Origin of the sequence: Paenibacillus sp. Dod16, from assembly GCF_049893405.1 — a bacterium.
GTDB lineage: Bacteria > Bacillota > Bacilli > Paenibacillales > Paenibacillaceae > Paenibacillus_AQ.
This window is the reverse complement of sequence record NZ_JBNDYG010000033.1, coordinates 1-104,422: the sequence shown is the minus strand read 5'-3', so window position 1 is coordinate 104,422 and position 104,422 is coordinate 1. Positions and strand designations below refer to the sequence as shown.

The following is a 104,422-nucleotide window of genomic DNA, read 5'->3' as shown; positions in this document are numbered from 1 at the left end:
ATATCGCCTTTTTCGATGTAGCCTGTCTTGATGGCATTACGGGTCGCGGATTCGAACATTTCGTCCGTCGTTGTGACTTTGTCGCCTTTTACCGGAATGACGCCGGAGAGCAAGCAGATCTTGGCCAGCACTTCTTCATGCTGCGTGACCGCGATAATCGGTGCCTTCGGACGGTATTTCGAAATCATCCGCGCCGTAAATCCGCTCTCCGTTGCCGTAATGATCGCTTTGGCATTCAGCACGAGGGAGGAGCTAACCGCACCCTGGCTAATAACCTCGGTAATATCGGCTACTTGCTGTCTGGATTTGAAAGTGAATTGGTCTTTATAATCGATCATCGTCTCGGCGCGGCGGGCGACTGCCGCCATCGTGCGCACGGATTCTACCGGATATTTGCCGGCAGCGGATTCGCCCGAGAGCATGACCACGTCAGCGCCCTGGATCACCGCGTTAGCCACGTCGCTCACCTCGGAGCGGGTTGGACGGGGATTGACCTGCATCGATTCCAGCATGTGCGTTGCCACGATAACCGGTTTGCCTGCCAGGTTGCATTTATCGATCATTTCTTTTTGCATCATAGGCACTTCTTCGATTGGTACTTCGACGCCAAGGTCTCCGCGGGCAACCATGATTCCGTCGGATGCTTCAATGATGTCGTCCAGGTTCTCCATGCCCTCTCCGTTTTCAATCTTGGAGATGATCTGTACATGCTCCGCGCCGCGTTCTTTCAGGATGCTGCGGATTTCGCGGATGTTGTCGCCATGACGCACGAAAGAAGCGGCAATGATCTCAATGTCGTTCTCCAGGCCGAAGCCGATATGCATGACGTCACGCTCGGTGACGCYGGGAAGCGTCGTTTTGATCCCAGGGAGGTTGACGCCTTTACGTGGTTTGAGCACCCCGCCGCTGATGATTTTGCAAAGAATGTCCGGTCCGTCGACGCGGAGAACGTTCAGGTCCACGAGGCCGTCATCGATCAAGATGCGGTCTCCCGGTTTAACCACTAGATTCAGCTCGGCATAATTGACCGAGATGCGCTGGGCATCGCCAAGAATTTCTTCGGTAGTCAGGATCAGCTCCTCACCTGGTTTCAGAAGGCAGGAAGCCTCCTTCAGCTTGCCGATCCGTACTTCAGGTCCTTTAATGTCCATCATGATCGGAACATACGTGTTTAATTCGGCTGCGGCCCGGCGAACATTCCGGATCCGGGTGACGTGATCCTCCAGCTCACCATGAGCCATATTCAAACGGGCAACGGTCATTCCCTCCTGAATCATGTTCTTCAACAGCTCAATGGAATCGCACGCGGGTCCCATCGTACAAATGATTTTAGTTTTTAGCATGGCTGTTTGTTCCTCCTTTGTATTTGTTCTCTTCTGCTTTTATACAGCATTTCGACTTCATTCAAACTTCCCTAATGATCACATTGTAGCCTGTCTTGTCGAATCATGATATGAACTATAGTACAATGGATGGATTATAGTATCGCAGTTGAGGTGAGTTATGGTCACTCCGATAGAAATAAGGCAAATTAGCGGTGTCGATTGGTATGAAGAAGCTGATCATGAGCAAAGAGCATGGCGCTTAAGCCTTGTGACATATGGAAAATGTGTATATTGGGTGAATGGCGATAAGCAAATTATGGAGAAAGGGGAATTGCTGCTTATTCCAGCCGGCGTTTCGTATTATGGCAAAAGCATCCCTACCGTGACGCACACGCAAATCGTCGTACAATGGACGGAAGGCGCCTCGACGGACTTATCCGTGCTGGATCGGAAAGAAGCCTTGAAGTTTAAACCGGGTGTTTATGAGTTAATCCGCGAACGGTTGAAGGTGATCCATCAGCAGTGGCAGGAACGCCCATCTTATTATGTCTTGATGATCGAAGCATTATTGACAGAAGTGTTGATTTATATCAGCCGTGAGCTGGACAAGGGCGTCATCACGCCGGAGAAGCACTTGCACGTGGACCGGATGAAGTCTTATATCGAGCGGCATTACCGTGAGAAAATAACGAAAGAGGAGCTGGGCGATGTCATCGGCAAAACCCCCAATTACGCAGCGGTACTCTTTAAAAGCGTTACAGGGCAGACCATCAGCCAGTACGTGCACGCTCAGCGAATCAAACGGGCAGTGTATTTGTTAACGGAATCGCAGCTGACGGTACAGGAGATTGCCGTATTTCTCGGATATCAGGACCTCTCCTACTTCTATAGAATCTATAAGCGAGTCACGGGCACCGCTCCATCGGATTTATTGCATGAGCGTCCACGAACGATATAGGAGATTTAACGCAAAAAAAGAGGGCTATCTATGCCCTCTTTCGATGATCGCTATTTTATTCCGGCGTCATTTTCGAGTAACTGCTTCACATACTGCTGCAATTTGTTTTTATCTACGCCGAGCACCTGTGCCCGACCGACCTTCTCGTTGGTCAGCAGCGAGAATGGGGGGAGCTGCTGCTGGTCGATTTTATCCAGATTCACATCAAAACCCAGAGCCATCAGCTTCAGCATTTCTTTAGGGCTTAGATCGGTTTCGATGTATGGTGCAATTGAATCCAGGATGCCGGGAAGCTTAAATAATGAGCCCGTGGTCTGCATCTTCTTGGCGACTTCCGTCATGAGAATCCGCTGTCGTTCCGTACGGGCAAAATCGGACCTGGCATCGTGCCGAAACCGGACGTATTGCAGCGCCATCTTGCCGTCGAGATGCTGCAGTCCTTGTTTTAAATCGATGTCGTACATATGCTTGTCGGCTTTACTTGTGTAATACATGTCTTTCTCCACCTCGATGTCGACTCCGTCAATGGCGTCGACCAGGGCTATGAAGCCGACAAAATCGGTGTAAACATATTTATGTATGGGCAGGTCCAGCAGATTGCTGATGGTTTGTCTCGTCAGCTCGATTCCGCCGTAAGCAAATGCCGAATTCAGTCGTCCTTTGCCATGGCCGGGGATGTCCACATAGGTGTCCCGCAAAATCGAGAATAAATGGGCTCTTTTCGTCACAGGATCGATGGAAGCCACCAGCATGGTGTCGGATCTGCCGGCATCGTCTCCCCGGGAGTCTCCTCCAATCAGAAGAATATTGATGCGTTCTTTACCCTCCCACTTGGGTATTTCAATGATTTCTTCCGTTGCGGCACCCGAAGCTTCCACTGGCTTCGCCGGATTCGAAGCGGTCGAAATTTGGTTTGAGAACTGAATGATAGCGTAGGTATAGTACGAGACAATCCCCAAGATTCCAACAGATACTAAGAGCATGGTGTATTTTAACCATTTCCTTTTCATAGTTCCTATTACATCCTTTCTGTTTGACTGACTGCATAATGGACCATTCTAGCAAAATAATGAACAAAAATCATATTTTCCCGCAGGAAACGATTCTCAAGAGGCAACAAACCTTAGATAAATAACGAGTTTGACTCTCCTCCAAGGGGAGGCCTTAGACTGGAAGTCGAAGGAGGGAACAGCATGATATTATACACGGTAAAAGAGGTTTCGGAGCTGTCCGGGGTGACCATTAAAACGCTGCATCATTATCATAAAATCGGTTTGCTTCTGCCGGCCGAGATCAGCGAAGCGGGTTATCGCTTGTACGGTGCAGCCGAGCTGGAGCGATTGCAGCACATTCTGTTTTACAGGGAAATGGATTTTCCGCTGGAACAAATCAAGGTGCTGATGGAGGAAACTCCTGAACGGCGGCAGATGCTGTTACAACAGGAGAAGTTGCTGATGGACCGCGCGGATCGATTGAATGCGATTCTGAAAACCTTAAGAATATCCATAACCAGTACGGAGGAGGGCAAGCGCATGGAGCCTCAGGAATTGTTCAAAGGTTTTGAGAGCGAAGAAGAATGGGAGGCAGCTTTAACGGAGCAGAATGAACACCTGAAAGAGCAGTATGATATGGATTTGCTCGAGGGTGAACCCGTCGATGTTCCAAGCATGAACGAGCAGGCAAGGGAAGCGGCTGCCTTTATGGCAGGCATGGCAAACGCGTTAAAAACGGGGATCAAGCACGATGATGCGCGAGTAAGAGATTCGATTCGCGATCATCTGCAGTTTATGAATGAGCAGGGCCACGCCTTTACGGCTGCGGATTTAGCGGGTCAAACGAAGTTTTTCCTGAATGACGACTTTCATCTCCGGATGCTGGAAGAGCAGCAGACGGGGCTGGCTTATTATCTGCATGCGGCTGCGGAGGCGTACGCACAACAGACATAATACAGGCCGTTCTCCATCGATCAAGACCGCCGAAATCGCGGTCTTTTTTGCTATGTCTATGATTTATTGTCCAAACCTCGCGAGATGGCATTCCATATGATGTCTGGGAGACAAGTTTATGGGGGGCTGGACATGATAACGATTAGTTTGTGCTTGATTGTAAAGAACGAGGAGCAAGTGTTGGATCGGTGCTTAAACTCCGTTAAGGATGTCGTTGACGAAATTGTCGTCGTAGATACGGGGTCATCGGACCATACGCTCGGAATTGCAGCCAAATATGAGGCTCGAATCTTTCATTTTGATTGGATCGACGATTTTTCCGCTGCAAGGAACTATTCGTTCTCTCATGCGACGAAGGAGTATATCTTATGGCTGGATGCGGATGATTGGCTGCAGCCGGCCGATCTCGAAAGGTTCAAGGCACTCAAACAAAATTTGGACCCGGCGGTGGACTCCGTATGCATGGATTACTACCTTGCCTTCGATCCGTTGGGGAAGCCCACCGCAGTTGTTAAAAGAAACCGGCTGGTGAAGCGTTCTAGGCAGTTTCAATGGCGTGATCCTGTGCATGAGCATTTAGAGGTTGAGGGAAATATCATGTTATCCGACATTGCCGTTAGTCATGGACGCGTACACACGGACTCCGGGCGGAATTTGCGTATTTATGGGGCCCATCTTGCGAAGGGAGGCACCCTCTCCAAGCGCCAGTTGCTGCATTATGCAATGGAATTGTCTGCGAGCGCCTATTATGACAAGGCCATTGAAATATATGAAACGATTATTCATGATCCGGTCAGCTATTTTGAGGAAAAACTGGATGCGTGTGATCGCATGGCGCATTGTTACCACGAGATGGGACAAAAAGAACAAGAACTGCAATCTCTGTTAAAGACGTTTAATTATGACGTGCCGCGGGCCGACTATGTATGCCGGATCGCGTACTATTTCCAAGAGCTCAAGGATTATGAAAAAGCGGTTCACTGGTACGAATTGGCGCTCAAGCTGGAGATGCCAGGGGATCGATTATACGGCGTTAATCAAGCGGCCTGGACATGGTTTCCCCATTTGCAGCTGACGTATTGTTACGGAAAATTAGGGCAGTTGGAGCAGGCTTACGAACATAATGAAAGGGCTCTTTCTTACGCTCCGGATGATCCGGACATCTTATACAACAAGCATTTGCTGGAGGAGAAGCTCCGCTGCAAGTGATATGCGGCTCTAACCGCCGCCCTGTCGTTCTGTCATGTTGGAGTACTGGATCGTGCCTTTTTTATGTCGTTTGGGCATATACCGTTTCTGCCAAATCTATGAATCGATATACTACTATGAAACTAGTTTCGTAGAGAATATGGATAGAACGACAGGAGGAGAGTGAAATGGCATTCAAACGATCAGGGTCCAGAAAACTTGTCTACAAGAAAACGCTCAGTAAGCATACCGCATCCAAGAAGAAGCGTGTCGGCAAAATAAGAAAATCCGCGTTTAGAGCAGTCTCCGGCATCGACCAAGAAATCAATGACGGCGTATTCAGCAAAGTCCAATATCAAGTTGAAGAACTGGATCTTAAGAATGAATACAATTCATCAACATCGACCTTCACTCCTAAGCAAAGAGGTATCTACTCCCTGTTGGCCAGCGTTTCTTTTACAACGATCACGCTTACGCCTGTTCGAATGGATTTGGAGATTCGGGTTAACGGCGTCCCGAGAATATCGGAGGAAGAAAACTTTGAGCCGAGAACAGGGAAAATTGATGCCGCCGGACTGATACCATTAATGGCTCGCGATCGAGTGGAGGTATTTGCAAGGGCAACCGGAGAAAACGGCACAATTCTCAGCGGATTCGCTACCCGGTTTGAAGGGGTCCGTATCAATTGATATAGCAGTATAGATTGATGATTCAGCCGCGCGGGTCGCGGCTGTTATCATGTTAACGGTACATAGAAGCTGGGAACATTATGAGTTACCGCTGTTTAATATCGATCGGACCGGGTAAAAAATAATCGGACTTACCATGACGCATACGAGGAGGACGATATGGATGTTTATTCACATGAAAGAACTTCAGTTCCGGGCCAAACCTGAGAAGCCGGATCCGGTATACGCGAGAAAGCTTCAAGAGGTGCTGGGTGGCCAGTATGGTGAAATGTCCGTCATGATGCAGTATCTCTTCCAAGGATTTAACTGCCGGGCAGACCGGAAGTATCGGGATATGCTGCTGGATATCGGGACCGAGGAGATTGGCCATGTCGAGATGTTGAGCACGATGATAGCCCAGCTTCTTGACGGCGCTCCTGCGGATCAAGTCGATGAAGCGGCGAAGGACCCGATGATTGCCGCCGCACTCGGAGGCATGAATCCTCAGCATGCAATCGTATCGGGACTCGGGGCAACCCCGACGGACAGCAACGGATATCCATGGAACAGTAAGTACATCATAGCGAGCGGAAATCTGCTGGCTGACTTCCGTGCGAATCTGAATGCCGAATCGCAAGGTCTGCTTCAGGTCGTCCGTTTGTATGAGCAGACGACGGATCCTGGCGTTCGGGACATGCTGTCCTTCATGATAGCCCGTGATATCATGCACCAGAACCAGTGGCTGGCCGCGATTGAAGAGATCGAGGCCATTGAAGGTCCAATTGCTCCTGCTTCGTTTCCGCGCGAACGCAGCGTAGAAGAAGCTACACGCCAATTCATGAATTTTTCGGTTGGGGAGGAGAGCAGTGCGGGACGCTGGGCGAACGGACCGCTGCCGGACGGTACCGGCGATTTCGAATATGTGGCTAATCCGACAGCCTACGGCGACGCACCCGTATTAAATCCTCCGGCAAAACACCAGCATTCTACGCTTGGCACAGGTCCATATGTGGTGAATGAAGGATTTGAAAAGTAATGTTTAATTGTTTACGGATGGGTTAAATACATGACATAGCAGCAACAAAAAACAACTTAGGAGTGATGAACAATGGCTAACAACAACGGCAACAAAATGAGCAGAGAAGAAGCGGGACGCAAAGGCGGCGAAGCAACGGCCAAGAATCACGACAAGGAGTTTTATCAGGAAATCGGCCGTAAAGGCGGAGAATCCCGCGGCAATCAAAACAATAACGATTAAATGTAATCTACAAATCAAAAAATAGCAAGCTTAAAAAAGCAGCGGCGGTTCCGGTTAAACGGAATCCGTCGCTGCTTTATTTTTGTGCTGATCGCTGGTTCCAAGCACGGTTGCAAAGATACATCAAGCCAACTTGAAGTCAAGTCCACCGCGCAGCCCATAGCTTCATTTCCTTGCAGATGACATGCAGGTCCATGCCTTTCGGCGTCAGCGTGTATTCCACCGTAACCGGAACGGTAGGGAATACTTCGCGTTCAAGAACGCCCTGCTCTTCCAGATGGCGGAGCGTCGTGGTCAGTGCCCGCGGGCTGACATTCGGGATTTGCCGCTGCAGCTCGCCAAAACGCTTCGTGCCGCCAAAGAGCTCGCGGATGACGAGAAATGCCCATTTTCCGCCTAAGACCAACAGTGTTTTTTCGATATTACATTCGATATGTTCGGGTGTTTTCGGTATGTAACTGCTCGATTTATTTCCCATATGGGTAGGCTCCTTCCGGTATTCTATTAACTATACTCAAGTATATCAACTATCCTCTCTATAATATAGTGAAGAACATTTCACTTCTTCCCTGAGAGTAGGAACTACTTTAGAATAGAAAATGCAGCATCCAAGTTATTCGATTGAAGGAGGAATTGCCATGAAATACAGAAGATTAGGACGCACAGGTCTCAAGGTTAGTGAGATCAGCTTGGGAAGCTGGCTTACATACGGTGGTTATGTGGAACGCGAGAACGCGGTAAACGCAATTAAAACGGCTTATGATCTGGGCATTAACTTTTTTGATACGGCGAATGTATATGAAAAAGGTGCAGCCGAAGTGTTGGTTGGCGAAACCCTGAAAGCGTATCCGCGCGAGTCTTACGTGCTGGCGACCAAGGCATTTTGGCCCATGGGCGATGGCCCGAACGATCGCGGCTTGTCCCGCAAACATATTATGGAGCAGGCACATGCCAGCTTGAAGCGGCTTAACCATGATTACGTGGATATTTTCTATTGCCATCGACATGACCCGGAAACGCCGCTTGACGAGACGCTCCGCGCGATCGACGACCTTGTTCGCCAGGGCAAGGTGCTTTATGTCGGCGTCAGCGAGTGGCAGGCATCGCAAATCGCGGAGGCATTGACGGTAGCGGATCGTTACCTGCTCGACCGCATCGTGGTCAATCAACCCATCTACAATATGTTTGAACGTTATATTGAAAAGGAAATCATTCCGCTCAGCGAGCGTTCCGGCATTGGGCAGGTCGTATTTTCCCCGCTGGCACAAGGCTTGCTAACAGGCAAGTATACTTCGGCTTCCGATATTCCTGAGGGCAGCCGTGCCGCGAAGCTGGAGTGGATGCGCAAAGGCATTACCGAGGAGAAAATCGCGAAGGTTCGCGAGCTGGAGAAGATTGCGGGTGAGCTTGAAGTGTCGGTGGGCAATCTGGCGCTTGCCTGGATTCTGCGCCAGCCGAACGTAGCCAGTGCGCTTGTCGGCGCAAGTCGTCCGGAGCAGGTAACCGAGAACGTGAAGGCATCCGGCATTGAGCTCAGCGATGATGTTCAAACTCGTATTGAAGAGATTTTGAAATAGGGAAGTAGTTCAAGGGTAATCTAAGCTTCAGTGCCGTCTAAATAATAGTTTCTAARTCAAGATGAAAAAACAGAGCTGCGCCAAAGGGGCAACCATCCCTAGCGCAGCTCTTCGATTTGTAATAACGCTGTTTACCCCAGTCGATAAGTCGCGAACGGCTTGGCATAAACAAAGTCGTCGCTGATTTCATCCAGGCTGGAACCTAGTGTCTCATCGATCTCAATCTCCAGGCTCTTCAAGTTATCGTCCAACTGCTCGGTTTTCGTAGCTCCGACAATGACAGTGGAGACAGCAGGACGATTCATCAGCCAGGCCAGGGATAGGGCGCTTGGAGAATGACCATGCTCTGCAGCCAACTGGCTGACCTGCTGCCCAAGCTTCAGATTGCGATCTTCCAGGAAGCGATTGAAGTTCGGGTCCGTTTCCGCACGGGAGCCGGAAGGCGTGCTGGCGCCTTGACCGTATTTACCGGTGAGAATGCCCCCGGCCAGCGGGAAATACGGGATGATGCCAACGCCCTGATCGAGGCAGAGGGGAACAAGCTCCAGTTCCGGCGTACGGTCGGCAAGGGAATAACTCGTTTGGGTGGATACATACCGGGCGTATCCGCGAAGCTCGCTGATCCCGAGCGCCTTCATAATTTCCCAGGCGGCATAGTTGGAAGCGCCGATATATCGGACCTTGCCCGACGATACCATATCATCCAGCGTGCGTAAGGTTTCCTCGAGGGGAGTATGCGGATCAAACGTATGAATCTGATACAGGTCCACATAATCGGTTTTTAGCCGCTTTAAGCTGTCCTCCAGTTCTTGCTGCAGATGATAGCGGGAAGAACCGCGTTCGTTCGGCCCTTGGCCACTTACGAGCCCGGCTTTCGTGGCTAATACGACGTTATGGCGTTTGCCGGCGAGCGCCTCTCCGATGATGCGCTCGGATTCCGAGCCTGCATAAATATTAGCGGTATCGATGAAATTGATGCCGTGGTCCAGTGCATGGTCAATGATGCGGGCGGATGTCCCTTGATCAGCCCTTTTGCCAAAAGCGTTCGTGCCCAGACCGAGCTGCGAAACCTTCAGTCCGCTGTTGCCAAGACGGCGGTAGTTCATCTTGATCCACTCCTTTATGTATTGATTTTCCTATAGTATAAACATGATTCCGGAATCGGTTCAAATGAATCGAACGCAAAAGAATGATATAGATGTAAGATTGTTATATCTTATAGCCTAATCGAAAGCGGAATGTACGCAAATACTAAAGGTCTTTCGAATGCCTTAGGACTCCTTGCGATAGGCTCAATATTACGATAGGATAGTTACGAACCATTTGGAAGGGGGATAATCATATGAATGAAGCGATTTTTAACCAATTGGATTTTGCCAGAGGCGGGACCTTAAAGTCGGTAGAAAATCTAACGGAGCAAGAGGCCGATATCATCCCGGAAGGATTTGCGAACAGCATTCGCTGGAACCTGGGACATATCTACACCGTGCATGAGCAGTTCGCATTTGCGACTGCGGGCGAGCAGCCCCGACTTCCAGAAGGATTCGAGGCGTGGTTTGCAACCGGAACCAAACCGGCCGATTGGACGTCGAAGCCGCCTGCGATTTCCGAACTGGTAGAGCTTTTGCAGGAGCAAACGACCCGAATTCGTGAAACCTTCTCGAATCGCCTCGACCAGGCTTCAGCTCATCCGCTGACCATCGGTCCCCTGACGTTCCAAACCGTGGGGGAATTTCTAGTGTTCAGCTTGTATCATGAAGGGATGCACACGCAGACGATTAAGGCATACAGAAAATTAATAAAGTAACGATGAAAACGAAGCGATAGAAGAGTGCCCTCGCGCATCCCTTCTATCGCTTTTGTTTGTCGCTGCGGTGATCGATCCTTATAATGGAATCAGGCACAGATGGGGATCATCGATTGGAGGATGTAATTATGGCGATTGAAATCGAACGCAAATACCTATTGGAGGCTTATCCGGAAGACTTGATATCGGAAGGAAGCATCGTGGTCGAGAAGGAGCAGTTCATCGAGCAGACGTATTTGGCGCTGGATGGGGATCAGGAGCTTCGTGTCCGCAAAATAACGGATCTGACATCGGGACAGGTTGAATTCACCCATACGTTCAAAAAAGGGTGGGGAATTGCCAGGGAGGAAGTAGAGTTCGCCATTTCCGAAGGACTCTATGACCAAGTGGTGAAGGCGCATGGCGCGATTCCGCTGACCAAGAGACGGGTTACCGCCCGCTTAGGGAACACGATCATCGAAATCGACGATTATGCGCAGATTCAATTGCTGGTGCTGGAGGTAGAGTTTCCTTCCATAGAAGCTGCAGACGGCTTTGTACCGCCGGCGTGGTTTGGACAGGATATCAGCACGGAGAAACAATACAGCAACAAGAAGGTATGGCGGGAACTGCAGCAGCAAGCTGGCAGGGAATCGTAGCAGAAACCAAGCCCCTGAAATCGGCCCCTAGTAAGGTTCAATAAAAAACTGCCGGGCACTAAGCCCGGCAGTTTTGTTTGTGCGAGAAGGGTGTATCCTTATTATTTCGTGCGCCCATAATGCTTTCCGTAAGAGAGAACCTTATGGTACAGACTCCGATCCTTTAACGTTTTGAGCGGATAAATTTGCGGTCTGGTGTTCACCTCGAGAATCCATGGTCTGCCATTGGAATCCACAGCTACATCGAGTCCCAGCTCTTTGAAACCGCGATAATGGCGGTCGAAGTTTTTGCCAACGGCCACGCCAAGTCCTTTGAGCTCGGACTCCAGCTGCTGGGTGAAGGCCGAGTTGAAATTGGTGCCGCTCATCGTTTTGCGGAACGTTCCAATGGTGCCGCCTTGATTATAATTGGTTGCGACTTTGTTAGGGTTGCCGACTTTGGTGAATAAGGCGGTGCTCACCCAGGCTCCCTGCTTAGTCTTCTGGACCATCACCCGGATATCGAATGGCTTGCCATTGCTTTTGGCCAAACGAATTCCTTTTTGCAGCAGGTAGGGTCTGCTCCCGGCAAAGCGGTTCAGATCACGGTACAATTGAGATGAGCTGGAGTACGACGTTTTCTTGGTATTCAGCTGGCTTTGGTAGCCCCCGTCCGTTTTGCGGATTCGGACGATGTTTACACCGCCTGAACCATCCGTAGGTTTGAAGAAAACCGTGGTGTAGTCCGCCAGCATAGCGTTCAGGTTTTTTTTGCTGAACGGCAATGTGTGCGGTACGTATTGTCTGAAATAAGAATCTTCGTTTAACCATTTCGTTTTCTTCCATTTGCTCTTGATGGTACTGCTTTTATATTTCATAGTTAAGAGGCTCACCTCTCTCTTTTTTGTTCAGCATATGCCGAAAAAGTAGAGCAAGCCTCCACGTTGGCCTTGAACCAAGCTATGTACTTGAAAGAATTTTTTTATCGAAAATAATAAGATGATAAATAAGACTGCTGCGACTGGATTGAACAGGGAAACATCATCTACTATAATCAAATAGATCTGATGAAAGAAGGAGAGAATTTCCAGGTGCGAAGCCCACTCATTGCTTACTGTCTTTCCAAGAAAGCTGCATCCGAAGACTATCCGTTCGGACCGCTTCCGATCGTCATGAAAGTCGAGGGCAAAATGTTTGCCCTGATTACCACAACGGCAGGAGAGAAGGTCAGCCATATATCCCTGAAATGCGATCCGGTGATCGCAGAGAATTTGCGTCAGCAGCATGACGTGGTGCAGCCCGGATATCATCTCAACAAGAAACATTGGAATACGGTTGCCGTGGACGGTTCCTTAACGGAAGCGGACCTGCACGATATGATTGATCATTCCTATGATTTGGTGCTCAAGAGCTTACCTAAAGCTCAGCGCGTTGCAATCGCTCAGCGGCTGGTCTGAAGCCTGCTGAAATGATTCATCGCCCTGTGGCAGAGTGGAGGCAGGAAAACATCCATTTGCCAGAGGGCGATGATTAGAGGATACCATCAAACCTGTTCCAACCTATCCGCAGGAAGGTTTCGTATCAGAATGGTCTCATTCCCAACGTATCTACTTTCTCTCCGGTAATATCAACGCCCATACGGCTTGTAATATCGCGGTAATGGCCGGCGCGCCGCTGCACCGGGCTGCCCTCGGTTTCACCGAGGTTGGCTTCCAGGCCGTTCAAGACCATTACGGTCGTACCGAAGCCGGGATCGCCAAGCCCTCTGAATTTCTCGAGCGGGGAAGGCTTCCATCTGCCAACCATGACGTCGTGGGCGGAAGGCTTCGGGTCTTGCGGCGTCATCCAGAACAGGATGGCGGTCATGTAGCCGATCTTACCGTCAGCGGCAACGATCTCCGGATGGTCCAGCAGCACGCTTTTGTCTCCATAGATGATGGAACTGAACAGGCCGTAGTTAAAGTTCCAGCTGAGCATGATCGGTCCCCGTCCATAATAGCGTTTGTCTGGTGTTCCGGGATACAGCTCAGCGCTGGCAGGATCGACGAAGGCGTCTTTATTAACGCCAGTCCGGCCGGCGATGTTCTCGTTCCAGAACAAACCCCAACGGAGCGGTCCTCCCGGGGCGGTAGCCCAGCCTCCGCCCGTCTCGTGGGACAGATTGGCGAGGAAGGCTGCCAGTTCGCGCTTACGGTCCTTCTTGACCCCTTCCTTCAGGAAAGTGCCGCCATCAATGATAACGGTTTCAATCGTTTTGTTAAGGTTCTCAGACGAATGGAAGTCAGCTGAACGCACAACGAGTGTTTCAACGCGGGCGTCCTTGTCTAATCGGTAAATCTCCTGTGCGGAAGGAGTTCCTTGCCGCGTGCTGATCTTGATCTTAAGATTGGAGACCTCCGCGACCGCGTTGATGAGATTATCGTATGAGAAATAGTCCGTCTGATCGGCTTTGTAGTATTCTTTGCCACTGGCGACTTTAAACCATTCCGCCGAACCCAGCCGATAAGGGAACAACGCCTCGAAATCTTCCTCTGATAGCAGCGCTTTAACGGCTGCAATCGCCTTCTCCGGAGTGTAATCCGGATCGAGGCCGTCCCAGTTCTGGTCGATCTCCTTGCGGCTGATCAGCCTATGCTCCCCGATCACCAGGGAATCGATTGGATTCTCCGTGATTTGTGCTGGAGCCGAGGTGCCGGATCTAGTACTGGCTGCCGAATGAGTGGAAGATGCATCGGCTTGGGGCGCTTCATCGGCTGCAAAGGCATGAAGCGGGGGCATGAGGAGGGTAGCGCCGAGCGCTGCAATCATACTTCGCTGGATCATCTTGTGAGATAACGGATATTTCCACACGGTCATACACATTCTCCTCTGCATCATTGGGATTGGATTACACTGCCATCATATATACGGTATGTTTTTTTGTACATAGTCAGGAATTCCCACGATGTAACGCACAGTTGACACTGAAGGGAATCTCTGGCGGGACCAAGCCGGGGGAAATATGACGATAGGCAGGGGATATGCTGTGGAATGGCCAAGGATGCCGTCGAAGTTCGAATACCGGCATTCGCAGCGCCCTCCAACTTGATGACTAGTTTTTTCACGTAAAAACATTATAATGTTATTATGTTTTTGATTCTATGAATCTATGATTCTAATGAAAGGATCCTTCACTTCATTTTGTTCTGTTCATTTGCGTAATTTCATATATATATTAGAGATTCATCATCTTATAGACGAAGAAGGGTTAACTGACATGAGTTTATTTGTTCGCGAAAAAGGGTTCTACAAAAGTTTTTTCTGGCTGACGCTTGTCATCGGGATGCAGAACCTGATATCGGTCGGCGTGAATTTGTCGGACAACGTCATGCTGGGAGGATACAGTGAATCGGCGCTATCGGGCGTTGCCCTCGCGAACCAGATCCAATTCCTGCTGCACATGCTGGTTTTGGGCGTATGCGAAGGATTGGTCATCATGTCATCCAGATTCTGGGGTGCGAAGGATTTAGGCTCGATCAAAAAAGCGGCAAGCATCGGCATGCGCATGGCGATCTTCCTCAGTATTGTGTTATGGATCATCGTGTTCTTTTTCCCGCATGAGGTATTGTCTTTGTTTACGAAGGAAGAGAATGTCATCGCCGCCGGCGTGGACTATTTACGAATCATCTGTTTCTCTTATATCTTCTTTGCCGTCACCAATTCCTTGCTGGCTTCACTGCGAAGCGTGGAAACGGTAAAAATCGGCTTTGTGGTATCATTATCGACCTTGATAATCAACATCTGCCTGAACTATATCCTCATCTACGGGTATTTGGGTTTCCCTGAACTGGGCGTGGCCGGATCGGCAATCGCTACCCTGACGGCAAGAATCATTGAATGTGTGATCGTCATCGTTTATATTAAGCGGTTCGACCGTAAAATCTTGTTAAAAATGCAGGATTTCCTGCAGTTCGATATGGAGCTCTTCAAACAGTACATTCGCGTTGGCTCCCCGATTCTGATGTCCAACACGATATGGGGGCTTGCCATGGCGGCACAAACCGCCATCCTGGGGCATATGGGAGAATCGGCGATCGCCGCCAACAGCATTGCCACAACGATTTTCCAGATGGTGACAGTCATCGTATACGCTTCGGCCAGCGCAACGGCTGTGCTGATTGGGAAGACCATCGGAGAAGGTTTGATGGACAAAATCATATCCTATGCCAAAACGCTGCAGATTCTGTATATCCTTCTTGGCTTGCTGACGGGCGCCGTGCTGTTTGTGATTAAGGATTTCGTGCTGGGCTTCTACTCCATTTCCGATGAGGCGAAGACACTCGCGCTGCATTTCATGACGGTGTTGTCGATCACCGTCGTCGGAACGGCTTATCAGATGCCGGCATTGACGGGCATTGTGCGAAGCGGGGGAGACACCCGCTTTGTGCTCTACAATGATTTGATTTTTATGTGGCTGATCGTGCTGCCCTCATCGGCATTATGCGCGTTTGTATTCCACTTACCACCGCTCGCCATATTCATTTGCTTGAAGTCCGATCAGATTCTGAAGTGTTTTGTGGCGATCGTGAAGGTCAACCGATTCAAATGGATACGATCCTTCAGTTCATGATGGGTAGACGGCAGTCATAAGATAAGGAAATCCATAGAGTAAAAAAACCTCGGGAATGCGTATCCCGGGGTTGAGTGCAATGAATGAGATGGAATCAGCTGCTGTCCTTTCATCTTTCAAAGACCGTGAAGATCTGTCCCGCGGTGAAGCGGCAGAGCTGATCGATTGATCGCCAAACAAAGACTCTTTAATAATGGAGGAAGGTTCGAGAAGCATCTCATATGTTGCTTGCTTCGTCTAAATAGAAATCAAGTTTTTAAAAGGGTGCCATCAGGCATCCTTTTTTTTGGAGGTATGTTTGTAGGATACCGAGAATTTGAAAATAATGCGTTTTCATCCTGATCCCTGTCGAAAACGTTTGATCAAATGTTGGCAAATTCCGAACATTATCGACATTTGGATAAGGTAATGTTCTGTGATATCCGCAGTTTTCCACCAAATTTTTGCTAAAAAACACATTAAACTACATAAAACGCTAAAATTTTTGTTTTGACATCTGCTTGTCTATACCATAGGATAATAGTATAAAAAGTGCTCACTTAGGAGGATAAGGTCAGGAAATGAAAATGACATGGTCAATTCTATTAACACTCGTATTATCCGTTGGATTGCTTGCAGGTTGCGGCAATGATGATAAGTCTACTGACAGTGGTGCAGCTAATGGCGGTTCTGAAGGATCTCAAGATAAGAAACGCATTGCACTTGTTCTCCCCGAGAAGATCGGCGTGAATCCTTTCTTTGCATTGATGGACGAAGGATTGCAGAAGGCTGCTGCCGATTTCAATGTCGAAGTGAAGACGATTGAATCGACAGACCCGGCTTCGATTGAGCAAAACCTGCGTACGGCGGTTGCCGAAAAATATGATTTGATTATTACATCCACCTTCCAGATGGAAGATGCACTGAAGAAGGTTGCACCGGAGAATCCGGACGTGCCTTTTGCCATTATCGATACGGTAGTGGATTTGCCGAATGTCCGCAGCGTCGTATTCCGTGAACATGAAGCAGCTTACCTGCTTGGTGCAGCAGCTGGATTGGCTACGAAGACCAACAAGGTTGGCAACGTGGTTGCAGACGACATTCCTATTATGCATAAATATATGACCGGCTTTGCAGAAGGTGCAAAATCGGTAAACCCTAACGTTGAAATTTTCGTTAACTACGTCGGCGGTTTCACAGATCCGGCTAAAGCGAAGGAACTCGCGCTCCTGCAGAACTCCAAAGGTGCCGATTTCGTTGCAGGCCTTTCCGCTGTTGGTGATTTGGGCGTATTCGAAGCCGCGAAAGAGAAAGGCTTCTACGCTTCAGGACAAGACACGGATAACACGGGCACGGATCCCGAGCACGTTGTGCTCGCTCAATTGAAAGGTACAGACGCTGTTGTCTACGAAACGGTTAAAGACTTTGCAGAAGACAAATACTCATTCGATATTCGTGATTACGGACTGAAAGAAGGCGGCGTGGGTCTTACTTACGTTACGCATGAGAGCAAAACACCGCTTAACCCATTCATTGGACAAGACATCGTGGATCAGCTTAAGGTGATTTCCGACGATATTATCGCCGGAAAGATTAAAGTAACCAACGCATTGGAACAAAATTAGTTCTCACCTGGACCGGCTGCACATGAGCAGTCGGTCTTTCATTCAGAAGCGAAAGGAAGGCATGACTCGATGCTACTCCAGATGGACAATATTACGAAAAAGTATGGCGAGTTTAGCGCAAACCGCGGCATTGATTTTTCGCTGCGCGCGGGTGAGGTTCATGCGATTGTCGGGGAGAATGGTGCAGGCAAAACGACGCTGATGCGGATATTGTACGGGATGGAGCAGCCAACCTCGGGTACGATTCGGCTGAATGGCAAGGAAGTTTCGTTTGCAAGCCCGCTTGACGCGATTAAAGGCGGAATCGGCATGGTGCACCAGCACTTCATGCTGTTTCCTACGTTTACGATCGCCGAGAACATCGTGATCGGCAATGAGCCGGGCTCAGGTGCAGGGTTTGACCGCAATCAAGCCGTAAAGATCGTGGAAGGACTCTGCGAAAAATACGGCATGAAAGTGGACCCGCGCGCCACCGTTAGCAGCAGCGCCCCCGGCGTGCAGCAGCGGGTTGAAATATTGAAGGTGCTGTATCAGGGCGCCGAGATCATTATATTGGATGAGCCAACGGGCGTGTTGACGCCGCTTGAGGTTCAGGAGCTTCTGGATGCCATTAAACAGCTCTCCAAACAGGGAAAGAGCTTTATTCTGATCAGCCATAAGCTGAACGAGGTCCTTGATGTGGCCGATCGCATCACAGTGCTCCGTGACGGCTCCGTCACAGGTGTAGTGGAAAAGGGGAATACCGATGCCCATGAGCTTTCCCGTCTCATGGTCGGCCGTGAGCTTATGGAGCTGGATCGTAAGCCGGTCACGCCGGGCGAGAAGGTGCTGGAAGTATCGGATGTTTCAATCCGCGGTACGAAAGGAAAGCCGGTTCTGGACGGCGTCAATATGGACGTCCGTGCGGGTGAGGTTGTCGGGATTGCCGGTATTTCCGGCAACGGGCAGTCCGAACTGCTTCAGGTGATCTCCGGTCTGGCTCAGCCGGACAGCGGGCGAATTGCCGTTTCGGGCAAAAACGTAACCGGCATGTCGACAAGAGAAATACGAGAGCACGGATTAGCTCATATTCCCGAGGATCGGTATGTGTGGGGGGCGAATCGCATTGCAACCGTTATGGATACCGGGCTTATGGGTCACCATCGCCGCTTGCAGAAGGGCGGCTTCCTCAATCTGAAGGACATTCGTAAGCTGGTTTCCGGATGGGTTCAGAAGTTCTCGATCAAGACGGGCTCCCTGGAGACCAGCACGCAGTATTTATCCGGCGGCAATCTGCAGAAGCTGATCGTCGCACGGGAACTGGAGCAGGGAACTCCGTTCCTGATCGCAGCCGAACCGACGCGCGGCGTTGACATCGGGGCCATGGAGACGATTCATAGCGAACTGCTCAAGCGGCGCGAAGAGGGCACGGGAATTTTGCTCGTATCGTCGGAATTAACGGAAATCTTGAAGCTGTCCGACCGCATTCTGGTTATGTTTGAAGGCCGGATCGTGGGCGAGCTGTCGGCGAAGGAAGCGACAGAGGAGAAATTGGGACTGCTGATGGCGGGAGGAACCTTGTAATGAATAAATGGACAAAATTTACGCTTCCGCTGCTCCAGCCGATCGCCGCCATCATTGTGGGGCTGCTCGCCGGTGCCATTGCCATCATGATTGCCGGCGGCGATATCCTGCAGACTTACGCGGAGATGTGGAAGGGTGCCTTCGGCGGCATGTATTTCTTCACGAATACGCTATCCCGGGCGACCCCGATCATTCTGATCGGTCTGGGTGCGGCGTTTGCCTTCCGTGCAGGTTTCTTTAACCTTGGCGCGGAAGGTCAGATGGTGTTTGGCGCACTCGCTGCCGCATTGGTCGGATTGTACATGCCGGGTCCCGGCTGGCTGGTGTGCATCGTTGCGATTCTTGCCGGTGTTATCGCAGGTGGATTATGGTCGGTGATGGCCGGTTATTTTGATGCCCGGTTCCGGGTGAACCTGCTGATCTCCACGCTGCTGCTGAACTATGTGACGGTATTGTTTGCAGGCTATCTGGTTGCCTATCCGCTGAAAGACCGTTCGGGCTCGGCTGCGATGGCGCAATCCGAAATGCTGGATAACAGCGTGTGGCTGCCAAAGCTGATTTCCGGCATGCCGCTGCATGTAGGATTTGTGCTCGCGGTGCTGGCTGCGTTGATTATATTCGTTCTGCTGAAGCGCTCCGTGATTGGTTACGAGGTGCGGATGCTTGGCGGCAACCCGCTGTTTGCCCTGTTTGGGGGCGTTAAACGCGGTCCCATGATGCTTGGGGCCATGTTCTTCAGCGGCGGCTTGGCCGGACTTGGCGGCGCCGTTGAAATTCTGGGCTCCCAGTATCGTTATATCGATGGTGCATTATCTACGGCCGACTATGCCTGGACGGGCATTATGGCTGCATTGTTGGCAGGATCGCATCCGATCGGCACGCTGATTGCATCGATCTTTTTGGCCGCGCTGCAGACAGGCGGTATGGGCGTGGAACGGAATACGGAAGTGCCGCTTGAGGTAGGAGCGATCATCCAAGCCGTGCTGATTCTCTTTATATCCGCCCGATTCACATACAGCTTCCTGAAGCGCAGAAAGGGGAACAAATCCGATGGAACAGCTGTTTGATCTTGCTTTAATCAACTCGGCCCTCCGCGTGCTCACTCCGATCTTGCTTGCGGCCCTCGGCGGTGCCCTGTGTTCGCGCGTCGGATTGTTCAACGTCGGTCTGGAAGGCTTTATGCTGCTCGGGGCTTTCTCTGCCGTGGTGGGGAACCACTTCTTCGGCAACGTCTTTTATGCGATATTGTTCGCGATTGCAATCGTTTCGATTTTCTCTTTTATATTTGCTTATCTCAGCATCAATCTGCAGGCGAACGTCATTGTGGTCGGTATCGCGATGAATGCGTTGGCGGCGGGATTGACCACGTTTAGTTTACGGGCTATTTTTGATGTTAAAGGTGCATTTTATGATAATACGATGGTCGGGCTGCCGAAATGGAACATTCCGATTATCGAGGATATACCGGTGCTCGGTCCCATTCTGGCCGGCCTGACGCCGCTTGTCTATCTGTCGTTTTTGATTGCGGGCCTCATGTGGTATTATTTCTATCGCACGAAGAACGGCTTCCGGTTCTTGGCTGCCGGCGAAAATCCGCTCGCTGCCAAAAGCGTGGGCATCCGTGTAAGACGGTATCAGTATGGAGCCGTACTGGCGAGCGGCGTGTTATGTGCCCTTGCCGGCGCGCAGCTGTCGCTTGGACAAGTGACGATGTTTACGGAAGGCATGACGGCCGGACGCGGCTTTATCGCGCTCGTTGCCACGATGCTGGGCCAATCGGGTCCGCTTGGGGTAACGGCGGCAAGTCTGCTGTTTGGCTTTATGGATGCACTCAGCATCCGGTTCCAGGGGCTGGCGCTGCCGACGCATTTTACGCAGATGCTGCCGTATGTCGTGACGATTCTGGCGATGTTCTTCTTTAAGGACAAAAGCTTCCAGCAGGATGCGCTGAAGCAGGGATCCAGCTCCAGATAGGCGCGTATGCCGCGCCGCGACGACCTGTGATTGAAGTCATCCAAACGATAAGCGGATGCAACAGCGATCAAGCGTAAAGGAGATGAACTTGGTGCACAAAAAGGCAGAACGATTGAAAAAAATGAAGCCGGTGGCGGTGAGCAACCTGACCGAGGAGCAGCGTGCCAAACTGCCGCCGGGGCAGACGCTGACCGAGAAATTCCCCATTTTGCACGAGGGGGAGGTTCCACATTACGACATGTCGGAGTGGACGCTCAAGGTGTTCGGGGAAGTCGAAGAGGAACGGACGTTTTCTTATGAAGATATATTGGCGATGCCAACGGTGACCGTGAACGCGGACATCCACTGCGTTACCCGCTGGTCCAAGTTCGATACGGTATGGGAGGGAATCCTGTTCCGGGATTTCCTAGCGGGGCTGAAGATCAAGCCGGATGCCAAATACGTCATGTTTCATGCCGATCCCGATTACGATACGAATGTACCCATCGAGGATCTGCTTAAGGACGATGTGCTGCTGGCCTATCGCTTTAACGGCGAGCCGCTGACGGACAAGCATGGCTGGCCGCTGCGTACGGTTGTGCCGCATCGCTATTTCTGGAAGAGCGCCAAATGGCTGCGCGGGATCGAGTTTATGAAGGAAGACCGTCCGGGCTTCTGGGAACGCAACGGCTTCCACAATGAAGCGGACCCGTTCAAGGAAGAGCGGTTTAGCGGCGAGGCGCTGGATATACCCGAAGATGAATGGACACATAAGGAGTTTGACTAAAATGTTGATGCCTATCTTGCAAGTGAACTCAGAGGATATACCTGAATTTGTGATCGTCTGCGGCGATCCCAAGCGTGCGGAGACCATTTCCCGCAAGCTTACAAACGCGCGCGAGCTCGCGTTCAGCCGCGAGTACCGCACCTTCGTGGGAACGTATGAAGGCGTTGAACTCGCGGTAACCAGCCACGGCGTTGGATGTCCGGGAGCTGCGGTTTGTTTCGAGGAGCTGATTCGCGCGGGGGCGAAAACCCTGATTCGCGTCGGCACGGCCGGATCCTATCGGGCGGATACCCCCGCGGGAAGCCTTGTGGTCAGCACGGCTGCGATCCGTACGGATGGCCTGACGAAACAGCTCGTGCCGGACGGCTTTCCAGCGGTTGCAGACAGCCAGGTAGCGGAGGCGCTGTACGAATCCGCGGTTTCAATTGGCGAAGGCGTGGTGCGCAAGGGGATTACTGTAACCCTGGACGTGTTCTTTAACGGCGTTGAAGAAGTACCGCACCAGAAGTATAAAGCAGCGGGAGCGCTCGGCGTTGAGATGGAAATTGCGGCATTGTACGTCGTTGCGGCGATCCGCGGCGTTCGCGCGGGCGCGATTGTCGCTATGGACGGTTTTGCCGACGCAGACCTCGCGGCCGAGTACGACCCGAACACGAATGTGGTTGCCGACGCGGTGGAACGCGAGATTAACACGGCCTTGCAGGCTGTGGTGAAGCTGGCGAAGCAGGGTTAGTAAGGGGTAAGAAAGCCGGGTTTCCTAAAGCGTAAGCTGCAGGAGACCCGGCTTTTTATTTTGCGTGAGATGAATTCGGGGGAGTATCAGGAACTTGCAGCTGAAAATCCAGTCATACCCATCTTTACTGTTTGGGCGGCTGAACCGTGAAGAAGGGAACCTTCTCAATACCCACAGCTCGAACATAAGTGAATAGTTGCCCTTTATGGTGGATTTCGTGGTCGACCATGTTGCTCAGCCACACTTTTCCTGGGGCAACGAACCCGTTAAAGTCCAGCGGCTGCTCCAGCAGGATGTCGGACAATTCATTAAAAACCGCCGTAGACGATTCGGTCGAAGCTTGCACGATATTTCTAATGTCATCGATGGTTTCGAATTCGGTGGAAATAGAGGGTGGAGAGAACGAGCCTTTTACAATGGAACGCAGGAACATGTCTGAGGACGCCGCAATATGAACTGCTAATGCGCCCAAGGTATAGGCATTCTCCCACGGTTTATAATCCAAATGCTCGTTCTGAACGTCCTGCAGCAGATGAAGCAAGACCGTACGGTGTTTATGCCATCGTTCGAATAGCTGTTGACCTTCATGACTCATGATTTGTCCTCCTTGATCGATCACAGAATAAATTTCTTGGATGATGCGGTTTAATTTGCGGTTCATAAAACAGTTCGATAAGAAATAGCGGATTCCTTCCCTACGCGTTAAGCTATAGCCAGATGTTGAATTTAATAATTTTGGAAAAAGCAGTTGCAAAAATAAAGCGTACCGTATATACTTTGTTTAATTAGTGATTGGTCAATCAATAATGGATCGAAATGAATGAAAGGAGGGGGAAGAAATGGCTAGAGCGTCAACCTCTGCGAATCGGCGCAATGACATCGTGGCGGCAGCCATCGAAGTGTTTGCAGAAATCGGGTATTATCGCGCGACCACGGCTCAGGTTGCCGAACGGGCAGCGATATCCCAGCCATACGTCTATCGGTTCTTTACCAAGGAGTCGCTGCTTGTGGAATCGCTGGCTGTTTCCTGGGAGCGCATTGTGAAGGCATTCCAAGCGGTGATCGAATCCGCTTCTTCAGAGAATCTGGAGTTGGGTTTGATTCAGGCATACGAAGGGATTGTGCAATCGCATCGCAGCGAGATCCTGCTCCAGATGCAGGCGCAGACGATTCAGGAAGCGCCCATCCGCGAAGCGATGCAGCAGGGAATGAATGAGGTGAAGGATCTCGTGGAGAATGCCTTTGTGCGAGCGGGATTTGAGGATGCCGACAAGAAAACCTCCGATTTTCTGGCCCGGGGCATGCTGTGCAATGTAGCTATGGCGATGGATATGCCGAATATGATGCCCATAAGATAGAGTACGCCCAGGCGCGCTCTGAAGTGCCGCACCGCGCACCTCAAGACTGGTGCGCGGTGGGATAAGGGCTTTTTTATAAACAATTGTGATTGATCAATCAATAATGAATTGCTCAAGTGGTTGACTCTTTAAAGGAGGTGAATCCAATTTGGCTAAACTTCAGCTCAAATTTATGGACGGTTTCTTGGTAGCGGTTATGCTGGTAAGTGTGCTTAGCTGGTGGGACTGAGCCATCAGGGAAGATGAATGATCAGGTTAAATGAAAACAATAAGGAGGAATGAAGTATGAAGGAAGAAATACGTTCGATATGGTTTTCCAGGCACACGGTCTTGCTCGGTGTAACAGCCACTCTGCTGGTGTTGTTCTCCATGTGGGATTAATTATAGGTAAACACGCTGACTGCGTAGACGGTTGGCGTGTTTTTTTATGGGCACGAAAAAAATTTCAAGACTATCCATCAGTTTCTTTTGCCCAAACGTTATATTAACAGAAAAGACAAAACGAAAAGTGAGAGGTTGGCTAATGCAAGTATGTGATCTTTATGAAAACCTGAAGGACGATGTCCAGCGTTATGCCAGATCCATCGCCAAGCATGCTTACGAAGCGGATGATCTGGTCCAGGATGCCTTTATGAAAGCCATCAAGGAGCCGAACCTGGCAGCGCTGCCCCTTCACAAGCAAAAGGCCTGGTTCTTCAGAGTCGTCAAAAATCGCATGATCGATATTAGCCGCCGGGAGAAGCGGCTCGTATCGTGGGAGGATGATCTGGACATCGCCGAGCTCCCCGTTTCAAGCCGCAATATCGAAATGACGGAATGGCTCGCCCGTTTGCCGCAATCGCAGAGCGATATCGTGTTCAAGCGCTTTTGGCTCGGGATGTCCAGCCAGGAAATCGGTGAACAGCTGGGCATGCCGGCAGCCACGGTTCGTTACAAATTGCAAACCGCCATCAAAAAATTGAGAAAACTATGGGAGGAAGATATGAAATGAGCAGAATCATCGAGAATGTAGGGATGTTGGATCTTACGCAGGCAACGGAGGAAACCGTAACAAGCATCGAACGGATCGGAAACGTGGGCCTTGTGATATACCGGGCAGAGACGGCACACCTCCTCACGCTGTTAAAAAACGCAGGCAATATCGGCAAGACGATTGAAATCCCCGAGGGACACCGTTATTACAGCGGCACCCTGCGGCTGGACGAGGAATACTTTCAGCTCTTGGAGCAGCCGGACCGCGTATTCGTTAACGGCACGGTCATCATCGATAAGGGAGTATCCCTTGAAGCATTCCAGAATGGCACGCTGCACCTGGTGGTCAACGGCGAGGTCTATGCTCCCCGGCATCTGGCCGCTGCCGTTACCTCTGCACTCCTCAAAGTGGGAGGCGCCAGCGCGGAGATTCACGCTTACGAATACGAACCAAGGTTCGAGTCCGGGAAAGTGCAGCTGAACAATGCATATCTGGCCTCCGGCAGCGAGCCTATGGAGCTGGTTCTGAACGGCATGGTTCATCTGGATAAGGAGCTGGATATGGAGCAGTTCTCGGCCCGGATTGAAAAGATCCAAGTCAACGGCAAGGCGATTATCCATGAACATCAATCCCCTTATTTCTACGATAAATTGAAAAAGATCAACGGCTTGGTCGAGGTGATCCCGGCAGGATTCGAGCATGTAACCAAACCGCTACGGCTAAACGCAAGAAGCGTACGGCGCTTTAAAAGCCATAAGCTCTACACGAGTAAGCCGCTCATTCTCGAGGCGGACGTGACCCGGGACGCCTTCAGCCAGGCCGTGTCGGAGATACATTCCAGTTCGTTCATCATTTGCGGCGAAGAGATCGAAGATCTGGTCTGGGAGCGCTGTCCCAACCTGAATACGGAAATCGTAAGTTATGAGCGGCTGTTTGTGTTCATCAGCGGCGAGGAGACCTGGTCGAAGGATCAGCTGGCGGCTTTGGGCCAGCCGGCGAGCTTCATTGTTGACGGGACGCTGACCTTTGACGATGACGTCACCGAGGAAGATATTAGGGCTTCGATGTCCTCCCTGGATCTTTTCGGCGAAGTCGTTGTAGGGGAAAAAAGAATTAAAGGCATTTTGTACCCTTACCTTCGGGCAAACAATGGAAGTATTATAGTGAAGGGGACGGAAGAGGAGCTTGCAGGTATTGGTAATGTCGGAATGTTGTCATTATAAAAAGAAAAGAGGAATGAAACATGAATATCAATAATGAAGATATTGCCAAACAGCATGTTCGCGATCTCCGTCAGGAACTGGAACGATGCCGGATGGCAACGAAATTGCGCTCTAAACGCAATGAAGCGGCCCACGCCGCAGCGGCTGTACGTACAGTCGAGGGAAAATGGAAGTCACTGTTAAAAACCATCATGATGATGGGAAGAAGAATGCTTTAATCAGTTGAGCCGGTTAAGCTACAAATCCTAATTATTATGAATCGTCGATGCGATAAGCATCGGCGATTTTTAGTTTTTTTGCCTACCGGTAGTTAAAAAATATTGACATCCATCATCCTCCGTCTTAAAATTCTACTTATCGGTAGGTAAAAAAGGAGCGGATGACAGCGTGAAAAAGAAGGATTTAACCTCACAGCAAATCGTCGAGGCTGCCATCGGATTGTTTGCGACACATGGCATCGAGAAGACCAGCCTGGCGATGATTGCCGGCGAAGTGGGCATTACGAAACCGTCGATCTACTATCATTTTGCGTCCAAGGATGAACTGGTGGAGCGGGTCTTTGAATACATGTTCAGCGATTATCATTTCGATCATTATTTCTCCCTGACCGAAATGAACGAGCGTAACTTCGCGGAGAAGCTGTATCAAGGGGGATTGCGCATGTTTCCGGAAGAGGAAGAGGCTTTCGTGCCGGTGATGCGCTTATTGAGCGAGTTCATGCTGACCGCAAGCCGGAGTGCCAATTACGGCCAGCGGGTGGTCGCCATGCAGCAATCGTTCCTGGACGGCTTTCGGGAACTGATGCGGTTAGGCGCAGATTTCGGGATCATTGAGCGGCAACATGCAGATTCCAAGGCGTATGTGCTGGCACTGGTCATCGATAATATCACGAGTTATATCATGATGGATATTCCGCTGGACTATCAGGTGGTCTGGAAAGAAGCGGTGAACAGCGTTCTCAGGAAAGGAGCGGATCCCATTGAATAACGGGATGGAATACAGTGATCTCGGATTATCTTGGGCAGACCGAATGCTGGTATGGGCGGTGCCGCCTTTATTAGGCGCGGTGGTCGGCTGGTTTCTGCCTGCGATTGCGGATTGGGCAACGGGCCTGGCTTGGGTGCCTTTTCAAGGACCGCTGGAGCTGATCGCATCGATCCAGGGCCCATGGGTTGTTATCGTAACCGCTGTTCTGGGCCTGCTTGCGGGCATGGTGCTCTCCCACTTAGCCATTAAAGAAAGCCTTGCGGTCCGCCTGTCGGACAAGGAGATTACACTCCGCATTCATGAGGCAGAACGAACCTTTATGAGAGAAGAAGTTTCCGCTGCCTTTATGGACGGCAAGCAGCTGGTGCTGCTGGGCAACGAGGGGGAGGAGCTCTATCGCGAGAAACCGGAAGCCAAGCGGGAAACGGTGGCCGAAGCCTTCATGCGTCACGGTTATTCCTGGAGAGACCGCGATCCGTTCGCCGATCATTACGTCAGATGGGTTGCCGACACGCCGGGGCTTACGCCCAGCATGAATGCGTTATTCCTGGCGCGGGAAAAGGCCATCGAGAACGACGATCAAGAGGACGCGGCCGATCTGCGCCGGGAGCTCTCGAAGCTGGGCATCACCGTGCGCGATGACGGAAAAAGACAATATTGGTGTCAGCACGGGCAGAAGCCATAACGCCTGAGCGACTATAGCAGACGAAGCCATCATAGCGACATGATGGCTCACTAAATACCGAATCGCATAATTCCGGCTGAACGACAAGCGGTTCATTCAGATGGCAGTAGTCGCCCAGCAAAACCAGATGATCGCCATTGTCATAAGCTGATGATGCGGTCATCTTCGTTTTTATAGAAGTTTCGCGTCGCTGTGGTTTGCCATAACATTTGTCCCCCTTCTTATCGAACAAAATGGCACCTCTCCCGCTCAGTCGAACCTCCGGCAAACAATATCCCTCTATCGGCAAGACATCCGGCAGTCCTCTCTTCCCATGAGAAGTTTTACAATGAAAGCGATACCTCAGCGAAGGAGATGTCCTATGAATTTTGATCTGAATATCGTACCTTTCAGCCGTAGAGAGTCCTTCTTGGCAATTTCCCTTCTGCCCGCGGCAAAGGACCGCAGACCAGGACTTTACCTGCGAACCGTCCGCGGAGGGGATGACAAGTTTGGCGAGGCGTTTCTGATAGAGCTGCTAAACCGGCAGAACGAGCCGGTTTCCTTTGAACCTGTAGCATCACCCGACAAAATCAGGCTAACGGCCTTCGATTCGGAAGGCCACGCGGACATTTGTTTATCGGACTCCCGGACCGTCCGGTTCCGCGCGGAAGGTTGCGGCATAAGGCTTACCTTTTCCCCCGCAGCGTATGACTACGCCTACGAGACAAATCCGGACAGCTGGGAAGTGAACAGCTTCACGCACGGCTGCCGCTTCATGCTGACCCGGCTTGTTGGCCAGATGAGCATGGAGGTCGAATGGAACGAGATCAAGAGCTCGCGTGTGACCGCCGACTTCTCCGTGGACACTGCAACCGATACGGCTGAATTCGCCGTAGAAGAGTTCATGACCGTCATGACGCCGCGTACCGACTGGGAGTCCTTCGACGATGCGGTTGAAAGCGTTCGCGAGGATTATGCCAATTGGTTGAACAATACCCTGACCGTCTCTGAACGGTGGCAGGAAGCAAGGGAGCTCGCTGCCTATATTACCTGGTCCTGCGTAGTTCCGGCCGAAGGCTGTTTAACCCGCCCAGCCATGTATATGTCCAAGAATTGGATGACCAACATCTGGAGCTGGGACAACTGCTTTAACGCGATGGCCCTCGTGCGGCATCAGCCGGAGCTGGCTTGGGATCAGTTCATGATCTTTTTTGACCGGCAGGATGAGAGCGGCCTGATCCCCGACTTCGTGAACGATAAATACGAGCTTTGGAATTGCAACAAACCGCCGATTCACGGCTGGACGCTGGCCTGGATGATGCGCCGGACGGATTACATCAAGGAGGCCCAGCTGCGCGAGGTCTATGGTCCTCTAGCGAAATGGACACAGTGGTGGTTCACACACCGGGATCATGACGGCGACGGCATTCCCCAATATAACCACGGCAATGACTCGGGCTGGGACAACAGTACGGCGTTCAATAACGGCATCCCCGTTGAGAGCCCTGACCTTGCCGCTTATTTGATTATCCAGATGGAGACGCTGGCTGAAATCGCGGGTTTGCTGGGCCTGACCGAGGAATCGAGTCAATGGAGACGGAGTGCGGATGATACGCTGGATCGCATGCTCCGGCATTTCTGGAGAGACGGTCGATTCACCGCCTGCCGTTCGGGAACGCATGAGGTATCCGAGGGAGACAGCCTGCTGCTGTTCGTTCCGATTCTGCTGGGAAAACGCCTTCCCGAGCATATCCGCACGGCTCTATTGGAAGGACTTCGAGAGGAAGGCCGATTCTTGACGAGCAACGGCTGGGCGACCGAGAGCGTAAACAGCCGTTACTATAAGGCGGACGGATATTGGCGCGGGCCGATCTGGGCCCCTTCCACGATGCTGCTGGTCGAAGGGGTGGCGGCATCCGGCGATATGGAGCTGGCGATGGAGATTGCGCAGCGGTACTGCCGGATGGTCAGTCTCAGCGGGATGGCCGAGAATTTTGATGCCCTGACCGGAGCGGGGCTGCGCGACCGGGCGTTCACCTGGACTTCCAGCGTATTTTTGATTCTTGGACATGAATACACGTTATAACTGTCACGGACTAACACTTCTTCCCGGGCTTTTGGCCTTGAGGGGGAGGTGCTTTTTCCGTTTTCTCTCATTTTCCATTTGCCGCCTAATTACAAGCTCTTTGTTCGGGTTTATAATGAAAGCGGTATCACGAACGGGTTCACAGTCCTGCCTCATAGCGAACGAGTGGATGTAAGTTTCACGATACGATACGACAATAGGGAGAGTAACCATGAATCTTCAGGGGATCAAAGATCGAGTGGGCCGGCTGTTCACCGGCACCTATCACAGTATACGAACCAAGCTGCTTACTTGTTTTTTAATCGTCACCCTGATTCCGCTGTTCTCGCTTGGCGGACTTTCTTATGTTCAATCCGCTAAAGTGATTAATTCCCAGTTCGGCAAATACGGCGATAATGCCGTAGCGCAGCTGGAGCAGCAGACCAGTTCGGCATTGGAGCGGATGAAGCAGACGGCGGAGACGATCTATTCCTATTTACTGGATCCGAGCCACTCGGGAATCGGAGCCGGGACGCCATCCACATACGGCGACATTATGGAGAAGAACGACTTCGAATCGTTGTTGAAGTCGCTTCGGACGCAGCTGACAGCAGGAATTTACATCATAACGTCCTCCGGCTATTACTATGGGGAGAACAATCTGGATATGAATAAACTCGGCAATATCCCGCTGTGGAACACGAGGCCGAAGGCATATGCCGGGACTTATTGGCTCGGTTTTTATAAACAGGATCATTCCATCAAGAGCAGCGATAGCGACAATGTGCCCGTCCTTGGATTGGCGGTGCCGATCCATCACCCCGAAAAGGCTCAGGACGGCAGCATCATTCTGATCGAGGAGAACGCCGAGGAGTTGCTGCGCAGTTATGCCAAGTTCGAGGCCGACACGCATGCCCACCTGCTTATTACATCGCCGGACGGCACAATTGTGTATGAGACGGATGCTCCGTATACGCCCCGTGACAACGATGTGACCTGGTCGCGGACGCTTGACGTCAACCAATGGACCATAGAAGCCAGAATTCCCGCCAAGGCGTTCTATCAATCCTCGGGCATTATCCGGGCGAACACGATGGTTGTTGCCATCGTCTCCTGCTTGCTCGCTTTTGGCATCGCCTATCTGTTCTCCTCCCGGTTCACCTCGCGAATCCGGACCTTGAAGGACTCGATGCAGAAGGTAAGCTTCGGCAAGCTGGATACCCGTACGCCAATCGAGGGCAGGGATGAGCTGGGCAGCCTAGATATGAGTTTTAACCGGATGGTTACGGGCGTGCAGACACTGATTGGCGAAGTGGAGCAGAGCGAGCGGCTGAAAAAAGAGGCCGAGCTGCGCGCATTCCATTATCAGATCAATCCCCATCTCCTGTTCAACACACTCAACTCCATCCAGTGGAAAGCCAGGCTGGAAGGCGCGGAGGACATCCGTCAGATGCTGTATCATCTGACGATGGTGCTGGAGGGGAATTTGGATATTTCCCAGGAGCTCGTCACGCTGAACAGGGAGCTGCGCATGATCGGTCACTTTCTGAAAATTCAGGAGATCCGGTACGGCGAGGTGTTCCGTTACGAGCTGGATTGCGATGAGGCGCTGCTGCCTTATTTGATTCCGCGGATGACACTTCAGCCGCTGTTCGAGAATATTTTTTTCCATGCCTTCACCGATGGTCAGGGAGAGATCCATGTCAAGGTCGAGGAGGATCATGACGAGCTGGTGCTTACGCTTCGCGATAATGGAGCCGGCATCAAGGAGGAGAAACTCGCACAGTTATTCTCGCCGGAGATGAAGCGGAAGGGACGCGGCGGGCTTGGCGTACGGAACGCCGATCAGAAATTCAAGCTGCATTTTGGCCCTCTATACGGACTCAAGGTGCATTCGGTTAAGGGAGAAGGAACAACGATTACCATACGATGGCCGAAAAAGGAGGAGTCTTGCGATGATGAAAGCAGGGAACATTAAGGTGATGATTGCCGACGATGAGAGCATTGTGCGGAAGGGACTCCGCTCCACGGTCCCGTGGGACCGGTTCGGAATGGAGGTTGTGGCAGACAGCCCCAACGGTCAGGCGGCCTGGGAGGCTTTTCTGGAGTTTCGTCCGCAAGTGGTCATTACGGATATTGTCATGCCGGAGATGGATGGGATCGAGCTGTCGCGCAAGGTGAAGGAGGTTGCACCGGAAACCCGGATCATTCTGCTCAGCTGTCACCGGGATTTTGAATATGCCCAAGAGGGGATACCGCTCGGCGCTTCGGGATATCTGCTGAAAACCGCCTTTGAGGACGAAGAGCTCGAAGCGATGCTGGGAAAATTCCAGCGTGAGCTGTCCGATACGCCGGCCCACGGGTACGAGTTGGAAGAACAGGTTTCTGCTCACCTGTTTGCTTGGCTTAACGGGCACAGTGACCGTTTCCCTGGAGAACTCCGAAAGCTTTGCAGCCGCGTCGGGCTTGGAGAGGGCAAGCCCATCTCGCTGTATCTGATCAAAACGGCGGGCTGCAGCAGCAATTGGGAGCACCTGCTGCAGGAGCAGGGCACCGATGAGCCGGGTTTACGCAGCAGCAAGCTGATTCCTTACGGCGCGGACAGCTGTTATTGGGCCGTACCGGAGGAGTTTAAGGGAGCGGCAGACAGCCTGCTGGTGGAGATCAAGAGCCGGTGCGGGAAGCTCACCTGGAATTCGCGGGAATGTCTTCACGGTTTAATGGATGTGCAGGCAGCCTTTCAATCCTTGCACAAGGAAGCCGAGCTGGAACGGGTGTACGGTCTGAGCGGCGAGCATTGGCCGGAGCCGATCTTGCAGGCGGTTCATCTGCTGCACGAACATCCCGCGGACGAGTGGTCGGCAGCGGAGCTGGCCCAGCAGGTAGGGCTGAGCCGCAGCCATTTTTCGATCCTGTTCAAGAAAACGGTTGGCGACAGCTTCATCACATTCCAATATAAGCGCAAGCTCCGTCTCGCCTATGGTCTGCTGCGCGAAACCTCCTTAACGATGCAGGAGATCGCCGAGAAGACCGGGCTTGGCGACAGCAAATATTTCAGCAAATGGTTCAAGCGCTGCACGGGTCAAACGCCAAGCCAATACCGTGCCGAACAAAAAGGGGAATCATTGTAAACAAATGAACACCCGTCTATGCAAGTTCGAACAAAAATACGATCATCTGCGAATCAGCGCACGTTTTGAACCGCTTTCATCCGAGTTATGATGAAAGCGGTTCAATTCATATCAACTCAATACTTTAGGGGAGCTGACAATATGAAAAAGAAAATGTCATGGATCGCGTTGGTTTCGGTGATGACGTTAATGGCATCCTTGCTGGCCGCATGCGGCGGCAGCGGCGGGACTGGAGCATCGAAGCAGCCGGACGGCGATTCATCGGGCGCGGCAACGACGCTTCGCTTCGCGACCTGGGATACGGGAGATGCGCTGAAGATTGAACAAGAGATCGCCAAGAAGTTCGAGGAGTCGCATCCCGGAACCAAGGTACAGGTGGAGGCCTACGCCGACGGATTCGATCAGAAGCTGGCCGCCGGATTTGGCGCAGCCAATCCGCCGGATGTGATGTACATGTGGGATTTTCCGACGTATCACCAGTCCCTGGAGCCGCTGGATTCCTACGCGTCCAAGGATGAGGACTTGAATATCGATGATTTTTACCAAGGATTGTTTAACTACGGCAAGATTGATAATCAGCTGTATGGAATCCCGGCGGGCTTTACGACCCGGGTGGTGTACTACAACAAGAAGATGTTCGACGATGCGGGCATTCCCTACCCGAGCGATGGATGGACATGGACGGAATTCCAGGAACTCGCTCAGAAGCTGACGGATAAATCCAAGAAGCAGTACGGCTTCGGCGTTCGGGCAGAGAATGATACGTATGACCTTCAAGGGTTCGTATGGAGCAACGGCGGTTCCTTTATTTCGGAGGACGGGACAACGATTGAAGGGTACATGAACAGCAAGGAAACGGCGGAAGCCATTCAGATGCTGGGCGATATGCTGAAGAACGGCTCAGCCGTCCTGACCGGAGGCAAAGGGCAGCAGAGCGGTGAGGATATTTTCAAGGCCGGCAAAATTGCCATGTGGGAGAGCGGTATCTGGCCGCTGGAATCCTTCAGGGAAGCCGGAATCGATGTGGGTACGGTGGAGATGCCGGCCTTCGAGGGCAAACCTGTGAAGGGCGTGTTGGCCGAATCCGCGCTATCCATAGCGAAGGATTCCAAGAACAAGGATCTGGCGTGGGAGTTCATTAAGTTCTACGTATCGGATGAAGCGATCAAAATGCGCGTGGCCGATCTGCCGGTCCGGGTCAGCGTGGTCAACGAACTGAAGAAGGACCAGGATCCGCTCTACAAGCCGTATTACACGATGCTGGAGCGTTCGGACAATACGCCGGCCTTCCTGCTGAATCCGAAATGGAACGAAGTCAACCGCCAGCTGTCGGCAGCCGTGGAATCCGTCATGTTCGGCAGCGATGCCCAGGAGGTTCTGAACCAGGCGGTGAAGGATAGCGAACGCTATTTGAAATAAACGAAGAAAGAAGGTTCGCGAAAATGGCCCACACTCATGTACCTTACTCACAACAGCAGACAGCGGCCCCGAAGCGACTTGGACCAAAACGATGGGGTGGGGCCGTGCCCTACCTCTTCATTTTTCCATGGATATTCGGATTCCTGGTTTTTACGCTTGGTCCGCTGCTGTTTTCCCTCGTCATTTCGTTTTTTGATTGGCCGATCGTTGGCCAGGTGACCTTTGTCGGCATCGACAACTATGTGGAGATGTTCTCGAACGATCCGCTGTTCTGGAAATCGCTGCTGGTTACGTTAAAATTCGCGGCTTTGTTCGTGCCGCTGAACATCATCGTGGCTCTGGGACTCGCCATGCTGCTGAATCAGAAGGTAAAAGGGAGCGCGTTCTTCCGCACTGCCTTCTATCTGCCGTCTGTCATTTCCGGCGTAGCCCTCGCCATGATCTGGTCTTGGGTCTACAGCGGGGATTACGGGATCCTGAATTTTTTCTTATCGCTTGTCGGCATCGAAGGGCCGGATTGGCTGAACGATACGAAGTGGTCCCTGGTCGCCATGGTCATTGCAAGCCTGTGGGGACAGGGCTCGATGATGCTTATTTTTCTGGCGGGTCTCAAGGGCATTCCGAAGGACCTGTATGAGTCGGCCTCGATGGATGGAGCGGGCAAGATCAGGCAGTTCTTCAATGTGACCATCCCGATGATCACGCCGACCCTGCTGTTTAACCTGATTACGTCCATCATTGCGGCCTTCCAGCAGCTGACGCTGGCGCTTCTGCTTACGGGCGGGGGCCCGCTGAAGTCGACGTTTTTCTATGCGATGTACATGTACGAGAATGCGTTCAAGTACTTTAAGATGGGTTATTCCGCAGCCAACGCCTGGTTCATGTTCCTGATCGTGCTAACGCTGACGTTTCTTGTGTTTAAGTCCTCGGAGGCCTGGGTGTTCTATGAGGGCGAGATGAAGAAGGAGAAGGCGAAGCCGAAGCATGCCAAAGCAGGCGTGCCTGCCGGCAGAGAGGGGCGTTCCGCATGAAAAAAGTAATTACTTACACGCTGCTCATCTTGTGCTCGCTGTTGTTCATTGCTCCGCTCTTCTGGGCTATCACAACAGCGCTGAAGTCGCAGCAGGAGCTGTATCTGTTTCCTCCAAAATGGTTTCCTTCCGTGTGGAGATTCAGCAATTTTGCGGAAGCCTGGAGCATTCAGCCGTTTAACCTGTTTTTGAAAAATACGCTGATCGTGACACTGCTGTCGACGCTCGGGCAGCTCATATCGTGCACGCTGGTGGCGTACGGGTTCGCCCGGTTTCAGTTCAAGGGGCGGGATGCGCTGTTTCTGATCGTGCTTGCCACCATGATGATTCCGTGGGAAGTGACCATGATTCCGCAGTATATGGAATTCAACTACCTGGGCTGGATCAATACGCTCAAACCGCTGATTGTTCCGTCCTGGTTCGGTTCCGCCTACTTTATTTTTCTGCTGCGCCAGTTCATCATGACCTTGCCGAAGGAGCTGGATGAAGCGGCAACGATTGACGGGGCGGGCAAAATGACCGTTCTGCTGCGGATCATCGTGCCGCTAATGGGACCCTCACTCATTCTGGTGGCCGTGTTCCATATGATGAGCTGCTGGAACGATTATCTGGGTCCGCTCATCTTCCTGAATGATCAGACAAAATATACGCTGACGCTGGGGTTATCCCAATTCAAGGGCATGCACGGCGTCGACATGCAATCCATCATGGCAATCACCTGCCTGATCTCGATTCCGCCGCTGGCCGTCTTTTTCTTCGCGCAGCGTTATATCGTTGGCGGCATTGCCACGACGGGGATCAAGGGATAAACGATGCCGGTTGATAATAGGTATCCACGATCGATGCAGCATGATGCAATATCCGAACATAGTTGTACGTGTTCAAAAAGTCATGGACAGATGACTTTTTGAGCGACCTCTAGAAGCTTAGACCGCTTGGGAAAGGATGGAGAGACATGATGAAAGACCGTCATATAAGCCGCGACTGGGATGACCTGAGCGTGCTGGAACGGAACCGGGCGAAGAGCCGGGCCTATTTCATTCCGTTTGTGGATGAGGACGGAGCGCTCAGTTATGACAGAGGCAGCTCGGCCTGGTACCAATCGCTGAACGGGGTGTGGAAATTCCACTATGCCGAGGAGCCGGAAAGCGCTCCTGAAGCATTTTATCAAGAGGATTACGATGTATCGGCCTGGGATGACCTTCCGGTTCCGGGACACTGGCAGCTGCAGGGCTACGGGCATCCGCATTACACGGACCTGTACTATCCGTTCCCTGTGGATCCGCCGCATGTGCCAAATGCGAATCCGACCGGAAGTTACGTACGCGAGTTCGAGCTTCCGGAACATTGGGACGGCAGAAAGATTTGCGTCAAATTCGACGGGGTGGACAGCGCGTTTCATGTGTGGCTGAACGGGTCGTTTATCGGTTACAGCCAAGGCAGTCGGCTGACCTCGGAATTCGATCTGACGCCTTATTTAAAGCCTGGGGTAAACAGGATGTCCGTCCGGGTATACCAGTGGTCCGATGGAAGCTATCTGGAAGACCAGGACATGTGGTGGATGAGCGGCATTTTCCGGGATGTGTATCTGGTTGCCGAGCCGTCGGGACTTCGCATCAACGACTTCCGCGTAACGACCGAGCTGGATGAGGAGTATCTGAACGCCAAGCTGAACGTGCGTTTGGAACTGGGAGGAAGAGAGCACGGCTCCGCCCAGTTGCGGCTGTTGAATGGAGACGGAGCGGAAGTGGGATCAATCGGGAAAGACGTCGGGCACTCCGCCGTGGAGGACTTTGCCATAGAGGTAGCCGGTCCGGATTTATGGAGTGCCGAGTCACCGGCACTGTACCATCTGGTGATCACCCTACGGGATGCTCAGGGGGAGACGCTGGAAACGTTGGCGCAGCGCGTGGGCTTCCGCACCATCGAAGTAAAGGACGGACAGCTCCTCGTTAACGGCAGGGCGATCCTGCTGAAAGGGGTCAACCGTCATGACCATCATCCGGATACAGGCCGAACCGTCACCTTGTCCACGATGCTGGAGGACATCCGCTTGATGAAGCAGCACAACATCAATGCCGTACGGACGGCGCATTATCCGAATGATCCGCGGTTCTACGAGCTGTGCGACGTGTATGGGCTGTACGTGATGGAAGAGACGGATCTGGAGACCCACGGCTTCGAGCCGCTCGGCAACATTTCCCGCCTGAGCGACGATCCCGAGTGGAAGGAAGCGTACGTGGACCGCGTCCGCCGGATGGTGGAGCGGGACAAAAACCATCCGTCCGTGCTGTTCTGGTCCCTCGGCAACGAATCCGGCTTCGGCTGCAATTTCCGCGCGATGGCGGACTGGTGCCGGGAGAATGATCCCACGAGGCTGATCCATTACGAGGAGGACCGCGAAGCCGAGGTGTGTGACGTGGTGAGCACGATGTATTCCTCCGTCGAGAAGATGGAAGGCTTCGGCAAAATGACCGATCATCCCAAGCCGCATATTCTGTGCGAATTCGCGCACGCGATGGGCAACGGGCCCGGCGGACTGCGCCCCTACTTCGATACCTTTGAAGCGCATCCCCGCCTGGCGGGCGGTTTCGTATGGGAATGGATCGATCACGGGCTGAGCAGAAGGACTCCGGACGGCAAGAAGGATTATGCATACGGCGGCGATTACGGCGATGTGCCGAACAACAGCAATTTTGTCATTGACGGTTTGGTTCGTCCGGACCGGACGCCTTCAACCGGACTTCTGGAATACAAAAAGGTCATTGAACCGGTCCGTATGACGATGGGAAGACACGGTGTGCTTCATATCATGAACCGTTATGATTTCATTTCGCTGGATCATTTGCAGGCCCATTACCGGGTACTGTCCGACGGGCAGCTTGCCCACAGCGGAGTGCTGGAGCTTCCCCGCATCGAAGCAGGCACAAGTGCAGAGCTTAGCCTCTCGAAGGTTTTGGAGCAGGCGACAATAGGCGTGAGTCCTTATGCCGAGCTGTGGCTTGAGGTATCCCTCTCGCTGGCTGAGTACTGCCGCTGGGCGGAACGGGGACATGAGGTGGCGTGGTCCCAGCTTCTGCTGCGGGAATCGTCCAAGCCAGAATTCGAGTCAACGGTTGCCCTGCGGCGGGGCCCCTTGCAGATTAGCGAGGAGAAGCATAGCCTACAAGTGGGGAATGGAAGCTTTCAGTTGTCACTCAGCGCTCTCCGTTCAGGCTTCCAAGGCTTATCCCTGCATGGCAAAAGAATCATGCTTGGCGGTCCCGCGCTGAACTTCTGGCGTCCGCCGATCGATAACGATATGTACGTGCTCCCGGATTGGCGCAAAGCCCATCTGGACCGGCTCTCTGAACGGACAGATCATTTCGAATGGAAACGATTAGACCGGGAATGCGTTGAGGTACGGCGGGTTTCCCGCATTGCCCCGCCGGTATATGATTGGGGCTTCCGCTGTGAAACGACCTATATGGTCACCTCCAGCGGTCTGATGATCATGGACGTGAAGGGTGAGCCAATCGGCACGCCGCCTGCCATGCTGCCGAAAATCGGATTGCAAATGCAAGTCGCGGGCGACATGGAACATGTCCGGTGGTACGGCAGGGGACCTGGGGAAAGCTACCCGGACAGCCTGGAAGCGGGACGGTTCGGGGAATACTGCAGCACCGTGGACGGCTTGTTCACGCCTTATATTTATCCGCAGGAGAACGGGAACCGATCGGATGTCCGCTGGATCTCGCTCGCGGATGGCGCGGGAATGGGGCTTCTCGCCGTTGGCGAGCCCGCCTTGAACTTCAGTGCGAGCCGGTACACCGATCAGGATGTCGAGGCCGCGGCGCATGCCAGCGATCTTGTTCCGCGCAGTTTCATTACGCTGAACCTGGATTACCGGCAGAACGGGCTTGGCAGCAACAGCTGCGGTCCGGCACAGGCTCCCGAGCACTCAATCGAGCCGGAGCCGTTCTCGTTCCGCATGCTGCTGAAGGCTCACGCTGCCGAGGATACCGACCCGGTACGGCTGAGCCGGCGGATGCGCTCGGAAGCGGAATTATACAAGTAACCGACTGATTTCATTTCAGATCGTTTTCGGATTTTCTGGAGAAGGGGAATAACATGTCCTTTTACATCAAAGACCTGCTGCAGCTGTCTACAGGGGTGCGCCGCTTCCTGATAAGTGAGGCCTTCTACGGCATCGGAATCGGTCTCTATACACTCGTCCTGAATCTGCATCTGCTCTTCCGGGGGCTAAGGGAGGACGAGATCGGCGCGTTGGTATCGATGGGCATACTGATCATGGGCGTTCTCGCCATTCCGGTATCCCTGCTCGCTAACCGGACCGGAAGAAAGAAACTGCTGGTTGCCGGCGTATTCTTTATTGCCGCGGGCAATGTGCTGTTTGCCGTCAGCGATGAATTGCTGTGGTTCTATGCCGCTCAAATATTGGTGTCTGCCGGCTTGACGCTGGTGGAGACGACGGAGATCCAGCTTCTCTTCCATTATTGCCGTTCCCGTAAGGAGGAAGCCCGTGCATTTTCCTTGATGTTTGCCGTCTTTACGGCTTTCACGGGTCTCGGAACGCTGGCGGCAGGATATATCTCGAAGGGGTTCGAAGGAAGCAGAGGTTATGAAGTGTCGCTTCTGCTGACCGGGCTGGTGCTTGTGCTTCACGGCGTCATCCGGGCGTTCTGGCTGCCTGCCGAGAACAAGGCTTCGGAGGCGGCAGCGGCGGCAGCTTCACCTTCGAGAGGCATCTCCAGGCTAATGGGACCTCTATCCTCCGGGACCTTGTGGCTGTTCGCCGTGTTTACGGCGCTGCTCGGCGGCTGTATCGCCATGACCGGCTCCTTCCTGAACGTCATCGTGAAGTTCCGCCTGGATTGGATGGACGACCAGGTATCCCTGATTCTGGCCATCGGCGCGATCCTTCTGTTTATATGCTCGTTGATGACGCCGTACGTCATGGAGCGGTTCGGTTATAACACGGCCATTATCTCGGTATTTATCGTTAATATTTTGCTGTTTGCCGCTCTATACATGATTCTCCCCGTATGGCTGTTTGTCGGGCTGTTTCTACTGCGGGGCGGCGGCGTGACCATGCTGTCCAATCTGCTGGACAGTCTGCTGATGTCGGCCTTTAATGAAAAGGAACGGAATCTGTACGCCGGCATGAGGTCGGTATTCCGGAGTTTAGGCTCGTCCGGGGCAACCTTTGTTGCCGGACTGATCCTGGCTCGGCAGGATTATCGGCTTCCCTTTCTGGCCACGGCCGGCGTGCTGCTCCTATGCGGCCTGTATTACGTATGGTGGATTCGCCCGGTCTTATCCAAGAGAATAAACAGCGGTATCGAGCCATGAATGTGAAGGGCCGTCTAAAAGGGAAATCCCCTTTTTAGGCGGCCTTTTTGCCGATTGCAGCAGGCTCTTTCATATTCATCTTACGGCGTCTGCTTCACTGCTGCAGGCTGAATCCGTATTTGTTCCAGGGAAAGTCTTTAAACATATTGACATCAAAAATTGGTACATGTTTAAATAGAAGAAGTGTTAGCACTCTGATGTAAAGAGTGCTAAAAAGAAACCTCGTTCAGATTGGAAGGGAGATTTTTTCATGGCGAAAAAACAGTTTAAAGCTGAGTCCAAACGGCTGCTCGAGATGATGATTAACTCCATCTATACGCAGCGCGAAATTTTTCTGCGTGAGCTGATTTCAAATGCCAGCGACGCGATCGACAAGATTTACTATAAAGCGCTGACCGACGAGAATTTGACCTTTAATAAAGAAGACTATTACGTTAAGATTACCGCAGATAAAGCAAACCGTACGCTGACCATTACCGATACGGGGATCGGAATGACAAAGGAAGACCTCGAGAACAACCTCGGCGTCATCGCCAAGAGCGGTTCCCTTGCATTCAAGAGTGAGAACGAAGCGAAGGACGGCCACAATATCATCGGCCAATTCGGCGTAGGTTTCTATTCCGCCTTTATGGTTGCCGATGTCGTTACCGTGACGAGCCGTGCCCTCGGCAGCGACGAAGCGTTCAAGTGGGAATCCGAAGGCACGGATGGATATACCATTACGCCGGCCGACAAGGATTCCGTCGGAACCGAGATCGTATTGAAGATCAAAGAGAACACGGAAGATGATCAGTATGACGAGTATTTGGAAGAGTACCGCTTAAGAGCGATCATCAAGAAGTACTCGGACTTCATCCGCTATCCGATCAAGATGGACGTGAAAACGCAGCGTCCGAAGGCTGATGCCGAGAATGAGTTCGAGGAAGTCCAGGAAGAGCAGACCATCAACAGCATGGTGCCGATCTGGCGCAAGAACAAAGGCGAGCTGACGGACGAAGATTACGTGAATTTCTACAACGAGAAACGGTACGGCTTCGATAAACCGCTCAAACACATTCATGTAAAAGCGGACGGTGCCGTTGTATATAACGCGATTCTGTTCATTCCCGAGAATACGCCTTTCGATTATTACACCAAGGAATACGAGAAAGGGCTTGAGCTCTATTCCAACGGCGTCCTGATCATGGACAAATGCGGCGACCTGCTGCCGGACTATTTCAGCTTCGTGAAAGGGATGGTCGATTCCGAGGATCTGTCGCTGAACATCTCACGCGAGATGCTCCAGCATGACCGTCAGCTGACGCTGATTGCCAAGAACATCAAGAGCAAAGTGAAAAGCGCGCTGCAAGGCATGATGAAGGACGAGCGGGAGAATTACGAGAAGTTCTTCGCATCCTTCGGCAGAGGACTGAAATTCGGCGTCTACAACGATTACGGCATGAACAAGGAAGATCTTCAAGATCTGCTGCTGTTCACTTCCTCCAAGGAGAAGAAACTGGTCTCCCTGGACGAGTACGTATCGAGGATGCCGGAGGATCAGAAGTATATCTATTATGCTTCCGGTGATTCCATCGACCGGATCGAGAAGCTTCCGCAGACGGAAATGGTGCTCGACAAAGGTTATGAAATTCTGTACTTCACCGACGATGTCGATGAGTTTGCGATCAAGATGCTCATGAAATACAAGGAGAAGGAATTCAAGTCGGTATCCAGCGGCGATCTTGGCCTCGATTCCGAGACGGACAAACAGGAGAATGAAGCTGAAGAGAACGACAATAAAGAGCTCTTTGAAGCTATGGGCAGCCTCTTGGCCGGCAAGGTGAAATCCGTTAAAGCCTCCAAACGACTGAAATCCCATCCGGTATGCCTGTCCACGGAGGGCGATGTCTCGATTGAGATGGAGAAGATCTTGAAGGCGATGCCGAACGGACAGGATATCCAAGCCGACAAGGTGCTGGAGATTAACACGAACCATGAGGTGTTCAAATCCCTGAAGGCACAGCAAGCGGATCAAGATAAGCTGAAGCTCTACACGAATCTCCTGTACAATCAAGCGCTGCTGATCGAAGGCTTGCCGATTGCCGATCCGGTGGAATTCACGAACGATATTTGCAAAATCATGGTGTAACCGTCGTAGCTGGCTCTATGCGATGATAATAAACAAACCCGAAACGCTGGTATGGCACCAGGGAATCGGGTTTGTTTTTTTCTGCATATCACCTGAACACGATGCAGTTCTCTACGCCACGTCTCCGGCAAGATCCGATAACAATCCGTTCTCGGGCGCCATGCCCAAGAGGTCATATACCGATATCGGGAACATCGGAAAGCCGACATAGTACGGCGTGATGGCATATAGCGGATAGAAGATGACCAGTGACTTATCTGCCAGATAGAAATCCTGATTCGGCGAAACGGTGACCGGACTGCTCTCCAGCACGGGAATGCCGCGTTCCTTGATCTGACGATTCACTTCGGCGGCCAAAACGGCTTGATAGCTGGAGCCCGGACGGAACAGGTCGGATAAGGCGTAGGATTTACCGGTGGCCGTGGAAAAGGTCAGGCCTTTCGTTACCGTATGTCCATGTGCCATAGGTTCGGAGTAGGTGTAGTTGGTCAGCACGAGGCTAAGGATGCCTCGTTCATTCGTTTTGATCTCAAAAGTGCCCGTCGTTTGTGGGTTGGTGCCGGTCTGAATCTGCTGCTGTTCGCGCTGCATATCCTGGATTTGATCAATAATCGCCCGGTTGATGGCTTCTTCTGCTCCTGGATTCATGAGGCCGTATACCTGCGGATAATGAATCACGAGACCGGGTGCCGTATGCGTGAGGGTATGGATGCTCACCGGCGGTACATATTGCGCCATGCGTACCATCGCTCCAATCTAACATCAGATACGTTAGCCTATTCGAAAGCGGGCGCGAAGGTTACGAAGTCTGGAGGCTCGGAAGTCCGGAACCACGAAAGTTTGGAACCTCGGAGGCTGGCGGGCTTGGAGGCTCGGAAACTCGGAAACTCGGTCATCCCCGCGGAACGGCTTTCGAGCAGACAGAACGCTCTTATGCGGCGGTTCCGGTCCGTGGCGTGTGTTTGCCGGAAATCGGATAGCCTTCACTCTTTGTCCGCAACGCCAGACGTAAGCAGTCTTCTTACAAAGATCGTGAATATGACCAGGGATACGACAACCGATACTGCCGTAACCGTAAACAAGTATGCATAGCCGATACGCTCGGAGACCAGGCCCAGCAGGATCGCGCCAAGCCCGATGCCGAGATCGAATGCGGTCATGAAGGAAGCGTTGGCTGCGCCTCTCCGATCTTCGGGAGCAATGCGCAGGGTGGCTGCTTGAAGAGCGGGCTGGGCCGAGCCGAAGCCGATGCCGTACAGAATAGCTGCGATAATCAGTCCGGGCAATCCGCTCGACAGGCTTAAGACGATGAGAGCGCCAGTCGTTACGACAAGGGACGGAATGATGACAGCCGCTTCGCCGAAACGGTCCGACAGCTTTCCGGCAAAGGGCCGAATCAACGTAAGAGCGACGGCGTACACCAGGAAAAAGGTTCCCGGATTGACCCGAATGGACTCGGCAAACAGCGGGAGGAAGGTTGTAATTCCCCCATAAGCGACAGCCAGAAAAAAGATGGCGACCGTGACAGGGAGAACGGATTTCTCGACTAGCTGAATCCGGCCTGCCGAAGGTTTGGCTTGATAAGGTGCTCTGGTCATGTAGGCCAGTATGAAGGCAACCAGAGAGAGCCCGGTAGCGACAAGAAACAAGGTCTGAAAGGAATATCCACCGACAATATAGGTCCCCAGCATGGGGCCGATGGCCATCGCAACCGTCATCGCCATCCCATACCAGCCCATGCCTTCCCCGCGGCGGGAGGCCGGGATTAAATCCGTAATGACCGTACCGATAGAGGTTGTCGAAAAAGCCCAGCTCGCGCCGTGCAGGATCCGCAGTGCAAGCAGAAGCAGAATGCTGCCGACCCAATCGTAGAGATACATCGAAAGAACAAAGAAGATAAGACCCCAAATGTAAAAAGCTCTCCTGCCGTACCGATCCACCAATCCCCCGACCATTGGGCGAAAGACTACCGCCGTCAGCGTGAACGCGCCGGCCGCCAAACCTACCTGAGTCTCGGAGCCGCCTAAATGCTTGATATACAGCGGAAGCGTGGGCAGCAGCAGATAGAAGCCCGTAAATAGAAACAGCATCCCGACCGTCATCTGAATAAACGGTTTCGTCCATAAACGTTCCATCTTCGTATCCCTCCTTATATGCAATGTAAAAAAACGCTAGAACGCTAGTCTTCTTCGGACTTAACGGCCGTTATTTCTTTCTTGACCCACTCGATATTCGTCATTGCCATCTGCTTCCGGTGATCCAGTACCCTCAGCAATTGAAGCCGCTGTTTCTCGGGCTCGGGCTTGTAGAACGTGATCTTCGCCTCAAAATCCGTTACATGCTGCAGGTTAGTCTCGAGATAAATTAAATATTGCTCGAGGCAGTCGAGTCGAACCTTCTTCGGAACATACCGGAAATAGACCATTTTGAAATGGAATGCCTGCTCCGTATCCATGTTGTATTCCAGGGGTTTCTGCATGAGCTCGAGAAAGTTATTCCGTCCGGAATCGGTAATCCCGTAGATTTTTCGGGGGCGTTTGCCTCCGCCGGATTCGTCAAGACGAAGATGGATCCACCCGTTATCCACCATCCGGGAGAGCAGCGGATACAACGTTCCGGAACTGATCTGACGGTAAGGTCCGCCTGCATTTTTAAGGATCTCTTGGAGCATATAGCCGTGTTTATCCCCGGTCATCAATTCACCCAGAACAAAAATTTCATACATATGAGGTGCAACAATTGAAGCCGATCCCAGAAGGATCGGCTGGAAGAATGCGAAGGGGGAAAGAAGCCAACTCAAATTGAGAAATATAGCAGACTTGGATCCGGTTTGCACAGCAGGGAGTAGATGCCTGTGCTTGCACAGGCGAGCCGTGCCCGGCAAGAGCATTAAGGGTTTTGCTTCCTGCTGTTTACAGTCCGCCTGCGTTTTTTCCGTGACTCTCTTTAGGCTGGCCGTTGACCTTCTCGACATAATCCAAATGTTGAAATCCCCAGGTGCACATGTCGGTCAGAACGCTGTCCAAGCTTTTTCCATGCTGCGAGATGGAATACTCCACCTTGGGCGGAATCTCCTGATATACCTTGCGTACGACAAGTCCATCCTGTTCCAGTTCGCGCAGCTGATTCGTGAGCATGCCTTGGGTCACGCCCGGAAGCAGACGCCGGAGCTCCCCGAACCGTTTGGTTCCGTCCTGCAGCAGTATAAACAGAATCAGCGGTTTCCACTTACCGCCGATTAATTGCAGCGTTGTCAGGATGCCGTCGGTGTTAGGCCGTTCATGATCGGTTGTTCTCATGTTCTCATCTCCCATAGGAAGTGTGTTATCGGTCTTTGTTCATTTGATGTTAGTAATGTAGCACAGTATTCGATTTAAACCCAGTACTATTCTTCTTCGTACTTAGTACGTTTTGACGTACTATGCATGGGATGAATAGGTATGCTAAAACCGACTAAGTACATAAAAAGAGCGTACTTTTCAACGAAACGGATCCGAAACATAATGGGGGTGTCAAACAAACCAAATGGGACAGGAGAGACCTGAATATGAAAATCATGGTGATGGTGGTTCATCCGAATTTAGACAACTCGCGTGCGAATCGAGTGCTGATGCAGCACAGCAGGCTCTATGCGAATGGAAATGTAGATATCCGGGATCTTTACAAGGAGTATCCGAATTGGATTATCGATATTGAGCGCGAGCAGCAGGTTCTTCTTCAGTATGATCGAGTAGTGTTCCAGTTCCCGTTGTACTGGTACAGCTGCCCGCCCCTGTTGAAGAAATGGTTCGATGACGTTCTGACCTTCGGTTGGGCGTTCGGACCAGAAGGCAACAATCTGAAGGGCAAGGAATTTATGGTGGCCACGACGGCAGCAGGCTTAGAACAAGGATATCAGGCAGGCGGGGACAATTGGTATACCGTAAGTGAGCTGCTGCGCCCGATTCAAGCTACATTGAACCGGTGCAAAGTTCGATATTTGCCGGCCTTTGCGACCTATAACGTAGAGAAGGTAAGCGATGAGGAGCTCCAGGCGGAGGCAGGCAGATATGCCGACCAGGTTCTAGCACCTGCAGCCGAAAGCCGATATTGAGGCATGCTTCTCGGCCTGAACCGATAGAAGATTGGCACTTGCCGGCCGGCGCCATAAAAGGCATGATGGAGTCATGTATGACATGACCTGAAGCAGTGCCTCGGGTTTTTGGGCCAGCCCATTTACGGGTTGGGTTGGCTCGAACCGGCTTCATCGCACATGCTTACAAAACTTGTGAGGAGGAGCCTTCATGACAATTGACGAAGCCATTCACTTGGAGTCCTACGACCAGCAGTGGGCCGATCGGTTTAGCGAAGAACTTCAGACGTTAACGAGGGAGATTGGTCCCTATACGGCTGCCATCGAACATTTTGGAAGCACATCGGTACCGGGGATGACAGCCAAACCCATCATCGATATTCTGGTGGGCGTGGAGAATGCGCTGCATTCGAGTGAAATCATCCCCAGACTGACCGCTATGGGTTATGAGGATCTCGGAGAAGCCGGAATTCCAGGCCGTTTATATCTCCGCAAAAGAGGCGGCTTTGCCTATAACGTTCATATTGTGTTATTTCGTGGCGACATCTGGAATCATAACATCATGATCAGGGATTACCTGCGGGCACATGCCGTCGAAGCCGAGCGTTACAGCGAGATCAAACGACGGATCGTTTCACAAGGGACCCGGACCCTCCTCCAATACTCCGATGAGAAGAATCCGTTCGTTGAGCAGCTGCTTGGCAGGGCGAAAGCATGGAAGAACGGTGTGCAATCCGAATAAGCGCCTGCGTATTTATTCTCCATTCATGGCCTTGCACTGCTTTCGGTAAGCGGAAGGGGTGAGGCCATGAAATTTTTTGAACGTTTTGCTGAAATGGACATAGTCCGAGAAACCGACGCGGTAGGCTGTTTCCTGGGCGGAAAGCTCAGACTCCGCCAGCAATTCCCTCGCTTTTTCCATGCGTACCTGCACCAGGTATTTTACGAAGTTCATATTCGTTTCGCTCTTGAAAGTGCGGCTTAAATACGTGACCGACATCCCTACCGAATCAGCTACCTCCTGCAAGGACAAATCCTCCATCGCGTAATTCTCTTCAATGTAACGTTTGGCTTTCTGAATATTGTGGTGAGACCCTAGATTTCGGGAGCCCTTAATCAGCGCCAGCATTTCCTTGATCTTATCTTGTATTTGACGGCTGCAGGCAATGGGATCGTCCTGTGGCCATTGATCCTCGCCAATCTCCATCGCAAGAAGCAAACCGCGTTCTTTCATCGCCGTCAGCAGATCCTGCATCAGCATATGGGCGTAACGTGACACGCTGACTTCTTCTGGCCCGCTCGTCTCGAAAAGAGCCATGATCTCGCGAATTTGTTCCAGCGCTCCCTGTTCATCGGCAGAATACAGCAGCTCAGCCAGCCTGGCTTTATGGTGCTGCTGCGCAAGCGTCCATTCCGTTTGCCGGGAGAACCGCGCTTTCCGCTCATCCAGCTCCCTGCAGGCACGTTCCAGCGTCGTTTGGAACTGGGCAGGGTCGATGGGCTTCAGCAGGAAGTCCGAAACGCCATAGCGCAGGGCCTGACGCGCGAATTCGAAGTTGTCATGGCCCGACAGGATAATGAAGTGCATCTGGGGATGGGATTCCCGGACACGGCGGATAAATTCCAGTCCATCCATTTCAGGCATGCAAATGTCGGTCACGATGATGTCGGGCCGGCTATCCTCCAGCATTTGGAGGGCTTCAACCCCGTCTTCGGCTTCGCCGGCAACCTCAATCCGAAGACCCGACCTCTCAACAAGCTTTCGCAAACTCAAATGAATGGCGTATTCGTCATCTATCAACATGATCCGGTACATGTTGTCCCTCCTCGCTAGTCTTGTACGGCAGTCTGATTTCAAATATCGTGCCTTCCAAGGGCACGGATTCCACAAGCTGCAGGCCATACTCGTCACCGAAGGTAAGCTGGAGTCTTTGATGCACGTTCAAGAGGCCGATGCCGTTGGTGGTTTCCTCTCCGTCGTTTGGCAGCATGCCTTCACCCGGCTTCTCGCAGGGTTGCAGGATTTGCCTGATTTGCCACAGCGTTTCCGCCGTCATGCCAATCCCCTTGTCCCGGATGATGATGGCAAAATAGCCCGCCTCCGCACGGGAGCTGATCCCGAGGTAGCTTGGTTTCTTGCCCCGGTATCCGTGGATGAACACATTCTCTACGATCGGCTGCAGCGTCAGCCTGACGGCGTTTACGCGATCCAGGTCCCGTTCGTTCAGGTTCATATCGATCCGGAGCCTGCGGAAACGGGCGCTTTGAAGGTCGAGATAATACTGGACATGCGTCATCTCCTCCCGCAGCGGAACGACGGATCCGGCATGACCGATATTGTAACGAAACATATGGGCCAGCGCCCTCGTCATGCGGCTGATTTCCATATGATCGTCCGCAATGGCATATGAATTAATAATCTCCAATGAATTGTACAAAAAATGCGGGTTGATGTGGGACTGCATGGAGCGGAGCTCGGATTCCTTCTGCTTGATCATGAGCTCCCGTTCCTTCAGCTGGGAATCCTGGACCTCCCGGATCAGCCGCTTCAGCTCTCCCGTCATGCTGTAGAAGCTGTGAAACACGGCGGTCATTTCATTGTTGCGGAACCGGTTCACGTTGGTAGGAAGCACAAAATCCCCCCGCTCGACGCGGGCCATCAGCTTCTGCAGCATGGAGAGCGGTCTTGTTAAAGACAAGGAGAAGCCGCCCACAAGCGCCAATGCAATGATCATGAGAACGGCTGCGGCCGCAAGCGAGTAATTGCGCTGGGTGATTAAACCGCCGATGAGATTGTTCAGCGGCAGATCGGCAACAACCGTCCAGCCGGTGATCTGCGAGCGTTCATGCAGGACCATCTTTTCGGTGCCCGAAACGGTGTCTTGATGCTGGAAGAAGGAGGAGTCCCGGTTTTGAATACGTGTTAACAGCCCCGGTTCGACTGGGGTTCCGACCCGGCTCGGATCCGGGTGGTAGATCATCTGCCCATCCTTGCCCATGATCCAGACGTCAAAGCCCCCCAGCGAATCGTTAGAGCAGATGGCTCCGATTTGCTTCAGATTGAGGTCGACAATCAATAAGCCTTTATAGAGAAAGGACGAATTGTCATACAGCTTCCGGGCTACGGTAAGGGCTGGCGTGTTTCCTACCCGGCTGAGGCCGATGATTTGAAAATCGTTGAATTGATCCAGCTGCGCCTGATAGGATCGGTTGCGTTTGCGGATTTCACTCATGTCGAGCAGTCCCGGCGCGCTTTCGTAATCGGTAATTTGTCTTTTGTTCTCGGCGACGAGCGAGATTCCGATAATGTCGGATCTGCCGTAAATCATCTGGGCAAACAAGTCGTCCTCCACTTTTTTGGCAAGCTGAAAGTAGGCATAGGGAGTAAGCTGGGCAGCCGAGAGAAATTGCTGGATCTGAGGGTTGTGAATAAAGGGATAGGTGGAATTCTCTAGATTGGATATGTACGAATCCAGCGAGACGTTGGTTTGCTCGATGATACGCTTGTTAGCGCCAGCGGCAAACTGTTCAATCGCTTCAGTTGACGACTGGTACCAGAAGCTGCCGAGCAGAAAGAAGGGGAGGCCAATGAATAGGGTGATCAGCACGAACAAACGTTGGTTAATGGTCAGATTACCGGTGGAAACGCCTTGGATGTTCATCGCTCTTCCGCCTTCCTCGCATTGAAGTAGGGAATGTAAGGAACATTGTAGCAAAAAAACACAAGTTGTAAATAAAAAACCATGATGCCGCAGCAAGAAATCACAAGTGGGCTAAGAAAGCACATGGGCGCATTCGGTCGTTATCAACTACAATCGCATTAATCCATTTCAAACAATAGGGGGCGAGGATTGTGAAAAAGAGAAAAGGGTTCTACAGCTGGGTAACGGCCTTATTGCTGATATCCATCATTGTAAGCGGATGCGGAAATGCTGGCGATGGTCAGAGCGGCACCGCATCTTCCGGCACCGGAGGCGGCGAGGAAGATAAGAAGGTAGAAATCCTGCTCGGATATTATTCGAGCGACAGCTCCGATGCGAAGATGAAGGAGCTGATCGAGCAGTTCGAGGAAAAGCATCCGAACATTACGGTCAAAACGCAGAGCGCGCCTTACGGGCAGTTCTACCAGAAGCTGGATACGCAGATCGCGGCCGGCCAGGCGCCGGACGTATGGCTGTCCGACGGCGTCTACGTGATGAAATACGCCCAGCGGGGCGCGGCCAAGGATCTGACCGATTGGATTGCAAGGGATCTGAAAGCCGATGAGTACTACGGCCTCGATTTCAACAAGGACGCGGACGGGCGCTATTGGGGCGTGCCGCAGGGCATACAGGTCGGTGTGCTGTTTTACAACAAAGAGCTGTTTGATAAGGCCGGCGTAGCGTATCCTTCGGATGAATGGACCTGGGAGGATCTGAAATCATCGGCAGCCAAGCTGACGGTGGATGCCGGCGGAAAAACGGCCGAGGACAGCGGGTTCGACGCAGCCAGCGTGAATCAGTTCGGGCTTACGTTCTTCAGCATTACCGAGGGCTGGTTCTCCGTGATGAAATCCTACGGCGGTGGAACCCTTGACGAGAAAGCGGAGAACTCGATCATCAATTCCCCTGAGAACAAGCAGGCGTTCGAATGGATGGTCGACGGCATGCAGCGCGGCATCATTACGGATCCGGTCGATCTGAAGAGCTTCCAGAGCAATACCGCCGTGTTCCCAAGCGGATCGGCCGCCATGCGGATCGGCATTTATGCCCGGGTGCAGGCAGCGAATGAAGCCGGTCTGAATTACGATGTGGCGCTGCTGCCGAAGGGACCTGACGGCAAGCGGGTGTCCCCGGTCATTGCCAACTCGTGGGTGGTTAATCAGAAGTCAAGCGACGAGAAAGCGGAAGCTGCCTGGGAGTGGATTAAATATTGGGCTACGGAAGACGATGTGCAGAAGCAGTGGACCGAGCTTGGCGAAGCCGTGCCCGTGAAAAAATCCGTTGCGGAATCCGAAGTGTTCCTCAAGGCGGGAGAGCAGCCGGCTAATCGCCAAGCTTTCCTGGATAGCCTGGAGTTCGCACAGACGCTCGACAATAACGCGGTCTGGGAAGAATGGGTAGGCAAATTCAACGAGCATGCGGAGCGTGCCTTCCTGGGGGATGCAACCATCGATCAGGCTTTAAGCGAAGCGGACGCAGCCGTTCAGGCGGTCCTCGATGATTTCTATAAAAAATAAAACCAAGGGTGGAAGAAAGGCGGGAGTGAAATGGACAATACGCTAAACGACAATGCAGCACTCAAAGCCGATCCGATGCCGCACGGAAAGCCCGCCCGAAAACGGAAATGGGATCATGAGGGGAGATGGGGGCTGCTCATGGCCTCCCCCTATGTTCTCCACTTTATCATTTTTGTGGCGGGTCCTCTCGCCGCATCCCTGTACTTCAGCTTCTCCGATTATGACATGCTGAATCCGCCCGAGTGGAGCGGATTGGATAATTTCCGGCGCATGGCCGAGGATTCGATGTTCTGGCGTTCCCTGTGGAATACCTTGTATTTTGCGGTTCTGTTCGTGCCGCTCCAGACCTTTCTGGCCTTGGTGCTGGCCGTTGCGCTAAACCAGCGTTTGAAAGGGCTTAAATGGTTCCGGATGGCCCATTTTATCCCGGTGATCTCCTCATGGACCGTCATCCTGTATGTTGCTGACGCCGTATTCAACCCTCGCTTCGGTTTGGCGAATACGCTGCTTGCCAAGCTGGGGCTGGAAGGGCAAGGCTGGCTGCAGGACCCGAAGCTGGCGATTCCGCTGCTCGTGTTCATCGCGGTCTGGAAAGGGATCGGCTATATTATGGTCATTTATCTGGCGGGACTTCAGAGCGTTCCCGGGGATTTATATGAAGCCGCGGAGATTGACGGTGCTGGAGCCCTGCGAAAATTCCGGTATATTACCGTTCCATTGATCTCGCCGACGACCTTCCTGGTTGTCATCATGAGCACCATCTCTACCTTCCAGGCATTCGAACAGATCTATGTGCTGACCGGCAGGGGCGACATCAGCTCGGCGGGAGGTCCGAATAACTCCAGTCTGGTCATGATGCTGTATTTATATCGCGAAGGGTTCACCTTTATGAGGATGGGGTATGCTTCCGCCATTGCCTGGGTGCTGTTCATGATCCTGTTCCTGCTGACGCTGATACAGCTTCGGGCCCAAAAGAAGTGGGTGCATTATGACTGATCAAGCGATCAAGATGGAACCGGGGATTTGGAACCGCATCGGAGGAAGGAGTGGCCCCAAATGAGAAGAAAGCTGTTGGGAAAAAGTATCGGATACGTGCTGATTGGGATCAGCTCGCTCATCATGATCGTGCCGTTTCTGTCGGCACTCATGAATTCATTGAAAACCTACAAGGAATATACAACGGTTCCGCCCCGCTGGATCCCTGAAGTATTCCAATGGTCCAATTACGCCCAGGTGTTCCAGCTTGGGAATATTGGCGGCTACACGCTGAACAGCGTCTTCGTAGCCGCATTGTCCGTCATCGGCGCCCTGATCTCCTGCTCGATGGTCGGTTACGCGTTCGCAAGACTGCGCTTTCCGCTGAAAAGTGCGCTGTTCGTGATGGTGCTGGGAACGATGATGATTCCGGCGGTGGTGATCATTATCCCGCATTTCATCATTTTTAATAAGTTGAACATGCTGGATACGCTCACGCCGCTGTGGATTATCGAATGGCTGGCTCAGCCGTTTGGGATTTTCCTCATGCGACAGGCTTTTATGAATATACCTAAAGAGTATGAGGAAGCGGCCAAAATGGAGGGCTGCAATCCGTTCCAGATTTATCTGCGGATCTTCATTCCGATGGCCAGGCCTACGCTGGCGACGCTGGCGATCTTTACGTTTATGGGCAAGTGGAACGAGATTCTGACGCCTGTCATTTATTTGACCTCGAATGAGAAGTATACGCTGCCCATCGGCATTCTCTCCTTATCAGGCCAGTGGACCGGCAATGAACAGCTTATGATTGCAGCCGCACTGGTCAGCCTGGTTCCGATTCTGCTGGTATTCCTGTTTGCCGAGAAATATTTTGTGCAGAACCACAATATGGCCGGGATTAAATAATGGAACGTAACTATCGGCCCGGGAAGGGCCATGTCTGTGAAGGAAAGGATGAAAGACGAGATGAAAATAGCGGCATTCAGCGGATCACTCATCGATTACAGCATCCATGAAGCGATGTCGATTGCGGCCGAACTCGGTTTTGACGGGATCGAAATCGCCTGCCGCGAACCGCATTTGAGTCCGGAGGCATCGCTTCCGCGAGTCCGCGAAATGAAGGCACTTGCGGATGGGCACGGTATGGAGATTCCGGCATTGGCAGGTTACATGGGTCATTTCTCGACAAGCGGGGATGCCGAATGTGCCGGGGCCTATGATCAGTTTATGGGCCTGCTTGAACGCGCGGTGATGTTGGAGGCGGGCATGATCCGGATCTTTCAGGGAGGGCCAAATGCCTTCCTGGCAGAGGATTATCATTATGCGAAGGCGGCTTTCTGGATTCGGAAATGCGCGGAGGAAGCCCGTGCTGCGGGAAAACGGATCGTGCTGGAAATTCACAATCAGAGCCTGGTGGAGACAACGGACAGCGCGCTGCGGTTGCTGGATTTGATCGGTGACGATCAGGTTGGCCTGATTCATGATGCAGGGAATATGTACATCACGGACACGGAATTTGGGGAAAAATCGGTCCGGCAGCTTGGAAGCCGGTTGTTTCATGTGCACATCAAGGATGAACGGCGGATCGGCCAAGTGGGCGAGCCGGGAACGTTCAAAAATTTGACCCGTCACGGGGAAGAATTCTTCCTGCAGTGCCGCCTGGGTGAGGGAGAAGTGGATCACGGCGGGCTGCTCAGGGGACTTCGGGAACAGCGGTACGCGGGTTGGCTTACGCTGGAATGTGCCGCTCCCTATCCACCGAAGGAACGGCTCGCTTATGATCTGAGGGTCATCCAGGAGTGGCTGCAGGCTGTGGAGGTGTCAAACAGATGAGCGGAAAAGCACGGAAATTTGGAATCATCGGCTGCCAGCATGCCCACATCGGCATGTTTATCGAGGAGATGCTGGCACTGGGCTACGAATGTGCAGGAGTATACGAACCGGACAATCAGCCGTTCGCCCGCACTCTCGCCGACCGGTACGGCCTAGAGCTGACGGGGGATCGCGAGTCGATGCTGGCAGACGAAGGCGTAGGAATCATCGGCTGCGCGGCCATCAATGATGAGAAGATGGACGTCATAGAGCTGTGCGAGCTGCACGGCAAACCGATCATGATCGACAAGCCTGCCGTGACGGATCGAGCGGGACTCATCCGGCTGCGCGATGTTCTGGAGCGTGGAAGGATCGAGGTAGGCATGATGCTGACCGAGCGTTTCCGTCCATCCCTGCATACCGTTCATCGGATGATCCGGGCAGGAGAATTGGGGGACATCGTCCATATCTCGATGCGCAAGCCGCATCGGCTGAATCCGGCTGCCCGCCCGGCCTGGCATTTTGACAAATCGCAGTCCGGCGGCATCATCAACGATCTCTTCGTGCATGACTTCGATCTGTTAAGGTGGCTGACGGGCCGGGAAGTCGAGACGACATCCGGTTATCTGGCGAAGCATATGCTGCCTGAATACCCGACTTTTTATGATGCGGCCGGCGTGCAGGTATTTATGGCTGGCGGCATAACGGCACAGCTTTACGCGGACTGGCATACACCTGCCGGCAGCTGGACTTGGGGAGACGGCCGGATATTCATTACGGGGACGCGAGGCATTGCCGAAATTCGGCTGGAAGGCGATCCTTTGCTGTCCAGCGATGAGGTTGTGCTTGTTATCACCGATCAGGAGCTGCGTTCTATGCCTTTGAAGCCGCCGCCGTTCTCCCTTTCGCAGGATTTTCTGAACCGGGTGAATGGAGAAGCGGGCGTGATCACGCATGACGATATTTACAAAGCCTCGGAGGCGACGGTGATAGCCGATGAGGAAGCACGGATCCTGATTCGGGAATAGGGAACGCATGCGGCTTTGCTGCAAACTGAACGTAACGAGGAGGCGTAGGATACATGACGGAGGAAACATTGCCGGTTCGATTCGGGATTATCGGCTGCGGGATTATTGCGGACATTCATGCACGGAGCATCATGAACACGGAGGAAGCCGTGCTGGCCGCCGTATTCGATACGAAACGGGAATCTGCGGTCAAACTGACTGCAACGTACGGAGGAGATATCTGCGATACCTTGGAAGAACTGCTGGCACGCGAGGATATAGAGGTAGTCTGCATCTGCACGCCAAGCGGTATGCATGCAGAGCAGACGGCGATGGTTGCCCGGGCGGGCAAGCATGTGCTGGTAGAGAAGCCAATGGCGATCCGGCTTGACGATGTCGAGCGCATGATTGAGGTATGTGCGGAGAATGGGGTGCTCCTGGCAACCGTTTTTCCAAGGCGTATGTCCCCGCAGGCCCGATATGCCCGCCAGGTCATTCAAGAAGGGCGCCTCGGGAAGCTCAGCTTATGCTCGGCGTATGTCATGCTGTACCGAGATCAAGCCTATTATGACAGTGCGGGCTGGCGTGGGACCTGGGCGATGGACGGCGGCGGGGCGATGATGAATCAGGGAATCCACACGGTGGATATGCTGCAATGGCTCGTTGGACCCGTTGCATCCTTGTCTGCCAAAGCCAAAGCCGTGCTGCGCAATATCGAAGTCGAAGATACCGTGATCGCAGCCCTTGAATTTGCGAGCGGCGCGCTCGGCGTCATGGAGATCACGACGACAGCCTGCGACGGGAAAGGGCAGCGGCTGGTCATTCATGGCGAGAAGGGCGCGCTTGTCATCGAAGAAGATACGATTGTATCCCTTGAGATCGATGGCGAACAAGTTCAACTGCCTGATTTCGAACCGTTTAAAGTTATACCTGACGGCCACCGTCTCCAAATTCAAGATATGGCGCTTGCCGTTCGCGAAGGCCGCGAGCCTGTCGTCACCGGGAAGGACGGGCGGCACTCTCTGGAGATCATTCTCGGCACCTACGAGGCTTCCCGGCAGCGCAAGGAAATTCAACTACAGACCGGAACGCCGGTGTTGTAACGGCTGGAGGTGACTTTATGAAGACTGGGCAAAGCATAAAGCCTGTTATTGAAAGAGTTCAAGATCAACTGAAGGTCCGCGTTTATGACCAGCGCGAAGCGATGGGAAAAGCGGCTGCCGCCGATATCCGCGCGGCCATGCAGCGCCTTCTGACCGAGAAAGAGCGCATTCGCATCGTCTTTGCGGCTGCCCCGTCACAGAACGAATGCCTGGCGGCGCTGGTTCAATCGGAAGGATTGGACTGGAGCCGGGTCACGGCTTTTCATATGGATGAATACATCGGCCTTCCTTCGTCTGCGTCTCAGCGGTTCGGGAACTTTTTATCCCGGCAGCTGTTTGATCGGGTATCTCCGGGGGAGGTTCATTTGATCGACGGTATGAATGATCCTGAAGCGGAGTGCGACAGATACAGCCGATTGGTAACTGCTGAGCCGATCGATATGGTGGTCCTGGGCATAGGAGAGAACGGGCATATCGCCTTCAACGATCCGCCCGTTGCGGATTTTGCGGATCCGTTATGGGTAAAGCGGGTGAAGCTGGACGAGGATTGTCGCCGACAGCAGGTGAATGACGGCTGTTTCGCGAGCTTGGAGGAGGTTCCGAAATACGCGCTTACGCTTACCATTCCGGCCTTAATGTCGGCTGCCCATCTGTTCTGCGTCGTTCCCGGCGCAAGCAAGCGAGCGGCGGTACAAAGGACGCTGTACGGCGATATAAGCGAGGCCTGCCCTGCCAGCATTCTTCGGCAGCATTCGGATTGCACGCTGTACGTGGACCGGGAGTCGTACGGGGAAATCCGGAATGGATAGCCATGAACTTGTTCGTATGGGCCGTCATTACGCAACAGGGGAGCAAATAAGGCTAGAATGGGACTCTGGCGGCGGGATAGAACGGATACTTCCTCACGATGGTGAAGAGGAGACGTGGATCGCTCCCGGATTGATCGATCTTCAGATTAACGGCGGTTACGGACATGATTTCAATTCGCTGCCGCTCACAACGGATACGATCATTCAGGCAACCCGGCGCTTATGGGAGAAAGGCGTAACGCTGTACTACCCCACCGTCATTACCAACGGAGACGAAGAGATCGAGCAATTGCTGCGGGTTATCGACGCGGCTTGCCTGGAGGATGAAGCGGTCGGTTCAACCATAGGCGGGATTCATTTGGAGGGACCTTTCCTTTCTCCGGAGGAAGGCCCAAGGGGAGCGCATGATTCCCGGTATATCAAGGAGCCGGACTGGGCATTGTTTGCGAGATGGCAGGCGGCATCGGGGAACCGGATTCGGATCGTCACCCTATCGCCGGAGTGGCCCGATGCCCCGAGTTTTATCCGGTTGTGCGTCGAATCGGGAATCGTCGTATCGATCGGGCACACCGCTGCGACGCCTGCGCAAATTCGGGAAGCCGGCATCCGAATTATATATGGGAGCAGCTTGCGCAAGATCAGCTGTGGGCAGGAATCATTGCGGACGGGAACCATCTGCCGGATTCGGTGATCAAGGTGATGCTCCGCGCCAAGTCGTCCAAAGCGCTGCTCGTCAGCGATGCCGTCTATTTAAGCGGGATGCCGCCAGGAGAATACGAGACCCATATCGGTGGAAATGTTGTCTTAACGCCTGAGGGTCGATTGCATCTCGCCCGCAAGCCCGAGCTGTTGGCAGGCTCGGCCATGATGCTTGCCGATGCGGTTTGGCGGCTGGCTCAGTCGGGGCAGTGCGCGTTTCCTGAAGCTTGGGACATGGCTTCCATCCGGCCCGCCGAGGCGATGGGGCAAGCGGAACCCTATGGCCTGAAGAGAGGAGCACAGGCCGACTTCGTGCTTCTGGAGAAGCGCAAGGGGTGCCTCCGCATTGTGGAGACCGTCAAGGGAGGCCGTTCAGTTTACCAAGGGGATTGTTAGGTGTCCTTTTTAGGATATCTAATACGGGGTCCATAGGTTGTAATGAACAGCTGCAGATTTCTTCGCTTTTTCATTTTTATGTGAAAGACCACGTAAAAAATATCCCTTCTTGAATTCAAGAAGGGATATTTGCATCCGTTTTTTTCTAACGTTTTAAACGTATGGCTTTATTTCTTTTTGATAAAAGTCATATAATTGATTTACAGAAGAACTTGACAAGATCTGACCGGCTCGTTCAACTTTCTCGCGTTCCCAATCGAACCATCGCATTTCCTTTAACTTCTCAATTTCTCCATCCGTAAAGCGTTTCTTCATCTCTTTAGCAGGGTTGCCGCCTACGATCGTATAGGGTGGGACATCTTTTGCAACAACCGAACCAGCCGCCACAATGGCACCTTCGCCAATGGTCACACCTGGCATAATCATGGCATTCATTCCAATCCAGGCATCACTTTCGATGATGGTATCGCCTTTTGGTGCGTAAGAAGTTTCAATCTGATCGACAAACGGGTACACAGTTATCCATTCAGGATGATGATTGTGATTTCCACCCATTAGTATAATAACACCACTTGCTATACATACGTAATTGCAAATAATCAACTTATCTATATGCCAACCATGGTCTTCGATGGGATTAAACAACCTTCGGGATTTCTCATCCCCCCAAAGGTATCTAACGCAACCATCTTCAAAATCATGATGATCGTAATAACCGGAATAGTAAGAGTATTCTCCTACTGTAATCATTGGGTTAGTGACAATATCCTTTAAATACTTAATTTCGGACCAGTGTTCGAACCGATGTTGTTTCATTCTTATACCTCGCTTCTAAGTAGAGTAGGTCATTACTTAGAAGCTTAATGCAGTAGCGACATTCTTAAACCTTATCAAGCGACGAACCATCGTCCTCATCCTTTTCCTCAGTATTGGTGAGATTGTAACAAAAGGTTGATCTTTTCGTCAAACGTATGCTTTACAAGCCATGTTGGGTACCTTTAATCGTATTTCGCCATAACCTTCTTCAGAATCCCCTTCATGCAATCCACCAGCTCCTGCGGCTCCTTCACCGTGGCTTCATTTCCTAAGCCGAGAAAAAATTTAGCAAAATACAAAATTTCGCTGACAGGAACGCTCTGATCGAGCCGTCCGCTTCCATCCGGTTGCATGTCAACATGGGGAACAGGACACAATTCGGATTCGCAGCGCTGAACGCCTTCCCGGCTCAGATCAACGACCATCCTGGTATAGACTGATTTCTCTGCCCCGTATTCCCTCCAATTGCCCAGATGGATATGGCGGTGATCCCGCGGCTCGACTCCGGTTGTATCATATACCACGGTCTGCATGCGGTCACAACGGAACAGACGGAAATCCTCCCGCAGAAAACAATAAGCGGGACAATACCAGAAGCCGTTGCTTGCATAGATGCCCACCGGCTGAAGGCTCCGCTCCGTATAGCCTTCTTTGGTCTCGTATTCCACCGTAACGACTCGCTGATCAACAGCGGCATCCAGCAGAACGCCGAGAGATTCGGCCTTCTGCCGTCTGGTATGCGTCAGAAAATCCACACGGTTCTTCATCTGGTCAATCCGGTCACGAACATCACCCGGCATGTAATAATAAAATTTTTGAAGCGCGGTAGAGGACTCGGCTTCAAAGGGAAGAAATAGATAGTGACGCAGGGCGTGGCTGGCAAAAAACATCGCAACGGCTTCTTCCTCGCTGAAGGCGATCGGGGGGAGAATCCGTTCTTTGAGCACCTGGTATCCGCCGTGCGGTCCTACCTCGGAATAGAGGGGAACGCCCAGCTCGCTCAGCTCCTGCAGGTCCCGCAAGATCGTGCGAGAGGACACGTCGAATTGATCGGCCAATTCCCTTACCGTGAATTTCCGCATCCGGTTCACGGTCATCATCAGCTCCATGAGACGTTTGGATTTGGACATAAGATCAGCTCCATATCTGTTTGATGACTATGACAATAGTTGTCACCATTATACGCTATACTGGCTGTAGAACCCAGAGACCCCTTATAACTAAAAAATGGAGTGATGAAACGTGAATCAATTGCATGAAATGAAGCAGCTGTTGTTCGAGGAACTGGAGCTTATCGTTAGGACCAGTTCGAATCTGATCGGCAAAATTTCACCGGAGCATTGGGATTACAGGCCTGCCCATAATATGAGATCGCTTCAGGAGCTCGTGCATCATCTGGTGTCAGTGCCTGCAACGGATCTGTTAATTTTGCAAGAGAAGAGCGAAGCGGAGATCCGGGAGCTGGAAGCTAGCATCGCCGCTGACGGCGTGGACAAGGACAAACTGATCTCCTGTATGACGAAGGGACTTGCGGATGTGAAGTCTTACATGGGCGGACTGACAGATGAAGAATTTATGCAGAAGAAAACGAAACCCTTCTACTTGGAGCATGGTTCAACCCAAGCCAAGTGGCTGATTGAAATCGTCACGCATGCCCAGCATCATCGGGCGCAAATGTTCAATTATCTGAAAGCCCAGGGCTATGAAGTGAGTATGTTCGATTTATATTAAACGTCAGGAGTGCTGATTAAGAACAGGAGGGAGAAGGATGCCGCGACAAATACCGGGAAAATCGCCGAAGCTGCCGTTAACCGGCAAAGAGCGAGCAAAGCTGCGGTCAAACAAAATGAAGCTCAGCGATATTGCGCATATGGATATCGAGTTATTGTCCGGCGTGCTAGGTGTTTCGGATAGCCGCGCCCAATATATCCGGGGAATGGCGCAGTTTCAGACGGTTCCTTCGATCGGACCGAAAGTGGCTGAACGCGTAGTCCAGTTGGGGTATTACGCATTGGAAGATATCAAGGATGAAGACGCTGCCGCTTTAACGGACCGGATGGAAGCGAGCAGCGGTTTCTGGATGGATCCTTGCGTGGAGGATGCGTTTCGCTGCATCGTATATCATGCCAATCATCCGGGGAGCGGGAAGAGCTGGCATGACTTTACCGAAGTGCGTAAGCAATTCAGGGAGCAGCACGGATATCCTCCAACCCGTCCAACATTATCGTGGTACGACAACAAAGATGGACAACCATAGGATCCATAACTTGACCAACATACAGCTCGATGAAGAAACGCCTGATGCGACATGTCATGCTGCAATCCGGTAGCGGACATCGGTCCATTGCCGTTCCGCTCGGGACAGGAAGGAGAGCAACCGGAAGACGGAAGGACGCTCCGGTGACGGGCAGCATGAGGTGAAGCTCAAAACCTCCTCGGGGAATATCTCGATAAAATAACATGCTAGAAAATAAGAAAAAGAAGCATCCCCGTACTGGTCCGCTCCAGAGTCCACAGTTTATGTGCTCTAAGAAGCAGACGATCAGGGAATGCTTGGCATGTTAACCTATTAAACTCTTATATAATTAAGAAAAATGATAGCACCTTATTCTTCGGCAGGCACTGAAGCCTTGGATGAAGCGGAAGATCTCATATATTGAGGCGGGTTCACATCATCGATCAGCAGAATACCGTCGTATTGGTCACGGGCGATTAAGCTCTCTGGAATCATGCCCCAGCTATAGGCAAAACGCGGCTCGAACATCCAGGAATTACCTGTCCCACGCTTTTGGTACCGCAGATCCACGAAGGTATACGGCGAGCCTGCGGCCGACAGGATCGATTCGATGGATCCCGGCTTTGCCGGCAGAACGTCATGCACATTCCCCATGTTATCTGCGGTTTGTCCGCTGGCTGGATACAGGCCAAGCACGTAACTGTATTTTTTCATTTCATCCGAGAGTTTTTCTCCCATTAAAGTCACCGGATATGGCGAACCCATCACTTCCGTTTGGGCTTTGCGGATGTGGTCGTTATGTCCCCAAACGATGAATTTCTCCGTCGGGTATACTTCGGTTGCCAGCCACATGAGATTGTCATGCATCGCCTGATCCCGCCATTCCATCGATTCCAGGAACGGTTCATAATCCCCGCTTTCCATGCCGAGGGTTGACTTGATGGAGAGCTCCACATATTCCTGAGCTACCCGAATCCGGTCGTTCAAGCTTCTTTCAAGCAGCATGGACAGTTTGGGGTTATCTGGATATAGCCGCTTCAGATGAGACTCGTTTGCCTCCGTCTTTAAGGATTTTAGGGCATCTTTGTATACTTGAATCAGCTGATTTTTCTCTTTGCGGTATGCGGCAAGGTCCGTACCAAGAGAGTAGTCTGACAATTTCTTCTCAGCTTCCGTTAGACGCTTAGCCATGGCCTGATCCTGCAGCCATTGGCCATCCAACAGCGGATGCTGCAGCTGCATGTCAAAACCGGTCAGCACGAGCGGCTGCTTGCTCTTTTGTGCTGTTTGTATGTATTCGAACAACGGCAATATCTCCTTGGACCACCAGACGCCAAAGATGGAATCTTTCATCGTTTGTTCCGCGCTCTGCTGTCCGGCCCGGCCGTAGGCCAAGGAGCTATTACCAAGACCACTCTCAAAGGCCAGAACGTTGTACCCCATCTCCTGATGCAGGAATTGAATTAAACGGGTCTTAGCCAGATTGAACTCGCCAACCCCGTGGGAGCTTTCCCCCAGAAACACGAAACGTTTATCTTGCAGCAATGGTTTTAGCATAGCCAGATCCTTATATTGGTTTGGACCGCCCGCCGTCTCGGCGGGTTGAATCGTATCCAGTCGGTACGCGTGGTCTTTGGCCCAGTCCTCCCACTCGGCAATCTTTTCATCCGAAGTTCGGGCTGTTTTAACTTCTGTAACCTGGCCTTGGATGGAATCGGCGGTAGCAGCATATGCATCTCCGTGAGGGATTAGGGAAGTTCCTACGATAGAAGCGGTGAGCAGAAACACGGTGAATGCTTTTCTAGCGTTATGTAGTGGCACAGAGGATCACTCCTTATAAGATGTCGTATGATTTTTAAATTGTATGAACGGACGTGTAAAGATGCCCGCCACTAAGTGCTTTCTGCCTTGAATGTGGGAATCACCTCCTTAACATAGCCGAGATTACGGCTCGTTGGTTCAACGCCGCCATGAGCTGGCCGCTTAATCCTCTTCCCAGAACAGATCGTTCAAAGTACGCGATAATGCCTTGCATATGGCCACGCACAGGCTGAGGGACGGATTATATTTCCCCAGCTCGATCAGGCCGATGGTCTGCCTGGAGACACCGACGATCTGGGCCAGTTCTTCCTGCGATAAATCCTTCTCGACGCGGGCCATCTTCAATTTGATGTTTTTCATCCGTCAGTCCCCCTGATATCCCTTTCTATGAGTCGAATGGATCGTTCTGTGACATTTTCTGGCTTACCTTGTTGGCGCCGTAGTGGATCAACCAATTCCCTCCGACAAAGAGCGGGATGTAGATGATCAGTGAGACGAAGAAAACGCTGAAGAAATATTTGAGCTCGGTCGCACTGTTGTCATTGCCAAACAGGATCGCGCTGCGGATACCGAAAAAAAGAGCAAGTGCAACACCGATAATGAGCCCCCATATCGCCGTACGCATGCTGAACGAAATTTTGCTCCGCTGGTCATGGACCTCCACTTCATCCGAGTAAATCCCCAGCGCCACGCTGCGTATCCCAAAATATAAGCTTCCTCCCAGTATGATCAGCATTTCCAGCCAGACGGACTCCGTTCGCGGGAGTGCAAAAGATTTGATGATAACGGAAATGCTGCATATGATCATGATCAAGGTATACACCTCTTTATATAACTTGTTCTTTAGATTGACGATACGCTCATCTTCAGCCGTGCTCTTCTTAAACCAATTCAAGCTCATCATTCCTTCCTTTGGTTAGAGATAGGTTTTGAGATTTTCCGGATACATGCATTGTAATAGTATTTACGTCTTTTTGCAATATATATATGTCATTTTGAATTTAATATTTGTCTTTTTAAGTGAACAGGTGGATAGAGCTTCAAGCACTCATCATAGTCCATAGGGGGAGCTAATTCTTGATATTTTTTGCTGAACCGGATGCTTGCCCCGGAGGTTTACATTCTGTGCTCGCGTGTTAAAATTGGAATAGGGCATCTCTCTTGCCTGAATTGATGTCAGGAGCGTGTTTTTTCGTGATCCATTTCATTCGTTTACGTTAATGTGAGGTACAGATCAAAGTAGGCTCGGCCCATTTTTTTTTGACAACTGCGGCCGGAGTTTATTTTTCTGTGCCTTTTTCATTGCGATCAATCGAATGAAAGGGTGATTTTGCTGTGTCCAACAATGAAAAATTGATAAAAAAAGCACGAAAATTTTCGATACACGAGAAGATGTTTCAATGCCCGATTTGCGGCGGTGCCATGAAGGTAGAACGGATGGCCAGCCTGGAATGCGAGAACGGGCACTGCTATGATATATCCAGACAGGGATACGTAAACCTGTTGAAGCATTCGTCCAAAACCAAATACGATAAGGCCTTGTTTGAGGCTCGAAGAACGATCAGCGGCAGCGGCTTTTTCGGCCCCATGGTAGAAGCGGTAACGACTCGCCTGATCCAGGAACTGAAGTCCCAGGAATCCGTGAAGCCCGTAAGACTGCTTGATGCAGGCTGCGGGGAGGGCTCCCATCTATCCGCCATTTTACGTAAGCTTCGGGAGCAGCGAATGGTGCCGGACGTTCTCGGTGTGGGTATGGATATTGCCAAAGAGGGAGTTGTAACGGCTGCCAAGACATTTCCGGACCCTATGTGGTGCGTGGCCGACCTGTCTCAGAGCCCGTTTGCCGACCAACAGTTTGATTACATTTTGAATATTCTGTCCCCAGCTAATTATTCGGAGTTCAGGCGGCTGCTAATGAGTGACGGAATGTTGGTGAAGGTAATTCCGGGGAGCATGTATTTGCAGGAGCTTCGCGCTTTGCTTTATACAGGTACAGGTAAAGAGACGTATTCCAATGACGGCACGATGGAGCTGTTCATCCGTCACTTTGGACGGATCGAATTCGAAGAGCTTCGGTATCGCGTCATTCTGGATTCCGAGCAGATGAAGCAACTGATTCACATGACGCCGTTATCCTGGGGCATTTCAGATGAGCTTATTGAACGGATACCGGATGGAGAGATGGAGGTAACCGCCGACTTCACACTTCTGTATGGATGGATATGAGGTAAGTATGTTCCCGTCTTAGAGTTGCGTCATATTTTGCTAAAGTGATCCTGTTGGGAGATAATAGGAGTTATCTACTTCAATATGAAAATAAAAGGTGGTTAACGATCCATGACACTTCGATTGAATCCGTATCTCATTATGGATGGGAATGCTAAGGAAGCTATTCAGTTCTATGAAAAAGCGTTGGATGCCCAGGTCGTTATGGTTCAGACCTTCGGCGAAATGCCGGCGAACCCTGATTTTCCGCTGCCGGAGAGCGCGAGGGATCGCGTTTCCCACGCTTTGCTGAAGGTAGGAGAGACGGATCTGATGTTTTCGGATACATTTCCCGGTCAACCGGTTGAATCCAGCAATCAGGTTCAGATCTGCATCATGACCGATGCACCCGAACACGCGAAGCGGTTCTACGAAGCGCTGCTTGAAGGTGGTCAGGTGGTTATGCCGCTGCAAGAGACGTTCTGGAGCCCGGCCTACGGGATCGTTGCGGACAAATACGGCGTATACTGGAATATTTCAACCGAAGTTGAAGCGCAGAAGTAGATTCTACTCCTGCAGTTATAATAAAAGGGCCCTGACGATTTGCCGTCAGGGCCCTTATTCGGTTCAAAAGGCATAATCTACGACTCGAATTGTATAAGCGTATTTTTCGACCGGTCAAGCGTCTGAAAGCGCTTCGGGTCGAAGATGGGCTGTTATAACTAGCTAACTTGATACTTAGTGACTACAGGACTAAGGAAGTGTATATATCCCCCACTTTGAAAAATGGAATCGCGAAAAAAAGGCATGTTTTTCGCGAAGGTGCTAGGGAATGAAGTACGATGTACCATGAAATAATCGAGCTCGGAGCAAGCAGGTTATAGTCTAAAAGTTAGGGGTTCGGAATTCCTATTGGAAGACAACATGCCATTAGGTAAAATATCCCTTATTGACTATCTATAAAAGAGGGGCGAAATTCGATGAGATTGGTGCGAAAATCGGTATTGACCATCTGCAGCCTTTTGCTTGCAGTCTCGGTCCTATTTCCGCAAACAACGGTTCACGCAGCGGATCAGAAATGGATGAATCAAGTATGGAGCGAGTATAAATCCTATAACAAGAAGACGGTAGATGCGTATAACAATTACCAGAAACAAGTAGACAAGAAATATAAGGTGTTTTATGATGCAAGCCATGCGTCCCTGGATCAGCTGGAGAAAAAAGTGCTGGAGGATCAAAAGCAGTGGGACGAGAAGCTTCAAGCAGATCTGGATCAGCTGAAGCTGAAGTATGAAGGGAACCGTGATTTAAAGGATAAGCTGACACAATATGAACGGTTGATCAATCCAAGCTATTTAAACAGTCCGATGTGGAAGTATGCAAAAGCCGCAGACCGGGATTATTTGAACAGCACCCTCTGGAAGCTAAGCAAAGAAATGAACGAGGGTTATTTGAACAGCTTGATGTGGACATACAAGAAGACGATCACCCCGAGCTATTTGAACAGTTCCGCATGGAAATTCAGCAAAATGGTCAGTGAAAGCTATTTAAACAGCCCGATGTGGAAGCTTCGTAACGGATCGAGTACGTCGTATCTGAACAGTCCGATGTGGAAGTACAAACAGGGGAAAATCAGCAAGGCAACAGCTAAGAGCCAATACAGCAAGCTGTTTAAGGAACAGACAACCGCGATCTCCAAGGGCAATGCTGCAAGAAAATCCGAAATAACGAAAATGGCAAGCGTTACGCAGAAGAAGATAGGTGAGCTATACAAGGAAACGGTAATCACACTTGAGACACGCCGCGAGGAGGCATTGAAGAGCATCTCCGACCTCCGGACAGAAATCACCGGGGAAGGCTTGCAGTGGGAAGCGCTGCTCGTGGAGAAACCATAATATATCGTAATATTATCTCTTACAAGAGAGGAGCTGTCCTGCTGGTCTGAACATGACCAGAGGACAGCTTTTGTTTTTGTAAAAATGAAAACAAGAAAATGCAGGATATTCTTTGACTTTGACTGCTTTTTCAAATAATATTATGTCTGTAACCTAACAAAAACTAACATAAATAACACGGGAAATGTACGACAAATTCGCACTTAAGTAGGTAGATAACGATGAAAACGAAAGTGACGATTCAGGAAATTGCCGATTTCACGGGCGTATCTAAATTCGCGGTATCCCGTGCTTTGTCGGGAAAGTCGGGCGTCAGCCCGCAGACCAGGGACATGATTCTGAAGGCAGCGGGGCAACTGGGGTACTTTAAGGATCAGCCGAACCAAGCCGCGGGGAAAAACCAGCAGCTTCAAGATCCGGAGAACAGGAAATGGGCGGGGGCGGTGCTTGTTCTATTCCCGAATGTCCGTTATCAAAATCGGGAATCCCTCTATTGGGGACCGGTGTTTGACGGCATATCTACTCGTCTGAATCAGAAGGGGCTGGACATTCTCACGCTGACGGAGCCATCGAATGACCATATGTTCACTCTGCTAAATCCCCAGGGCATTCTCGGGATTGTGACGGTGGGCTCGGTATCCACCCAAAATTTAATGGATATCAAGAAGCTGAACATTCCCGTGGTCATGGTGGACCACATGGACCCGGCTTTTCAATCGGACACGGTATTCACCGACAATATGCACAGCATGAAACAAATCATGACCAAGCTGATCAGCAGAGGGTATAAAAAGTATCAGTTCATCGGCAATATCGAAGATGCCCAGAGCTTTTACGAGCGCTGGATCGGCTTCTCGTCCGCGCTGGCCGATTACAAAATCGAACATCGTCAGCTGCCATCCCTGATCAGCCCGGAGATTGAGAATATACACGCAGCGTTAGAAAAGGTCCTTGCCGGAAGCGAACTTCCGGAAGTGTTTGTTTGCGCCAACGATATCACCGCCATGTTCGCAATGGAGGCGCTCAGGAAACAGGGCATCGACGTACCGGGCCGCGTACAGGTGACTGGATTTGATAATATGTACGATAACCTGCCGATTATGGCAACCGTCAACATCGATAAGGAACTGCTTGGGATGCGTGCCGTCGATCAATTGCTGTGGCGGATATTGAACCCGGATTCCAATTACGAGCGGCTTTTAATTCAAGCGGACGTCATTGTTAGGGATTTGAATAACGCAACACGCGATACGGATGAAATGTAAGCTGCATTGTCATATTCTCACGTTAGCCCCGATGTCTCCATGACATTGGGGTTTTTTTATATATTCATAACAGAAAAATAACGAATATTATGATCGTATAATGGTCCACTTCGCTGGATTCATTGAAATATATCGTTGATATATAAGGGAATGTATCGAAAAAAGCCGAGTTGTGCAGAAATAATTTGTAATCGCTGTCACTAAAATATTTATGTTATTTTTAATAATTAATTAGGTTTATTGTTATTATTATCATAAAATATATTGACGAGATTACAATCGAAGTGATATATTTTTTGGCAAACAGGGATAACGGATTGGGGGCGAGGATAGCAGCAGGGAAAACTGTGAATCAATCCATTCAATATCATCTTGGGGGTACATGCAGCTTTTAAACAGGGCGTTTAACAAATAGGGGAGGTTTTTAGCGTGAGAAAAATGAAAGGGCTTTCTTTATTGCTTGTCTGTTTATTATTTTTGATTACGGCCTGCAGTGGGGGAGGCGCTAAACAAGCGGAGACACCGCCTGCGACTCCGGCTCCTAGCACGGACAAGGCAGCAGAGACTCCAAAAGAAGAACCCGCTGAACCTGAAGCAGAACCTGTAGATCTAGGCGGCCGCGTGATTAAGGTTGCTTCTTGGTGGGACCTGAAGCCGGCAGGCACAACAGCCGGAGAGAAAGCCCGCTTGGAGAAGATTGCCGAAATCGAGAAGAAATACAATTGCAAAATCGAGTTTGTTAACGTTCCCTTTGAGGAGTACATGAATAAATTTACGACAAGCGTGCTGGCAGGCGAGCCGTTTGCCGATATCGTGCAGCTGGAGTACAAATCGGCACTGCCGGCTATTATGAAAGGGCAGATCCTGCCGATCAGCGAGTTTACGACGGATCAGAACAATATCAATAACGAAGCCGATCTGCAGGCGAAATATCCTGCCATTGGCGGAGGAGAATACGGCTTCGATAATCCGACCTCCATCGGACTTGGACTTCATTACAATCGCGATTTGTTTAAGAAGAACGGCCTCCCGGATCTTCAGGAGCTGTATGCCAAGGGAGAATGGAACTGGGATAAACTCATGGAGATTGCCAAGCAGGCAACCAAGGATACGAATAACGACGGGAAAACCGACGTATGGGGCTTCTCCGGTTGGGCAATTGATGCCGTTAAACATTTCACCGCCGCTAACGGGGGCAAAATCGTTGATGATTCCAATGGCAAAGAAGGTTTGTCCGATCCGAAAACATTGGAAGCTGCCGAATTTGTGAACCGCCTCTACAACGTGGAGAAAGTGGTTAAAGTCAAGAGCGGCAACAAAACGAACTGGGAAGAAACAAACACCTTTAAAGACGGTGATGTAGCCATGTTTACGGCAGCGGAATGGATGCTCGGCGACATTACGTTCGAGGTCGGGGTGGTTCCGATTCCTAGCGGTCCGCAAGGCTCGCCGGAAACAACGTATGCCAATACCGCCGCATCCGCGAAGTTCATTCCAAAGGGCGTGAAAGATCCGGCCATCGTCTATCAAATTTATGAAGAGACGTTCGATATACCGCCAACAGAGGAATATCCGGGCCAGGATTACCTGGAGAGCATCTATACCAATCAGGAAGACATCGACATGATTCGCGAGCATATTGCCGGAACCGGTGTCATCACGGTCGACGAAGCTTACACGGATTACCCTACTGGGGCTTTCATTGAGGATATTATCGTGAACAATCAATCGGTAACCGCTACGGCCGAGAAATATAAACAACAGGCGCAGGCTGCTGTCGATAAAATGGGCAAATAAGATGGACGGGGGCGTTAAAGCTTAAAGCCGCGCCCCCTTCTCCTGAACAGGGGGATGAACATTGACACTTCATGTGCAGCTAAAAAAATGGATGAATCGACTATTGATTCTTTTGGCGGTCATGGCCGCTTTGATTCTGTTTTTTTATAGAGGGGGAAGTGAACCCGGATCCGGCATCAAGGCGGAAGACAGCCGGACAGAGATTTCATTGGAACGTCCCGCATCGCTGGTCAAACTCAGCACGCAGCAGGGAAAAAGCATTTCGTATACCCAGTATTTGTCGGATCATGACGGAAAGAGTCGACCTGATCGTGTAATCACGATTCCTGCGGCGGAATACAGTCGTGCCGACGGCGGGGAATTCCGCAGACTGGAAGCCTATGAGGGTCATCCTGGAACCTCGCTTTTTACGGGGGAGAAGGGGGAGGTGGAATGGAAGGTTCATGTAGAGGAAGAGGGAATGTACAATCTGTCTCTGCTCTATTATCCAGTGGAAGGAAAGAGCTCCTCTATTGAGCGCTCCATCCGCATCGACGGGAAGCTTCCCTTCCAAGAGGCTGGCTATTTGCAATTCGACCGGATCTGGGATAACGCCAAAGACGGCATCGATCAGGATAACCAGGGCAATGACCTGAGACCGAAGCAAATCGAACGTCCGGTCTGGGTCGAGGCAGTGCTGAAGGATGCGGACGGATATATCACGGAGCCGTTTCTTTTTTACTTTGAAAAAGGAGAGCATACCGTGTCTCTTACAGCAGCAAGGGAGCCGATGGTGATCGGGGAGCTGAAGCTTTTCAAGCAGGAGCGCCCGCTGACGTACGCCGAGCTGCATCAACAGTATGAGGCTGAAGGTGCTCGAATAACCGAAGGAACTTTACTTACGATTCAGGGTGAAGACGCAGTCGCCAAATCATCACCGACCTTGTATCCGCTAAGCGAGCGTTCGAGTCCGAGCGTCAGTCCCTACAGCGCCTCAAAGATCCGAATCAATACCATTGGCGGTTTGAACTGGCGGCTGCCCGGGCAGTGGATCGAATGGGAGCTGGATGTACCCGAGAGCGGGCTCTACAAGATTGCATTTAAATCGCAGCAAAATTTTGTGCGGGGCATGTACACGACGAGAAGGCTGACGATTGACGGGAAGGTTCCGTTTGAAGAAATGAACCACGTTCCGTTCCAATTTAAGAACGGATATCGCATGGACGTGCTTGGAGGCGATGAACCCTATCTGTTCCGGTTGGAGCAAGGTAAGCATGTGTTACGCCTCGAGGCGAGTCTTGGTGAATTCGCTCCGCTCATTCAAGAGGTGGAGGACAGTCTGCTGAACCTGAATGCCATGTACCGCAAAATTTTGATGATCACTGGCACGAGTCCGGATGAATTCCGCGATTACCGCGTGGAGCAGCGGATACCGGAGCTGCTGGAAATCTTCCGATTCGAAAGCAACAGACTGAAAGTCATCGCGGCCAGATTGGTTGAACTGTCGGGACAATCCGGCGATCAGGAGGCGCTGCTAAAGACCATGGCGCTTCAGCTGGATGAGATGATCGCGAAGCCGGATACGATTCCGCGCAGGCTGGAGGCTTACAAGACGAATACCGGCGGACTTGGAACATGGCTGCAGCAGGCTAGGGAGCAGCCGCTCGAGATCGATGCCCTCTATGTTGCCTCGGCCGATGTCAAGCTGCCCAAGAGCGGGATGGGTGCCGGTGATAAGGTGAAGCATGAGGTGTCGACGTTCATCAGCTCCTTCTTCATCGATTACAACAATATCGGTAATGTCGCGGATGCGAAGAATCAACGTTCGATCACGGTATGGATCGGCAGCGGTCGCGATCAGGCCAATACCATCAAGGCGATGATTGACGAGACCTTTACGCCGGAGACCGGCATTAACGTCAATCTGAAGCTGGTCAACATGGGGACGCTGCTCCCCGCAACTTTGTCGGGACAGGGACCTGAGGTCGCGATGCAGATCGGTAATGATCTGCCGGTGAACTTTGCCATGCGGAACGCGGCAGCAGACCTGACGCATTTCCATGATTTCGATTCGGTAGCGGACCGATTCAGGGACAGCGCCTTGGTGCCTTACCGATACCTGGACGGCGTGTATGCGCTGCCCGAGACGCAAACCTTCAATATGATGTTCTACCGGAAGGATGTGCTGGAGGAGCTTGGACTTGAAGTTCCGAAGACCTGGGACGATGTAGCCAGCCTGCTTGCCGTATTGAACAAAAATCATATGCAATTCGGTCTTCCCGTTGTGGCGCAGGCACCGGATCAGTGGACTACACTGCCGCCGAATTCCTTGTATGCAGCGCTCCTGATGCAATCCGGCGGGCAATTCTACCGCAACAACAACCAGGAATCGGATCTGGATTCCAAGATAGGGCTGGAAGCCTTTAAACAATGGACGGAATACTACACGGATTACAAGCTCGAGCGGGAGTATGATTTTGCGAACCGGTTCCGTACAGGACAAATGCCGATCGGCATTTCCGACTACACCACCTATAACCAGCTGTCGGTGTTCGCGCCGGAAATTCGTGGCGTATGGGGCTTTGCGCCCGTTCCGGGAACCGTTCAGGCGGACGGCACGATTGATCGCACCGTTCCAAGCGGTGGCAGTGCCGTGCTGATGCTGGATGATGCCAAGGATAAGGACGCGGCCTGGGAGTTCCTGAAATGGTGGACCAGCGATGCAACGCAGACCAGCTTCGGCCGCGAGATGGAAGGCCTGATGGGCGCAGCGGCACGCTATCCGACCGCGAATATTAAGGCGCTTGACAGTCTGCCGTGGCCCGTTGCCGATTATGAGAATTTGAAATCGCAATTTGAATGGGTGCAGGGAATTCCGGAGGTGCCAGGCGGCTATTCGACGGGCAGGCATCTGTTTAATGCCTTCTACCGAGCGGTGATCAGCGGCATCGAGCCGCGGGAGGCCTTGATGGATTCCGTGCAGTATATTCACGACGAAATCCGGACCAAGCAAGAAGAATTCGGCGAGCCGCAGGGATAGGGGGAATCCAAATTGCATAATGTCAGCCTTCAGGATCCTGAGGTTACGATCTCTGCCGCTGTTCACCCGGTGAAGCCGCAATCATGGTGGAAGCGGAAGCTGGCGGAGATCAAGGCCAACAAGCATTCCTATATATTGCTTGCGCCTTATATGATCCTGTTCACGCTGTTTACCGTTTTTCCGGTCGTTATTTCCATGATTCTCAGCTTTACGTACTTCAACATGCTGGAATTTCCGCGGTTTGTCGGTTGGGATAATTACACGCGTTTGTTCCTGGAAGACGATATCTTTCTGGTTGCGCTGAAGAATACCCTTCTCTTCGCCGCCATCACAGGACCCATCAGCTATTTGGCCTGTTTCCTATTTGCGTGGGTCATCAATGAGCTGGGTCCGCGGCTGCGGGCGTTCATGACTCTGATCTTCTATGCGCCTTCGATCTCCGGGAACATTTACTTCATCTGGCTGATGATCTTTTCGGGCGACCGCTACGGCATAGCGAACGGCATGCTGATTAAGCTGGGCATCATCCTGGAGCCAATCCAATGGCTGAAGACCGAAGCGTTGATTATGCCGATCATCATTTTGGTCCAGCTGTGGCTCAGCCTCGGAACCGGCTTCCTGGCTTTCATCGCCGGACTTCAAACCGTTGATAAAACGCTCTACGAAGCCGGTGCCGTGGACGGGGTCCGCAACCGTTGGCAGGAGCTGTGGTACATTACGCTGCCTTCGATGCGGCCGCAGCTCATGTTCGGCGCGGTCATTCAGCTTACGACATCGTTTGCCGTGGCCGACGTATCAATTGCGCTTGCCGGTTTCCCGAGTGTGAATTATGCGGCGGAAACGATCGTAACGCATCTCATCGATTTTGGCACGACTCGTTTCGAGATGGGTTTTGCTTCGGCGATTGCGACCGTGCTGTTCATTCTGATGGTGGGAACTAACCTGATCGTCCAAAAATTGCTGCGCAAGGTAGGTGAGTAGACGCATGAGGGTTACATACGAACTTCCAAAAAAACGGGGCAGCCGCCTGCTGAACGTAAGTCTTAAAGGGCGCAGCAAACGGGTAAACCGCTCCTTCATGGGCACCTTCTCCCTGTTTGCGCTGCTGGCGGTGTTCGGCGCTTTCATGGCGCTGCCCTTGGTGTATGCCATCAACAATGCCTTCAAGCCGCTGGACGAGATTTTCTTGTTCCCGCCCACGTTGTTTGTCCGCAATCCCACGTGGAATAATTTTTTCGATTTGATCAACCTGCTCGGTCAGTCCTGGGTGCCGTTCTCGCGGTATATCTTCAATACGGTATTCATTACCGGCGTTGGCATTGTCGGGCACGTAATCTTTGCCTCCGCTGCGGCATATCCGCTGGCCAAGCACAAGTTTCCGGGCAAGGTTTTTCTGTTCCAAATCGTGGTGTTGTCTCTGATGTTCACGCCGGTCGTGACGGCGACGCCGAACTATATGATCCTGTCGTGGCTGGGACTGATCGACACCTACTGGGCGGTAATTATACCGGCATTCGGTTATTCGCTCGGCCTATACCTGATGAAACAGTTCATGGAGCAGATACCGGATGCCCTGCTTGAAGCGGCCAAGATCGACGGAGCCAGCGAATACCGGATCTTCTGGTCCATCGTGATGCCTAACGTGAAGCCGGCGTGGCTTACCTTGATTATTTTGCTGTTCCAGATCCTATGGGGGACCGATGGCAACGGCTTTATTTACAGCGAGCAGCTCAAGACCCTGCACTATGCGTCCAATCAGATCATTCTGGGCGGTATATCCCGGGCCGGCGCAGGCGCGGCCGTGGCAGTCATCCTGATGAGTGTGCCGATTGTGCTCTTTCTGTTCTCGCAGAGCCGGATTATCGAGACGATGGCCACATCCGGGATGAAGGATTAGGGGGGATCACATGTCAGCGAAAAAATGGTTGCTATCGCTCGCGGCGGCCTCCCTGCTGCTAACCGGCTTGATGCCGGGGAGTGCATCCGCCAGTGCTCCGTATGAGAGCTATATCTACAATTATTGGGAGGAAACGGTTGCCGTGCCTGCAGCCTATCTGCCGGTACGCTCCGTGACGGGGAAAGATCTGGGTATCGGGGAGTTTTTGGAGCCCAGCGATATGCATGTGTCAGAGGCGGGGAACATCTACGTGCTGGACAGCGGCAATAAACGGATTGTATGCCTCGATGAAGCGTGGAATGTCGTTCGCGTCATTGATGCCTTTATGAATGAAGGGAAAGAGGACGGCTTTGCCAATCCTTCCGGCATCTTCATTGACGGGGACGAGAACATCTATGTTGCTGATACCGACCATCAGCGGGTTGTCGTATTAACGGCGGAAGGCGCGCTTGTCCGGATCATTGAGCAGCCGGAATCGGATGTGCTGCCTCAAGGCTTTCAATTCATCCCGCTGAAAGTAACGGTGGATGAAGCCAAGCGGGTATTCGTTGTCGCACGGGGTGTTTATGAAGGCATTATGCAGTTTGAGGAGAACGGTACCTTTCTCGGTTACGTCGGAACGATTAAGGTAAAACGCGATTATGGCGATTATTTCTGGCGACTGGTATCAACGAGTGCCCAAAAAGCCCAGATGAGACTGTTCATCCCGACCGAATTCTCCAATCTGGATATCGACGCCAAAGGATTCGTTTACGCCACAAATATTGATGTCGGGTCCAAGGAGCCGATTAAACGCCTTAATCCGTCAGGTGAGGATGTGCTGAAACGCTTTGGCTACTTTCCGGTTGCCGGGGATATTTATTATCGGAGAACGGTAGGTCCCTCCAAGTTCGTTGATATTAAAGTGCTTGGCGACGGGATTTACAGCGCGCTCGACTCTACTCAGGGACGCGTATTCACCTATGATGAGTCCGGAAACCTGCTGTATGTCTACGGCGGCATCGGGAATCAGCTGGGCGTGTTTAAGACGCCGGCGGCGATTGAACAGCTTGGAGACCGTCAGCTTGTGCTGGACCGGGGAAATGCAAGCATTGTCGTGTTCGAGCCAACCGAGTTCGGGAAACAGGTTAACCTTGCCGTACGCCACCATTATCGCGGGGAAGACGCGGAGGCGGAAAGGTACTGGGAACGCGTGCTTCAGCTCAATGCCAACTATGACATCGCTTATATCGGTATAGGGAAAGCGAAGCTCATGAAGGGGGAGAACAAGGAAGCCCTTCGATATTTTGAGTTAGGCATGGACCGCAAAAATTATTCCGTTGCTTATAAACGCTACCGCAGAGAGGTCATGAAGGAGCATTTCGGCACCATTTTATCGGTTGGGACCAGCGTTGTGCTGCTCTATACGGTCTATAGAACGGTGAGATACCGAAAGCAGAGGAGGGAAGGGAAGCATGAAACAGGATTATCTTAAATTCCCCCTTCATTTGATTGTTCACCCCTTCGACGGATATTGGGATCTAAAGTACGAGAATAGAGGTCGTCTCGGGGTTGCTTATGTCGTATTGGTGCTTGTGGTCATGGCCATGATTTTGCAGCGGCAATACGCGGGATTTCTGGTCAATTACAATGATCCGCGGACGCTGAGCAGCATCGACGAACTGATCTTTATCGTGCTCCCGTTCTTTCTGTGGTGCGTCTCCAACTGGTCGGTCACCACGCTCATGGGCGGGGAAGGGAAGTTTAAAGAAATCGTGATGGCCAGTGCGTATGCCCTGATTCCGATGGTGCTGATTTATCCGCCCATGACGCTGGCGAGCCGGTTTATGGTGCAGGAAGAGACCGTGTTCTACTATCTGCTTACGACGGTTGCGGCGATTTGGTTTATCGGGCTGCTCTTTGTCGGCACGATGACGGTTCATCAGTACTCGGCCGGCAAAACGGTCGTCACGATGTTTCTGACCCTGATCGTAATGGGCATCATCGTATTTCTGGGCACGCTCGTGCTGAGCATGATGCAGCAGATTTACACGTTCGTTGTCAACGTTTACCGAGAGATCCTATTCAGGCAATAGAGGAGGCCGCATCCGTGGAAAAAAGAAAATGGCTGTACACGGTGCTTGCATGTACCGTTATAACGTGCATGGCTGCGGGCTTTCTGATCTACGTGAATCGGGGAGCACCGGCAGTTGACGTGGCGGCTTACCGAATCGCGGCAGCTGAGTCGACGCCGGGCGGTGAGCTGACCCTTCTGAACGATTCGACAGACGGCGTAGCCGGTATGGATCTGGTAGCGGAGACGGCGGCGCTTGCTCTGTATTATCATCCGGAAACGACCGAGGTGGCGGTACGGGATAAACGGAGCGATACGATATGGTACAGCAATCCGTCAGACCGCATGGAGGATGGAATTGCCTCGCCGTTTGAGAAGGAAGTGCTGTCTTCGCAATTGACGCTGACGTTCCGGGATGCGATCGGCACGCTTGAGACCTATCCGAACTATACGTGGAGTGTGATGAACGGGAACTACACGGTGGAAAGCTTGGACAACGGAATTCGCGTCACGTATACGCTTGGAGATGTGTCGCTCGGAATCGACGCCTTGCCGAAATACATCTCACAGGACCGATTGCAGGAGAAGGTGATCAGCAAGCTGGATGAGTCGCTGGCGAGATATGTGCAGGCCCGGTATTACCCCATGAAGGATAATCCGGCGATGCTGGAGCGATTGGATGACCAGATCAAGAAAGAGCTGGTGCTGAAAAAAATGCTGGGGGCGTTCGAGCAGGCCGGCTACACCGCGGAGGATCTTGCCTTTGATAACGAAGCGGGCGGAGGAGCCGCCGCAAGTGCCTCTTCGAAACCGCAGTTCAAGATTCCGCTCGAATACCGGCTGGAGGAGGATTCGCTGGTCGTTTCAATTCCGCTTGACCAGGTAACGGAAAGCGAGAGCCACCGTCTGCGCAGCGTGGAGCTGCTTCGTTATTTCGGCGCGGCCGGCTCGCAGGAACAGGGATATATGCTGGTCCCGGACGGCAGCGGCAGTCTCATTAAGCTGAATAACGGCAAAGTGAAGGAAGAGCAGTACGTGCAGCGGATATACGGCACCGATCCGAATAATAACAGCGGCAGCCGCGGGCAGGTGGCGGAGCAGGCGCGGATGCCCGTGTTCGGTATGAAGAGCGGTGATCGCGGCTGGTTTGCCGTGATTGAAGAAGGCGACGCCATCGCGAGCGTGTCCGCTGACATCGCAGGGAAGCAGAACTCGTACAATCATGCATTCAGCAGCTTTGCCGTGCGCGGCGAGGATATGCTGGAGCTTTACACCGGCAGTACGGTGCAGGAGATTCAGCTGCTGAATGACAAGCTCTACAGCGGCAATCTGGCGGTTAGATACAGCTTCCTGTCGGGTGATGAGGCCAGCTACTCGGGCATGGCGCGCTTGTATCAGCAAACGCTCGTGGAGGATAACCAGCTGACTCCACTGGAAGAAGACGAGGGGATCCCGTTCTATCTGGATATGCTGGGCAGCGTGGATAAACGGAGATCTTTTCTGGGCGTACCTTATGATGCCGTCGTCTCGATGACCACCTTCGAGCAGGCAGGGGAGATCGCCGCTCTTCTGAATGGCGAGGGCATCGCCAATCTCCGAATGCGTTACCTCGGCTGGTTCGGCAAAGGCGTCCATCACAAAACCCCGGTGAAGGTAAAGGCTGATCGCGTGGTAGGAAGCACAGCGGAGCTGAAGGCCCTATCCCAGCAATTGAAGGATGCCGGCGGCGGATTGTATCCGGATGTTGCCTTTCAGCACGTCTACCATGACGATGGGGCGTTCACGCCGTCATCCGATGCATCCCGTTTCGTGACCAGGGAAACGGCAGCGCTGCATCCGTATGACCGGAACATGAACCGGATGGATTCTTATTACGGTACGTACAATCTCATGTCGCCGGCGAAGCTTCCCTATTACGTGGACCGATTCGCGGGGCAATATGAACGTTTTGGCATCGGGGCTGTGTCATTGCGGGACCTGGGCGATGTTCTGAGCTCGGATTACCGGGTGCAGCGGGTGGTGTTCCGTGAAACCGCGAAGCTTATCGTGACCGATCAGCTGCAGATGCTGCATGAGGTCTATCCGGATACGATGATTTCCGGCGCCAATGCATACAGCTGGGCTTATGCCAGCCACGTGATCGATGCACCGACGTCGAGCAGCGGATTCGGGCTGACGGATGAGGAAGTCCCCTTTTATCAAATGGTCATTCACGGATACCTGGATTATGCGGGGGCAGCAGTCAATAACCTGAATGAGCAAAATTTACGCAAGCAGCTTCTGCAGTCACTGGAATCCGGATCAGCTCCGCACTTCCTGTGGTCATATGAACAAAGCTCGAAGCTGAAGTACACGCGTTTTGATGACATGTACTCCACCCATTACAAGGATTGGTTCGAAGAAGCGGTTTCCTTGTACAAGGAGCTGAATGAGGTGCTGGCGCCGCTCCGGACGCAGCGGATGGTGGAGCATAAGCGGCATGAAAGCGGCGTGGTCGAAGTGAGGTACGAGAACGGCACGTCGATTCTGATCAATTATACCGATCAAGCCGTCGATGTTAACGGGGTCCTTGTGGAGCCGCAAAATTATGCTGTAGGGGGTGGCCGGGCATGAAAATGAGATTGTCCCTGACTCAGAAAAGATCCATGCTCGGTCTCCTTTTCATCGCACCATGGCTGATCGGTTTCATCTTTTTGTTTGCCGGACCTTTGCTCCAGTCCATCCTGTTCAGCTTCAGTAAATTGAACATTTCCCCCACAGGCTATGAACTGGAGTCGGTTGGATGGAGCAATTTCAACACGGCGCTGTTCGTGGACGCGAATTTCAACCGGATCTTGACGGAATCGATACTGGGCATGGTGGTGGACGTTCCGCTGATCTTGTTCTTCAGTTTGTTCTCCGCCATTCTGCTGAATCAGAAATTCAGGGGGAGAGCCCTAGCAAGGGCGATATTCTTCCTGCCGGTCATCCTGGCGTCAGGCGCAATTTCCGCAGCGGAAACTTCCGGTCTGATTAATCTGGTCGGAAATGCTACGGTGGCGGAGGAGCTCGGGCAAGCTTCCGGGCAATTCAATGTGCTGTCGATGGTGCGCATTTTATCCGAGGCCGGATTTCCCCTTACCGTAACCGAGTATATTATCGGGGCGGTCATGAGGATCTACGATATTATCAGCAGCTCGGGTGTTCAGATTCTGATCTTTCTTGCCGCCTTGCAGGCCGTCCCGGGTTCAATGTACGAGGTCGCGAAGATCGAAGGGGCTACCGCTTATGAATCGTTCTGGAAAATTACCTTTCCGATGGTCAGTCCGCTCATCCTGACAAACATGATTTATACCATCATCGATTCGTTCGCGGACAGCACCGTGACCCGGACGATATACGAGACGGCTTTCAAAACGCAGAATTTCGGGCTCAGTGCCGCGATGGCTTGGCTGTATACCATCGTTATCAGCTTGCTGCTGATTATTATGGGGATCATCGTCTCAAGGAAAACCTTTTATCAAAACTAATGGCTAAGAGATTCCTGACGGTACAGGAAAAAAGGAGGTCCGTATGGCATCGATTCGGGATCGCTCGGACGAAACGGCTCAGGAACGAATGAACCGGTTCAAGAACAAGGCGCTGCCTATTCTGTGGGCGGTGTTCCGCTACCTGCTGATCATCGGCATTACATTCATCATCATCTATCCGATCATCTCCAAGTTCTCTGTGGCCTTTAAAGACAAACAGGATATTTATAATCCAACGATTTATATGATTCCGGTGCATTTCACATTGGATAACTTCAAGCTCGTGCTCGACCTGCTGGATTATTGGCCGCTGCTGCTGAACACGATGATTTACGTATTCATCACGATGCTGCTGACCACGATGTCGACCGCGCTTGCCGGATATGGCTTTGCCCGGTTCACCTTTCCAGGAAGCAACCTGCTGTTCGGCCTGGTCGTGCTGACGATCCTGATTCCGATGAGCACGCTGATGGTACCGATGTATTTGCATTTTCGCAGCTTTGATATTCTGGGGCTGGTTCATTTGTTTACCGGAAAAGAAGGTGTTAACCTGCTGAACAGCTACTGGCCCTCGATTATTACTTCGGCTACGGCCACCGGGCTTAAAGCCGGACTGTTCATTTATATCTTCCGTCAATTTTTCCGGGGGCTCCCGAAGGAGATTGAGGAAGCTGCGCTGATTGACGGTGCAGGCGGGATTAAGACATTTTTTGCGATCATGCTTCCCAATGCGATTCCGCCGCTTATTACGGTGACCCTGTTCTCGTTCGTCTGGCAGTATAATGACACCTTCTATACTTCGCTCTTTATGAGCGAGCAGTCGCTGATGCCGCTGAAGATCGCTTCCCTGCCCGCGGACGCGAACCAGTTTCTCCCGGCGCTGATGGGACTTGGTTCATCGGCCAAAGCCGATCCGAACTACGTGGCACTCGTGGTAGATACGGGGATATTGCTGGCCATTCTACCTCTTATTGGACTGTATTTGTTCGTGCAGCGCCACTTTGTGGAGAGCGTGGAGCGTACCGGAGTTGTCGGGTAAAAGCTGCTGCAGGACAGGTGCATCGCCGAAGGATCGATATCATCTCGCAGGATAGAATGCCGTGTCGGAGGATAAGTCTTGTGCTTTGTTGCGGGCGGCAACCTTCACCTAATAAGAACTTACAGGACAGGAGTGAATCGCATGACAAAAGCAAGCAGCACCCGCTTTGAGGTCCAGCCGGACCTGATCAACCCGGCCGCTTCCGATCAAGCCAAACGGCTAATGGAGTATTTGTGCAGCATCTATGGCAAACGGATGCTGACAGGGCAGCAGATTGGCGTTGTATCCACGCCGGAGTTCGACATGATCCACGAGGTCACGGGGAAATACCCTGCCGTCGGCGGATTCGATTTCATGAATTACTCGCCTTCACGGGTGGAGCGCGGAGCCGAGTGTCAGGACACGGATCTGGCGATGAAGTGGTGGAATCGCGGCGGGATCGTGACCTTCTGCTGGCACTGGAACGCCCCGAAGGATTTGGTGGATTTGCCGCCGGATCGGACCTGGGGCAGAGGCTTTTACACCAATGCGACAACCTTTGATATCGCACAGGCGATGGCGGAGCCTTCATCTGAAGAGTACGGCCTTATCATCCGGGATATCGATGCTATCGCTGCCGAGCTCAAGCGTCTGCAGGATGCCGGCATTCCGGTGCTGTGGAGACCACTGCACGAGGCTTCGGGAGGCTGGTTCTGGTGGGGGGCCAAAGGCCCCGAGCCTTGCATCGCGCTCTGGAAGCTGATGTACGAACGCATGACGCATCACCACGAATTGAACAACCTCATCTGGGTATGGAACGGGCAGCACAAAGATTGGTATCCGGGCGATTCCTACGTCGATATCATCGGAGAGGACATTTACCCGCCTGCCCGGGATTACGGTTCGCAATCTGAGCGGTTCCGCACGGCTTTATCGTATACGGATACGGCAAAAATCATTGCGCTGACCGAGAACGGCGTCATTCCCGACCCCGATCTCATGCTGGAGGACGGATGCCCGTGGGCATGGAATTGCACGTGGTATGGAAACTTCGTGTTCACAGAAGAAGGAAATAAACGGAGGTATTCAGAAGAGTATACGGACGAGCAGCAGCTGATCCGAACCTATCATCATCCGTTTACGGTCACGCTGGATGAGCTTCCGGATCTGAAAGGCTGAGCGGCCTTGCATCTGACAGGGATGCAGGCATAAGACGCAAGTAACGACTGTAGAGCTAGAGTGGAGAACAAGCTGATGCGCGGAGAAGCCATATCTGTATGGAATATGACCCGATCCGCATCAAATAAATATATAGAGATGGAGAGACTACATCATGAATCATAACGTTATGACCTTAAACCAATGGAAATTCAAAGCGTGCGACGAATCCGAGTGGCTTCCGGCACAGGTGCCGGGCTGCGTACACACGGACCTGCTGAAAAATGGCAAAATCCCGGATCCCTTCTACGGAACGAATGAGCATGACCTACAGTGGATCGACAAGAAGGATTGGGAGTATGAGACGACATTTGACCTGGATCCGAATTTGAGCGCCCAATCCCGCATTGAACTCGTGTTTGACGGCCTGGATACCTACGCGGACGTATTCATCAACGGGACGAATGTGCTTTCCGCGGATAATATGTTCCGTTCATGGCGGATCGATGTGAAATCGCAGCTAAAGACTTCCGGCAACGTGATTAACATTCGCTTCCGTTCCCCTATCCAGGAGGATCTGCCGAAGCTTGCAAAGCTCGGATATCCGCTGCCGGCTACGAATGACCAGTCTGAGCTTGGAGGCCTGGGCGATCAGAAACTGAGCATATTTTCCCGTAAAGCGCCTTATCATTATGGCTGGGATTGGGGACCGCGGTTTGTGACCAGCGGAATCTGGCGGGAAGCCCGGATTGAGGCTTGGTCCGAGGTGCGAATCGATGACTTGTTCATCCGTCAGGATGAGATTACGGCTGACATGGCTAGAGTTACCGCGGTAGCTGCAATCGAAGCGGGGCAACCATGGCAAGGGGTGCTGCGCGTAACCGCAGGCAGTCAGGTATGGGAACAGCAGGTACAGCTTGAAGAAGGCCGTCACTCGGTTGAATTAAATCTTGCGATTGCGGAGCCGAAGCTGTGGTGGTGCCGCGGCCTGGGCGAGGCTCATCTGTATTCGTTCCATGCCGAGCTGGTGGAAGCGGAACGGATCGTTGCAGGAAAAGAGGTTAGAACCGGCCTTCGCACCGTCAAGCTGGTACGGGAACGGGATAGCCGCGGCACTTCTTTTTACATCGAGCTTAACGGCACGCCTGTGTTTGCCAAGGGGGCAAACCATATCCCGAATGACAGCTTCATAACGGAAGTGACGGCAGAGCGCTACCGTCATGAAATCGCATCCGCAGCGGAGTCCAACATGAACATGCTGCGCGTATGGGGCGGCGGTATTTATGAAGAGGACGTATTCTACGATCTGTGTGATGAATATGGAATCATGGTATGGCAGGACTTCATGTTCGCTTGCAGCATGTATCCAGGCGATGAGGCGTTTCTGGAGAACGTGCGGCTGGAAGCGGAGGAGAACCTGGTCCGTCTGCGGAATCATCCGAGCATCGTGCTCTGGTGCGGCAACAACGAGATTGATTCTGCATGGGCGCATTATGAAGAGAAGGGCGGCTGGGGCTGGAAGCAGGACTATACCGAGGAACTCCGCGAGAAGATCTGGAGCGACTACGAAAAGGTATTCCACGAAATTCTGCCTGAGGCTGTAACCGGTTATGCACCGGGAGCGGAGTATTGGCCTTCATCCCCGCTGGTATCGCTCAGCCATGACAAGGAGCAGCACGCCAATCCGTCCACAACGAGCGGAGATATTCATTACTGGGGCGTATGGCATAATACGGAGCCGTTTGATAACTACAATGTTTATGTCGGCCGGTTCATGAGTGAATACGGATTCCAGTCCTTCCCGGAACCGAAGACGGTCCGTACCTACGCCGAAGACGGTGATATGGAGCTGGAGTCAACGGTTATGCTGGCGCACCAGAAGAACGGTGCCGGCAATCGCTTGATCAAGACTTATATGGATCAATATTATAACGAGCCGAAGGATTTTGAAGCTTTCCTGCATATGAGCCAGATTCAGCAGGCCGAAGCAATGAAGATGGCGATTGAAGCCCATCGCCGCAACAAACCGTACTGCATGGGTACATTGTACTGGCAGATGAATGACTGCTGGCCAGTCGCTTCGTGGGCGGGCATGGATTATCTCGGCAGATGGAAGGCGCTGCAATATGTGGCCAAGCGCAGTTTCCGGGATGTGAGTCTGTCGATCGAGTCCAAGGACTCCGACATTCTGGTCCATCTTGTATCTGACATTTCAGAAGAGGTCCAAGGGACTCTTAAGGTTCAGTTATTCGATTTTAACGGCAAAGAGCTCTATGTATCGGAGCAATCGATCCGTGCGGAAGAGCAAGCGTCGCTCGTTGTGTTCCGAGCTGTGAACGAGGAACTGCTTCGTGGACATGATCCAGCCGAGGTCGTGCTGTTGGCGCAATTGCTTAAGGACGGAGACGAGGTGGACAGCAAAACATTCTATTTCGTGAATGACAAACAACTTCGTCTGCATAGCCCGACCATCCACGTGAAAGAGGTCGAGGGAAGCAACGGCACCACGTTTGTGCTGGAGAGCAACGTGCTTGCCCGCCACGTATGGCTGTCGTCGGAAGCGGAAGGCTTCTATAGCGATAACTTCTTCGACTTGATACCGGGCATTCCGATGACGGTTTCCTTCAGCTGCCGAAACAACGGAGAGCAGGCATTCGTACCTGGCAAGCCAGGTCAGGTCGAGGTTCGGTCCATGGCTGATTGCATTGACCCGGCGATGGTGCTGGCGATATAAAAAAGAGACCATAATAGATCCGCTAAAAAGAGCCGTCCCTTCAAACGATTCTGGTGAAGGGGCGGCTTGTTTGTCTTTAGTGGACCCATGAATTTGATGCTAACCATTTCTTTGTTGGCTTAATCATAAGCGGGTGATCACGGGGGTCGACACCTTGATCTGGATACCGTTATGTGATAAAGGGTCCATGGGTTGTGATACAGGTCGGATGTCAGCAAACGAAAAGAAATCCGGCACGCTGCTATCAGTTATTCTAGGTTGGTACACATCCTGTTGGACATGCTCATACCCCATAAGCAAAGATCGGGAAGGAGGCTGAACATGAAAAAACAAGTTTTGTTCATCCATAGTGCAGGCCCGCAAGGTATTCACCAAGGCAGCAGCGGCTTGATCGCCCATCTACAAGAACAGCTCGGTGAAGCTTATCATGTTATACCCCCAGGCATGCCCGAGAATCTGGATTGTGCTCTGTGGAAAGCGCAGATAGCTAGTGAAATCGAGGAACTGGATGAGGAGCTTTTCCTCATAGGCCATTCCCTAGGCGGCTCGGTGCTACTGAAATATCTCTCGGAAGAAGGCTGCAAGCGAACCATCTCTGGACTGTTCTTGGTCGCAGCCCCCTATTGGGGCAAGGACGAGAATTGGCAGCATGAAGAGTACACGTTATCCAAGTCATTTGCAGCCAAGCTACCGCACATATCAAAGTTAATTCTATATCACAGCCGTCACGATCCAGTAGTACCTTTCGCGCACGCCCAGCACTACGCGAAGCAGCTGCCCCAAGCCGTCACCCGGGCATACGAGGGTGACGATCATTACTTCCGCGAGGGCTTGCCCGAGCTTGTGGACGATATCAAGCGTAGATAAAAAAGGGACGAGATTAGCTGCCGCGTGGCGAATCATTCGTCCATGGTTTATGTGAAGCGCATCGAAGCATGAGCCAAAATTGTTATCCTAAAAGGTACTGCTCCAGCGGAGAAGGCGGAATGATTCTGGAGAAGCGATAGCGGTCTCCCGAAAGCTTTCTGAAAGAAAGCTGCATCGTAAGCGTAAACCGCCCCCGGATTTCTACACTGGCCCATTCATTCATGGAAATCTGGGGGCAACAGAGATCGGAAGAATCATCCGCATGCGGAGCGATGCAAAAAAACAGCCGGAGCGATGCAAAAGAATTCCTTACTCCCATTGCGATGCTATGGGAGCCAGAAGTTAAGCGGCGCCTATATAAACCTCGCATCAAAAAAGACGACATCAGCTTTTCGCTAATGTCGTCCTCTTTTTTACTTGCTCGCTTTATATGCGCTCAAGAATTCCTTCACCTTCGCCGGATCGGCCACCAGCTCGTTGCCGGTTTTTACGATTGGGCTGACGGTGGAGTAGGCTTTGATTTTGTTATTGTTGTAGTAAGTCAAAATTTCATCCTGGTTGATGGAGTAGAGCACGGCTCTTCTCAGATCATCGCTTGTTGCCACATCACGGTTCTTCGTGTTGAACAGCAAGTAGGATACGGCGTTGCTTTCGATCGTTTGCAGCTTCAGCTTGCTGTCGCCTTTAACCACATCGTATTTCGTTTCAGGAACGCCGTAGTACAAATGAATCTCGCCGCTGCGCAGTGCGGAAAGCGTGCTGTCCGCATCCTTGATAAAGCGCACTTTCACTTGCTCGATTTTCGGTTCGTGCTCGGTGCCCTTCATGTAGCCAGGGTTTTTGAAGAAGGTCGCTTCATAGTCATTTTTGGAAGACAGAATATAAGGACCGCTGGCATACAGCGTGTTGTTATATTTGTCACCTTCGGTTACCGTGTTTTGGTCGCCGTAAGGGATGTCTTTGTTCACATCGAATTTCTCAACGTCATACGTGTTGATGGATTCCACTTGTTTCTTCGATACGATACCGGCCGATTGGTGAGCCAGGTAGTTCAACACTTGCGGGAACGGCTCGGTGGTCGTCAATTTAATGACTTGGTATTTACCGTCTTTCGTGCTTGCTTGATTCTTGTCGTCAACGAGGGAAGTGATCTTGGTATCCAAGCCGGCTTCCAGCGCATCCTTAATGCTTTCGCTGCCACCGGATACTTTGGTGTTCTCCAGTGCGCTCAGATCGGTTACAGCTTCAACCGTGTTGATATGCTCGTGAAGCGTGTAGGTGCGGTGATCCGGTACCGAATTTTTGTCTTTGGCTCTGTTCATGGAGAAGATGACATCGTCAGCGCCAACGCGCTCGCCGGAATCTTCTGCTTTTTTGTTTGTGATTTTAGCAAAGTTAATGTCGTCTCTTAGAATGAAGTAATACTCCGAGTTGCCTTCGCCAATGGCATGGTTATAAGACAGCGAGCCTTCGGATGTGATCTTGTCATCATCGGTCAGGTTGATCAGACGTACGTTCATGTTGGTGTTGATGATGTTGATGGAACCGTCATTACCCTTGATTGGATCAAGAGAAGTCAGTTCGGAGATCGATTGGGACAGAATCAGCGGCTGCGAAGCACGCTTGGATTGGTCTTTGAAATCAACGGCTTCCCAAGGAAGGGAACGGGATTTCGAGAGACGAACGGAATTTTCGTCCAGTACATCCTTGTTGAACGCTTGGCTCTTCAGGGAGATGTACAATGGTGCGATATAAGCTTTGTCTGTTACAAGACGTTGTTCCAATTGTTTGTAAGTTTCAACAGCGTCTTCTGGCGTTTGCGTAGCCGCTTGGTCGATCAGCTTGTCCACTTCTTCGTCGGACAGGATGCTGTAGTCGCCGCCGGTTTTGAACAGGGAACGAACGGCATAGTCAGGGTTACCCGTGACGGTAGTCCAGCTGGACAGCGCGATGTCGTAGTTGCCGGCATCCTGCTGTGCCTTGAAGCTGCCGTAGTCCGCCTGCAGATTCAGCTTCACGTTGAAGCCGTTCTTCGTGAGCTGGTCGCGAATGATGTTGACATCGGATTCGTTCGAGCTCATGCCAAGCAGTTCAATATTAACAGCGGATGTGTCTGTTGCTGTATCCGATGGTTCTTGCTGATTTTGCTGTGCATCATCTTTGGTTGTTACGTTGCATCCGGCCAGTACAATGACTAGCGAGAGAAACAGTAACAGCAAGGAACTCTTTTTCATTGGTGATACCCTCCTGAGTTGTATATATATAAAATATTTTTTGAAACCGATAGTTAGTGTGCCGAGGGCACGAAAAGTTTTAATCCAGTTTAGGATCCAGGGCATCCCGCAGTCCGTCGCCAAGGAAGTTGAAGGACAGGACAAGCCCAATGATGGCTAGACCCGGATAAATGGCCAAGTAGGAATGCGTCTCAAGATACGTGCTTCCGATCTTCAGGATATTCCCCCATTCCGGGATGTGCGGCTCAACGCCGAGACCCAGATAACTCAAGCTGCTCGTCGAGATGACGGCTGCACCAATGGTTAGCGTAGATTTGACAATCATGGGTGCAAGCGAGTTAGGAACAATATGCTTGAATATAATCGAGAAATTGCTGGAGCCGAAAGCTCTGGCCGCATCGACATATTCAAAGGTGGAGACCAGGAGCACGTTCGCCCTCATGGTTCTCGCATAAGTCGGAATTGCGCCTACGCTGAGCGCCAGGATGAGATTGACGGTGTTGGCTCCGAATGCAGCAATGATCGCAATGGCGAGCAGGATGCCCGGAATGGCGTACAGCACGTCCAGCAAACGCATGATGATGTTGTCGGTATGGCGGCCATAGTAGCCGGAGATGGCACCGAGAACACCGCCGATGACAACCGGGATCGCTGTAGAGGCAAATCCGACGATCAGCGAGATTCGGGCACCGAATACGATTCGGGAGAACAAATCCCGGCCGAAGTTGTCCGTACCGAATGGGTACACAAGGCTTGGCGGCTGCAGGATGGCACTGTAATTGTTATCGATCGCGATGCTGTAATCAAAGGTAAACAGACTGCTTACCGACAGACAGAACAGGAAGATCACAAAGAACAGTCCGGACATGGCCGCCTGGTTGGCAGTAAGCTTCACCCACACGTCACCCCAGCGGGTCATCGCCGGATTGCCGTTCTTGCGTATTTTCGCAAGCAGGTTGATGCCGAGCACCAAGGCAAAAATATTACCCGTCACCGCAGTCAGAATGAGCGGAAAGGCAAGCCAGGCCATCCGGGGAGGTGCAGAATTCGTTGTAACATATCGGGCAACGAGTATAAGCGCGATCAGCTGAATGACTGCAATAATCAGAAGCAAGGCCATCGCTGGCAGGAATGTATTCGAGACGTAAGGCTTGAACAGATTCAGTGCCGAGACCGCAATGACAAACAGCTGGGTTAACAGCATGTAGACGGCAATTGTATATTCAGGAGGCTTCTGTTTTTTTATCAGATTGAAACCGAACGTGACGGTAAACAGATTTCCTGTGACAATGCTCAGCAGCTGAATGTATCCCAGGATCCTTGTCGAGCGCCGGATTTCTCCCTGGCTTTGAAGATCTCTGCGGATCAACAGCGTAATGATGATCTGAATGATGGTGAACAATGCATATGCCGCAAAGGCGGCGAACACCCACGGTTTGATGGTTCCCCCAGTGAAATCAAAGCTGTTCAGAAGCAGGATCACCGTTAAGGTCAAAGAAATAACCCATGTGAAGCTGGCTTGACTGTACTCGTGTGAGGATTTCAGCTGGTGTTTGGTTTCTTGTTTAGAAAGAAGCTTCTTGATCATGAGTACACCTGCTTTAGTATTGTTTCATCTTGGACCTGATCCGTGGATCGAAGAACGCGTACAAGATATCAATGATGACGTTCACCAGCGATATGGTAATGGCGGTGTAAACGACGCCGCCCATAATGGCCGGGATGTCAGGGATGAATTGTTTATCGACGATGTAGCTGCCGATTCCGCTGATGTTGAATACCTTCTCCGTAACGGCAGAGCCGCCGAGCATTCCGCCGAACTGAAGTCCGATGACCGTAATGATCGGAATGATGGCGTTGCGGACAGCATGCTTCATCAGAATGGTGCCCTTGCTGAGCCCCTTCGCTCTGGCCGTGATCATGTAATCTTCATTAATAACCTCCAGCGTAGAGGAGCGCGTCATTCTCGCTACCGAAGCGGTAAGTCCGGTACCGAGCACGATCACCGGCATGATCATGGACAACCAGTTCTCAGGGTTAAAGGTGGCGGGGAGCCACTGCAGCTTGATCGAGAAATTCAGGATGAAGATCAGTCCCTGCCAGAAGTTTGGAATGGACAGCCCGATCAGCGCAATAAACATAAACGTATAATCAAAAAACGAATTCGGTCTCGTAGCCGAGATAATCCCGATCGGCAATGCGATCACAATCGCGATAATCAGGGAAATGACCGTAAGCGTCAGCGTAATCGGGAACTTTCTGGCGATGCTTGAAGTAATCTCTTCATTGCCCGAGAAGGATTTGCCGAGATCGAAGTAGGCGATTCCCTTAATGTTGTTCCACAGCTGCGTGAGATAGCCCTGATCCAGTCCGTGCATTTTGTTAAAAGCCGCGATCTGTTCCGGCGTTGCCGTCTCGCCCAGAATGTTGGCCGCCGGGTTGAACGGCGACAAGTGGAGAATCGTAAAGACGAGCACCGCTACCCCGAAGATAACGAAGATCGTCATCACGAGTCTCTCCAGAATATATTTCAGGTAAGGATTGCTGTACAAAAAAATAAGGATGTACATCAGCAAGCCCGGAATAAGTGATATAATGAAGAACAACGGATTCTCGATGAGAGAACCAAACGTATCGGCCATGGTCAACCGTTTCCGGTTGCTCAGTTTCAGTTCCTTGACAGTCCGTTCCTTAAGGACTTCCCGGAATCTTGCTTCTACGATTTTGTCGACTTCCTGCCGAAGCTGCCCCTCATTGACTTTTTGCTTGAAGAAGTCGTGCTTGCGCTTCTGCTGCTCCATAATCTCGGAGCGAAGGGCCTCCAGATCTCCGGCAGCCAGCATCTCGCTGCGTATGCGGTTCTCAGCCGCCGCGTAGTCGTCCTTCTTTCTCTGAACCAAATAAAATAGGAAGACCACGAGATTCACGGGCGCTCCCAATAATAATAGTAAATATCTATAAGAAGGATTCAGAAGGATCTTACTGTATGTGCTGCTTATCGAACCTATGAGTCTGTTTGGTCTTGCTGCTTCTGTCCCCCCCATAAGCTGCCTTTCCTCCTTGTTTCAAATTGCATTATTCCGAGTGATATAGTATATTTTATTTTAGCCTATTTTAAAAGTCAATAGATTATAAGAGTTGTAGATGATATTACTTTAATGACATAAACGCATAATGGCAGGTGAGCAGAGTTGGAACCGATATTGCAGGTTAGAAATTTGAGTGTAGCCTTTCAATCCCGTGATTCAGAATTTCACGCGGTGCGTGGGGTCAGCTTTGAAGTGAAGAAAGGGGAAACGCTCGGAATCGTTGGGGAATCGGGAAGCGGCAAAAGCGTCACCGCACGCTCGATCATGCGGCTGCTGCCTTCCCCGCCTTCTTATATGAAGGATGGGGAGATTCTGTTCCTTGGCCAGAACCTGGCGGAGAAAACCGAGAAAGAGATGGAGAGCATCCGCGGTCGCGATATCGGGATGATTTTTCAGGATCCGATGACCTCGCTTAATCCGACGATCCGAATCGGGGAACAAATATCAGAGAGCCTGGTCAAACACCAGAAGCTGTCCAAGCAGGAAGCGAAGCAGCAGGCGCTTGAGATGCTGAAGCTGGTCGGCATCCCGAACAGCGAAGCGCGTTATAATCAATATCCGCACGAGTTCTCGGGCGGCATGCGGCAGCGGGTGATGATCGCCATCGCCCTGGCGTGCAGACCTGCGCTGCTGATCGCGGACGAGCCGACGACGGCGCTTGACGTAACCATTCAGGCCCAGATCCTCAATCTGATGAAAAATATGCAGGATCGCTTCGGTTCTTCCATTATATTGATCACGCATGACCTCGGCGTTGTTGCGGGCATGTGCGACCGTGTGGCGGTAATGAAGGACGGCGTGATTGTCGAGACGGGAACGACGGAGGAAATTTTCGAGAACCCTCAGCATCCCTACACCTTGAAGCTGTTAAACGCGCTTCCGCGCCTGGACGAGAAGAAGAAAGCGAAGCCCGCGCCGATCATCGTGCCAAGCACGGATTACAAGGGACCTCTGTTAGAGGTTAAATCCTTGAAGCAGTATTTTGATATGGGCAAAGGTAATGTGCTTAAAGCGGTGAATGATATCAGCTTTCACATTCAGGCTGGGGAAACGCTCGGGGTTGTCGGGGAATCCGGCAGCGGAAAATCGACGACGGGACGAGCCATCCTTCGCCTTCACCAGCCAACAGGCGGAGAAGTGCTGTATCAAGGAATGTCCGTAAATCGACTTTCTCCTTCGGAAATGAAGGCCATGCGGCGCCATATGCAGATGATTTTCCAGGATCCGTATGCCTCGCTCAACCCGAGATTGAAGGTGGTGGACATTATCGGCGAAGCGCTGGATGTCCACAAATTGACCGGCAGTAAGCAGGAGCGGAAGAAACGGGTCGAGGAGCTGCTGGATATGGTCGGATTGGATCCGGCCTATGCCACGCGCTACCCGCATGAATTCTCCGGAGGCCAGCGCCAGCGAATCGGGATTGCCCGGGCGCTTGCGGTGGAGCCGAAATTCATCGTGTGCGATGAGCCGCTCTCCGCGCTCGACGTGTCGATCCAATCGCAGATCGTGAAGCTGCTGGAGGAACTGCAGCATCGTCTGGGCTTGACCTATCTGTTTATTGCGCACGACCTGTCGATGGTGAAGCATATCAGCGATCGCGTTGCCGTTATGTATATGGGCAAAATCGTGGAGCTGGCTGAAAGCGAAGAGCTGTACTCCAATCCGCAGCATGATTATACGAAGTCCTTGCTCGCGGCGATTCCGGTACCCGATCCGAAGATCGAATCCAAGAAGAAACGGGTACTGCTGGAAGAGCGCACCGGTGAGGACAAATATAACCTCGAGCATTCGGAGCTTGTGGAAGTATCGGAAGGCCATTGGGTGGCCATGCCAACCGGAGCTTAATCGAACTATAACAGAACCTGTCCCGATTTTGGGGCAGGTTTTTATATGAGTAAATAAGAATAAACTTCAGATGCTTATTAGCATCCTGATCTCACAAGAAAAGCTTCCGCTTAAAGCGGACTGTCTCCTGAGAAGATGCGTAGATACACGTTGTTCTCTTCCAATGAGTCATGCCAAAAAATTCGCTCATAAATCGACGATTTGCATGGTACATAAAAAGGAATTGAGCCCTGCATGGCAAATATTTAATGCTAGGAAGCGTTCTCACGAGAAATGAGCCTACGGATTTCCAATTGTACGTACATTAGCAACATACCGATGAGGAGGAAGTGGAATGAATCGTTTGCAGCAAGGGGATGTCGTATTATTTCAAGGAGACAGCATTACGGATTGCGGTCGCGACCGGAACTTTTCCGGCAGCTTGGGGAACGGATACCCGCTATTGATTGACTCGTTGTTCGGCATGAAATTTCCTGAGTTAAACGTAACCTTTTTGAATAGAGGGATCAGCGGAAACCGGGTCGTCGACTTGAATGCTAGATGGCAGGAGGATTGCCTGGACTTGAAACCGGACTGGGTATCCATCTATATCGGAATCAATGACACTTGGCGCCGGTATGATAGCGGGGACCCGACAAGCACCGAGGATTACAAAGCCGGCTACCGTAAATTGATCGAACGCACCAAAGGGGCGCTTGACGCCAAGCTGATTCTGGTTGAGCCGTTCGTGCTGCCGCATCCGGAGGATCGCAGAGTTTGGCGCGAGGATCTGGATCCGAAGATCACGGCCGTTCGCGAATTAGCAGTGGAATACGGGGCGCTGCTGGTGCCGCTGGACGGATTGTTTGCTGCGGCGTCGGCGCGCCGCGAAGCTGCCTACTGGGCGCCGGACGGCGTGCATCCGTCACCGGCCGGACACGGGCTGATCGCGAAGGCTTGGCTTGAAACGATGGGCGTTCGTTTGGATTAATTCATTTATCAGCGAAAAGCGGAATGCAAATGCTGCAGGATAAGCTTGGGTGAGCTGATCGATTAGGATGGGTAAAGAGCTCGGGGGGTGAATCACTGCCTTCCCGAGCTCTTTTTTTTTCTGATAGGATTTGCACGGGATATGAAATATGAGAAAGCCGCTTCCGATACATATCAAATGGGCTGGCGTTTGGAATGAAAGCGTCCAGAAGGCAGAACGAGAGTTAGAAATAACTTTCATTTTTTTTGCCATTGTGGTGTAATGCATTAAAGCGAGAAAATAAGGGTTGACGCCTCTAATTAAATCCTATAGGATTACTTGTATTAATTAGTATAGTCCTTTTAACGGAAAACAGGGGGAGAGAGAACATGAGAGGCAGTAAACACGTAAGGAAATTAACCGCGCTGGTGCTAGCGTTTATGATTGTCTTAACCGGCTGTGCTGAATCGGGCAGCGGCGGCGGTAGTGGAGCAGGCAATCTGGCGGACAAGGTCGAGAACCTGCCGGCAGGCATTGCCGAGAAGGATCCGGTGAAATTGATGGTCGTCCGGAAAATCGGGGGCGATGATCATACGGCGCAATTTTTGGCAGGCGCGAAGCAGGAAGGCGAGGCTCTCGGGTTTAAGGTAGATACCTTCTCGGCGAACGGGGATTCCGCTAAATTCCACGATGCGATCGCCCAAGCCATTGACAGCGATTACGATGGATTTATCATTTCGCATGGAGATGATCCCGCATCCGTTCAAGACGTGAAGAAGATTACGGATAAAGGAATTCCTGTCGTTACCTTTGACTCCTTGCCGGAGATCGGCGACATTGCAGGGGTAACCCAGACGTCGCAGGATGATGAGCAGCTGGCGAAGCTGGCACTGGACAAGCTGGTCGAAGAGCAAGGGCCGGAAGCCAACATCGTCTACCTCTGGGTGGACGGATTCCCGCCGATGGTACGACGTAATGCCGTATACCAGGAAACGCTGAAGAACAATCCGGGCATCAAGGAAGTGGAGCGTTTCGGCGTGGCGAGCGACCAGACTTCGCTGGAAACGCAAAATGCGGTATCCGCCATCCTGACGAAGTATCCGAAGGGCGAAATCGATGCGATCTTCGCAACCTGGGATGCGTTCGCCATCGGCGCAGCCAGAGCGCTGGAGGAAGCGGGACGCACCGAGGTCAAGATTTACGGCATCGACGTATCCAACGCGGACCTGGAGCTGATCCAGAAGCCGGACAGCCCTTGGGTGGCTACCGCAGCCGTAGATCCGAAAACGATCGGCGCGATCAACGTCCGTTTGCTTGCTAAAAAGATTGCCGGCGAGGAAACGCCTGCCACGGTCAATCTGGAGCCTGTATTGATCGAGCGCTCCAGCCTTGAGGGTGCAGCCGAAGCAGTCAACATGGTCAACCTGGCGGATATTATCCCTAGCTGGGGGACGAGCACCGAATTCGAAGAGGACTGGATGAAGGCGTTGAAAGAAGCAAGCGGCAAATAAACAGCATTATTCATACAGGCGCTCTTGTCGGTTTTCGATAAGGGCGCCCTATCCTATTTGAAGGGAAGAATACACTTGCGAAGCGTTATGGAGCCAACAACTGCCACATCGACCGACGTGTCGGATTCGGCACCCTTACTTCAAATGAAGCATATCTCAATCTCTTTTCCAGGCGTTAAGGCGTTAATCGATGTTGACTTTCAGACGGTCGCAGGAACAGCACATGCATTAATTGGCGCGAATGGCGCAGGGAAATCTACATTAATGAAGATTCTATCGGGTGCTTACAACCATTATGAGGGCGAGATCTGGATCGATGGGAGCAAGGCAGACATCCGTTCCCCGAAGGAAGCGAAGGATCTGGGCATTCAGATCGTCTATCAAGAGGTGGATACGGCGCTCATTCCGAACCTGACGGTCGGAGAGAACATTATGCTCGACCGGACGGTTCACGATATGGGCAAGCGGCACCTGATCCGCTGGAAGGAGCTCCATCAGGAAGCTGAGTCGATTCTTGCACGGATGAACATCCGGGTTCCCGGCAAGAAGCTGATCTCGGAGCTGACGCTGGCGGAGAAGCAGATGGTGCTGATCGCAAGAGCCGTCTCCAAGCAGTGCCGGATTCTGGTTCTGGACGAGCCGACCGCGCCGCTCAGCCACAGCGAGACAGATCAGCTGTTCAAGCTGGTGCGCAAGCTGAAGCAGGATGGGGTTGGCATTATTTTCATCTCGCACCGCCTGCCGGAGCTGTATGAAATCTGCGATGATATTACGATCATGCGGGATGGTCAGCTGGTGAAGAGTGACCGCATTGCGAATATCGACCAGCCCAAAGTGGTGGAGTACATGCTGGGCTCCAGGATGGAGCAGCAGTTTCCCCATAGCCAGCGAGAGATCGGCTCCGTCTGCTTCGAGGTGAAGAACATGTTCGACCCAGGCAAAATCAACAGTGTTGACCTGCACATACGCAAGGGAGAAATCGTCGGCTTGGCCGGGCTGGTCGGGGCCGGGAAAACGGAGCTGTGCCGGGCGATATTCGGACCGAGGAACGCCGACGCGAAGGCGTCTTCGTGGAAGAGCCGGTGTCCGTCAATTTAACGGCTGCGGTGCTGTCCCGTTTTTCCAGATGGGGATCCTGGCTTAGCTTCGGCAAGGAAAAGCGGGCGGCGAGGGAGATTATCGAGTCGCTCGGAATAAAGACCCCGAACGAGCGGGCCCGAGTGAGAAACCTGTCCGGGGGCAACCAGCAGAAGGTGGCAATCGGCAAATGGCTGCTGGTCGACGCCGATGTGTATATTTTTGATGAGCCGACCAAAGGGGTTGACGTTGGCGCGAAGCGGGACATTTTTCATCTGGTGGCCGAGCTGGCCAAGCGGGGGAAGTGCGTGCTGTACGCCTCCAGCGAGCTGTCCGAAATCGTTGGCATCACGGATCGGGTGTATGTGATGTATGACGGCGGCATCACGAAGGAGCTGACGACGCAGTCATCCAACGAAGAGGAACTATTGCTTTACTGCACAGGAGGCGGATTAACATGAATACRGCAAGACCAATTAAGGAGAAGCCGGCGGCTAGTTTCGCTTTTGATTTTCTATATAAATACGGCACGTTGATCACGGTATTTGCACTTGTTCTCGTATTCGGGACCGTCGCCGACAACTTTTTGAATACAAGCAACATTATTAACATACTCCGTTCGATCTCGATCGTGACGATTATTGCCGTGGGACTGACCGTATCGCTGGCCGTGGGCGGCTTTGACCTGTCCGTCGGCTCAACGGCGTCACTGGCGAACGCGCTCGTTATTTCCATGTTCGTCTGGCACGGGCAACATATCGGCATCGGCATCGGCCTCACGCTGCTGTTCTGTCTGGTCGTCGGGCTGATCAACGCGTTTCTGGTCATCAATTTCAAGATCGACGACATGCTGATGACCCTGGCGACGATGTTTATCTTCCAGGGCATTGCCTTGACATATACACGGGGCGCTACCATTTCCCAGAATATGATCCTGCCGAGCGGAGATTTTGCCACGGGTAAAATTCCGGCGGTGTTTGAGAAGATCGGGCAGGTGCCATGGATCATTATCATCATGGTCCTCGTGGTCCTCGTGGTCCATCTGTTCCTGACCTATACCAAACACGGACGGTATATGTACATGATCGGAGGCAACCGAGAAGCGGCAGCTTTATCCGGGATTCCGGTGAGCAAATACCGTTTGATTGCATACCTGGTCTCCGCATTGTTTGCCGCCATCGGCGGGATTATCCTTGGGGCTCGCGTCATGACGGCCGAGGTGGGCTCCGGCGGACCTTATCTGATGGATGCCGTCGCTGCGACCTTCATCGGATACTCCGTATTCGGAGCCGGCAAGCCGAACGCGCTCGGGACCTTTGTCGGCGCCGTTTTGATCGGCATATTGCAAAACGGTCTGATCATGCTGTCCGTGCCGTATTATGCAATGGATATCGTGAAGGGCTCGGTGCTGGCGTTGGCGCTTGCCTTAACTTACTATAAGAAGAGACATTGATGGCTAAGCGGCACGTATTTTGACCAACCTGTTCCATTCATCCTTATCAAGACCATCCCTCCGGTTATTCGCTCTGGAGTGGGTGGTCTTTTTTCATAGCCGGCTGCATTCTGGCAGGTTATCCACGATTTGGTTAGGTAGTTGACGGACTGAACTTTTATTGACTATCCTTGTAGAAGACTGATTTAATTGTACATACATTTGTCTCTTACAGAGAGAAAGGGGACTCATCATGAAAAAAACAACCTTTATACAACCGGATCCCAAGGCTTGGCTGGACACGTTTCACTTTGAAATTCCGATAAAGATAAGGTACTGCGAAACGGATATGCTGGGTCATGTCAATAACGTCAGTTATTTCATGTATTTTGAGCAGGGACGCATTGAGTATTTCGAGAACCTGGGATTGACCGAGGATCTGTTCAGCAAACAAAAGGTGTCGGTGGTTGCGGATCTGGAATGCCAGTATCTTGCTCAACTGTATCTGAAGGACCCGCTTAAGCTTCATGTCCGGGTGGCTGAGATCGGGCGCTCCTCCATGGACGTCCAGTATGCGATCGTGGTGGACGGCACCTTAAAAGCAGCCGGTCGCGGAACCATTGTGCTCATCGACACCGCGACAGGTAAGAGTACGCCGATTCCGGATTCGGCACGCGAGCGGATTTCGACTTTTGAAGGATGGATGTAACGTAATGTGAAAGATCACTTATTATCAGATGAGAAGGGAAGGGATTAGGGATGAACATCCGTTTTGCCGTTATCGGCACAAACTGGATTACCGAGCGGTTTCTCCAAGCCGCTCTGGAGACGGAAGAATTTATACTTGCTGCCGTATACTCCCGTACGGAAGAGAAGGGCAGGGCTTTCGCGGCGAAGTACGCGGATCCCAAAGTGTATACGGATCTTGTGACGATGCTGCAGGATGACGAGATTGACGCAGTGTACATTGCGAGTCCGAATTCCTATCACGTAGATCAGGCGATATTATGCATGAACTACGGGAAGCATGTTCTGTGCGAGAAGCCGATGGCTTCTAACGCAGCCGAAGTGTCCGCCATGATAGAAGCAGCGAAGAATAACAACGTTCTGCTCATGGAAGCCCTGAAGTCGACGTTGATGCCGAATTTCAAGACCGTTAGGGACAACCTGTACAAGCTGGGTCCGATTCGGCGTTATTTTGCAAGCTATTGCCAATATTCTTCCCGTTACGATGCTTTCAAGCAGGGGACGGTGCTCAATGCGTTTAACCCCGAATATTCCAACGGCTCTCTTATGGATCTGGGGATTTATTGCCTGTATCCGATGGTCACCCTGTTCGGCAAACCGGACTCCGTCAAAGCTTCCGGTTATATGCTATCCTCCGGGGTTGATGGCGAGGGCAGCCTGCTGTTGTCCTATCCCGAGATGGATGCCGTGATCATGCACTCCAAGATCAGCGATTCCTATGCCCCTGCCGAAATCCAGGGCGAGAACGGCACGATGATTATCGACAAGATCAATCAGCCTTACGATGTGAAGATTCATTACAGAGACGGCACCATTGAGAACGTGACCCAGCTGCAGACCCATGAATCGATGTATTATGAAGCCCGGGAATTTATCGATTTAATCCAATGCGGCGAACGGGAAAGTGCAATCAATACCCATGCCAACTCCCTCATTACGGCCGAAATCATGCAGGAGGCCAGACGCCAGGTAGGACTGCGGTTTCCGGCCGATTCCCGGACCGATATATGATATTTGTCATACTCCCGAAATGACGTTTATGACTACGACGTGCGTGACATTCTATCTATAATTAGATTAGACAAGTGCGTGATGCATGTATAACGTCCTTGCGCCATTTCGAGGAGGAAGACAACTATGGCTAAACCCGATAACAAACTATCCAGCTTGAAAAAGAACGTTGCCCCTTATGAAGAAATTGACACAAAGGCGAGTATAGGTCAGCTTTTCAATACACTGGTTCCCTTGATATTGCTATGGTATGCAGCCTATTTAAGTTTATCCGTATCATACTGGCTGACCATGCCCATAGCGATTATTGCATCGGGATTTGTTGTTCGGACGTTTATCATATTCCATGACTGTTGTCACGGATCTTTCTTTAAAAGCCGCCGGGCGAACAAAATTCTCGGCACGATTACAGGCGTTATTACTTTGTGTCCTTACGAACAATGGAAGAACACGCACGCGATTCATCACGCGACGAGCAGCAACCTCGATAAGCGGGGAATCGGCGATATGTGGGTATTGACCGTTGAAGAGTATGGGGCCGCTTCCTTTTGGCAGCGTCTATACTACCGGGTTTACCGTAATCCGATCGTGATGTTTGGACTGGGTCCTATTGCTATTTTTCTGATAACCTACCGTTTTAACCGTAAAGGTGCGAGACGCAAGGAGAAGATCAGTAATTATATAACGAATATTTCGATTGTTGCGCTGTATGCATTGCTGTGCTGGGCGATTGGATGGCAGGCATTCCTGCTCGTTCAAGCTCCTATATTCATGGTATCGGGGATGCTTGGCATTTGGTTGTTCTATGTACAGCATCAATTCGAAGAAACGTACTATGAGCATGATGAAGAGTGGAGTTATATCAATGCAGCCGTAGAAGGCAGCTCTTATTACAAACTTCCGAAGGTCCTGCAATGGATCACGGGCAACATCGGCTTCCATCACGTTCACCATCTTAGCCCGAAGGTTCCTAATTACAACCTGGAGAAGGCGCATGAAGCCGCTCCTCCGCTGCAAAAGGCAACAACGATTACACTGAAGACCAGTTTGAAGTCTATACGTTTCCGTCTGTGGGATGAAGAGAAAAAGGTGTTTGTCACATTTAGGGAAGCAAAGAAGTCGCTCCGTAAACCGCAGGAATCGGTATTGGCGAAAGCCGAGAAGAGCCTGGCGAGCACCAGACGCAGAGTGCAGGGCGAGTAATTCTTTGCGGCTACGAGGTTATAATAGAAATGAATAAGAATACGCGTTAGGCAGAAATAAGGACGAAGCTTGAACCGACAGAAGGTGGGACTCCATGCAGAAATGGTATCAGATATTTCATAAAAGTACGGGGCTGAGCCCTTATGTATGGGTCGTTTTCTATATCCTTCCGTTCTATTTCATCTTCCGGTCGACTTCTACCTATCAGGTCGTCTTCGGCACTCTGATGATTGTGATGTTCTTTGCCTTTTATGTGCTTTCATTTCTGGCCAAAGGCTGGCTCGTCTACTTCTGGACGAGTCTGCAAATTCTGATATCGATTACGATGTCATTGGTATTCGGGTATATCTATTTCTCGTTATTCCTCGCGTTTTTCATCGGGAACATCAAGAATAAGGCCGGGTTTATCACGCTGTATTCGATCCATCTGGTCACGACCATCATTACGGTCAATTATGGATTGTTAACGCGGAATCCGTTCTTTATCACACAGCTGCCATTTATGCTAGTCAGTGTAGTCGGGGTTATTCTGCTGCCCGTGACGAACTATAACCGGAACAAGAATGATCAGCTGCAGGGTCAGCTGGAGGATGCCAACAAACGGATTTCGGAACTGGTGAAGCTGGAGGAACGTCAGCGGATTGCCCGCGATTTGCATGATACGCTTGGACAGAAGCTGTCTCTTATTGGCCTCAAAAGTGATTTGGCCGGTAAATTGATGACGCAAGATACGGAAAGAGCCCAGGCCGAAATCAACGATGTGCGCCAGACGGCCAGAACGGCACTCCAGGAAGTGCGTGAGATGGTGACACGGATGCGGGGGACCCGGCTCACGGATGAAATTTTCCGCATACAGCAAATTCTAAAGGCTGCCCAGATTGAATTAACCTTTGAGGGAACGTTAGAGCCGGAAAATCTGTCGTTAATGAATGAAAATGTGATCAGCATGTGCCTGAAAGAGGCCGTGAATAACATAGTGAAACATAGCAATGCTACGGCTTGCTCCATTGTCATCGAATCCACGGAAACGGATCTGGTTGCGAGGGTGAAGGATAATGGAACAGGGTTCGTGACCGATGCGAGAAACCGCGGAAATGGACTGCGGGGAATGAGAGAGCGGCTTGAATTCGTAAACGGAAGCATGGAGCTCACTTCCGGCGAGGGGACTACGCTGGTCCTACGTGTACCTAATGTGCTCAGAATGCCGGATAAGGAGGCGGGAATATGATCCGAATTGTCATAGCCGAAGATCAGCGATTGCTGCTTGGAGCCCTGGCCTCACTGCTTGATCTGGAAGAAGATATGCAGGTGGTCGGGACGGCAGGTAATGGGAAGGATGCCGTACAGCTTGTCAAACTTCATAAACCGGATATCTGCATCATGGATATTGAGATGCCGATGATGAACGGACTTGAAGCGGCTGAAGAACTAAAGGGCTCTGGCTGCAAGGTGATGATCTTGACAACCTTTGCCCGGCCGGGGTATTTCGAGCGTGCCGTGAAGGCCGGCGCCAACGCCTACCTCCTTAAAGACAGCCCGAGCGAGGAACTGGCGGCATCCATTCGGAGCATTATGGCCGGCAGACGAATATACGCCTCCGAGCTGGTGGATGAAGCGTATTCCGGCGAAGAGAATCCGCTGACGGAGCGGGAAAAGGAAGTGCTGAGCCTGATTGCGGACGGCAAGAATACGAAGGAAATTGCCAATCAGCTGTTTATTACAACGGGCACCGTGCGGAATTATATTTCCGTTATTCTTGATAAGCTTGGCGTCAGCAACCGGATCGAAGCGATCACGCGTTTTAAAGAAAAAGGTTGGTTTAAATAATCATCCGAAAATAGCCGGAAGCCCCGTGGTTGTGAACTGTGACCCCAATTGTGGAGGATTTATAAAAAACAGCCTGGACTTAACTAGCAAGCAGATGGCCTCTGAATTCGTCAGGGGTCATCTTTTTTAATGTCCATTGGTATCGCTCAGCATTGTAGTAACTTATGTAACTTATGTAATCAGCAACAC

Annotated in this window: 91 protein-coding genes and 2 pseudogenes; 71 read left to right on the top strand and 22 right to left on the bottom strand. The window is 51.7% G+C overall.

Translation table 11 applies throughout. The annotated features are described in order from the left end of the window. Nucleotides 1–1,343, bottom strand: a 1,343-nt coding sequence (gene pyk, locus ACPV3A_RS23100) for a pyruvate kinase (protein WP_426201415.1), incomplete at its 3' end; no start/stop codon positions are given. Between the two features lie 160 nt (nucleotides 1,344–1,503). Here pyk and ACPV3A_RS23095 point away from each other — a divergent pair. After that, a complete protein-coding gene (locus ACPV3A_RS23095; RefSeq protein WP_194541217.1) occupies nucleotides 1,504–2,283 on the top strand; it encodes an AraC family transcriptional regulator in 780 nt (259 codons plus the stop codon). Between the two features lie 50 nt (nucleotides 2,284–2,333). On the opposite strand, the gene ACPV3A_RS23090 is transcribed toward ACPV3A_RS23095, so the two are convergent. Further along, complete coding sequence (locus tag ACPV3A_RS23090; protein WP_426201413.1) at nucleotides 2,334–3,293, bottom strand: LCP family protein; 960 nt, start codon at nucleotides 3,291–3,293, stop codon at nucleotides 2,334–2,336. Nucleotides 3,294–3,479: 186 nt separating this feature from the next. Here ACPV3A_RS23090 and ACPV3A_RS23085 point away from each other — a divergent pair, with 186 nt between their 5' ends. From ACPV3A_RS23085 to ACPV3A_RS23065, 5 genes and pseudogenes are all read left to right on the top strand, one after another. Beyond that, nucleotides 3,480–4,229: a MerR family transcriptional regulator gene (locus tag ACPV3A_RS23085; protein WP_426201428.1), complete on the top strand. Its 750-nt coding sequence runs from the start codon at nucleotides 3,480–3,482 to the stop codon at nucleotides 4,227–4,229. A gap of 132 nt (nucleotides 4,230–4,361) precedes the next feature. Continuing rightward, complete coding sequence (locus ACPV3A_RS23080) at nucleotides 4,362–5,438, top strand: glycosyltransferase (protein ID WP_426201411.1); 1,077 nt, start codon at nucleotides 4,362–4,364, stop codon at nucleotides 5,436–5,438. A 167-nt stretch (nucleotides 5,439–5,605) separates the two neighbouring features. Further along, on the top strand, nucleotides 5,606–6,106 hold the full coding sequence (locus ACPV3A_RS23075) for a hypothetical protein (RefSeq protein ID WP_194541221.1): 501 nt from the start codon (nucleotides 5,606–5,608) through the stop codon (nucleotides 6,104–6,106). A gap of 163 nt (nucleotides 6,107–6,269) precedes the next feature. Beyond that, a complete protein-coding gene (locus ACPV3A_RS23070) occupies nucleotides 6,270–7,121 on the top strand; it encodes a manganese catalase family protein (RefSeq protein ID WP_194541222.1) in 852 nt (283 codons plus the stop codon). 72 nt (nucleotides 7,122–7,193) lie between these two features. After that, a pseudogene (locus ACPV3A_RS23065) lies at nucleotides 7,194–7,340 on the top strand (KGG domain-containing protein); the annotation flags it as partial. Nucleotides 7,341–7,482: 142 nt separating this feature from the next. On the opposite strand, the gene ACPV3A_RS23060 reads toward ACPV3A_RS23065, so the two are convergent. Further along, the gene (locus tag ACPV3A_RS23060; RefSeq protein WP_071221283.1) at nucleotides 7,483–7,821 is read right to left on the bottom strand and encodes a winged helix-turn-helix transcriptional regulator; all 339 of its coding nucleotides are present in this window, start codon (nucleotides 7,819–7,821) and stop codon (nucleotides 7,483–7,485) included. Nucleotides 7,822–7,981: 160 nt separating this feature from the next. On the opposite strand from ACPV3A_RS23060, the gene ACPV3A_RS23055 reads away from it, so the two are divergent. Continuing rightward, entirely contained in the window at nucleotides 7,982–8,920 is a 939-nt protein-coding gene (locus ACPV3A_RS23055) for an aldo/keto reductase family protein (RefSeq protein WP_194541223.1), read from the top strand. A gap of 131 nt (nucleotides 8,921–9,051) precedes the next feature. Here the strand turns inward: ACPV3A_RS23055 and ACPV3A_RS23050 are convergent, their stop codons facing one another. Continuing rightward, entirely contained in the window at nucleotides 9,052–10,026 is a 975-nt protein-coding gene (locus ACPV3A_RS23050; protein WP_426201407.1) for an aldo/keto reductase, read from the bottom strand. Between the two features lie 236 nt (nucleotides 10,027–10,262). Between ACPV3A_RS23050 and ACPV3A_RS23045 the strand changes: the two genes are divergently transcribed. Together ACPV3A_RS23045 and ACPV3A_RS23040 are read left to right on the top strand one after the other, a co-directional pair. Beyond that, nucleotides 10,263–10,727, top strand: coding sequence for a DinB family protein (locus tag ACPV3A_RS23045; RefSeq protein ID WP_339222160.1), 465 nt, complete (start codon nucleotides 10,263–10,265; stop codon nucleotides 10,725–10,727). A 128-nt stretch (nucleotides 10,728–10,855) separates the two neighbouring features. After that, nucleotides 10,856–11,365: a CYTH domain-containing protein gene (locus ACPV3A_RS23040; RefSeq protein ID WP_194541226.1), complete on the top strand. Its 510-nt coding sequence runs from the start codon at nucleotides 10,856–10,858 to the stop codon at nucleotides 11,363–11,365. A gap of 101 nt (nucleotides 11,366–11,466) precedes the next feature. Here ACPV3A_RS23040 and ACPV3A_RS23035 read toward each other — a convergent pair whose 3' ends face one another. Beyond that, nucleotides 11,467–12,222, bottom strand: a complete 756-nt coding sequence (locus ACPV3A_RS23035; RefSeq protein WP_194541227.1) for a YheC/YheD family protein — start codon at nucleotides 12,220–12,222, stop codon at nucleotides 11,467–11,469. Nucleotides 12,223–12,435: 213 nt separating this feature from the next. Between ACPV3A_RS23035 and ACPV3A_RS23030 the strand changes: the two genes are divergently transcribed. Then, on the top strand, nucleotides 12,436–12,801 hold the full coding sequence (locus ACPV3A_RS23030; protein WP_426201404.1) for an MmcQ/YjbR family DNA-binding protein: 366 nt from the start codon (nucleotides 12,436–12,438) through the stop codon (nucleotides 12,799–12,801). Between the two features lie 124 nt (nucleotides 12,802–12,925). Here ACPV3A_RS23030 and ACPV3A_RS23025 read toward each other — a convergent pair whose 3' ends face one another. Next, entirely contained in the window at nucleotides 12,926–14,200 is a 1,275-nt protein-coding gene (locus tag ACPV3A_RS23025) for a chitinase (protein WP_426201402.1), read from the bottom strand. Nucleotides 14,201–14,600: 400 nt separating this feature from the next. Between ACPV3A_RS23025 and ACPV3A_RS23020 the strand changes: the two genes are divergently transcribed. The 7 genes from ACPV3A_RS23020 (at nucleotide 14,601) to ACPV3A_RS22990 (ending at nucleotide 22,593) form a co-directional block, all read left to right on the top strand. Then, nucleotides 14,601–15,953 carry an MATE family efflux transporter gene (locus ACPV3A_RS23020; RefSeq protein ID WP_194541229.1) on the top strand — a complete coding sequence of 451 codons (1,353 nt, stop codon included), beginning with the start codon at nucleotides 14,601–14,603 and terminating at the stop codon, nucleotides 15,951–15,953. 560 nt (nucleotides 15,954–16,513) lie between these two features. Beyond that, on the top strand, nucleotides 16,514–17,557 hold the full coding sequence (locus ACPV3A_RS23015; RefSeq protein ID WP_426201399.1) for a BMP family lipoprotein: 1,044 nt from the start codon (nucleotides 16,514–16,516) through the stop codon (nucleotides 17,555–17,557). Nucleotides 17,558–17,626: 69 nt separating this feature from the next. Next, nucleotides 17,627–19,120, top strand: a complete 1,494-nt coding sequence (locus ACPV3A_RS23010; RefSeq protein ID WP_426201397.1) for an ABC transporter ATP-binding protein — start codon at nucleotides 17,627–17,629, stop codon at nucleotides 19,118–19,120. Further along, on the top strand, nucleotides 19,120–20,187 hold the full coding sequence (locus tag ACPV3A_RS23005; protein WP_426201395.1) for an ABC transporter permease: 1,068 nt from the start codon (nucleotides 19,120–19,122) through the stop codon (nucleotides 20,185–20,187). The genes ACPV3A_RS23010 and ACPV3A_RS23005 overlap by 1 nt, the downstream gene beginning before the upstream one ends. Continuing rightward, a complete protein-coding gene (locus ACPV3A_RS23000; RefSeq protein ID WP_113060298.1) occupies nucleotides 20,171–21,094 on the top strand; it encodes an ABC transporter permease in 924 nt (307 codons plus the stop codon). Before ACPV3A_RS23005 ends, ACPV3A_RS23000 begins: the two co-directional genes overlap by 17 nt. A gap of 91 nt (nucleotides 21,095–21,185) precedes the next feature. Next, nucleotides 21,186–21,860: a sulfite oxidase-like oxidoreductase gene (locus tag ACPV3A_RS22995; protein WP_194541232.1), complete on the top strand. Its 675-nt coding sequence runs from the start codon at nucleotides 21,186–21,188 to the stop codon at nucleotides 21,858–21,860. A gap of 1 nt (nucleotide 21,861) precedes the next feature. Continuing rightward, nucleotides 21,862–22,593 carry a nucleoside phosphorylase gene (locus tag ACPV3A_RS22990; protein ID WP_071221263.1) on the top strand — a complete coding sequence of 244 codons (732 nt, stop codon included), beginning with the start codon at nucleotides 21,862–21,864 and terminating at the stop codon, nucleotides 22,591–22,593. A 124-nt stretch (nucleotides 22,594–22,717) separates the two neighbouring features. On the opposite strand, the gene ACPV3A_RS22985 is transcribed toward ACPV3A_RS22990, so the two are convergent. Beyond that, a complete protein-coding gene (locus ACPV3A_RS22985) occupies nucleotides 22,718–23,188 on the bottom strand; it encodes a DinB family protein (protein ID WP_194545070.1) in 471 nt (156 codons plus the stop codon). Between the two features lie 244 nt (nucleotides 23,189–23,432). Here ACPV3A_RS22985 and ACPV3A_RS22980 point away from each other — a divergent pair, with 244 nt between their 5' ends. From ACPV3A_RS22980 to htpG, 15 genes are all read left to right on the top strand, one after another. Continuing rightward, nucleotides 23,433–23,951 carry a TetR/AcrR family transcriptional regulator gene (locus ACPV3A_RS22980; RefSeq protein ID WP_071221261.1) on the top strand — a complete coding sequence of 173 codons (519 nt, stop codon included), beginning with the start codon at nucleotides 23,433–23,435 and terminating at the stop codon, nucleotides 23,949–23,951. A gap of 523 nt (nucleotides 23,952–24,474) precedes the next feature. Next, nucleotides 24,475–24,942: an RNA polymerase sigma factor gene (locus tag ACPV3A_RS22975; protein WP_194541234.1), complete on the top strand. Its 468-nt coding sequence runs from the start codon at nucleotides 24,475–24,477 to the stop codon at nucleotides 24,940–24,942. Continuing rightward, a complete protein-coding gene (locus ACPV3A_RS22970; RefSeq protein ID WP_220686341.1) occupies nucleotides 24,939–26,147 on the top strand; it encodes a hypothetical protein in 1,209 nt (402 codons plus the stop codon). Before ACPV3A_RS22975 ends, ACPV3A_RS22970 begins: the two co-directional genes overlap by 4 nt. A 20-nt stretch (nucleotides 26,148–26,167) precedes the next feature. Next, the gene (locus tag ACPV3A_RS22965) at nucleotides 26,168–26,365 is read left to right on the top strand and encodes a hypothetical protein (protein WP_194541236.1); all 198 of its coding nucleotides are present in this window, start codon (nucleotides 26,168–26,170) and stop codon (nucleotides 26,363–26,365) included. Between the two features lie 169 nt (nucleotides 26,366–26,534). Beyond that, entirely contained in the window at nucleotides 26,535–27,134 is a 600-nt protein-coding gene (locus ACPV3A_RS22960; protein WP_220686340.1) for a TetR/AcrR family transcriptional regulator, read from the top strand. Beyond that, nucleotides 27,127–27,819 carry a YqeB family protein gene (locus ACPV3A_RS22955; RefSeq protein WP_426201390.1) on the top strand — a complete coding sequence of 231 codons (693 nt, stop codon included), beginning with the start codon at nucleotides 27,127–27,129 and terminating at the stop codon, nucleotides 27,817–27,819. Before ACPV3A_RS22960 ends, ACPV3A_RS22955 begins: the two co-directional genes overlap by 8 nt. 361 nt (nucleotides 27,820–28,180) lie before the next feature. Beyond that, on the top strand, nucleotides 28,181–29,887 hold the full coding sequence (locus ACPV3A_RS22950; RefSeq protein ID WP_426201388.1) for an amylo-alpha-1,6-glucosidase: 1,707 nt from the start codon (nucleotides 28,181–28,183) through the stop codon (nucleotides 29,885–29,887). Nucleotides 29,888–30,098: 211 nt separating this feature from the next. After that, entirely contained in the window at nucleotides 30,099–31,844 is a 1,746-nt protein-coding gene (locus ACPV3A_RS22945; protein WP_339222177.1) for a sensor histidine kinase, read from the top strand. Further along, nucleotides 31,822–32,997 carry a response regulator gene (locus tag ACPV3A_RS22940; protein WP_426201386.1) on the top strand — a complete coding sequence of 392 codons (1,176 nt, stop codon included), beginning with the start codon at nucleotides 31,822–31,824 and terminating at the stop codon, nucleotides 32,995–32,997. The genes ACPV3A_RS22945 and ACPV3A_RS22940 overlap by 23 nt, the downstream gene beginning before the upstream one ends. A gap of 141 nt (nucleotides 32,998–33,138) precedes the next feature. After that, nucleotides 33,139–34,416 (top strand): ABC transporter substrate-binding protein, encoded by a 1,278-nt coding sequence (locus ACPV3A_RS22935; protein ID WP_194541242.1) that lies wholly within the window; start codon nucleotides 33,139–33,141, stop codon nucleotides 34,414–34,416. Nucleotides 34,417–34,439: 23 nt separating this feature from the next. Further along, nucleotides 34,440–35,447: a carbohydrate ABC transporter permease gene (locus tag ACPV3A_RS22930; RefSeq protein WP_426201383.1), complete on the top strand. Its 1,008-nt coding sequence runs from the start codon at nucleotides 34,440–34,442 to the stop codon at nucleotides 35,445–35,447. Next, nucleotides 35,444–36,256 carry a carbohydrate ABC transporter permease gene (locus tag ACPV3A_RS22925; protein WP_071221250.1) on the top strand — a complete coding sequence of 271 codons (813 nt, stop codon included), beginning with the start codon at nucleotides 35,444–35,446 and terminating at the stop codon, nucleotides 36,254–36,256. Before ACPV3A_RS22930 ends, ACPV3A_RS22925 begins: the two co-directional genes overlap by 4 nt. Nucleotides 36,257–36,405: 149 nt before the next feature. Continuing rightward, on the top strand, nucleotides 36,406–39,504 hold the full coding sequence (locus ACPV3A_RS22920) for a glycoside hydrolase family 2 TIM barrel-domain containing protein (RefSeq protein ID WP_426201426.1): 3,099 nt from the start codon (nucleotides 36,406–36,408) through the stop codon (nucleotides 39,502–39,504). A gap of 53 nt (nucleotides 39,505–39,557) precedes the next feature. Beyond that, the gene (locus tag ACPV3A_RS22915; protein ID WP_426201381.1) at nucleotides 39,558–40,799 is read left to right on the top strand and encodes an MFS transporter; all 1,242 of its coding nucleotides are present in this window, start codon (nucleotides 39,558–39,560) and stop codon (nucleotides 40,797–40,799) included. A 250-nt stretch (nucleotides 40,800–41,049) separates the two neighbouring features. Next, complete coding sequence (htpG, locus tag ACPV3A_RS22910; RefSeq protein ID WP_220686332.1) at nucleotides 41,050–42,927, top strand: molecular chaperone HtpG; 1,878 nt, start codon at nucleotides 41,050–41,052, stop codon at nucleotides 42,925–42,927. A gap of 111 nt (nucleotides 42,928–43,038) precedes the next feature. On the opposite strand, the gene ACPV3A_RS22905 is transcribed toward htpG, so the two are convergent. The 4 genes from ACPV3A_RS22905 to ACPV3A_RS22890 form a co-directional block, all read right to left on the bottom strand. Then, nucleotides 43,039–43,665 (bottom strand): DUF3298 domain-containing protein, encoded by a 627-nt coding sequence (locus tag ACPV3A_RS22905; RefSeq protein WP_426201379.1) that lies wholly within the window; start codon nucleotides 43,663–43,665, stop codon nucleotides 43,039–43,041. Between the two features lie 245 nt (nucleotides 43,666–43,910). Continuing rightward, nucleotides 43,911–45,062, bottom strand: coding sequence for an MFS transporter (locus ACPV3A_RS22900; protein ID WP_426201377.1), 1,152 nt, complete (start codon nucleotides 45,060–45,062; stop codon nucleotides 43,911–43,913). A gap of 44 nt (nucleotides 45,063–45,106) precedes the next feature. After that, complete coding sequence (locus tag ACPV3A_RS22895) at nucleotides 45,107–45,652, bottom strand: PadR family transcriptional regulator (protein ID WP_426201424.1); 546 nt, start codon at nucleotides 45,650–45,652, stop codon at nucleotides 45,107–45,109. A 187-nt stretch (nucleotides 45,653–45,839) separates the two neighbouring features. Beyond that, a complete protein-coding gene (locus tag ACPV3A_RS22890) occupies nucleotides 45,840–46,226 on the bottom strand; it encodes a winged helix-turn-helix transcriptional regulator (protein ID WP_194541249.1) in 387 nt (128 codons plus the stop codon). Between the two features lie 248 nt (nucleotides 46,227–46,474). On the opposite strand from ACPV3A_RS22890, the gene ACPV3A_RS22885 reads away from it, so the two are divergent. Together ACPV3A_RS22885 and ACPV3A_RS22880 are read left to right on the top strand one after the other, a co-directional pair. Further along, on the top strand, nucleotides 46,475–47,020 hold the full coding sequence (locus ACPV3A_RS22885) for an NAD(P)H-dependent oxidoreductase (protein WP_426201374.1): 546 nt from the start codon (nucleotides 46,475–46,477) through the stop codon (nucleotides 47,018–47,020). Between the two features lie 190 nt (nucleotides 47,021–47,210). Continuing rightward, nucleotides 47,211–47,741, top strand: coding sequence for a GrpB family protein (locus ACPV3A_RS22880; RefSeq protein ID WP_426201373.1), 531 nt, complete (start codon nucleotides 47,211–47,213; stop codon nucleotides 47,739–47,741). Nucleotides 47,742–47,753: 12 nt separating this feature from the next. Here the strand turns inward: ACPV3A_RS22880 and ACPV3A_RS22875 are convergent, their stop codons facing one another. Both ACPV3A_RS22875 and ACPV3A_RS22870 read right to left on the bottom strand, forming a co-directional pair. Beyond that, nucleotides 47,754–48,815 (bottom strand): response regulator transcription factor, encoded by a 1,062-nt coding sequence (locus ACPV3A_RS22875; protein ID WP_426201371.1) that lies wholly within the window; start codon nucleotides 48,813–48,815, stop codon nucleotides 47,754–47,756. Further along, entirely contained in the window at nucleotides 48,790–50,661 is a 1,872-nt protein-coding gene (locus ACPV3A_RS22870) for a sensor histidine kinase (RefSeq protein ID WP_426201369.1), read from the bottom strand. The genes ACPV3A_RS22875 and ACPV3A_RS22870 overlap by 26 nt, the downstream gene beginning before the upstream one ends. Before the next feature lie 191 nt (nucleotides 50,662–50,852). Between ACPV3A_RS22870 and ACPV3A_RS22865 the strand changes: the two genes are divergently transcribed. Genes ACPV3A_RS22865 through ACPV3A_RS22825 form a run of 9 tightly spaced genes read left to right on the top strand, consistent with a single transcriptional unit; the run spans nucleotide 50,853 to nucleotide 59,018 of the window. Further along, nucleotides 50,853–52,217, top strand: coding sequence for an ABC transporter substrate-binding protein (locus tag ACPV3A_RS22865; RefSeq protein WP_426201367.1), 1,365 nt, complete (start codon nucleotides 50,853–50,855; stop codon nucleotides 52,215–52,217). A 30-nt stretch (nucleotides 52,218–52,247) separates the two neighbouring features. After that, nucleotides 52,248–53,213, top strand: a complete 966-nt coding sequence (locus tag ACPV3A_RS22860; protein ID WP_194541255.1) for a carbohydrate ABC transporter permease — start codon at nucleotides 52,248–52,250, stop codon at nucleotides 53,211–53,213. A 60-nt stretch (nucleotides 53,214–53,273) separates the two neighbouring features. Continuing rightward, nucleotides 53,274–54,098, top strand: coding sequence for a carbohydrate ABC transporter permease (locus tag ACPV3A_RS22855; protein WP_216533201.1), 825 nt, complete (start codon nucleotides 53,274–53,276; stop codon nucleotides 54,096–54,098). Nucleotides 54,099–54,158: 60 nt separating this feature from the next. Further along, complete coding sequence (locus tag ACPV3A_RS22850; protein WP_394058671.1) at nucleotides 54,159–55,025, top strand: sugar phosphate isomerase/epimerase family protein; 867 nt, start codon at nucleotides 54,159–54,161, stop codon at nucleotides 55,023–55,025. After that, nucleotides 55,022–56,032, top strand: a complete 1,011-nt coding sequence (locus ACPV3A_RS22845; protein WP_326116173.1) for a Gfo/Idh/MocA family protein — start codon at nucleotides 55,022–55,024, stop codon at nucleotides 56,030–56,032. Before ACPV3A_RS22850 ends, ACPV3A_RS22845 begins: the two co-directional genes overlap by 4 nt. A 53-nt stretch (nucleotides 56,033–56,085) precedes the next feature. Further along, nucleotides 56,086–57,114 (top strand): Gfo/Idh/MocA family protein, encoded by a 1,029-nt coding sequence (locus ACPV3A_RS22840; protein ID WP_100540570.1) that lies wholly within the window; start codon nucleotides 56,086–56,088, stop codon nucleotides 57,112–57,114. Nucleotides 57,115–57,131: 17 nt separating this feature from the next. Continuing rightward, nucleotides 57,132–57,923, top strand: a complete 792-nt coding sequence (locus tag ACPV3A_RS22835) for a glucosamine-6-phosphate deaminase (RefSeq protein ID WP_426201363.1) — start codon at nucleotides 57,132–57,134, stop codon at nucleotides 57,921–57,923. Further along, nucleotides 57,916–58,614, top strand: a complete 699-nt coding sequence (locus ACPV3A_RS22830) for a hypothetical protein (RefSeq protein ID WP_426201361.1) — start codon at nucleotides 57,916–57,918, stop codon at nucleotides 58,612–58,614. The genes ACPV3A_RS22835 and ACPV3A_RS22830 overlap by 8 nt, the downstream gene beginning before the upstream one ends. Nucleotides 58,615–58,622: 8 nt before the next feature. Next, nucleotides 58,623–59,018 carry a hypothetical protein gene (locus ACPV3A_RS22825; RefSeq protein WP_426201359.1) on the top strand — a complete coding sequence of 132 codons (396 nt, stop codon included), beginning with the start codon at nucleotides 58,623–58,625 and terminating at the stop codon, nucleotides 59,016–59,018. A 153-nt stretch (nucleotides 59,019–59,171) separates the two neighbouring features. Here the strand turns inward: ACPV3A_RS22825 and ACPV3A_RS22820 are convergent, their stop codons facing one another. Both ACPV3A_RS22820 and ACPV3A_RS22815 read right to left on the bottom strand, forming a co-directional pair. Continuing rightward, a complete protein-coding gene (locus tag ACPV3A_RS22820; RefSeq protein ID WP_426201357.1) occupies nucleotides 59,172–59,834 on the bottom strand; it encodes a CatB-related O-acetyltransferase in 663 nt (220 codons plus the stop codon). Between the two features lie 182 nt (nucleotides 59,835–60,016). After that, nucleotides 60,017–60,964 (bottom strand): YafY family protein, encoded by a 948-nt coding sequence (locus tag ACPV3A_RS22815; protein WP_339222213.1) that lies wholly within the window; start codon nucleotides 60,962–60,964, stop codon nucleotides 60,017–60,019. A 112-nt stretch (nucleotides 60,965–61,076) separates the two neighbouring features. Between ACPV3A_RS22815 and ACPV3A_RS22810 the strand changes: the two genes are divergently transcribed. Next, nucleotides 61,077–61,565 carry a DinB family protein gene (locus ACPV3A_RS22810; RefSeq protein ID WP_339222215.1) on the top strand — a complete coding sequence of 163 codons (489 nt, stop codon included), beginning with the start codon at nucleotides 61,077–61,079 and terminating at the stop codon, nucleotides 61,563–61,565. 37 nt (nucleotides 61,566–61,602) lie between these two features. After that, entirely contained in the window at nucleotides 61,603–62,091 is a 489-nt protein-coding gene (locus tag ACPV3A_RS22805) for a helix-hairpin-helix domain-containing protein (protein WP_220686318.1), read from the top strand. Between the two features lie 348 nt (nucleotides 62,092–62,439). Here the strand turns inward: ACPV3A_RS22805 and ACPV3A_RS22800 are convergent, their stop codons facing one another. The 3 genes from ACPV3A_RS22800 to ACPV3A_RS22790 all read right to left on the bottom strand — a co-directional run bounded on the left by ACPV3A_RS22800 (nucleotide 62,440) and on the right by ACPV3A_RS22790 (nucleotide 64,792). Then, nucleotides 62,440–63,891, bottom strand: a complete 1,452-nt coding sequence (locus ACPV3A_RS22800; protein WP_194541264.1) for an erythromycin esterase family protein — start codon at nucleotides 63,889–63,891, stop codon at nucleotides 62,440–62,442. Nucleotides 63,892–64,053: 162 nt separating this feature from the next. Next, nucleotides 64,054–64,251: a helix-turn-helix transcriptional regulator gene (locus ACPV3A_RS22795; RefSeq protein WP_009594955.1), complete on the bottom strand. Its 198-nt coding sequence runs from the start codon at nucleotides 64,249–64,251 to the stop codon at nucleotides 64,054–64,056. Between the two features lie 25 nt (nucleotides 64,252–64,276). Further along, nucleotides 64,277–64,792 carry a DUF6773 family protein gene (locus tag ACPV3A_RS22790; RefSeq protein WP_194545073.1) on the bottom strand — a complete coding sequence of 172 codons (516 nt, stop codon included), beginning with the start codon at nucleotides 64,790–64,792 and terminating at the stop codon, nucleotides 64,277–64,279. Between the two features lie 434 nt (nucleotides 64,793–65,226). Between ACPV3A_RS22790 and ACPV3A_RS22785 the strand changes: the two genes are divergently transcribed. The 16 genes from ACPV3A_RS22785 (at nucleotide 65,227) to ACPV3A_RS22710 (ending at nucleotide 87,308) form a co-directional block, all read left to right on the top strand. Next, entirely contained in the window at nucleotides 65,227–66,117 is an 891-nt protein-coding gene (locus ACPV3A_RS22785) for a putative RNA methyltransferase (RefSeq protein ID WP_426201353.1), read from the top strand. 111 nt (nucleotides 66,118–66,228) lie between these two features. After that, nucleotides 66,229–66,660, top strand: a complete 432-nt coding sequence (locus tag ACPV3A_RS22780) for a VOC family protein (protein WP_220686315.1) — start codon at nucleotides 66,229–66,231, stop codon at nucleotides 66,658–66,660. A gap of 416 nt (nucleotides 66,661–67,076) precedes the next feature. After that, the gene (locus tag ACPV3A_RS22775) at nucleotides 67,077–67,991 is read left to right on the top strand and encodes a hypothetical protein (RefSeq protein WP_194541267.1); all 915 of its coding nucleotides are present in this window, start codon (nucleotides 67,077–67,079) and stop codon (nucleotides 67,989–67,991) included. A gap of 221 nt (nucleotides 67,992–68,212) precedes the next feature. Then, nucleotides 68,213–69,256 (top strand): LacI family DNA-binding transcriptional regulator, encoded by a 1,044-nt coding sequence (locus ACPV3A_RS22770; RefSeq protein WP_194541268.1) that lies wholly within the window; start codon nucleotides 68,213–68,215, stop codon nucleotides 69,254–69,256. Between the two features lie 429 nt (nucleotides 69,257–69,685). After that, the gene (locus ACPV3A_RS22765; protein WP_194541269.1) at nucleotides 69,686–71,053 is read left to right on the top strand and encodes an ABC transporter substrate-binding protein; all 1,368 of its coding nucleotides are present in this window, start codon (nucleotides 69,686–69,688) and stop codon (nucleotides 71,051–71,053) included. Between the two features lie 61 nt (nucleotides 71,054–71,114). Then, the gene (locus tag ACPV3A_RS22760) at nucleotides 71,115–74,072 is read left to right on the top strand and encodes an extracellular solute-binding protein (RefSeq protein WP_426201350.1); all 2,958 of its coding nucleotides are present in this window, start codon (nucleotides 71,115–71,117) and stop codon (nucleotides 74,070–74,072) included. A 12-nt stretch (nucleotides 74,073–74,084) separates the two neighbouring features. Then, the gene (locus ACPV3A_RS22755; RefSeq protein WP_426201348.1) at nucleotides 74,085–75,053 is read left to right on the top strand and encodes a carbohydrate ABC transporter permease; all 969 of its coding nucleotides are present in this window, start codon (nucleotides 74,085–74,087) and stop codon (nucleotides 75,051–75,053) included. Nucleotides 75,054–75,057: 4 nt separating this feature from the next. Beyond that, entirely contained in the window at nucleotides 75,058–75,969 is a 912-nt protein-coding gene (locus ACPV3A_RS22750) for a carbohydrate ABC transporter permease (RefSeq protein WP_426201346.1), read from the top strand. Between the two features lie 10 nt (nucleotides 75,970–75,979). Continuing rightward, nucleotides 75,980–77,443 (top strand): gluconolactonase, encoded by a 1,464-nt coding sequence (locus ACPV3A_RS22745; protein WP_426201344.1) that lies wholly within the window; start codon nucleotides 75,980–75,982, stop codon nucleotides 77,441–77,443. After that, complete coding sequence (locus ACPV3A_RS22740; protein WP_339222233.1) at nucleotides 77,424–78,044, top strand: Yip1 family protein; 621 nt, start codon at nucleotides 77,424–77,426, stop codon at nucleotides 78,042–78,044. Before ACPV3A_RS22745 ends, ACPV3A_RS22740 begins: the two co-directional genes overlap by 20 nt. Nucleotides 78,045–78,058: 14 nt before the next feature. After that, nucleotides 78,059–80,635 carry a DUF5696 domain-containing protein gene (locus ACPV3A_RS22735; RefSeq protein ID WP_426201342.1) on the top strand — a complete coding sequence of 859 codons (2,577 nt, stop codon included), beginning with the start codon at nucleotides 78,059–78,061 and terminating at the stop codon, nucleotides 80,633–80,635. Beyond that, nucleotides 80,632–81,531: a carbohydrate ABC transporter permease gene (locus tag ACPV3A_RS22730; protein ID WP_119849684.1), complete on the top strand. Its 900-nt coding sequence runs from the start codon at nucleotides 80,632–80,634 to the stop codon at nucleotides 81,529–81,531. Before ACPV3A_RS22735 ends, ACPV3A_RS22730 begins: the two co-directional genes overlap by 4 nt. Before the next feature lie 43 nt (nucleotides 81,532–81,574). Further along, entirely contained in the window at nucleotides 81,575–82,570 is a 996-nt protein-coding gene (locus tag ACPV3A_RS22725) for a carbohydrate ABC transporter permease (protein ID WP_220686308.1), read from the top strand. Between the two features lie 141 nt (nucleotides 82,571–82,711). Continuing rightward, the gene (locus ACPV3A_RS22720; protein ID WP_194541277.1) at nucleotides 82,712–83,728 is read left to right on the top strand and encodes a glycosyl hydrolase; all 1,017 of its coding nucleotides are present in this window, start codon (nucleotides 82,712–82,714) and stop codon (nucleotides 83,726–83,728) included. A 154-nt stretch (nucleotides 83,729–83,882) separates the two neighbouring features. Continuing rightward, entirely contained in the window at nucleotides 83,883–86,441 is a 2,559-nt protein-coding gene (locus ACPV3A_RS22715) for a beta-mannosidase (RefSeq protein ID WP_426201339.1), read from the top strand. A gap of 321 nt (nucleotides 86,442–86,762) precedes the next feature. After that, a complete protein-coding gene (locus tag ACPV3A_RS22710) occupies nucleotides 86,763–87,308 on the top strand; it encodes an RBBP9/YdeN family alpha/beta hydrolase (protein ID WP_426201337.1) in 546 nt (181 codons plus the stop codon). 413 nt (nucleotides 87,309–87,721) lie between these two features. Here ACPV3A_RS22710 and ACPV3A_RS22705 read toward each other — a convergent pair whose 3' ends face one another. The 3 genes from ACPV3A_RS22705 to ACPV3A_RS22695 all read right to left on the bottom strand — a co-directional run bounded on the left by ACPV3A_RS22705 (nucleotide 87,722) and on the right by ACPV3A_RS22695 (nucleotide 92,586). Continuing rightward, nucleotides 87,722–89,542, bottom strand: coding sequence for an ABC transporter substrate-binding protein (locus ACPV3A_RS22705; RefSeq protein WP_260067036.1), 1,821 nt, complete (start codon nucleotides 89,540–89,542; stop codon nucleotides 87,722–87,724). A 79-nt stretch (nucleotides 89,543–89,621) separates the two neighbouring features. After that, nucleotides 89,622–91,130, bottom strand: coding sequence for an ABC transporter permease (locus ACPV3A_RS22700; RefSeq protein ID WP_426201334.1), 1,509 nt, complete (start codon nucleotides 91,128–91,130; stop codon nucleotides 89,622–89,624). A gap of 13 nt (nucleotides 91,131–91,143) precedes the next feature. Next, complete coding sequence (locus tag ACPV3A_RS22695; protein ID WP_220686304.1) at nucleotides 91,144–92,586, bottom strand: ABC transporter permease; 1,443 nt, start codon at nucleotides 92,584–92,586, stop codon at nucleotides 91,144–91,146. Nucleotides 92,587–92,733: 147 nt separating this feature from the next. Here ACPV3A_RS22695 and ACPV3A_RS22690 point away from each other — a divergent pair, with 147 nt between their 5' ends. The 10 genes and pseudogenes from ACPV3A_RS22690 (at nucleotide 92,734) to ACPV3A_RS22645 (ending at nucleotide 104,233) form a co-directional block, all read left to right on the top strand. Further along, the gene (locus tag ACPV3A_RS22690; protein WP_426201332.1) at nucleotides 92,734–94,476 is read left to right on the top strand and encodes a dipeptide ABC transporter ATP-binding protein; all 1,743 of its coding nucleotides are present in this window, start codon (nucleotides 92,734–92,736) and stop codon (nucleotides 94,474–94,476) included. A gap of 334 nt (nucleotides 94,477–94,810) precedes the next feature. Then, nucleotides 94,811–95,446: an SGNH/GDSL hydrolase family protein gene (locus ACPV3A_RS22685; protein ID WP_194541284.1), complete on the top strand. Its 636-nt coding sequence runs from the start codon at nucleotides 94,811–94,813 to the stop codon at nucleotides 95,444–95,446. 368 nt (nucleotides 95,447–95,814) lie between these two features. Beyond that, nucleotides 95,815–96,936: a sugar ABC transporter substrate-binding protein gene (locus tag ACPV3A_RS22680; RefSeq protein ID WP_426201330.1), complete on the top strand. Its 1,122-nt coding sequence runs from the start codon at nucleotides 95,815–95,817 to the stop codon at nucleotides 96,934–96,936. A 144-nt stretch (nucleotides 96,937–97,080) separates the two neighbouring features. Beyond that, nucleotides 97,081–98,474: pseudogene (locus ACPV3A_RS22675) on the top strand (sugar ABC transporter ATP-binding protein). Continuing rightward, on the top strand, nucleotides 98,471–99,466 hold the full coding sequence (locus ACPV3A_RS22670) for an ABC transporter permease (RefSeq protein ID WP_426201328.1): 996 nt from the start codon (nucleotides 98,471–98,473) through the stop codon (nucleotides 99,464–99,466). The pseudogene ACPV3A_RS22675 and the gene ACPV3A_RS22670 overlap by 4 nt, the downstream one beginning before the upstream one ends. 232 nt (nucleotides 99,467–99,698) lie before the next feature. After that, complete coding sequence (locus ACPV3A_RS22665; RefSeq protein ID WP_194541285.1) at nucleotides 99,699–100,154, top strand: acyl-CoA thioesterase; 456 nt, start codon at nucleotides 99,699–99,701, stop codon at nucleotides 100,152–100,154. Nucleotides 100,155–100,204: 50 nt separating this feature from the next. Further along, nucleotides 100,205–101,203 (top strand): Gfo/Idh/MocA family protein, encoded by a 999-nt coding sequence (locus tag ACPV3A_RS22660; RefSeq protein ID WP_194541286.1) that lies wholly within the window; start codon nucleotides 100,205–100,207, stop codon nucleotides 101,201–101,203. Nucleotides 101,204–101,329: 126 nt separating this feature from the next. Further along, nucleotides 101,330–102,406, top strand: coding sequence for a fatty acid desaturase (locus tag ACPV3A_RS22655; RefSeq protein WP_426201325.1), 1,077 nt, complete (start codon nucleotides 101,330–101,332; stop codon nucleotides 102,404–102,406). 94 nt (nucleotides 102,407–102,500) lie between these two features. Continuing rightward, nucleotides 102,501–103,634 (top strand): sensor histidine kinase, encoded by a 1,134-nt coding sequence (locus tag ACPV3A_RS22650; protein ID WP_326095528.1) that lies wholly within the window; start codon nucleotides 102,501–102,503, stop codon nucleotides 103,632–103,634. After that, nucleotides 103,631–104,233, top strand: coding sequence for a response regulator (locus ACPV3A_RS22645; protein ID WP_426201322.1), 603 nt, complete (start codon nucleotides 103,631–103,633; stop codon nucleotides 104,231–104,233). The genes ACPV3A_RS22650 and ACPV3A_RS22645 overlap by 4 nt, the downstream gene beginning before the upstream one ends. 79 nt (nucleotides 104,234–104,312) lie before the next feature. Here the strand turns inward: ACPV3A_RS22645 and ACPV3A_RS22640 are convergent, their stop codons facing one another. Next, nucleotides 104,313–104,399 (bottom strand): IS3 family transposase, encoded by an 87-nt coding sequence (locus tag ACPV3A_RS22640; RefSeq protein ID WP_426201422.1) that lies wholly within the window; start codon nucleotides 104,397–104,399, stop codon nucleotides 104,313–104,315. Nucleotides 104,400–104,422 lie beyond the last annotated feature (23 nt).

What these genes read in the sequence shown, in the direction of transcription:
- ACPV3A_RS22700 (WP_426201334.1), bottom strand. Translation starts at nt 91,130, where the DNA reads ATGATCAAGAAGCTTCTTTCTAAACAAGAAACCAAACACCAGCTGAAA.
- ACPV3A_RS22770 (WP_194541268.1), top strand. Translation starts at nt 68,213, where the DNA reads ATGAAAACGAAAGTGACGATTCAGGAAATTGCCGATTTCACGGGCGTA.
- ACPV3A_RS22655 (WP_426201325.1), top strand. Translation starts at nt 101,330, where the DNA reads ATGGCTAAACCCGATAACAAACTATCCAGCTTGAAAAAGAACGTTGCC.
- ACPV3A_RS22740 (WP_339222233.1), top strand. Translation starts at nt 77,424, where the DNA reads ATGAAACAGGATTATCTTAAATTCCCCCTTCATTTGATTGTTCACCCC.
- ACPV3A_RS22780 (WP_220686315.1), top strand. Translation starts at nt 66,229, where the DNA reads ATGACACTTCGATTGAATCCGTATCTCATTATGGATGGGAATGCTAAG.
- ACPV3A_RS23010 (WP_426201397.1), top strand. Translation starts at nt 17,627, where the DNA reads ATGCTACTCCAGATGGACAATATTACGAAAAAGTATGGCGAGTTTAGC.
- ACPV3A_RS23090 (WP_426201413.1), bottom strand. Translation starts at nt 3,293, where the DNA reads ATGAAAAGGAAATGGTTAAAATACACCATGCTCTTAGTATCTGTTGGA.
- ACPV3A_RS22890 (WP_194541249.1), bottom strand. Translation starts at nt 46,226, where the DNA reads ATGAGAACAACCGATCATGAACGGCCTAACACCGACGGCATCCTGACA.
- ACPV3A_RS23040 (WP_194541226.1), top strand. Translation starts at nt 10,856, where the DNA reads ATGGCGATTGAAATCGAACGCAAATACCTATTGGAGGCTTATCCGGAA.
- ACPV3A_RS22750 (WP_426201346.1), top strand. Translation starts at nt 75,058, where the DNA reads ATGAGGGTTACATACGAACTTCCAAAAAAACGGGGCAGCCGCCTGCTG.
- ACPV3A_RS22885 (WP_426201374.1), top strand. Translation starts at nt 46,475, where the DNA reads ATGAAAATCATGGTGATGGTGGTTCATCCGAATTTAGACAACTCGCGT.
- ACPV3A_RS22660 (WP_194541286.1), top strand. Translation starts at nt 100,205, where the DNA reads ATGAACATCCGTTTTGCCGTTATCGGCACAAACTGGATTACCGAGCGG.
- ACPV3A_RS22935 (WP_194541242.1), top strand. Translation starts at nt 33,139, where the DNA reads ATGAAAAAGAAAATGTCATGGATCGCGTTGGTTTCGGTGATGACGTTA.
- ACPV3A_RS22880 (WP_426201373.1), top strand. Translation starts at nt 47,211, where the DNA reads ATGACAATTGACGAAGCCATTCACTTGGAGTCCTACGACCAGCAGTGG.
- ACPV3A_RS22965 (WP_194541236.1), top strand. Translation starts at nt 26,168, where the DNA reads ATGAATATCAATAATGAAGATATTGCCAAACAGCATGTTCGCGATCTC.
- ACPV3A_RS22940 (WP_426201386.1), top strand. Translation starts at nt 31,822, where the DNA reads ATGATGAAAGCAGGGAACATTAAGGTGATGATTGCCGACGATGAGAGC.
- ACPV3A_RS22970 (WP_220686341.1), top strand. Translation starts at nt 24,939, where the DNA reads ATGAGCAGAATCATCGAGAATGTAGGGATGTTGGATCTTACGCAGGCA.
- ACPV3A_RS22950 (WP_426201388.1), top strand. Translation starts at nt 28,181, where the DNA reads ATGAATTTTGATCTGAATATCGTACCTTTCAGCCGTAGAGAGTCCTTC.
- ACPV3A_RS23080 (WP_426201411.1), top strand. Translation starts at nt 4,362, where the DNA reads ATGATAACGATTAGTTTGTGCTTGATTGTAAAGAACGAGGAGCAAGTG.
- ACPV3A_RS23075 (WP_194541221.1), top strand. Translation starts at nt 5,606, where the DNA reads ATGGCATTCAAACGATCAGGGTCCAGAAAACTTGTCTACAAGAAAACG.
- ACPV3A_RS22925 (WP_071221250.1), top strand. Translation starts at nt 35,444, where the DNA reads ATGAAAAAAGTAATTACTTACACGCTGCTCATCTTGTGCTCGCTGTTG.
- ACPV3A_RS22695 (WP_220686304.1), bottom strand. Translation starts at nt 92,586, where the DNA reads ATGGGGGGGACAGAAGCAGCAAGACCAAACAGACTCATAGGTTCGATA.
- ACPV3A_RS23035 (WP_194541227.1), bottom strand. Translation starts at nt 12,222, where the DNA reads ATGAAATATAAAAGCAGTACCATCAAGAGCAAATGGAAGAAAACGAAA.
- ACPV3A_RS22980 (WP_071221261.1), top strand. Translation starts at nt 23,433, where the DNA reads ATGGCTAGAGCGTCAACCTCTGCGAATCGGCGCAATGACATCGTGGCG.
- ACPV3A_RS22730 (WP_119849684.1), top strand. Translation starts at nt 80,632, where the DNA reads ATGAAAATGAGATTGTCCCTGACTCAGAAAAGATCCATGCTCGGTCTC.
- ACPV3A_RS22795 (WP_009594955.1), bottom strand. Translation starts at nt 64,251, where the DNA reads ATGAAAAACATCAAATTGAAGATGGCCCGCGTCGAGAAGGATTTATCG.
- ACPV3A_RS22725 (WP_220686308.1), top strand. Translation starts at nt 81,575, where the DNA reads ATGGCATCGATTCGGGATCGCTCGGACGAAACGGCTCAGGAACGAATG.
- ACPV3A_RS22860 (WP_194541255.1), top strand. Translation starts at nt 52,248, where the DNA reads ATGGACAATACGCTAAACGACAATGCAGCACTCAAAGCCGATCCGATG.
- ACPV3A_RS22815 (WP_339222213.1), bottom strand. Translation starts at nt 60,964, where the DNA reads ATGTCCAAATCCAAACGTCTCATGGAGCTGATGATGACCGTGAACCGG.
- ACPV3A_RS22645 (WP_426201322.1), top strand. Translation starts at nt 103,631, where the DNA reads ATGATCCGAATTGTCATAGCCGAAGATCAGCGATTGCTGCTTGGAGCC.
- ACPV3A_RS22680 (WP_426201330.1), top strand. Translation starts at nt 95,815, where the DNA reads ATGAGAGGCAGTAAACACGTAAGGAAATTAACCGCGCTGGTGCTAGCG.
- ACPV3A_RS22685 (WP_194541284.1), top strand. Translation starts at nt 94,811, where the DNA reads ATGAATCGTTTGCAGCAAGGGGATGTCGTATTATTTCAAGGAGACAGC.
- ACPV3A_RS22875 (WP_426201371.1), bottom strand. Translation starts at nt 48,815, where the DNA reads ATGTACCGGATCATGTTGATAGATGACGAATACGCCATTCATTTGAGT.
- ACPV3A_RS22845 (WP_326116173.1), top strand. Translation starts at nt 55,022, where the DNA reads ATGAGCGGAAAAGCACGGAAATTTGGAATCATCGGCTGCCAGCATGCC.
- ACPV3A_RS23000 (WP_113060298.1), top strand. Translation starts at nt 20,171, where the DNA reads ATGGAACAGCTGTTTGATCTTGCTTTAATCAACTCGGCCCTCCGCGTG.
- ACPV3A_RS22870 (WP_426201369.1), bottom strand. Translation starts at nt 50,661, where the DNA reads ATGAACATCCAAGGCGTTTCCACCGGTAATCTGACCATTAACCAACGT.
- ACPV3A_RS22715 (WP_426201339.1), top strand. Translation starts at nt 83,883, where the DNA reads ATGAATCATAACGTTATGACCTTAAACCAATGGAAATTCAAAGCGTGC.
- ACPV3A_RS22820 (WP_426201357.1), bottom strand. Translation starts at nt 59,834, where the DNA reads ATGAAACAACATCGGTTCGAACACTGGTCCGAAATTAAGTATTTAAAG.
- ACPV3A_RS22850 (WP_394058671.1), top strand. Translation starts at nt 54,159, where the DNA reads ATGAAAATAGCGGCATTCAGCGGATCACTCATCGATTACAGCATCCAT.
- ACPV3A_RS22665 (WP_194541285.1), top strand. Translation starts at nt 99,699, where the DNA reads ATGAAAAAAACAACCTTTATACAACCGGATCCCAAGGCTTGGCTGGAC.
- ACPV3A_RS22900 (WP_426201377.1), bottom strand. Translation starts at nt 45,062, where the DNA reads ATGGAACGTTTATGGACGAAACCGTTTATTCAGATGACGGTCGGGATG.
- ACPV3A_RS22975 (WP_194541234.1), top strand. Translation starts at nt 24,475, where the DNA reads ATGCAAGTATGTGATCTTTATGAAAACCTGAAGGACGATGTCCAGCGT.
- ACPV3A_RS22990 (WP_071221263.1), top strand. Translation starts at nt 21,862, where the DNA reads ATGTTGATGCCTATCTTGCAAGTGAACTCAGAGGATATACCTGAATTT.
- ACPV3A_RS22855 (WP_216533201.1), top strand. Translation starts at nt 53,274, where the DNA reads ATGAGAAGAAAGCTGTTGGGAAAAAGTATCGGATACGTGCTGATTGGG.
- ACPV3A_RS22840 (WP_100540570.1), top strand. Translation starts at nt 56,086, where the DNA reads ATGACGGAGGAAACATTGCCGGTTCGATTCGGGATTATCGGCTGCGGG.
- ACPV3A_RS22915 (WP_426201381.1), top strand. Translation starts at nt 39,558, where the DNA reads ATGTCCTTTTACATCAAAGACCTGCTGCAGCTGTCTACAGGGGTGCGC.
- ACPV3A_RS22930 (WP_426201383.1), top strand. Translation starts at nt 34,440, where the DNA reads ATGGCCCACACTCATGTACCTTACTCACAACAGCAGACAGCGGCCCCG.
- ACPV3A_RS22705 (WP_260067036.1), bottom strand. Translation starts at nt 89,542, where the DNA reads ATGAAAAAGAGTTCCTTGCTGTTACTGTTTCTCTCGCTAGTCATTGTA.
- ACPV3A_RS23025 (WP_426201402.1), bottom strand. Translation starts at nt 14,200, where the DNA reads ATGACCGTGTGGAAATATCCGTTATCTCACAAGATGATCCAGCGAAGT.
- ACPV3A_RS22920 (WP_426201426.1), top strand. Translation starts at nt 36,406, where the DNA reads ATGAAAGACCGTCATATAAGCCGCGACTGGGATGACCTGAGCGTGCTG.
- ACPV3A_RS22745 (WP_426201344.1), top strand. Translation starts at nt 75,980, where the DNA reads ATGTCAGCGAAAAAATGGTTGCTATCGCTCGCGGCGGCCTCCCTGCTG.
- ACPV3A_RS23020 (WP_194541229.1), top strand. Translation starts at nt 14,601, where the DNA reads ATGAGTTTATTTGTTCGCGAAAAAGGGTTCTACAAAAGTTTTTTCTGG.
- ACPV3A_RS23070 (WP_194541222.1), top strand. Translation starts at nt 6,270, where the DNA reads ATGTTTATTCACATGAAAGAACTTCAGTTCCGGGCCAAACCTGAGAAG.
- ACPV3A_RS22895 (WP_426201424.1), bottom strand. Translation starts at nt 45,652, where the DNA reads ATGTATGAAATTTTTGTTCTGGGTGAATTGATGACCGGGGATAAACAC.
- ACPV3A_RS23060 (WP_071221283.1), bottom strand. Translation starts at nt 7,821, where the DNA reads ATGGGAAATAAATCGAGCAGTTACATACCGAAAACACCCGAACATATC.
- ACPV3A_RS23095 (WP_194541217.1), top strand. Translation starts at nt 1,504, where the DNA reads ATGGTCACTCCGATAGAAATAAGGCAAATTAGCGGTGTCGATTGGTAT.
- ACPV3A_RS23045 (WP_339222160.1), top strand. Translation starts at nt 10,263, where the DNA reads ATGAATGAAGCGATTTTTAACCAATTGGATTTTGCCAGAGGCGGGACC.
- ACPV3A_RS22710 (WP_426201337.1), top strand. Translation starts at nt 86,763, where the DNA reads ATGAAAAAACAAGTTTTGTTCATCCATAGTGCAGGCCCGCAAGGTATT.
- ACPV3A_RS23005 (WP_426201395.1), top strand. Translation starts at nt 19,120, where the DNA reads ATGAATAAATGGACAAAATTTACGCTTCCGCTGCTCCAGCCGATCGCC.
- ACPV3A_RS23055 (WP_194541223.1), top strand. Translation starts at nt 7,982, where the DNA reads ATGAAATACAGAAGATTAGGACGCACAGGTCTCAAGGTTAGTGAGATC.
- ACPV3A_RS22905 (WP_426201379.1), bottom strand. Translation starts at nt 43,665, where the DNA reads ATGGCGCAATATGTACCGCCGGTGAGCATCCATACCCTCACGCATACG.
- ACPV3A_RS23050 (WP_426201407.1), bottom strand. Translation starts at nt 10,026, where the DNA reads ATGAACTACCGCCGTCTTGGCAACAGCGGACTGAAGGTTTCGCAGCTC.
- ACPV3A_RS22835 (WP_426201363.1), top strand. Translation starts at nt 57,132, where the DNA reads ATGAAGACTGGGCAAAGCATAAAGCCTGTTATTGAAAGAGTTCAAGAT.
- ACPV3A_RS22985 (WP_194545070.1), bottom strand. Translation starts at nt 23,188, where the DNA reads ATGAGTCATGAAGGTCAACAGCTATTCGAACGATGGCATAAACACCGT.
- ACPV3A_RS22775 (WP_194541267.1), top strand. Translation starts at nt 67,077, where the DNA reads ATGAGATTGGTGCGAAAATCGGTATTGACCATCTGCAGCCTTTTGCTT.
- ACPV3A_RS22720 (WP_194541277.1), top strand. Translation starts at nt 82,712, where the DNA reads ATGACAAAAGCAAGCAGCACCCGCTTTGAGGTCCAGCCGGACCTGATC.
- ACPV3A_RS22945 (WP_339222177.1), top strand. Translation starts at nt 30,099, where the DNA reads ATGAATCTTCAGGGGATCAAAGATCGAGTGGGCCGGCTGTTCACCGGC.
- ACPV3A_RS22650 (WP_326095528.1), top strand. Translation starts at nt 102,501, where the DNA reads ATGCAGAAATGGTATCAGATATTTCATAAAAGTACGGGGCTGAGCCCT.
- ACPV3A_RS22825 (WP_426201359.1), top strand. Translation starts at nt 58,623, where the DNA reads ATGCTCCGCGCCAAGTCGTCCAAAGCGCTGCTCGTCAGCGATGCCGTC.
- htpG (WP_220686332.1), top strand. Translation starts at nt 41,050, where the DNA reads ATGGCGAAAAAACAGTTTAAAGCTGAGTCCAAACGGCTGCTCGAGATG.
- ACPV3A_RS22790 (WP_194545073.1), bottom strand. Translation starts at nt 64,792, where the DNA reads ATGAGCTTGAATTGGTTTAAGAAGAGCACGGCTGAAGATGAGCGTATC.
- ACPV3A_RS22805 (WP_220686318.1), top strand. Translation starts at nt 61,603, where the DNA reads ATGCCGCGACAAATACCGGGAAAATCGCCGAAGCTGCCGTTAACCGGC.
- ACPV3A_RS23015 (WP_426201399.1), top strand. Translation starts at nt 16,514, where the DNA reads ATGAAAATGACATGGTCAATTCTATTAACACTCGTATTATCCGTTGGA.
- ACPV3A_RS22830 (WP_426201361.1), top strand. Translation starts at nt 57,916, where the DNA reads ATGGATAGCCATGAACTTGTTCGTATGGGCCGTCATTACGCAACAGGG.